We start from the raw sequence: 115,343 nt of genomic DNA, 5'->3' as shown, positions 1-115,343 counted from the left end.
AGCTTCTTGAACACGCCGTTCGGGAAGAGCGCGTCGCTGAGGTTCCAGTAGGTGATCGCCGGGGCGATGGCGTCCACGCGGTCGTCGTAGCCGGCGGCGAGCAGGGAGATCGCGCCGCCGTACGAGGCGCCCGCGACGCCGACGCGGGGGTCGCCGGGCTTGTCGAGCTGGACCTGCGGCTGCCGGGCGAGCCAGTCGATCAGTTTTCTGACGTCCTGGACCTCGCCCTTCGGGTCGTTCAGTCCGATCTTCCCGGTGGACCTGCCGAAACTCCGCGCCGACCAGGTCAGTACCGCGTACCCGTCCCGCGCCAGGTTCTCGGCCTGTTCCCGCACGTCGTCCTTGCTGCCGCCGAAGCCGTGCGCGAGCAGGACGGCGGGGCGGCGTCCCGCGTCGGACGAGGTGAAGTACGAGGTGTCTATGCGGACGCCATCGAGGGCCATGATCTGGTCCTCCCGGTGCACCGGGGCCGGCTTGTCGTCGGCCACGGCCGTCCATGTCCCGGCACCGGCGAGCACGACGACGGCGGCCACGGCGGCGGCGAGCCGTCGTGGCCGCCGTCGTAGGTCACGCAGCGGCGGCAGTCGAAGATCCATGTGTCAACGGTACGGGGTGAAAAGGCCGGTGAGTCGCCGACCAGGGGGTGAACCGGGGCCATCCCGTGGGGGTACGGCGGCGTTCTCGTGTACCGCGTTCGCGGTACGGCCGGCGGCCGGTGACACGACGGCGCCCCGACTCTCCTGCGGAGGGTCGGGGCGCCGTATGAGCTGTATGCGCTCAGTGGTTGCGCGGGAAGCCCAGGTCGACGCCCGCCGGGGCGTCGGCCGGGTCGGGCCAGCGGGTGGTGACGACCTTGCCGCGGGTGTAGAAGTGCGTGCCGTCGTTGCCGTAGATGTGGTGGTCGCCGAAGAGCGAGTCCTTCCAGCCACCGAAGCTGTGGTAGCCGACGGGGACCGGGATCGGGACGTTCACGCCGACCATGCCGGCCTCGACCTCCAGCTGGAAGCGGCGGGCGGCACCGCCGTCCCGGGTGAAGATCGCGGTGCCGTTGCCGAACGGCGAGGCGTTGATGAGGGCGATGCCCTCGTCGTAGGTGTCGACGCGCAGCACGGTCAGCACCGGGCCGAAGATCTCGTCCTGGTAGGCCTTCGCCGTGGTCGGGACCTTGTCGAGGAGCGAGATGCCGATCCAGTGGCCGTCCTCGAAGCCCTCGACCGTGAAGCCGGAGCCGTCCAGGACGACCTCGCAGCCCTCGGCGGCCGCGCCCGTGACGTACGACGCCACCTTGTCGCGGTGCACCTTGGTGATGAGCGGACCCATCTCGGAGGACGGGTCGTTGCCGGGGCCGATCTTGATCTTCTCGGCGCGCTCGCGGATCTTGTCGACCAGCTGGTCGCCGATGGCGCCGACCGCGACGACCGCGGAGATGGCCATGCAGCGCTCACCCGCGGAGCCGTAGGCGGCGGAGACGGCGGCGTCGGCGGCCGCGTCCAGGTCGGCGTCCGGCAGGACCAGCATGTGGTTCTTGGCGCCGCCCAGGGCCTGGACCCGCTTGCCGTTCGCGGAGGCGGTGGTGTGGATGTAGCGGGCGATCGGGGTCGAGCCGACGAAGGAGACGGCCTTGACGTCCGGGTGCTCCAGGAGGCGGTCGACGGCCACCTTGTCACCGTGCACGACGTTGAAGACACCGTCGGGCAGACCGGCCTCGGCCAGCAGCTCGGCGATCTTCAGGGAGGCCGACGGGTCCTTCTCGGACGGCTTGAGGACGAAGGTGTTGCCGGTCGCGATGGCGATCGGGAACATCCACATCGGGACCATCGCCGGGAAGTTGAACGGCGTGATGCCCGCGACGACACCGAGCGGCTGGCGGATGGAGGCGACATCGACGCGACTGGCGACCTCGGTCGACAGCTCGCCCTTGAGCTGCACGGTGATCCCGCACGCCAGGTCCACGATCTCCAGGCCGCGCGCGACCTCACCGAGCGCGTCGCTGTGCACCTTGCCGTGCTCGGCGGTGATCAGTTCGGCGATCGCGTCCCGGTTCGCCTCGAGCAGCGCCCGGAAGCGGAACAGGATCGTGGTGCGCTTGGCGAGCGAGGAGGTGCCCCACGTCGCGAACGCGTCCTTGGCGGCGGCGACCGCGGCGTCGACCTCGTCGACCGACGCGAACGCGACCTTGGTGGTGACCGCGCCGGTCGCCGGGTCGGTGACCGGCCCGTAGTTCCCCGACGCGCCTTCGACGGTCTTGCCGCCGATCCAGTGGTTGACGATCTTCGTCATGACCGAGTACTCCTTCACAGATGGCGGCGTCGGGTAGAGACGTGCCGTTCGTACAGCTCTCGGGCCTTCACCGCAGACGGTCGGGTCGCGGTTTCGGCCACAGGTACATCCCACCAGGCCTGCGCCGGAGGCGCGCCCGACACTGTGTCTGCCGTTTCGGTCTCGACGTAGACACATGTGGGAGTGTCGGCGGCCCGCGCCTCTTCGAGGGCGGCGCGGAGGTCTCGTACGGTCTTCGCGCGCAGCACGCGCATACCGAGGCTGGCCACGTTGGCGGCCAGGTCCACGGGCAGCGGGGCGCCCGTGTAGGTGCCGTCGTCGGACTGGTAGCGGTAGGCGGTTCCGAAGCGCTCGCCGCCGACCGTCTCGGACAGGCCGCCGATGGAGGCGTAGCCGTGGTTCTGGATCAGGAGCAGCTTGATCGCGATGCCCTCCTGCACGGCCGTGACGATCTCCGTCGGCATCATCAGGTACGTTCCGTCGCCGACCAGGGCCCAGACGTTGCGGTCGGGCGCGGCCATCTTGACACCGATCGCGGCCGGGATCTCGTAGCCCATGCAGGAGTAGCCGTACTCCAGGTGGTACTGGTCCCTCGACCGGGCGCGCCACAGCTTGTGCAGGTCGCCGGGGAGGGAGCCGGCCGCGTTGATGACGACGTCCGACTCGTCCACCAGGGCGTCCAGGGCGCCGAGGACCTGCGGCTGCGTCGGCCTGATGTCGGGCTCGTCGGCCTCGTAGCAGGCGTCGACGCGCTGCTCCCAGCGCTCCTTGTCGAGCGTGTACTCGTCGACGTACGCGCCCGTGACGCGGTGGGCGTGCATCTGGAGGGCCTCGGTCAGCTCCTGGAGGCCGCTGCGGGCGTCCGAGACCAGGGGCGCACCGGCGAGCTTGTGGCCGTCGTAGGGCGCGATGTTGAGGTTGAGGAAGCGGACGCCGTCGGCGGCGAACAGGGTGCCGGAGGCGGTGGTGAAGTCCGTCCAGCGGGTGCCGACGCCTATCACCAGGTCGGCCTGGCGGGCCAGTTCGTTGGCGGTGGCGGTGCCGGTGTGGCCGACGCCGCCGACGTCCTGGGGGTGGTCGTGGCGCAGGGAGCCCTTGCCGGCCTGGGTGGAGGCGACCGGGATGCCGGTGGCGCTCGCGAACTCGGCGAGGGCCTCCTCGGCGCGGCTGTGGTGGACTCCGCCGCCGGCGACGACGAGCGGGCGCCGGGCGGCACGGATCGTCTGTACCGCTTCGGCGAGTTCGGTCGGGTCGGCGCCCGGTCGTCGTACGGTCCAGGTGCGCTCGGCGAAGAACTCGTCCGGCCAGTCGTGGGCCTCGGCCTGGACGTCCTGCGGGAGGGCGAGGGTCACGGCGCCGGTCTCGACGGGGTCGGTGAGGACCCGCATGGCCTGGAGGGCGGCCGGGATCAGGGCTTCCGGACGCGTGACGCGGTCGAAGTACTTCGACACGGGCCGCAGACAGTCGTTGACGCTGATGTCGCCCGCGTACGGCACTTCGAGCTGCTGGAGGACCGGGTCGGCGACGCGGGTGGCGAAGGTGTCACCGGGCAGGAGCAGGACCGGGAGGTGGTTGATGGTCGCGAGGGCCGCGCCCGTCACCAGGTTGGTGGCGCCCGGGCCGATGGAGGTCGTCACCGCGTGGGTGGAGAGGCGGTTCGACTGCCGCGCGTAGCCCACGGCCGCGTGCACCATGGACTGCTCGTTGCGGCCCTGGTGGTAGGGCATGTCGTCGGCGTACTCGACGAGCGCCTGGCCGAGGCCCGCGACATTGCCGTGGCCGAAGATGCCCCAGGTCGCGGAGATCAACCGCTGCCGTACGCCGTCGCGTTCGGTGTACTGGGCGGCCAGGAAGCGGACCAGCGCTTGCGCGACGGTCAGGCGGGTGGTCATCGGTACCCCTCCGTGTGGTCCGGGTGGAAGCAGATCCGCCACTCCCGCGTCTCACCCGGTCCCGCCATGACGTTGAGGTAGTACATGTCGTGGCCGGGCTGGGCGATGGACGGGCCGTGCCATCCGTCGGGGACGAGGACGGCGTCGCCGGAGCGGACCTCGGCGAGGACGTCGGATCCGCCCTCACGGGAGGGAGATACGCGCTGGTAGCCGAACCCGTTCGGGCCGTCGATCTCGAAGTAGTAGATCTCCTCCAGCTCCGCCTCCACGCCGGGCCGGTGTTCGTCGTGCTTGTGCGGCGGATACGAGGACCAGTTGCCGCCGGGAGTGACCACCTCGACGGCGATGAGCTTGTCGCAGTCGAAGGCGTCGGCGGAGGCGAAGTTGCGGACGTGCCGCAACTGGCTGCCGCTGCCGCGTTCTTCGACGGGGACCTCCGGCGCGGGGCCGTAGCGGGCGGGGAGTCGTCGCTCGCACTTCGCTCCTGCCAGGGCGAAGCGGCCTCCCGCGCCGGAGGCGATCGATGCCTGGGCGTCCCGGGGCACGTACGCGAAGTCCGAGACTCCGGCGAACACGCTTTCCCGGCCCAGGAGTTGGAACTCTTCGTTGTCGGTGTGGACGGTACAGGCGCCCTCCAGCGGAAGCACGATCCACTCGCTGTCACCGGAGGTGAAGGTGTGGGTGCCGCCGGGTGCCAGCTCGACGATGCGCAGGCTGCTGTGGGTCCAGCCGGCCCGCTTGGGGTCGATGTCCAGCGTGTACTGGGCGTTGGCGGAGCCGCCCTTGGGGACGTACAGCTCGTTCTGTGTCATGCGGCGGCCCTCACAGCAGTCCTACGGCGGTGTCCACGGCGGCGGCCACGTCGCCGTCCGCCGGGTACAGCAGCGAACGGCCGACCACCAGGCCGCGCACGGTGGGCAGTTGCAGGGCGCCGCGCCACTTCTCGTACGCGCCGTCCTGGTCGTCTCCGACCTCGCCCCCGAGCAGTACGGCGGGGAGCGTGGAGGTCGCCATGACCTCGCCCATGTCGTCGGGGTTGTCGGTGACCGGGACCTTGAGCCAGGTGTAGGCCGAACTGCCGCCCAGGCCCGAGGCGATGGCGATCGACTTGCTGACGGCCTCGGCGGAGAGGTCGTTCCTGACCTTGCCCTCGGTGGTGCGGCCGCTGATGAACGGCTCGACGAACACGGGGAGTTCACGAGCCGCCATGTCGTCGATGGCGCGGGCCGTGGACTCCATGGTGGTGAGGGAGCCCGGGTCGTCGTAGTCGATGCGCAGGAGCAGTTTGCCGGCGTCGAAGCCGAGGCGCTCGATGTCCTCGGGGCGGTGGCCGGTGAAGCGGTCGTCGAGCTCGAAGCTCGCGCCCTGGAGGCCGCCGCGGTTCATGGATCCCAGGACGACCTTGCCGTCCAGGGCGCCGAGCAGCAGCAGGTCGTCCAGGATGTCGGCGGTGGCGAGGACGCCGTCGACGCCGGGGCGGGACAGCGCCAGGCAGAGGCGCTCGAGCAGGTCGCCGCGGTTGGCCATGGCCATCCGGTTGCCGCCGACGCCGAGCGCGCCCCGGGCGGGGTGGTCGGCGGCGACGATCATCAGGCGGCCGTTGTCGTTGAGCAGCGGCCTGCGGGGACGGCGGGCGGCCGCCTCGGCGATCGCTTCGGGGTGTTCGGCACGCAGGCGGACGAGTTCCGCGATGTCGACCTTCACTTGACCGCTCCCGCCGCGATTGCGCTGTCGATCTCGTCGGTCGTCGGCATCGCCGAGCTGCACTCCAGACGGGAGGCGACGATGGCCCCGGCCGCGTTGGCGTGCCGCATGATCTTCTCCAGGTCCCAGCCGCTCAGCAGGCCGTGGCAGAGGGAGCCGCCGAAGGCGTCGCCGGCGCCGAGGCCGTTGAGGACGTTCACGGGCAGGGGTGGGACCTCGGCGGACTCGCCCCTGCTGTTGACGGCGAGGACGCCCTTGGGGCCCTGCTTGACGACCGCCAGTTCGACACCGGCGTCCAGGAGGGCGCGGGCGGCGGCGTGCGGCTCGCGTACGCCGGTCGCGACCTCGACCTCGTCGAGGTTGCCGACGGCGACGGTGGTGTGGCGCAGGGCCTCTTCGTAGAAGGGGCGGGCCTGCGCCGGGTCCTTCCAGAACATCGGGCGCCAGTCGAGGTCGAAGACGGTGGTGCCCGCCTTCGCCCGGTGGGCGAGGGCCGCCAGTGTCGCCGTACGACTGGGCTCCTCGCTCAGGCCGGTGCCGGTGACCCAGAAGATGCTCGCCTGGCGGATCGCGTCGAGGTCCAGCTCGTGGGCGTCGATCTCCAGGTCGGGAGCCTTGGGCTGCCGGTAGAAGTACAGCGGGAAGTCGTCCGGCGGGAAGATCTCGCAGAAGGTGACGGGGGTCGGCAGACCCGGGACCGGGGTGACCCAGCGGTCGTCCACGCCGAAGCCCTGGAGGGCCTCGTGCAGGTAGGTGCCGAAGGGGTCGTCGCCGGTGCGGGTGATCACCGCGGTCCGCCGTCCCAGGCGGGACGCGGCGACCGCGACATTGGTCGCCGATCCTCCGAGGAACTTGCCGAAGGACGTCACCTGCGGCAGCGGGACACCGGTCTGGAGTGGATACAGGTCCACACCGATCCGCCCCATGGTGATCAGGTCGTACGCCATCGGCTTCCCTTCGTACCTGCGTCGGCTCTCCCGGCGTTTGTAGCCCCGGACGCCGAGCCCTGTCAATGTTTTGTCCAGACATTCGGACGAGACCTTGACAGCGCTTGCTGTCCGAACCGAAGCTGACCGGCATGACAGCGCCCGCACCTCAGCCCTCACTGTCCCGCATCCGGATCGGCTCGGCTCCGGACTCCTGGGGCGTGTGGTTCCCCGACGACCCCCAGCAGGTCCCCTGGCAGCGCTTCCTCGACGAGGTCGCGGACTCCGGTTACGAGTGGATCGAGCTGGGGCCGTACGGGTATCTGCCGACCGATCCCACGGTCCTGACCGAAGAAGTCTCCCGGCGTGGCCTGAAGGTGTCCGCGGGCACCGTCTTCACCGGCCTGCACCACGGCGAGGCCGTGTGGGAGAAGACCTGGGCGCATGTCGCGGACAACGCGGTGCTGGCGCAGGCGATGGGTGCCAGGCATCTTGTCGTGATTCCGTCGTTCTGGCGGGACGACAAGACGGGTGAGGTGCTGGAGTCGTCCTCGCTGACGCCCGAGCAGTGGCGGAACCTGACCTCGCTGACCGAGCGGCTGGGGCAGCGGGTGCGGGAGGAGTACGGCCTGCAGATCGTCGTCCACCCGCATGCGGACACCCACATCGACAGCGAGGAGAACGTCGTCCGGTTCCTCGACGGGACGGACTCCTCCCTGGTGTCGCTGTGTCTGGACACCGGGCACTACGCGTACTGCGGCGGCGACAGCGTCAAGCTGATCGAGACGTACGGGTCGCGGATCGGGTATCTGCACCTCAAGCAGGTGGATCCGGAGATCCTCGCGGACGTACGGGCCAAGGGGACGCCGTTCGGGCCCGCGGTGGCGCAGGGTGTGATGTGTGAGCCGCCTACGGGCGTGCCGGCGCTCGGGCCCGTGCTGGAGGCGGCGGGGCGGCTGGATGTCGATCTGTTCGCGATCGTCGAGCAGGACATGTATCCGTGCGAGCCGGATCGGCCGCTGCCGATCGCTCAGCGGACCAGGGCGTTCCTGCGGTCCTGCGGGGCGTAGCGCCCCAGAGGGTGTTGCTGTGGCCAGTCGGCTGTGAAGCTGGGGCCATGGTGTTGGTCCGTACCGGGCGTGGGTCCGGTGGGTTGTGGGAGTTCGCCCTCGATGTGCCTCATCCTCGGCTGCGGCCCGGGGTGTTGAGCTATCGCGGGGTTCGGCTGGCGATGGACCGGCCGCGGCGGCGCCTCGAAACGCCCGTCGGGGCCGCCACGCTGCTGTTGGGGTTCGAGCAGCCCGTGCGCATCACGCGCGCGGGACGGGCTCCGGAGACCCTCGTCTCCGTCTTCTGCGGGCCCACCACCACACCCGCCGTCGGTGAACACGGCGGCCGGCTGTCCGGCATCGAGGTGATGCTCACGCCCTGGGCCGCGTTCACGCTGTTCGGGACCCCGCAGTACGAGCTCGCCGATCGGGTCGTCGATCCCGACGCGCTCCCGCACGCCCTGGACCGCCGGGTCGGTGAACTCGCCGCCGCGCTGGCCGTGTTGCCCTCCTGGGAGGAGCGCTTCCGGTTGCTGGACGACGTGTTCGCACGGTGGTGGGACGCCGGTACGCCCTGTTCGGCCCGGGTGGTGCGGGCCTGGTCGGAGCTCGTGCGGACGGGCGGCGCCATGCCGGTGCGGCGGCTCGCCGAGGAGGTGGGCTGGAGTGTGCGGCATCTGGAGAACCGGTTCCGGGAGCAGATCGGGCTGGGGCCCAAGGCGGCGGCGAGAGTCCTGCGGTTGCAGCGGGCCCGGCGGCTGCTCGCCGCGGGGCGGGGACAGGCGGAGACCGCGGCGGCCTGCGGGTTCTACGACCAGGCGCACCTGAGCGGCGAGTTCAAGGCGATGACCGGGTGCACGCCTCGGGAGTTCACGATGGCCCGGCGGCTGCCCTTCGCCGCCGCCCCGCCCGGGGACCGGATGGACGGTGAGGCGACGAGCCTGATCCTTGCATCCGGTACATCCGGTACATCCGGTGCGACCGGAACCCCTCGCACATCCGGTACGCGTGGTGCGTCCGATGCTTCCGGGCGGAGTGCGGATTTCTCCAAGACCGACGGGACCACCTGACTGCACGCTGTGCGCGTCCAGCCCGTTGATCGGGGGATGGCCGGGGGGAGCCGGTGGGTCGGGCCCGGCGCAGCGGGTCCGGCCCACCCTGCCGCCGACAGGGGGAGTTGGCCCCTTTGTCAACGCGCCACGCCCTCGCGCCCGCGTACGTCATTGCGTCACCTCTGTCACAAACGCCCCCTCCGTGTCACACATGTCCCATGTACGCGAGCTGCGCGTCACACAAGGCATACAGGCACTGACGGAAAGTCACCGTGAGTCGTTCACCGGGCGCAGGATTTTGTGATCGCCAGCGCAGCGCCCGGTACCCCCGACGGCCTTTCCCGGCCGCCGCCGCGGTGCGCGCGGGGAGGTGCACCACATGACCGACCGAAGACTCTGGTCGTACAAGGAGATCGCGGCGCACATCCGGGTGCAGCCGGACACCGTGCGGTCGTACCGCAAGCACGGGCTGCTGCCGCCACCCGATCACGTCGAGGGCGGCAAGCCCTTCTGGTACGCGGACACCGTGCGCGCGTGGGTCGCGTCCCGGCCGGGCAACCGGGGACGGAGTAAGGACTGAGGGCCGGCTCGCCCGGTGACCCCGCCGCGGGCACCGACGGTCTCACCTCCGGTACCGACGACCCACCGGTGGCACCTGCGACGCCGCAGCCGTCCTGTGCCCGCCCGCCGAAAATCCCGGGGCAGGAGGAGCCGGCGTCTGGCACAGTCGGCCCATGAGCGACTTCTCCGTCAAGCCCGTGCTGACCGGCGACAGGACCGTGCTGCGGCCGTTCACGGAGGCGGATGCCGAGCCAATGGCGGAGATCATCGAGGACCCCGAGGTCGTCCGCTTCACCGGCGCTCCTTCCGGCGACCTCACCCTGGAGCGGCTGCGGTCCTGGTACGGCACCCGCTCCGAGCAGCCCGACCGTCTCGACCTCGCCGTCACCGACCGTGGCACGGGCGAACTCGTCGGCGAGGTCGTCCTGTACGAGTGGGACAGCCACGCCCGCAGCTGCACCTTCCGCACCCTCATCGGCCCCCGAGGACGCGGGCGGGGCTTCGGCACCGAGGCGACCCGCCTGATCGTCGGCTACGGCTTCGAGCAACTCGGCCTGCACCGGATCGAGTTGGAGGCCTACGGCTACAACGCCCGTGCCCTGCGGGTCTACGAGAAGGCCGGATTCGTGGTCGAAGGCGTGCGACGGGAGGCCGATCTGCGGGACGGCGAGTGGGTGGACTGGGTGATCATGGGCATCCTCGACCGCGAGTGGGCCGCTCTCAGCTCCACGGCTCGATGACCGTCACCCCCGCTCCGGGTGCCGTGCCCATCGCCGCCAGGGCGTCCGGGACCGCGTCCAGGGTGATGGTGGACGTGACCAGCAGATCAGGGCGCAGCACGCCCGCCCGCACCAGTTCCAGCATCGGCGGGTAGGTGTGGGCGGCCATGCCGTGGCTGCCGAGGAGTTCGAGCTCCAGGGCGATCGCGCGGGCCATGGGGACCGGGGTCGTGCCGTCCGGCGAGGGCAGCAGGCCGACCTGGATGTGGCGGCCGCGGCGGCGCAGGGAGTTGACGGAGGCCGCACACGTGCCGGGTGAGCCGAGGGCGTCCAGGGACACATGGGCCCCGCCGCCGGTCAGGTCGCGGATCGCCGCCGCGGTGTCCTTGGTGCCGGTGGCGTCCACGCACTCCGCCGCTCCGAACTTCCTCGCCAGGGCCAGGGCCTGGGGAGACACGTCCACCGCCACCACCCGGGCTCCCGCAGCCGCCGCGATCATCACCGCGGACAGGCCCACACCGCCGCAGCCGTGCACCGCGACCCACTCCCCCGCGGTGACCGCGCCCTGCTGCACGACCGCCCTGAACGCCGTGGCGAAACGGCAGCCCAGGGACGCGGCCGTGGTGAAGGACATGTCCTGCGGCACGGCCACCAGGTTCACGTCCGCGTGGTCCAGCGCCACGTACTGGGCGAAGGAGCCCCAGTGGGTGAAGCCGGGCTGCGTCTGGCGCTCGCAGATCTGGTGGTCGCCGGTGGCGCAGGACGCGCAGGTGCCGCAGGCGCAGACGAAGGGGACGGTCACCCGGTCGCCGGGGTGCCAGGCGCTCACGCGAGGGCCGACCGCTTCCACGACACCGGCGAGTTCATGGCCCGGTACGTGAGGAAAGGTGATGTCCGGGTCGTGCCCCTGCCAGCCGTGCCAGTCGCTTCTGCAGAGGCCCGTGGCTTCCACTCGGACGACCACGCCGTGGTCCGACGGGTGGGGGTCGGGGACGTCACATACCTCCGGACGTTCGCCGTATCGCTCGAAGATCACCGCTCGCATCTGCCGTCCCTTCGCCGCTTTCCTCTGCCGGTACATCGTCGCTGGTCGCGCCCCGCGGGGCCGCATGTCGATCCAGCCCCGCGCCCCTGGGGCGTTCGACCTCCCCTTCGCTCAGTCCGAACCGTCCGTGGAAGCGCCTCAGAGCGGCCGGTGCCCACCAGGTCGCGCGGCCCGTCAGCCTCATCACCGCCGGGACCAGCAGACTGCGGACGATCATGGCGTCCATCAGTACCGCCAGCGCGATGCCCAGGCCCAGCATCTTCGTGTTGGTCACCCTCGACGTGCCTATCGCCACCATCACCACGGCGAGGATGACCGCGGCCGCCGTGATCAGGCCTCCCGTGCGTTGCAGGCCGTGGCGGACCGCCTCCTCGTGGTCGCCGGTCCTGTCGTACTCCTCCTTTATGCGGGAAAGGAGGAAGACGCCGTAGTCCATGGAGAGGCCGAAGGCGACGCAGAACATCAGGACCGGGAGCGTTGTCTCTATGGAGCCCGGGCTGGTGAAGCCGAGGAGGCCGGAAAGGTGTCCGTCCTGGAAGACCCAGACCACCGCGCCGAACATCGCCGTCAGGCTGAGGGCGTTGAGAAGGACCGCCTGGACCGGGATCAGGACGCTGCCCGTCAGCAAGAACACCAGCACCAGGGTGACGATCGTGATGAAGACCGCCGCCCATGGCAGGCGGTCACCTATCGCGTGCTTGGAGTCGACCAGGACGGCCGCCGTGCCGGTGACCTTGGTGTCGAAGGGGGCCTTCGTGGAGCGCAGTTCACCGACTAGGCGCTGTGCCCCGGCGTCCACGGCCTCGCCTCTGGGCTGGACCGTGAAGTACGCCGAGTCTCCCTTCACCAACGGACCGTCGACCTGTAGCACCTCGGGGAGGGCGGCGATCCGCTCCTTGTAGGAGACGTACTGCGCCGGGGTCGCGCTGCCCTCGGCCAGGACTTCCAGGCCGCCGCCGGGGCTGCCGGGGAAGCCGTCCCTGAGGTGCTGCTGCACCACATGGGACTCGGCGGACGCGGGCAGTTGGCGGTCGTCCGCGGTGCCGAACTTCACTCCCAGGAAGGGCAGTCCGAGCAGTACCAGGACGGCGGTGGTGCCCAGGGCGAAGAAAGGGGCGCGGCGCATGACGAGGGTCGCTCCGCGTGCCCAGGCGGAGCCGCTGTCCCGGGCTTCGGTCTTCTTCGGTGCTCCGCGCCTGAACAGCAGGCGCAGGTCCAGGGAGTTGACCCGGTGGCCCAGCAGGATCAGGGCGGCCGGAAGGAGGATCAGGGCGGCTGCCGCGGCCAGCAGGACGACGGCCATCCCGGCGTAGGCGAAGGACCGTAGGAAGTACTGCGGGAAGAGCAGCATCGCCGCCAGGGACACCGCGACCGTGAGGGCGGAGAAGAGGACGGTGCGGCCCGCCGTGCGCAGGGTGGTCCCGATGGCAGTCAACGGCTCGGCACCGGTGGCCAGTTCCTCACGGAAGCGGCGGACGATGAACAGCGCGTAGTCGATGGCCAGGCCCAGGCCGAGGGCCGTGGTGAGGTTCATCGCGAAGACGGAGACGTCGGTGAACTCGGTCAGACCGCGCAGCACGGCGTTCGTCCCGAGGATCGCGACGATGCCGATGGCGAGCGGGAGCAGGGCCGCGATCGCGCTGCCGAAGACCATCACCAGCAGCAGGAGCGTGATCGGCAGGGCGATCATCTCGGCCCGGGTGAGGTCCTCCTGGATGATCGTCTGCATCTCGTGCCGCACCGCGACGATGCCGCCGATCTCGACCTTCACCGGGCCGTGCGTCCCCCGGAGGGAAGGGGCGACGCGGTCGAGCGTCTCCCCCATCTGTTTCTCGTCGCCGGTGATGCGGGCGGCGATCAGCGCCTCATGGCCGTCCTCGGCGCGCAGGGCCGGTGACGCGGCGGACCAGTAGGAACCGACCCCGGTGATGTCCTTCTCGGCGGCCAGGCGAGCGGTGAGGCGCTTGGCCTCCGCGGCCACCGCCGGGTCGTCCACCGAGGCATCTCCGGCGTCGACGAGCAGCAGGAGGTTGGGCTGGGAGTCCGGGAACTCGCGCTCCAACGCCTTGGTGGCGTACGTCGACTCCGCGTCCGGGTCCTCCCAGCCGCCCGCACCCAGACGGTCGGCGACACCGCTGCCGGCCAGTACGGCGAGGAGGGTGAGCACCAGGGCCGCGAGCAGCGACAACCCGGGGCGAGCGGTGACGAGGCGGGTCCATCGGCCGACACGAGGTGGGCTGTTTACTTCGGTCATGGTGCGGTGTCCCCTTCACCGTGGAAACCGTAGAATGCAAAACACGAGAGATCGCTCGCGTTTCCAGAATGCGAGCGACCGCTCGTGTTTGTCAACCGTGAGCCGAGAGCTGGGGATAACGCGTGCCCGACAACGAGGAGAAGGAACAGCCGCGCCGCCGTCAGGCACGCGGCGAACGCCGGATCGCCCAGCTGCTGGATGCGGCGGCCACCGTCTTCACGACCACGGGCTACACCGCGGCCAGCACCAACGCCATCGCCCGCGAGGCCGGCGTCTCGCCCGGCACGCTCTACCAGTTCTTCCCGAACAAGGAAGCGATCGCGATCGAGCTGGGCGGCCGGCTCGTGCACGAGATGCAGACGGCGTACGGCGAGGCGCTCGCCCCGATCGACCCGGCGACCCCACTGGAGGAGGCGGTCGGCGCCGCCGTGGACCGGTTCATCGCCTTCAACTGCCAACACCCGGTGTTCTTCGCGCTGATGCACGGCCCCGACATCCCCGGCCGGCTCACCGAGGAGCACGACGCGCTGCATGTGGCCCTCGTGGGCAGGGTGGAAGGGCTGCTCTCCTCGATCCTCCCCGAAGCGCCCGCCGCCGACATCAAGCGCACCGCACAGATGGTGCTGGGCATCTACATGGCGGGCCTGGAGCTGATCCTCGCCCACGAGGGCGCCGAGCGCGACGCGTACATCCGGGAGGTGAAGACCGCGCTGACCCGCTATCTCGACCCGCTGGTCGGCGACCGGCTCGGCAGATCCGGCCTCACGACGACTCCGTAGCCCGCCCGGCCCGGCACCAGCACCCCTGCGCGGGGTACTCGCTCCCGTCGGGACCTCCCTTGGAGAAATACCCCCTAGGGGTATAGGGTGGGCAGTATAGACAGTGCACACCTCTCATGAGTCATCAGGAGAACGACATGACCACTCAGACCGACACCGCTGGGTCCGTCACCGCCGTCTACAAGGTGAGCGGGATGAGCTGCGGGCACTGCGAGGGCGCCGTCTCCGGGGAGATCTCCGAGATCGACGGGGTCAGCTCGGTGAAGGCGGTCGCCTCCAGCGGCGAGGTGACGGTCGTCTCCTCGGCGCCGCTGGACGAGGAGGCGGTTCGCGCCGCTGTGGACGAGGCCGGATTCGAGCTTGCCGGACGGGCCTGAGACCGTCGCGACAGGAGGTGCGGAGCCGCACATCGACGCGGCCCCGCACCCCTGAGGGAGTTGCCGTACATGTCCAGCACCACCGAAGCCGCGCCCATGGCGACGACCTCCGAAGTCGAGCTGCTCATCGGCGGGATGACCTGTGCCTCGTGCGCCGCCCGGGTCGAGAAGAAACTCAACCGGATGGACGGCGTCGCCGCCACGGTCAACTACGCGACCGAGAAGGCCCGGGTCAGCTACCCCGCGGGGGTTGACGTCGCCGATCTCATCGCGACCGTGGTGAAGACCGGGTACACGGCCGAGGAGCCCGCCCTACCTGCGGAAGAGCCGTCTCGAGACGACCCCGAGCTCACCTCCCTCCGGCAGCGGCTCCTCGTCTCGGTGGCGCTCGCCGTCCCTGTCGTCGCACTGTCCATGGTCCCCGCCCTCCAGTTCGACAACTGGCAGTGGCTCGCGCTGACCCTCGCCTCGCCCGTCGTCTTCTGGGGTGCGTGGCCCTTCCACCGGGCCGCCTGGACGAACATCAGGCACGCCGCGGCCACCATGGACACCCTCGTCTCGGTCGGGACCCTCGCCGCGTTCGGCTGGTCGGTGTGGGCCCTGTTCTTCGGTGACGCCGGCATGCCGGGCATGCGGGAGCGGTTCGAGTTCACCGCCGGCGGCATGGACGGCGCCTCGACGATCTATCTCGAGGTGGCCGCCGGAGTCACCGCCTTCATCCTGCTCGGCCGGTATCTGGAGGCTCGCGCCAAGCGCCGCGCGGGGGCGGCGCTCCGGGCCCTGATGGAGCTCGGGGCCAAGGACGTCTCCGTCCTGCGGGACGGGCGGGAGGTGCGGATTCCGGCGGACCGGCTGAGCGTCGGGGACCGGTTCGTCGTACGGCCCGGAGAGAAGATCGCGACCGACGGCACCGTCGTCGAAGGTGCCTCCGCCGTGGACGCCTCCATGCTGACCGGTGAGTCGGTACCGGTGGACGTCGGCGTCGGAGACGTCGTCACCGGCGCGACCGTCAACGCCGGTGGGCGGATCGTCGTGGCGGCCACGCGGGTCGGGGCGGACACGCGGCTCGCGCGGATGGCGATGCTGGTGGAGGACGCGCAGAACGGCAAGGCGGAGGTGCAGCGGCTGGCCGACCGGGTCTCCGCGGTGTTCGTGCCGGCCGTCATCCTCATCGCGGTGGGCACCTTCGGGGGGTGGCTCGGCGCCACCGGGGACACCGTCGCCGCGTTCACGGCGGCCGTCGCCGTGCTGATCATCGCCTGCCCGTGCGCGCTGGGCCTGGCCACACCGACCGCGCTCATGGTCGGCACCGGGCGCGGCGCCCAGCTCGGCATCCTCATCAAGGGGCCCGAGGTCCTGGAGTCCACGCGGCGCGTGGACACCGTCGTCCTGGACAAGACCGGCACGGTGACCACCGGCCGGATGACCCTGCAGGAGGTCCACGTCGCCCAGGACGCCGACGAGAAGCAGGTGCTGCGGCTCGCGGGCGCCCTGGAGCACGCCTCCGAGCACCCGGTCGCCCGGGCGATCGCCGTGGGCGCGGAGGAGCGGGTCGGACCGCTGCCCGAGGCCGAAGGGTTCGAGAACGTCCCCGGGAAGGGCGTACGCGGGCGCGTGGAGGGCCACGAGGTGGTCGTGGGGCGGCTGATCGACGCGCTGCCCGCCGAACTGGCCCGGGCGAAGGAAGAGGCCGAGCGGGACGGTCGTACGGCTGTCGTCGTCGGGTGGGACGGCGTGGCGCACGGTGTCCTGGCCGTCGCGGACGCGGTCAAGGAGACCAGCGCCCAGGCGGTGCGGTCACTGCGGGCGCTGGGGCTCACGCCGGTGCTGCTGACCGGGGACAACCGGGCGGTGGCCGAGGCGGTGGCCCGGGCGGTCGGAATCGACGAGGTGCTCGCCGAGGTGCTGCCCGAGGACAAGGTCGATGCCGTACGGCGGCTTCAGGGCGAGGGACGTGTCGTCGCGATGGTCGGTGACGGGGTCAACGACGCGGCCGCGCTCGCCGCCGCCGACCTGGGACTCGCCATGGGGACCGGGACCGACGCGGCGATCGAGGCGGGGGATCTGACGCTGGTGCGCGGGGATCTACGGGTGGCCGCGGACGCGATCCGGCTCTCGCGGCGCACGCTCTCCACGATCAAGGGCAATCTCGTGTGGGCCTTCGGCTACAACGTGGCGGCGCTGCCGCTGGCCGCCGCCGGGTTGCTGAACCCGATGATCGCCGGGGCGGCGATGGCGTTCTCCTCGGTGTTCGTGGTGACCAACAGCCTGCGGCTGCGTGCCTTCCGTTGAGGATTCCTTTGACCGACCCCTCTGGAGTCCGGGGCCCCACTCACATAAGCTCTTCACAAGACTCGCGCATCGTCCTTACGCTTGGGTCTCGTTCGCCGTATCCGGGTTCTTGCGTATCTAACGGACATTTGCAAGAGACGCAGATCACAGTGATGTGAACGTAACCATCGAAGGGGTTCGAAGGTCTAAGTTGGCGATGTCAGGCAGCGTCTTGGGGGGCGTTGGCTGGCATCTGAGGATGTCTTGGGGGACTTCCTCGGAGCTGCGTTGCCGGGGCACGCACTTAGGGAAGCTTTGAGCGGCCCTCCCGACCGTGCGTTGTCCCGGCAGACCGCACACAGGAGTAGTACGAGGAGTTTTGCTCGTTCTGCTCAACAGCAGTACCAGCAGTACCGGAAAGACAGCGATTCAGGCGCTGGTCTCTCAGACGCCCGGCCGGATCCCGTGGGGGGAATCCGCACCGGGACATGGGAAGGCGCCCTGGACGCCGGCCCGTGGGGGGACCGGCGCCAGGGCGCCTTCCGCTTTTTTCGTCGGCTACGACGGCGTGCGCGCCGCGGACGCCGGAGGGGCGCCGCCGAAGCGACGCCCCTCAACGAACCCACCGGCAGGTGTCAGCGCTCTTCCACCGGCACGAAGTCGCGCTCGACCACGCCCGTGTAGATCTGGCGCGGACGGCCGATGCGGGAGCCGGGCTCCTTGATCATCTCGTGCCACTGGGCGATCCAGCCCGGAAGACGGCCGAGGGCGAACAGGACCGTGAACATCTCGGTCGGGAAGCCCATGGCGCGGTAGATCAGGCCGGTGTAGAAGTCGACTTTTTTCGTCGGCTACGACGGCGTGCGCGCCGCGGACGCCGAAGGGGCGCCGCCGAAGCGACGCCCCTCAACAACCTCACCGCCAGGTGTCAGCGCTCTTCCACCGGCACGAAGTCGCGCTCGACCACGCCCGTGTAGATCTGGCGCGGACGGCCGATGCGGGAGCCGGGCTCCTTGATCATCTCGTGCCACTGGGCGATCCAGCCCGGAAGACGGCCGAGGGCGAACAGGACCGTGAACATCTCGGTCGGGAAGCCCATGGCGCGGTAGATCAGGCCGGTGTAGAAGTCGACGTTCGGGTAGAGGCTGCGCGAGACGAAGTAGTCGTCGGAGAGCGCGTGCTCCTCCAGCTTGAGCGCGATGTCCAGCAGCTCGTCGGACTTGCCGAGGGCCGACAAGACGTCGTGCGCGGCCGCCTTGATGATCTTCGCGCGCGGGTCGAAGTTCTTGTAGACCCGGTGGCCGAAGCCCATCAGGCGGACGCCGTCCTCCTTGTTCTTCACCTTGCGGATGAAGGAGTCCACGTCGCCGCCGCTGGCCTGGATGCCCTCGAGCATCTCCAGGACGGACTGGTTGGCACCGCCGTGCAGCGGGCCCCACAGGGCGTTGATGCCGGCGGAGATCGACGCGAACATGTTCGCCTGGGACGAGCCGACGAGGCGGACCGTGGAGGTCGAGCAGTTCTGCTCGTGGTCGGCGTGCAGGATGAGCAGCTTGTCGAGGGCGGAGACCACGACCGGGTCGGGCTCGTACTCCTGCGCCGGGACCGAGAAGGTCATGCGCAGGAAGTTCTCGACGTAACCGAGGTCGTTGCGCGGGTAGACGAACGGGTGACCGATCGACTTCTTGTACGCGTACGCCGCGATCGTCGGAAGCTTGGCAAGCAGGCGGATCGTCGAGAGGTTGCGCTGCTTCTCGTCGAAGGGGTTGTGGCTGTCCTGGTAGAACGTGGACAGCGCGGAGACGACCGACGACAGCATGGCCATCGGGTGGGCGTCGCGCGGGAAGCCACGGTAGAAGTTCTTGACGTCCTCGTGCAGCAGGGTGTGCTGCGTGATGTCGTTCTTGAACACCGAGAGCTCGTCGACGGACGGAAGCTCACCGTTGATCAGGAGGTAGGCGACCTCCAGGAACGTGGAGCGCTCGGCCAGCTGCTCGATCGGATAGCCGCGGTACCGGAGGATGCCGGCCTCGCCGTCGAGGTAGGTGATGGCGGATTTATAGGCGGCGGTGTTGCCGTAGCCGCTGTCCAGGGTGACCAGACCGGTCTGGGCGCGGAGCTTTCCGATGTCGAAGCCCTTGTCGCCGACGGTGCTGTCGATCACCGGGTAGGTGTACTCGCCATCGCCGTACCGCACTACTACAGAGTTGTCGCTCACGTCATCCCTCACCGACGTTGTGCCTCTTCTTCGAGGTTGCCCTGACTGTCTCTACCATCCCCCATTTGGCGCAGGAGAGTGCACTCGGGGTCGGCCGTTGGGCGTATCGGCGGCACTGAGTGCCGCCAACTTGCTCATCCTGCCCGTCCGCAACCGCATCCGGAAGGGCTCTGTGACCCACGTGACTCATTTGATCGATCATTTTTTGTGAAGGCTCACCATTGACGCTCCTCACAGGCCCGAGAGCCGGAAGTCGAGCGCCGTGCAGCGCCGCCCCGCCGAGACCGTGCGCACCGCCTGACCGATCGCCTTGCGCGAACCGACGAGGACGACCAGCTTCTTCGCCCGCGTGACCGCCGTGTACAGCAGGTTCCGCTGCAGCATCATCCAGGCGCTGGTGGTGACCGGGATCACCACGGCGGGATACTCGCTGCCCTGTGAACGGTGGATGGTCACCGCGTACGCGTGGGCCAGTTCGTCCAGCTCGTCGAACTCGTACGGCACCTCCTCGTCCTCGTCCGTCAGCACGGTGAGGCGCTGGTCGACAGGATCGAGCGAGGTGACCACGCCCACGGTGCCGTTGAAGACACCGTTGGTGCCCTTCTCGTAATTGTTGCGAATCTGGGTGACCTTGTCGCCGACCCGGAAGACCCGGCCGCCGAACCGCTTCTCCGCGAGGTCGGGACGGGCCGGGGTGATGGCCTGCTGGAGCAGACCGTTGAGCGTGCCGGCGCCCGCGGGGCCTCGGTGCATGGGGGCGAGCACCTGAACGTCCCGGCGCGGGTCGAGGCCGAATTTGGCCGGAATCCGACGGGCCGCCACATCCACCGTGAGCCGGCCGACCTCCTCGGTGTCGTCCTCGACGAAGAGGAAGAAGTCCTTCATGCCGTCGGTGACGGGGTGCTGTCCGGCGTTGATCCGGTGGGCGTTGGTGACGACTCCGGACTGCTGGGCCTGCCGGAACACGCGGGTGAGGCGCACCGCGGGGACCGGGCCGCCGTCGGCGAGCAGATCCCGCAGGACCTCGCCCGCGCCGACGCTGGGCAGTTGGTCGACGTCCCCGACGAACAGCAGGTGCGCGCCCGGAGGCACGGCCTTCACCAGCTTGTTGGCGAGCAGCAGGTCCAGCATGGAGGCCTCGTCGACCACCACCAGGTCGGCGTCGAGCGGGCGGTCCTTGTCGTAGGCCGCGTCGCCGCCGGGCTTCAGCTCCAGCAGGCGGTGGACGGTGGAGGCGTCGGCGCCGGTGAGTTCGGCGAGGCGCTTGGCGGCCCGGCCGGTCGGCGCCGCGAGGACGACCTTGGCCTTCTTGGCGCGGGCCAGCTCCACGATCGAGCGGACGGTGAAGGACTTGCCGCAGCCGGGGCCGCCGGTGAGGACGGCGACCTTCTTGGTCAGCGCGAGCCTGACGGCGGCCTCCTGCTCGGGCGCGAGCTCCACTCCGGTACGGGACTTCAGCCAGCCCAGCGCCTTGTCCCAGGCCACGTCGTGGAAGGCCGGCATCCGGTCCTGGTCGGTCCGCAGGAGGCGCAACAGCTGGGCGGAGAGGGAGAGTTCGGCGCGGTGGAAGGGGACGAGGTAGATGGCGGTGACAGGCGGCGATCCGGGCTCCGACCCGGGCACCTTCTCCCGTACGACACCCGGCTCGCCGGAGTCCTCGTCGGGCAGGGCGAGTTCGGCGAGGCACTCGATGACCAGGCCGGTGTCGACCTGGAGGAGTTTCACCGCGTCGGCGATCAGCTGTTCCTCGGGGAGGTAGCAGTGCCCCTGGTCGGCGGACTGCGAAAGGGCGTACTGCAGGCCCGCCTTGACGCGCTCCGGGCTGTCGTGGGGGATGCCGACGGACTGGGCGATCTTGTCGGCGGTGAGGAAGCCGATGCCCCAGACGTCGGCGGCGAGCCGGTAGGGCTGGTTCTTCACGACCGAGATCGAGGCGTCGCCGTACTTCTTGTAGATGCGCACGGCGACGGAGGTGGACACCTCGACGCTCTGGAGGAAGAGCATGACCTCCTTGATCGCCTTCTGCTCCTCCCAGGCGTCGGCGATCTTCTTGGTGCGCTTGGGGCCGAGCCCCGGGACTTCGATGAGCCGCTTCGGCTCCTCCTCGATGATCTTCAGGGTGTCCATGCCGAAGTGCTGGGTGATGCGGTCGGCGAAGACGGGGCCGATGCCCTTGACGAGCCCGGAGCCCAGATAGCGGCGGATGCCCTGGACGGTGGCCGGCAGGACGGTCGTGTAGTTCTCGACGGTGAACTGCTTGCCGTACTGCGGATGGGAGCCCCAACGCCCCTCCATCCGCAGGGACTCCCCCACCTGGGCGCCGAGCAGCGCGCCGACGACGGTGAGGAGGTCGCCGCCGCCTCTGCCGGTGTCGACTCGGGCGACCGTGTAGCCGTTGTCCTCGTTGGCGTACGTGATTCGCTCCAGCACGCCTTCGAGTACGGCCAGTCGTCGTTCACCCGTGGAGGCCCCCGCCTGATTGGACATGACCCGACGGTACCGCCCGGCACCGACAGCGCCCCGGTCACCCGGATCGGGTGGGCCGCTTCATGCAGGTCCCCACATATCGCCCTGGCCTCCGGGGCGGCGCCGGGCAGTTCGCCGTGGACGCGGCTGTCCTGTCCCGCGGATCAGGTCGGCCGCGGGGAACGGGCATGTCGTGAGGGTGCCGAACGGGAGCGTGGGGGGCGGCCTTCCGCCGGGCCGTTCGCGTGCGGGGAGCGTGCGGCCGCACGGCGGAGGAGGCCGGCCGTGTCATCAGCCGCTTCGCGGCGGAGGACACGGAGCCGCGGCGCATGACGACGGCGCTGCTGGAAGCACCCCCTTCCGGGGGAGTGCACCTCAGGCCCCGCCCGTCCTCCGCTCCGCCCCGCGACATCACGATCCTGTCTCGGGGTCTTGCCAAACCGTCGTGTAATCGATTCCAATCCTCCCTGTACGGAGTCGTGTAATCGATTCCACGAGTTCCACGAGGAGGTGGAGCGGCGATGGCGAGCATCAAGGATGTCGCTGCCGAGGCGGGGGTCTCCGTCGCCACGGTGTCGCGGGTCCTGAACGACCATCCGTCGGTCAGCGCGGACGCACGCACGCGCGTGCTGGCCGCAGTGGAGACGCTGGGCTACCGCCCGAACGCCGTCGCCCGCTCCCTGCGCACCGACCAGACCCACACCCTCGGCCTGGTCATCAGCGACGTCATGAACCCCTACTTCACCGAGCTGGCCCGCTCCGTCGAGGAGGAGGCCCGCGCGCTGGGGTACAGCGTGATCATCGGCAACGCCGACGAGCGGCCAGACCTCCAGGATCATCACGTACGGAACCTGCTCGACCGGCGGATCGACGGACTTCTGGTCTCCCCCACCGACGGCGGCTCTCCGCTGATGCTGGACGCCGTGCGCGCGGGGACGCCGATGGTCTTCGTGGACCGGTGGATGCCGGGCGTGGCCGTGCCGGTCGTCCGGTCGGACGGACGGGCCGCCATACGGGATCTCGTCGCCCATCTGCACGGGCTGGGGCACCGCAGGCTCGCCATCATCGCGGGCCCGGCGGCGACCACCACCGGCCAGGAGCGTGTCGCGGCCTTCCGGGAGGCACTCCGGGCGTACGGCCTCGATCTGCCCGACGCCTATATCGGGCAGGGCGACTTCCAGGCCGAGAGCGGGCGGCGGGTCACCGAGGGCTTCCTCGACCTGCCCGAGCCGCCCGAGGTCGTCTTCGCGGCCGACAACCTGATGGCGCTCGGCGCGCTGGACGCCGTACGCGCGCGTGGGATGCGCGTACCGCAGGACATCGCCCTGGCCGCGTTCGACGACATCCCGTGGTTCGTGCACACCGATCCGCCGATCACCGCGATCGCCCAGCCCACGGGCGAGCTGGGGCGGGCCGCGGTGCGCGCGCTCGTGGACCGCATCGAGGGGCGGCCCCCCGAGTCGGTCACCCTCCCCGCCCGTCTCGTCGTTCGCCGCTCCTGCGGCGAGCCCTCACCCAGGAACGTCGCAGTGGACCCCGTAACGAACAGGAGCGAGTCGTGAGCAACGAGGACGAGTTGCTGCGCATCGAGGGCATACGGAAGTCCTTCCCCGGCGTGGTCGCGCTCGACGGCGTCGACTTCGACCTGCGCCGCGGCGAGGTGCACGTACTGCTCGGCGAGAACGGCGCCGGCAAGAGCACGCTGATCAAGATGCTGTCGGGCGCCTACCACCCCGACGAGGGCCGCGTGCTGGTGGACGGCCATCAGGTGCACATCCGCGGGGCGCAGGACGCCGAGCGGCTGGGGATCGCCACCATCTACCAGGAGTTCAACCTCGTCCCCGATCTGACGGTCGCCGAGAACATCTTCCTGGGCCGGCAGCCGCGCCGCCTCGGGATGGTCGACCGCAGGACGATGGAGGCCGACGCCGAGGTGCTGCTGAAGCGCGTCGGGGTCAACGTGTCGCCACGCGCGCGTGTGCGGGAACTCGGCATCGCCCGGCTCCAGATGGTCGAGATCGCCAAGGCGCTGAGCCTGAACGCGCGCGTGCTGATCATGGACGAGCCGACGGCCGTGCTCACCTCCGAGGAGGTCGACAAGCTCTTCGCGATCGTGCGCACGCTGCGCGAGGACGGGGTGGGGATCGTCTTCATCACCCATCACCTGGAGGAGATCGCCGCCCTCGGCGACCGGGTCACGGTCATCCGGGACGGGAAGTCGGTCGGGCAGGTGCCCGCCTCCACGCCCGAGGACGAGCTCGTACGCCTCATGGTGGGGCGATCGATCGAGCAGCAGTACCCGCGCGAGCGCGGCGACACCGGAGCGGCCCTGCTGAAGGTCGAGGGGCTCACCCGCGACGGCGTCTTCCACGACATCGGCTTCGAGGTGCACGCCGGAGAGGTCGTCGGCATCGCCGGGCTGGTCGGAGCGGGCCGTACCGAGGTGGTGCGGGCCGTGTTCGGCGCCGACCCGTACGACAAGGGGGCCGTGAAGGTCTCCGGGGCGCCCCTCAAGGGGCACGACGTGGGCGCCGCCATGGCGGCCGGGATCGGTCTGATCCCCGAGGACCGCAAGGGCCAGGGCCTGGTGCTCGACCAGTCGGTCGAGGAGAACCTGGGGCTGGTGACCATGCGGGCCGCCACGCGCGCGGGGCTCGTCGACCTCAAGGCGCAGCGGGAGGCCGCCGCGCGGATCGCCGAGCAGCTCGGGGTGCGGATGGCGGGCCTGCATCAGCACGTGCGAACGCTCTCCGGCGGCAACCAGCAGAAGGTCGTCATCGGCAAGTGGCTGCTCGCCGACACCAAGGTGCTGATCCTCGACGAGCCGACGCGCGGGATCGACGTCGGCGCCAAGGTCGAGATCTACCAGCTCATCAACGAACTCACCGCGGCCGGTGCCGCCGTCCTCATGATCTCCAGCGATCTGCCCGAGGTGCTCGGCATGAGCGACCGGGTGCTGGTGATGGCCCAGGGCCGGATCGCCGGCGAACTCGCCGCCGACGAGGCCACGCAGGACTCCGTGATGGCACTCGCCGTCAGCAACCCCACGACCGACAAGGAGGCCGCTCGTGGCCACTGACACGCTCAAGAGCACATCGAGCGCTGATAGCGCCACCGGCGGCCTGCGCCGGCTGCTCCTCGACAACGGCGCGCTGACCGCGCTGATCGTCCTCGTCGTCGCCATGTCGGCGCTGTCGGGCGACTTCCTCACCACCGACAACCTGCTCAACGTCGGCGTCCAGGCGGCCGTGACCGCCGTCCTCGCCTTCGGTGTGACCTTCGTGATCGTCTCGGCCGGCATCGACCTGTCGGTGGGCTCGGTGGCGGCCCTGTCGGCCACCGTCCTGGCGTGGAGCGCGACGTCACACGGGGTGCCGGTCCTCATAGCGGTCCTGCTGGCCGTCGTGACCGGCATCGCGGCCGGTCTCGTCAACGGCTTCCTGATCGCCTACGGCAAACTCCCCCCGTTCATCGCGACCCTGGCGATGCTCTCGGTGGCCCGCGGTCTGTCGCTGGTGATCTCCGAGGGCTCCCCGATCGCCTTCCCCGACTCGGTCTCGCACCTCGGTGACACGCTGGGCGGTTGGCTGCCGGTGCCCGTGCTCGTCATGGTCGTCATGGGGCTCCTCGCGGCCTTCGTGCTCGCACGGACGTACATCGGCCGCTCGATGTACGCGATCGGCGGCAACGAGGAGGCGGCCCGTCTCTCCGGCCTCCGGGTGAAGAAGCAGAAGCTCGCCATCTACGCGCTGTCCGGTGTGTTCGCCGCCGTCGCGGGTGTCGTGCTCGCCGCCCGGCTGTCCTCCGCTCAGCCGCAGGCCGCCGACGGTTACGAGCTGGACGCGATCGCCGCGGTCGTCATCGGCGGTGCCTCGCTGGCCGGTGGCACCGGCAAGGCGTCCGGGACGCTGATCGGCGCGCTGATCCTGGCGGTGCTGCGCAACGGCCTCAACCTGCTGAACGTGTCCGCGTTCTGGCAGCAGGTCGTCATCGGTGTCGTCATCGCGCTGGCCGTGCTGCTCGACACGCTGCGCCGCAAGGCCGGGGCGACCCCGGTGGCCGGTGCCTCGCAGGGCGGCAAGGGGCGCCAGGCGGCGACGTACGGTCTGGCGGCCGTGGTCACCGTGGCGATCGTCGGCGCGACCTCCTTCCTGCACAACGGCTCGTCCTCGACGGCGAACCCGAAGGTGGGTCTGTCGCTGTCGACGCTCAACAACCCCTTCTTCGTGCAGATCCGGTCCGGCGCCCAGGCCGAGGCGGAGAAGCTGGGCCTGGACCTGACCGTCACGGACGCGCAGAACGACGCGTCCCAGCAGGCCAACCAGCTGCAGAACTTCACCAGTTCGAACCTCGGCGCGATCATCGTCAACCCGGTGGACTCGGACGCGGCGAGCAACTCGGTGAAGGCCGCCGACAAGGCGAAGATCCCGGTCATCGCGGTGGACCGGGGCGTCAACAAGGCCTCCGTGGACGCGCTGGTCGCCTCCGACAACGTCGCCGGCGGTGAGCTCGCCGCCAAGACCATCGGCGAGAAGCTCGGCGGCAAGGGCAGGATCGTGATCCTCCAGGGCCAGGCGGGCACGTCGGCCGCCCGTGAGCGTGCGGCGGGTTTCGCCCGGGGTCTCAAGGCGTACCCGGGCATCCAGGTCGTCGCGCAGCAGCCCGCCGACTTCGACCGCACCAAGGGTCTCGACGTGATGTCGAACCTGCTCCAGGCCCACCCGGACGTCCAGGGTGTCATCGCCGCCAACGACGAGATGGCGCTCGGCGCGATCAAGGCGCTGGGCTCCAAGGCCGGCACGTCGGTCTCGGTGGTCGGCTTCGACGGCACGCCGGACGGCCTGAACGCGGTGAAGGACGGCACGCTGTACGCGTCTGTGGCACAACAGCCTTCCCAGCTGGGCAAGATCGCGGTGGACAACGCGCTGAAGGCCCTCGAGGGCAAGAAGGTCGAGGAGACGATCAAGGTGCCGGTGAAGGTGGTCACCAAGGAGAACGTGGCCGGTTTCACGGGCTGACGACGGCGCACGGGCGGGCGGTCGCTTCGACTGCCCGCCCCGCGTCACTGACTAGGGGAGTCATTCATGGACGACTACGACCTTCTGGTAGTCGGGTCGGCCAACGCCGACCTGGTGATCGGCGTGGAGCGGCGGCCGGGGGCCGGGGAGACGGTGCTCGGCTCGGATCTGGCCGTGCATCCGGGGGGCAAGGGCGCCAACCAGGCGGTCGCGGCCGCCCGGCTGGGCGCGCGTACGGCGTTGCTGGCCCGCGTAGGCGACGACGGTCACGGGCGGCTGCTGCTGGACTCCCAGCGGGCGGCCGGGGTGGACACGGTGGGTGTGCTGGTGGGCGGGGCACCGACGGGGGTCGCGCTGATCACCGTGGACCCGTCGGGGGACAACAGCATCGTGGTGTCGCCGGGCGCCAACGGGCGCCTCACGCCGGGGGACGTACGGACCGCGGTCAGCCTCTTCCACGCCTCGCGGGTGGTGTCGACCCAGCTGGAGATCCCGCTGGAGACGGTCGTGGAGGTCGTACGGAATCTGGCGCCGGGCAGCCGGTTCGTGCTGAACCCGTCACCGCCGCGGCCGCTGCCGACCGAGGTCCTCGCGGCCTGTGATCCGCTGATCGTCAACGAGCACGAGGCGAAGGTGATCCTCGGGGACGCGTGCGTGAGTGACGCGCCGGAGGACTGGGCGCGGCTGCTGCTCGCGAAGGGGCCGCGGTCGGTGGTGGTGACGCTGGGCGCGCAGGGGTCGCTGGTGGCCTCCTCGGCGGGGGTGACCCGGGTGGCGTCGGTGAAGGTGGACGCCGTGGACACGACGGGTGCGGGGGACGCCTTCACGGCGGCGCTGGCCTTTCGGCTCGGGGCCGGTTCCGCACTGGCGGAGGCGGCCGCGTACGCGTCCCGGGTCGGGGCGGTCGCGGTGACCCGGAAGGGTGCGCAGGACTCCTTCCCCACGGCGGAGGAGGTCGGGGCCGTATGAAGAAGGCCGGGATACTGAACCGTCATCTCTCCGGCGCGCTCGCCGAGTTGGGGCACGGGGACGGGGTGCTGGTGTGTGACGCCGGGATGCCGATCCCCGCCGGGCCGCGCGTGGTCGACCTGGCTTTCAGGGCCGGGGTGCCGTCCTTCGCGGAGGTCCTCGACGGGCTGCTCGCCGAGCTGGTCGTGGAGGGGGCCACGGGTGCGGCGGAGATACGGGGCGCCAATCCGGCGGCTGCCGACCTGCTGGACGCCCGCTTCCCCGAGCTGGACCTGGTCTCCCACGAGAAGCTCAAGGAGCTGTCGGCGCGGGCACGGCTCGTCGTCCGCACGGGCGAGGCACGGCCGTATGCGAACGTGCTGCTCAGGTGCGGGGTGTTCTTCTAGGGCAGGCCGATCGCCGCCGTTCACGGCGCGGGGAGGACCATGCGCGGGTTGTGGCGCTTCTCCGCGCGGCGCAGCGCCGGGAGGAGGATCCTGCTCAGTTCGCGAACCTCGGCCGCGTGGTCGGTGAGCAAGCCCGTGCGCAGGCGTGGCTACGGGTTCGCAAACGGCCGCCACCGGGCGCATGCCGTCGACGTGGACACGGCCCAACTCCCTTTCCTCACCCGGGAGATAAAGAGGGGTGGAACGGCCCTCACGGGTCTGACCGACGGCCCGGAGGTCTGTTCGTCGCGGTCCTTGATGCCGTTGCCCGACCATGCAGTCGTGCAGGTCCCGAAGGGCGTCGACCGTGCGGGAGGCGTCGCGCGGGGAGGCGGGTTCGGAGAACCAGCGGCCCCGGAACTCGGCGCAGTCCGGGGATCTCGGCGCTCGCTCCGGTGACGACGGCTGCCACCGCGGCGCCGACTGCCATCGTTGCCCTTCGTCGTCGCACTGAGGTCTCCGTGCATCCCGTGGCGTCCCGGCCGCTGGATCCGATCCGATGCGATCCGTCGCGTACGTACGGGGCCGATCCGTGGTGTGCCGGATCGGCGATGCAGCCGCCGCCACGTACGAGCGTGACGGTCACTCGGTGGCAGCCTGCCGCCCGAAGGGGGAGCTCCGGGCGGCAGATGCACACGGCGCAGGGGGGAGGGGCCCCGCAAATCTCCGCAGAAGTGGCGCCTCAAAAACGGTCATTCACCCACGGCGATTCATCGAACCGGTTCGATCACGCTAGCAGGAGGAAACGGCCAGCAATAGCCCCCGACACGGATCTCCTCGGCCGCGCGCGGCCGACGGTCCCCGGCGGGGGCACGGTGTCCACCGTCGACAGATTCGGGCATCCAGCCCGCCGGTATTTGGGTTACAACCAGGCAAATCAGACAATAAATCTCGGCACGCCAACGTTTCCGGGCCGTTACGAGAATTTCGACACGAGGCGTTGACACCCGCCCGGGTTGCTCCTACCTTCACTTCACGCGAACCGGTTCGACGATCGGCATCTGGCTGATTTCTTACCCCGGAATCCTCGAACCGGTTCGACCCATGTCGGCAAGGAGCCCCCCGTGAACATCGGTGAGATCGCCAAGCGGGCCGGTGTCTCTCGGAGCACCGTGTCGTACGCCCTGAGCGGGAAGCGCCCTGTTTCCCAGGAGACCCGCGACAAGATCCAGGGGGTCATCGACGAGCTGGGCTACCAGCCCAACGCGAGTGCGCGGGCCCTGGCCAACGGCCGGACCAACACCATCGGTCTGGTCTTCCCGCCGGCCGGGAACCACTACACCGGCATGCAGTTGGACTTCATCGGCAGCGTCACCGAGGCCGCCGCGGCCTACGACTACGACGTGCTGCTCTCTCCCAGCGGTGTGGACAGCGACCGCTCGTTCCAGCGGCTGCTGGGCGAGCGGCGGGTCGACGGCGCGATCCTGATGGAGATCCGGCTGGAGGACGACCGGCTCGACCACCTCACCGCGGTGGATTTCCCCTCGGTCGCCATCGGACGCACCGCCCACCCGGAGGGCAACTGGTGGGTGGGACTGGACCACACGGCGCTGGCGGCGGCCTGCGTCCATCACCTCGCGGACCTCGGCCACCGCCGAGTCGCCTTCGTCAACCGGCCCGAACAACTCCTGAGGGCCGGCTACGAGTCGGCCCACCGAGGTCTGGACGGCTTCACCAAGGCCGCGGCAGAACGCGGGCTCACCGTCCGGACGTACTGCTGCGGGGACGACGCCGCCTCGGGCCTCGCCTGTCTGGAGCGGATCCTGCATGACGACCCGGCCACCACGGCCCTGGTCACCCTGAACGAGGCCGCGCTCGGCGGTCTCTACCGCGGCCTGGCCCAGGCCGGTCGCCATGTGCCGCGCGACTTCTCCGTCACCGGGGTGGTGGCCGGCCGATGGGCGGAGACGGTGACCCCGCAGCTCACCGCCGCGGACGTGCCGGCGGAACAGATGGGCCGCCTCGCCGTCGACCTGTTGGTCAAGCGGCTCGACGACCCCGACGCACCGGCCCGGCACCACCTGCTCGCACCGCCGATCTCCTTGCGAGCGAGCACCGCACCTGCCGGCACCACGCCGGCCGACCCCGCTCCTGGCTTCGGCACCCCCATCCGCCCCTGACCGTCGCCCGCGCCCACCCACTTCACCATCCGCACCCCATACCGGCCGGCTGAGCAACTCGCCGCCCGGGTTCGGCGAGCCCAGCGGCCCGCATTCACCCCTCCCAGGGCACACCTGTGCCGATCCCAGGGCACGCCTGTGCCAAAACCCATGAGGAAGACACCATGAACCGATCTGCCAGACGGCGTCTCACCGCCGCAGTCCTGACCGTCGTCGCCGTCACCACCGGCGCCACCGCGTGTTCCTCCGGCGCGAGCGGGACCTCCACGAAGGCCGCGGACAGCGGCACGTACACCGTCTGGGACCCCTACCCGCAGTTCGCCAAGGGTTCTGCCTGGACGAACCTGCTGGACAAGTGCGGCACCGAGGCGGGCGTGAAGATCAAGCGGACCGGATTCGACACCAGCGACCTGACGAACAAGTCCCTGCTGGCGGCCCAGCAGGGCAACTCCGCGGACGTCCTCATCGTCGACAACCCGGTCGTCTCGACCCTGGCCGAGGCGGGCGTGCTGACCACGACCGACGACAACAAGCTGGACACCTCCAAGGTGGATCCCAACCTCCTCGCCGCCGGCCAGTCGGGCGGCAAGACCTACGGCACCCCGATCGGCGCCAACACCCTCGCCCTCTACTACAACAAGGCGGTCCTGAAGAAGGCCGGGGTGGACATCGCCTCGGTGAAGGACTGGAAGTCGCTGACGGCGGCGCTGGAGAAGGTGAAGAAGGCCGGCAAGAAGGGCATCACCTTCTCCGCGATCGGCACCGAGGAGGGCAGCTTCCAGTTCCTGCCCTGGTACTGGGGCTCGGGCGCCCAGCTGACCGCACTCGACTCCGGCCAGGCGGTCTCCGCTCTGTCGCTGTGGAAGAACTGGCTGGACAAGGGCTACGCCCCGAACTCGGTGATCAACAACACCCAGACGACCAGCTGGCAGGAGTTCGCGAGCGGCGACTACGCCTTCGCGGAGAACGGCACCTGGCAGCTCGCCAACGCCGACAAGGCCGGCTTCGACTACGGCGTCATCCCCGTCCCCGCCGCCACGGGAGGCAGCGCGGCCGCCCCGACCGGCGGCGAGTTCGTCACCCTCCCGGTGCAGGACGACACCGGCCGCTACGCCACCTCGCAGAAGCTCGTGTCCTGCCTGACCAACAGCCAGAACCTGCTGGACACCGACACGACGCTGTCCTACGTGGCCCCCACCAGCGAGGTCCAGGACAAGCAGGTGGCCGCGAACGCGGAGCTGAAGCCGTGGGTCGACGCGGTCAAGGCCGCCAAGGGGCGCACCAGTGACGACCTGGGCACCAAGTACCCCAAGATCTCCGAGCAGTTGTGGAAGGCGGTCCAGTCCGCGCTGAGCGGGTCCCAGTCGCCGAAGGACGCGCTCACGGCCGCCCAGTCCGCAGTCAAGTAACGAGTGCCAGAGGCCCGTTGATGAACCGCACGACACGAGCGCCGGTTGCGCTGCCGGTCCGCGACGGGAACGGGGCGGCGGTCGCCGCCCCGTTCCCGGCCCGCACCACGACCCGGCGCCGTCCCGCTTCCCCGCAGTGGGCCGCCTGGGCCTTCCTCGCCCCGGTGACCCTCTACCTCGTCCTCTTCTACGCCTACCCGCTCTACCGCAACCTCGACCTGAGCCTGCGCAACTACACCGTGCGCTCGTTCGTCCAGGGCGACGCCCCGTTCACGGGCCTGGCGAACTACCGGAGGGTCTTCGAGGACCCGACCTTCGCCCCGGCCCTGTTGCACACCGTGGTGTTCACGGGCGTGTGCCTGGTCTTCCAGTACGCCATCGGCCTGGCGCTGGCGGTCTTCTTCAACCAGAACTTCCGGCTCTCGGCCACCCTGCGGGCGCTGTTCCTGGTGCCGTGGCTGTTGCCGCTGATCGTGTCGGCGTCGACCTGGTCGTGGATGCTCAACAGCGACTCCGGCATCGTCAACGCCGTCCTGCACGCCGTCGGGATCGGCCCGGTGAACTGGCTGACCTCACCGTCCTGGTCGCTGACCTCGGTGATCATCGCGAACATCTGGATCGGCGTCCCGTTCAACCTGGTCGTCCTCTACAGCGGCCTCCAGTCCATCCCGACCTCGCTGTATGAGGCGGCCGCCCTGGACGGGGCGAACGCCTGGCGGCGCTTTTGGAGCATCACCTTCCCGCTGCTGCGCCCGGTCTCCGCGATCACCCTGCTCCTCGGCCTGGTCTACACCCTCAAGGTCTTCGACATCATCTGGATCATGACCAAGGGCGGCCCGGCCGACTCGTCCACCACCTTCGCCACCTGGTCCTACCAACTCGGCTTCGGCAACCTGCTGCCCGCCTTCGGCCCCGGCGCGGCCGTCGGCAACCTGCTCGTGGTCGCCGCCCTGGTCTTCGGCCTGATCTACCTGAAGGTCCAGCGAAAGCAGGCGCTGTCATGAGCAAGGGTCTGAAGACCGCCCTGGGTCTGCTGCTGACCGGGATCATGCTCTTCCCGGTCTACTGGATGATCAACGTGTCCTTCACCCGCGACCAGGACATGCGCAAGAGCCCGCCGGACCTGTTCCCCGCCCACGGCACGCTGGAGGGCTACCGGGCCGTCCTGGACCAGCAGTTGCCCTACCTCGGCACCAGCCTCGTCATCGGTCTGGGCACCGTCGCCCTGACCGTGGCGCTGGCCGCCCCGGCCGGCTACGCACTGGCCAAACTGCGCCCACGCGGCGGGGGCGCACTCGGCTTCCTCCTGCTGGTCGCCCAGATGATCCCCGGCATCATCATGGCGATGGGCTTCTACGCCATCTACCTCCAACTCGGCCTGCTCCAGACCGTTCCCGGCCTCATCGTCGCCGACTCCACCCTGGCCGTCCCCTTCGCCGTCCTCATCTTCACCGCGTTCATGTCCGGCATCCCCGGCGAACTGATCCAGGCCGCGCAGATGGACGGAGCACGGGCCCTGCGCACCTTCTGGTCCATCGTCCTGCCGATGAGCCGCAACTCGATCGTCACCGTGTCCCTGTTCGCGTTCCTGTGGTCCTGGTCCGACTTCATCTTCGCCAGCACTCTCGCGGGCGGCGGCGCCCACGAGCCGATCACCCTCGGCATCTACCACTACATCGGCAACAACAACCAGCAGTGGAACGCCATCATGGCCACCGCCGTCGTGGCCTCCCTGCCCGCCACGGTCATCCTCGTCCTGGCCCAGCGCTACGTCGCCGCCGGCGTGACCGCCGGCGCCGTCAAGGACTGACCCCCGCGGCGCGGCCCCTCCCCTGAAGATCTCCGACGATCCCCGCTCAAGAAACGAGTACCGCCACCATGACCGCCGCCCCGTCCGGCCCGGCCTTCTCCGTCCACGACATACCCTTCAGCACCCACGGATCCTGGTTCGGCATCTCCCCCGTGGTGGCGGAGAAGACGTACGCGGAGGACCTCCACCTCGTCTCGCACCAGAACGGCATGCACGCCGTCCTGAGCCTGGTCCCCCTCGACGCGGCGACGGGCGACCGCGCCGAGACCCGCGTCGAGGCCACACCGGGCCTGCTGACCTGGACCGGCGCGGCCGGACGCGTCGACCTCGCCTACGAGTCGCCGGACACCGTACGACTGCGCGGTGCGGGTGTGTCGCTGCGCGTTTCCGCCGCGGCACCGGCGCTGACCCCGTTCAGCGGCACCTACTTCTACCGCGACCCGGTGGACGGAGCCCACACGTTCACCTCCTACGAGACCGGGCGCCGCTACCGGATCACCGTGCTGTCCGGCACGGTCGCCGAGGTGTCCGGATCCCAGGCCCTGGGCGCCGGGGACCGCGGTCTCACGGTCGCCGGCGAGGCCGACGGATCGTGGGAGGTCGCGGTCGAGGAACTCGACAGTGCGCGTCGGCCCTACCGCACCTCGGCGGCGTTCGGCGAGGTCATGGAGGCCGCGCGGCGATCGTTCGCCGAGTTCGCCGACACGGTCGCCCCCTGGCGCTCGGACGACACTCCGGCGGCCGAACTCGCCGCCTACGTGGTGTGGTCGGCGACCGTGCGCCCGGCAGGCCTGGTCACCCGGCCCGGCGTCCTGATGTCCAAGCACTGGATGGACAAGGTGTGGAGTTGGGACCACTGCTTCAACGCCCTCGCGCTGGCCCCGGGATCCGCCGGCCTCGCCTGGGACCAGTTCTCGCTGCCCTTCGACCACCAGGACGAGAGCGGAGCCCTGCCCGACTCCGTCACCCACTCCGAGGTCCTCTACAACTTCGTCAAACCGCCCATCCACGGCTGGGCCCTGGGTCTCCTGCGCGCCCGGCTCACCGAACCTCTCGACCCGGCCCAACTGGCTGAGGCGTACGACAGGTTGACCCGCTGGACGGACTTCTGGCTCACCGCCCGGCGCGCACCCGGCACTGTCCTGCCCCACTACCAGCACGGCAATGACAGCGGCTGGGACAACGCCACCACCTTCGACCCCGGACGCCTCGCCGTCACCGCCGACCTCACCGCGACGCTGATCCTCCAGCTCGACGAACTGGCCCGGCTGGCCGGCGAACTCGGCTTCGCGGACGACGCCCGGCGCCGCAGCGAGACAGCCGACGCCCTCCAGGCCGCCCTGCTGGACGAGCTGTGGGACGGCGAACGGTTCCTGAGCCGCCCGGCACACGGCGGAGCCCTCGCCCAGAGCGCGAGCCTGCTCGACCTGATGCCGATCGTGCTCGGTGACCGCCTGCCCGCCAAGGTCCACGACCGGCTGGCCGAACAGATCGAAGCCCACCTCACCACGTACGGCCTGGCGACCGAACACCCCGGCTCCCCCCACTACGAGTCCGACGGCTACTGGCGCGGCCCGATCTGGGCCCCCGCCACCGTCCTCATCGAGGACGGCCTGCGCCGCGCCGGGCACGACCGGCTCGCGGACGAGATCAGCGCCCGCTTCCGCGCCCTGTGCGAAATCTCCGGCTTCGCCGAGAACTTCGACGCGCTGACCGGCGAGGGGCTCCGCGACCGCGCCTACACCTGGACCGCGAGCAGCTATCTGCTGCTGGCCCGCGACCACCGACAGCGCCGTGCCGAGGCCGCGGCCGCGGCCGACACCACTGTCGCCTGACCGACGAGCGACAACCCATCCACACGTCCGGCACGGGGGCCGGCGCCACAACAACCCAGCCGCATCCCTGAAGGGACGTAAGGACATGCCACGAATCGGGCAAAGGCGCTCGACCACCAGACGCATTCTCCACGGCATCACCAGGACGCTGCTCCCGCTGACCGTCATAGCGGGCGTCACCACCGCGATGGCAACGCCGGCCTCCGCCGCCACCCCCACCCTCACCGTCGATCTCGGCACCACCACCGGGGCCTTCCGCGGCGGCGCCTCCGGGGCGCTGTACGGCCTGTACGGGCCGGACGTGCCGACGAACAACCTCATCGAGGGGATGGGACTGCAGACCACCAACACCAAGTACCAGGACGGACAGCAGCACCCCGGCTCGGACGCCCTGGAGATCGCCAAGCCCTTCGTCGACAGCGGCGGCGGGGACGTCCTCATCTACATGACGGACGTCTACCGGGCCAACTACGAGCGCGCGAGTTACGCGGCCTACCAGGCGACCATGAAGACCCAGGTCGAGCAGGCGATGGCCAGCCCCTACGCGAGCCACATCGTCTTCGTCCCCTACAACGAGCCCGATCTGAACTGGTTCAGCGGCATGCGCACCAACTCCACGGCGCTGGCCAACTTCAACGCCGAGTGGCGCCAGACCTACAACTTCATCAAGGGCATCTGGCCCGCGGCACGGCTGGCAGGGCCCAACACCTCCAGCTACACCAGCTCCTCCCTCAGCGGTTTTCTCACGTACTGCAAGGCCAACAACTGCCTGCCCGACGTCGTGACCTGGCACACCCTGGGCAGCCCGGCGGACGTCCGCAGCACCGTCGACTCCTACCGCGCGGCGGAGACCGCAGCGGGGATCACCTCCCCGATCACCGTCAACCTCAACGAGTACGCCCACCGCTACCACCTGACCGACCCCGGCCAGATGGTCCAGTGGATGGCGGGCATCGAGGACGAGAAGATCGACGGGAACCTGCCGTACTGGAACATCAACGGCAACCTCGGCGACTCCGCCGCGGCCCAGAACACCCCCAACGCCCAGTGGTGGCTGTACAACTGGTACAGCTCCATGCGCGGCGGCAACACCGTCAAGGTCACCAGCACCGGCGCCAACGCCGCGTACACCCTCCAGGGCCTGGCGAGCCTGGACACGGCCAAGAAGCAGGCGCGTGTCATCCTCGCCGGGGGCGGCACCAGCGGCGCCTCCGACACGGTCATCAAGAACATCGATCCGGCGGTCTTCGGCAGCACCGTGCACGTCAGCGTGTTCCAGGACCGCTACAGCGGCTACATCGGCGCGGCGGCCACCCCGACCCGGCTCTCCGACGCCGACGTCGCCGTGGGCTCCGACGGCTCGATCACCGTCCCCGTCACCCTCGACGCGATGTCCGCGTACCAGGTGATCGTCTCCCCGGGCGGCACCGGCAGTGCCACCGCCTCCGACAGCACCTGGACGGGCACGTACGAGGCCGAGAACGCGACCCTCAGCGGCAGCGGCTACAACATCAACACCGAGGGCACGACCGGCAACGTCAGCAAGTTCGCCACCTCCGGCACCAAGGACGTCGGAGGCCTGCGCACCGGCTCGACCACGGTGATCTCCTTCCCCGTCTCGGTGCCCACCACCGGCGACTACGACCTGTCGGTGTTCGGCAACAGCTACGCCAAGGACGCCGACGTCAAGGGCCCGACCAACGTGTACATGCGGGTCGACGGCGGCGCCTCGACCAGGATGGACATCCCGGTGGGCTTCCAGTGGGTGGTGTGGGGGCACAGCGACACCACCGTGCACCTCACCGCGGGCAGCCACGCCATCACCCTGGCCACCACCGGCGACAACGGCGGGGCGACCGTCGGTGACGCGATCATCGACAAGATCGACCTGCGGTACAAGGACGCCTCCGTGCAGGGCACCACGCTCTACGAGGCCGAGCAGGCCAACCTGTCGGACAGCGGCACCGCCACCTACACCTCCCAGGGCCAGTCCGGCGCCGGCGCGGTGAACCTCACCTCCGGCAAGTCCGCGACCTTCTGGGTCTACTCGGCGCGGGACGGATACGCCGACCTGACGGCCCGCTTCCGCAACACCGGTCAGGCCGGCCTCACCGTCAACGGCAGGACGGTCAACGACCAGACCCTCTCCGGGGCGACGACCGCAGCCTGGTCCACCTCGACCAACCGGGTGTACCTCAACGGCGGCATCAACAAGGTCAAGGTGACCGGCACCAGCGGCACCCTGGCCCTGGACGACCTGGCCGTCACCCCGTTCAGCGCCACCGACGCCGTCACCACCGGGAACGTCGTCACCTACCAGGCCGAGAACGGCACCCTCACCGGCACCGCGGCCACCGACACCACCTACAGCCAGGCCAACGGCGGCGTCGTCACCGGCATCGGCAACGGAACCGCCAACTCCCTCACCCTCAACGTCAACGCGCCCACGGCCGGCACCTACGCCATGACCATGCGCTACGCCAACGCCGAGGAACTGCCCTCCAACCACTACAACCCCGACCTGTACGCCGAGCACGCCGACGTCAGCGTCAACGGCGGCAGCGCCACCCGCGTCAACTTCGCCAGCACCCTGCACTGGAACCAGTTCGAGGACTACACCGTCCCGGTGACTCTCGCGAAGGGCGCCAACAGCGTCAAGTTCACCGCCTCGCAGCTCTACAACTACGACGGCACCACCATCGGTCTCGTCTACTCCGGCGGCGGCAGCGACATCGGGCAGCCCATGCGCTCCAGCTCCGCACCCCACCTCGACCAGGTCTCCTTCGCCCCCGCGAGCCTGCACATCGGCACCTCGACCGGCTTCTCCTCCACCGCGGTCGCCCAGCACAGCTCGCTCTGCCTCGAAGACCCCGCCCAGTCCACCGCCAACGGCACCCAGTACCAGCAGAACACCTGCGGCACCGGCCAGGAGCAGATCTTCGACTTCCACCCCGTCACCGGCACGACCGACACCTACACCGTCGTCAACCACTCCAGCGGCAAGTGTCTGGACGTCTCCGGCCTCTCCACGGCCGACGGGGCCGCCGTCCAGCAGTGGACCTGCCTCAACGGCACCAACCAGCGGTTCACGCTGAGAGCGGTGACCGCGCTCGGCAACAGCCACGACTACCAGCTGGTCGCCGTGCACAGCGGCAAGTGCGTCGACGTCAGCACCATCTCCACCGCGCCCGGCGCCCTCGTCCACCAGTGGACCTGCGACACCGGGAGCACGCTGACCACCAAGAAGAACCAGATCTGGCGCCTGCTCGGCAAGAGCTGACCAGCGGCGGATCCACCACGCACGTACTTCGAAGGGGCCCGGTCTGGCGACCGGACCCCTTCGGCTTTTCCCTCCCCGTCAGAACCCCCGCGATCCCCCCGGATCCCCCTCCAAGAGTCCTGATGCCACGTACGACAGGCGAGGTGGGAGAAGGGTTGTACGGGTCCACGGATTTTTTTGTCAGTGCCCGGCCCTAGGTTTCCTCCATGACTCCTGACGAGATGCTAGAGAGATTAGGGCCCTTCCGTGACAAGGCGCTCGCGCGCGGGATACCCGCCGAGGACGTGGAGCGGTGGATGGACACCGCCAGGCCCTGCGCGACGCTGGCCGAGGACGGGGACGGGCCGGTGGCGGGGCGGTTCGGAGGGCCGTTGATGCTTCCGGTCGGGACAGCGCACCCCTTCCACCCCTTCGTCGCGTCCATCGACCTCGCGGCCCTGCCCGCCGACGCGACGGATCTCCCCCTGCCGTCCGACGGCCACCTGCTGCTGTTCGCCTATCCCGAGGACTTCGGTGACGGGGAGAGCATGGGGAGCGCGGTGTACGTACCGGCGGGGACGGCCGTGGAGGAGCGGGACAAGGAGGGGTGGGCCTGGTTCGAGGACGACGACGAGTACCAGGAGGTCTTCGCTCAGTTCCCGCAGGAGACGCTCAGGGCGACGGTCGACGTCTCGCTGCCGTACCACTACTGGGTCGAGATACCCGAGGAGCCCCGCTGGGTTCCGCTCCCCGGGCATCCGCGCTCCGAGGAACTGGCCCATGTGTGGGCCGAGACCCACGACGACATCGCCTCTTCGGGGCAGCTCCAGCTCGGCGGGTACGCCGACCAGGAGGCCGTCGACACCGACCCCGTCGGGACGGCCGTGTGGTGCGCGGTGCAGGAGGCGGCAGCCGGACGTTGGGGCGGGGGCGAGCCGGTGTCGGACGACCTCGCGGACTGGGTGCTGCTCGCCGAGTGGAACCCCTGGATCGACGGCCTGGAGGGCGCCACCGTCCACTGGTCGATCCAGCGAGCGGACCTGGCGGCACGGCGCTTCGACCGCGCGTTCACGACGGTTTTCCGGAATCCGTAAGGGCTTCGGACGGGGCCGGAGGGGAAGTCCCGAGATTCCCCTCCGGCCCCCGCTTCACAGGGTGTGGGCCACGAACCGTTCGGCGGTCTCGGTGAGCACCTCGCGGCCGTCCCGGGCCCACAGCGCGTCGTTGAACAGCTCGACCTCGATCGCGCCCGTGTACCCGGCCGCCTCGACGTACCGCTGCCACTCCCGCATGTCGATCGCGCCGTCGCCGATCTGTCCGCGGCCGTTCAGCACACCCTCCGGCAGCGGGGTCGTCCAGTCCGCGAGCTGGAAGGTGTGGATACGGTCGCCGGCGCCCGCGCGGGCGATCTGCGCGGGCGCGTTGTCGTCCCACCAGATGTGGTACGTGTCCACCGTGACGCCGACCTGCTGGGCGGGGAAGCGCTCCGCCAGGTCGAGGGCCTGGGTGAGCGTCGAGACCACGCAGCGGTCCGAGGCGTACATGGGGTGCAGCGGCTCGATGGCCAGCTTCACCCCGTGCTCCTCGGCGTACGGGCCCAGGACGGACAGGGCGTCCGCGATGCGCTCACGGGCGCCGTGCAGGTCCTTGGAGCCGGCCGGGAGACCGCCGGAGACCAGCACCAGGGTGTCGGTGCCCAGCGTCGCCGCCTCGTCGACCGCGCGGCGGTTGTCGTCCAGCGCCGCGGCCCGCTCGTCCGGGTCGATCGCCGTGAAGAAGCCGCCGCGGCACAGCGTGGTGACCGTGAGGCCCGCGTCACGGACCAGCTTGGCCGTCGCCTCGACGCCGTACGACTGGACGGGCTCCCGCCACAGGCCGACGTTGCCGATGCCCAGCTCGCGGCAGGCGTCGACCAGTTCCGGCAGGGACAGCTGCTTGACCGTCATCTGGTTGATGGAGAAGCGGGACAGGTCGGTCACTGGTTCACCCCGTACAGGGACAGCAGGTTCTTCATCCGCTCCTCCGCCAGCTTCGGGTCCGGGAACAGGCCCAGGCCGTCGGCGAGTTCGTAGGCGCGCGCGAAGTGCGGGAGGGAGCGGGCCGACTGGAGGCCGCCGACCATCGTGAAGTGCGACTGGTGGCCGGCCAGCCAGGCCAGGAAGACCACGCCCGTCTTGTAGAAGCGGGTGGGTGCCTGGAAGAGATGGCGGGACAACTCGACGGTGGGGTCGAGGAGTTCGCGGAAGCCCTTGGCGTCACCGGTGTCCAGGACGCGGACCGCCTCGGCCGCGAGCGGGCCCAGCGGGTCGAAGATGCCGAGCAGGGCGTGGCTGAAGCCCTGCTCGTCACCTGCGATCAGCTCGGGATAGTTGAAGTCGTCACCCGTGTAGCAGCGGACGCCCTGCGGGAGCCGGCGGCGGATGTCGATCTCGCGCTGGGCCTCCAGGAGCGAGACCTTGATGCCGTCGACCTTGTCCGGGTGGGCGGCGATGACGTCCAGGAAGGTGTCGGTGGCCGCGTCCAGGTCGGACGAGCCCCAGTAGCCCTCCAGCGCCGGGTCGAACATCGGGCCGAGCCAGTGCAGGATGACCGGCTCGGTGGCCTGGCGGAGCAGGTGGCCGTAGACCTCCAGGTAGTCCTCGGGGCCCTTGGCGGCCGCCGCGAGGGCCCGGGAGGCCATCAGGATGGCCTGGGCGCCGGAATCCTCGACGAGGGCGAGCTGCTCCTCGTAGGCGGCCCGGACCTCGTCCAGGGTCGCGGGGCCGGTGAGCTGGTCGGTGCCGACACCGCAGGCGATGAGGCCGCCGACCGACGTGGCCTCGGCGGCGCTGCGGCGGATCAGCTCGGCCGCGCCCGCCCAGTCCAGGCCCATCCCGCGCTGGGCGGTGTCCATCGCCTCGGCGACCCCGAGTCCGTGCGACCACAGGTGGCGGCGGAAGGCGAGGGTGGCGTCCCAGTCGACGGCGGCCGGGGAGTCCGGCGTGGAGTCCGCGAACGGGTCGGCGACGACGTGCGCCGCCGAGAAGACCGTACGGGAGGTGAAGGGGGTGCCGGGGGTGGCGGCGAAGGGTTCCTTGCGGGGCTCGTAGGCCCTGAATCCCCCGTCACCGGCAGGGAGTCGGATCGTCACAGCGAGATCTCCGGTACGTCGAAACGGCGGCCCTCGGCCGAGGACTTCAGGCCCAGTTCGGCGAGCTGGACGCCGCGGGCGCCGGCCAGGAGGTCCCACTGGTACGGGGCGTCGGCGTAGACGTGCTTGAGGAAGAGCTCCCACTGGGCCTTGAAGCCGTTGTCGAACTCGGCGTTGTCCGGGACCTCCTGCCACTGGTCACGGAAGACCTCGGTGGCGGGGATGTCGGGGTTCCAGACCGGCTTGGGGGTGGCGCTGCGGTGCTGGACACGGCAGTTGCGCAGACCGGCGACGGCGGAGCCCTCGGTGCCGTCGACCTGGAACTCGACGAGCTCGTCGCGGTTGACGCGGACGGCCCAGGAGGAGTTGATCTGGGCGATCGCGCCGCCCTCGAGCTCGAAGATGCCGTAGGCGGCGTCGTCGGCGGTGGCGTCGTACGGCTTGTCGTTCTCGTCCCAGCGCTGCGGGATGTGGGTGGCGGTGAGGGCCTGGACGGACTTCACGCGGCCGAAGAGCTCGTGGAGCACGTACTCCCAGTGCGGGAACATGTCGACAACGATGCCACCGCCGTCCTCGGCCCGGTAGTTCCACGAGGGGCGCTGGGCGGTCTGCCAGTCGCCCTCGAAGACCCAGTAGCCGAACTCGCCGCGGATCGAGAGGATCCGGCCGAAGAAGCCGCCGTCGATGAGGCGCTTCAGCTTGAGCAGGCCGGGGAGGAAGAGCTTGTCCTGGACGACGCCGTGCTTGATGCCCTTCTCATGGGCGAGACGGGCCAGCTCCAGGGCGCCCTCCAGGCCGGTGGCGGTGGGCTTCTCCGTGTAGATGTGCTTGCCCGCCGCGATCGCCTTCTTGATCGCCTGCTCACGGGCGGAGGTGACCTGGGCGTCGAAGTAGATGTCGACGGTCGGGTCGGCGAGGACCGCGTCCACGTCGGTGGAGATGTGCTCGATGCCGTGCTGCTCGGCCAGGGCCTTCAGGGCGTGCTCGCGGCGGCCCACCAGGATCGGCTCGGGCCACAGCACCGTGCCGTCGCCCAGGTCGAGACCGCCCTGCTCGCGGATCGCGAGGATCGAGCGGACGAGGTGCTGGCGGTAGCCCATGCGCCCCGTCACACCGTTCATGGCGATACGCACCGTCTTGCGTGTCACGTCATTCCCTTCGTAGGAGTCGTACGCGGTTGTGCGCGCCGCGCACGCTCCACTGATGAGCGTTACAGCAAGCGCTTTCTATCTAGGAAGAAGCTAGCCTCTGACCAGCGGTCTGGACAAGACCGCGAACAGGGTGAGTTGTTCGAGGGGGCGAACAGCTGGGCGTCATGGCCTTAAGGTCGGCTCGGAACCGGGACCTTGGTGCCCGCGTGTACGACGGAGTACGACTGACATGCGCTGCGGCGCGCGACCGGAGGACGACGAGATGACGGTGACCCTGGCGGACGTGGCGGCCCGCGCCCAGGTCTCCCCCGCGACGGTGTCGCGCGTATTGAACGGGAACTACCCCGTGGCCGCGACCACGCGTGAGCGGGTGCTGCGGGCCGTGGACGAGCTGGACTACGTGCTCAACGGTCCGGCGAGCTCGCTCGCCGCCGCCACGTCGGATCTGGTCGGCATCCTCGTGAACGACATCGCGGACCCCTTCTTCGGGATCATGGCCGGTGCGATCCAGTCGGAGATCGGGGGGCCGGGCGGGCGCGCGGGCGGGGAACGGCTCGGGGTCGTCTGCAACACCGGGGGTTCCCCGGAGCGGGAGCTGACGTATCTCACCCTGCTCCAGCGGCAGCGGGCGGCGGCGGTCGTGCTGACGGGCGGGGCGACGGAGGCCGCGCCGCACAAGGCGGCGATGTCCGCCAAGCTGCGGAAGCTGGCGGACGCCGGGACCCGGATCGTGCTGTGCGGGCGGCCGCCGGCGCCGGAGACCGGGGCGTTCGCGCTGACCTTCGACAACCGGGGCGGGGGCAAGGAACTCACCGAGCACCTCATCGGGCTCGGGCACCGGCGGCTCGGGTACATCGCCGGGCCGGAGGAGCGCACGACGACCCGGCACCGGCTGGAGGGACACCGGGCGGCGCTGGAGGCGCACGGGATCACCGAGGACCCGCGGTGGACCGTCCATGGCCGCTACGACCGGCGGTCCGGCTACGAGGCCACGCTGGAGCTGCTGCGGCGGGATCCGTCGCTGACGGCTGTGGTGGCCGCGAACGACTCCGTCGCGCTGGGGGCGTGTGCGGCGCTGCGGGACTCCGGGCTGCGGATTCCGGAGGACGTGTCGGTCGCCGGGTTCGACGACCTGCCGTTCAGCATCGACGCGGTGCCCGCCCTGACGACGGTGCGGTTGCCGCTGGCGGAGGCGGGGGCCCGAGCGGGGCGGATCGCGATGGGACGGGAGGAGCCGCCGCCCGGGGGGATCGCGACGGTTCGGGGGGAGCTGATGGTCCGGGGGTCTTCGGGGGTGCCTCGGGGCTGAGGAGGCGTGGGCGGGGTGCGGGCCGGTGGGGCCGGTCGCGCACCTCAAGTGGGTTCAGTTGCCCGAATCCCCCACGGAAGCCTTCCTCGCCGCCTCCTCCACCCGGTTCCGGTACCGCTCCCACCACTCAAGGTCGCCCGGCGCCATGTTGTCCCCCTCCGCCCGCTGCCCCACCGACCCGTCGACGAGTTCGCGTACGACGTCGGCGTGGCCGACGTGACGGTGGGACTCGGCGATCATGTGGATCAGGATGCGGCCGAGCGTGAGCTCGGAGTGCGGGGGCCAGGGGACGCGGCCGACGGTGTCCAGGGGAAGGGTATCGAGGGTCTCGTCCGCGTGGGCGCAGGCCCGGTGGTAGCCGTCGACGATCTGCTCGCGCGTCTCCTCGGGGGTCGCCCACAGGTCGGCGTTCGGTTCGGCGGCGCCGGTGATCCACAGGGGCTGGGCCCCGGGGAGCGGTCGGCCGAAGGTCTCGCCGAAGTAGATCGCCTCGGCACCGGTGAGGTGCTTGACCAGTCCCAGGAGGTTGGTGCCGGTCGGGGTCAGGGGGCGGCGGACGTCGTACTCGGAGAGGCCCTCGATCTTCAGGAGCAGGGAGTCGCGGGCGTCCTGGAGGTAGAGGCGAAGGTCGGTGCCGGTGTCTGTTGCGGTCATCGAGTCAGTCTGTCGTCGGCGCGATCTTTGTCCACCGATAATCGGCGGGACCATCAGTTGCGGGCCTTCACCGCCGCGAATCCGAACAGGTTGGGGATCCCGCCCGAGCCGGTCTCGGTGGTCCGCTCCAGGCGCAGGCCCGCCGCGAGCGTGGCGTTGAGCAGGTCGGCCAGGGGGATGTGCCAGGCGCCCACGCGGGCGCGTACCCCGGCCGGGTTCCATGAGTCGAGGGTGCGGGTGCGGTCCGCGTACCGCTCGTCCAGCACGATCCTCGTCCCCTCGCTCCAGTCGGCGAACGCGCCGATGAAACAGGGATGGACGCCGAGGTGCACGAACCGGCCGCCGGGGGCCAGTACGCGGGCGACCTCTCTCAGGACCGCGGCGTAGTCGGGGACGTCCGTGCTCGCCAGCACGCACATCGCGGCGGGGACCGAGGCGTCGGCCAGCGGGAGGGCCGTCGCGTCGCCGACCACGACCGGCAACCGGTGGCCCGCGTGCCGGAGTTGGCCGCGTGAGAGGTCGACGCCGACCGGTGTCCAGCCGAGGGCCGCCGCCGGGGCCGCGTGCGCGCCGGTGCCGCAGCAGACGTCCAGGCAGATTCCCTCGCCCGGACCCAGCAGGTGCCCGAGCGTGGTGTGCACCCTGTCGATGAACTCCCCGGCGGAGGACGGCGACATGTAGTCGTTGTACCAGTCCGCGTGGTCGTCGTAGGTCGCTGTCGTCATGCCTGGATGCTAGGGACCGCTCCCGTGCGACGCCTTGCCGTTCGCTCACGGCTCACGGCCCGTTGTCAGTGGTCGCCTCTATCGTCCCGGCATGGTCTTTTCGCTGCCCGAGGGGCTGCCTTCGGGGCGGTTCGAGCAACGGGGTCCGTCGGAGGTCTGGATCTGCGACGAGCTGCCCGACGATGTCGAGGAGGTGTGGGCGGATCTGCTCAGGCGGGCCCCGGTCACCGGGCTGCAGCCGCACCTGTGTTGGCCCGACGACCCCGCACGCCCCGCGGATCCGGCCGCCGCCGACGCCGTACGCCTGGACGAGGTCCTCGCGGCCGACTTCGCGCAGTACCGGGAACGGCGGCTGCCGTTCTGGTCCGATCCCTCCTCCGCGGAACCGGACGACACCCCGGAGGACGTCGAGCCCTGGCCGCACGATCCGGGGCCACCGTTCGCGAGCTGGCCGGGGCTCGCGCCCGGCGGTCCGGACACCGGTACCGGTCCGGGCCCCGAGGAGGCGGCGGGCCGTACCGTCGCCGAGCTGCTGGGCAGCGGGCCGTACGCGGCGTCCCTCAGCCTTGTCCTCGTCCCCGCCCGCAGCTCCGCCGACGTCCCCGCGGTGATCGGGTGGACCGACAGCCCGCCGATGCCGCTCATGGGTGCCCTGCTGCGGAGCTGGGAGGAGCGGTTCGGGGCCCGGGTCGTGGCCGCGTACGGCGGCGAGCTGTATGTCTCCGTCGCCCGCCCGCCCCTCGACCCGGCGCACGCCGAGAGGCTCGCTCTGGAGCATGTGCTGTCCACCGCGGACAACATCGTGGACGACCCGCCGACGCCCTTCCCGGAGTACGCGCGCGCACTCGTCGGGCGGACGGAGTGGCGGTTCTGGTGGGACTGAGCCGGAGGACGCCGTACTCTCCCCACACCGATGAGTTCCCCGCCCCACGCCGGTCTGCAATGCCGTAACCGACTAGGAACTGGAGTGAGTCCCATGCGCATCGTGGTCAGTGAGTTCATCAGTCTGGACGGGGTCGTGCAGGCGCCCGGCGGGCCCGAGGAGGACACCGACGGCGGGTTCGCGCACGGCGGCTGGTCGCACCCGTACTTCGACGAGGAGGTGCTCGGACCGGCGTTCACCGAGGGGATGGAGCGGGCCGAGGCGCTGCTGTACGGGCGGCGGACGTATGTGACGATGGCGGGAGCCTGGCCGGAGCGCGCCGGGGACCCGTTCGCCGACCGGCTGAACTCCCTGAAGAAGTACGTCGTGACGGACACCCTCGGCGACTCCGAGCTGACCTGGAACAACACCGAGCGGATCCCGGGCTCCGAGGCCGTCGCACGGATCCGTGCGCTGCGTGAGGGCGAGGGCGGTGACCTGGCGATGATGGGCAGCCCGACCCTGGTCCGCACGCTGATCAGCGAGGGGCTCGTCGACGAACTCCAGCTGATCGTGATGCCGGTACTGCTCGGTGGCGGCAAGTCGATCTTCCCGGAGGACGGCGGGAAGCGGCCGTTCGAGCTGGTGTCCACGGTCACCGGGAAGACCGGCGTGCAGGTGTGCGTCTACCGGCCCGCTACCGAGGGGTAGCCGCGGCGGGCGCGGAGTCCTACGCTCAGTCCATCGATATCTCTGACTGAGTCAAGAATCCGGGGGTCGACCGATCATGACCGTTCAGGACATCCGCGCCTTCAACCGCTTCTACACGAATGTCATCGGCGCCCTCGACTACAGCCGCCAGCTCTACGCCCCCTACACCCTCACCGAGTCCCGTGTCCTGTACGAGCTCGCGCACTCGCCGCGCACCGACGCGGCCGATCTGCGCACCGAACTCTCGCTGGACGCGGGGTACTTGAGCCGGATCCTGAACAAGTTCGAGCAGGACGGCCTGATCGAGCGCACGGCCTCGGCCCGTGATCCGCGCCGGCGCCGGGTCACGCTCACCGCGCGCGGCCGGGAGACCGCCGCGCTGCTCGCCGAGCGCGCCGACGAATCGGTGGGCGCGCTCCTCGCGACCGTCCCCTCCGCCGACCGGCCCCGGCTCTCGGAGGCCATGCGGACCGTCCGCACGCTCCTGTCCGACGGCCGCCCTCCCCGCCGCGAGGACGTCCTGCTGCGCGAGCCGCGCCCCGGTGACCTCGGCTGGATCGTGGCCCGCAACGCGGCCCTCTACGCCGCCGAGTACGGCTTCAACGCCGACTACGAGGGACTGGTCGCGAGGATCGTCGCCGACTTCGCGGAGGACCACGATCCGCATCTGGAGCGGGTGTGGATCGCAGAGCTGGACGGGCGGCCGGTGGGGTGCGTCATGTGCGTACGGGACGAGGCGCCCGCCACGGCCCGGCTGCGGCTGCTCCTCGTCGAGCCGGACGCGCGCGGACTCGGCATCGGGGACCGGCTGGTGGCGGCCGTCGTCGACTTCGCTCGCGGTGTCGGCTACCGCGACCTGGTCCTGTGGACCAACGACGTCCTCGCCGCCGCCCGCCGCGTCTACCAGCGCCACGGATTCGTCCTGGCCGCCGAGAAACCCCACCGCTCCTTCGGCAGGGACCTGAACGGGCAGGACTGGCGACTGGACCTGACCGGTGCGGTCGGGTGAGGGGGCGGCTCATCCAGGCTCCCGGCTGGACCTCACCGACTCGGCCGGGTGAGAGTAGGGCGCATGAAACTGGCGTTCTCCACCCTCGGTGTCCCCGGCCTCCCCCTCACCGACGTGCTGCGGCTCGCGACCACGCACGGCTATCACGGAGTAGAACTGCGCGCGCATCCGGAGGAGCCGGTGCACCCCGGTATCGGGCTGGCCGAACGGGCCGACGCGGTCGCCGAGTTCAAGGCGGCGGGCGTGGACGTCCTCGGTCTCGCCGGGTACGCGCGCGTGGCCGCCCCCGGCGACGACGAACCCGTCGTGGAGGAGATCCACCGTCTCCTGGACCTCGCCCGCGACCTCGGCGCCGGTTTCGTGCGCGTCTTCCCCGGCGCCGCCTCCGACCAGTCCCGCGAGGACGCCGACGCCACGGCCGCCCGGCGGCTCGGTACGGCCGCGGAGTACGCCGGCGACCTCGACGTACGCATCCTTCTCGAAACCCATGACTCGCACCGCACCGGCGCCGACGCGATCCGCATTCTCGGCCCGGTCGGCCACCGTCAGGTCGGCTCGCTCTGGGACGTCATGCACACCTGGCTCGGCGGCGAACAGCCCTCCGAGACCTACGCGGCCCTCGCCCCGCACCTCGGATACGTCCAGGTGAAGGACATCGCGTCAGCCGACGACACCACCCCGGTCGCGCTCGGCGCCGGCGTCCTGCCGCTCGCGGAGTGCGTGGAGGTGCTCTCCCGGCACGGCTGGGACGGCTGGCTGTGCTGGGAGTACGAGAAGCGGTGGTACGAGGCGGCCGCGCCGCTGGAGGAGCTGCTGGGGGCGGGCCGCGAGCACCTGGCCCGGCTCCTGAACGACTCGGCGTAAGCGGCCTCGAGCCGGTAATTCGGTGGCCGGGGCGGGAGCGGCCCGTTACCGTCCCGGGGTGCATCAGCCCGCCCCTGCCCCGGTCCCCCCGTCATGAGCCTCAGCCGTACGTTCCTCGATGTACGGCCCCTGCGCGCCTCCCCGGTCTTCCGGCGGCTGCTGTTCGGGCGCACGGTGTCCACGCTCGGCACCTTCATGACCATGGTTACCGTCATGTACCAGGTCTGGGACATGACCCACAGCACGATCTGGAGCGGCGCGGTCGGTGTCGCGCAGGCGGTGCCGATGGTCGGGGTCAGCCTGTTCGCGGGCGCCTGGGTCGACCGGGCCGACCGGCGCCGGGTCTACCTCACGGGCACCGTCGGCTCGGCGGTGTGCTCACTGCTGCTGGCCGTGCAGGGCTTCGCGGGGCACGCGCCCGTGGCCGTCGTCCTGCTGCTGGTCGCGGCGCAGACCTCCTTCGCCGCGCTCGGCGCGCCCGCCGCCGGCGTGTTCGTGCCGCGCCTGCTGCCCCGGGAGCAGGTGGCCGCCGGTCTCGCGCTCCAGCAGGTCACCGGCCAGGCGATGATGCTGGTCGGGCCGGCCGTCGCCGGGGTCGTGCTCGGCTGGTGGGGCATCGGCGTCTGCTACCTCCTGGACACCCTGAGCTTCACGATGTCCTTCTACGGCGCCTACGGTCTGCCCGCGCTGCCGCCCGAGGGCGAGAAGTCCCGCCCCGGTCTGCACGGTGTCCTGGACGGGCTGCGCTTTCTGACCGGCGACCGGGTGGTGCGCGGCGCGCTGCTGACCGACCTGGCCGCCACCGTCCTGTCCATGCCGGTGAGCCTGTTTCCGCTGGTCAACGAGGAGCGCTTCGGCGGCGACCCGCGCACGCTCGGCCTGTTCCTGTCCGCGCTCGCGGTGGGTGGTGTCGCCGCGACGGTCTTCTCCGGCCCGGTCACCCGCCTGGCCCGGCCCGGCCCGGTGATGCTGTGCGCGTCGGCGACCTGGGGTGCGGCCCTCGCGCTGTTCGGCCTGACGACCAGCGCCTGGGCGGGCCTCGGCTTCCTGGCGCTGGCCGGAGCGGCGGACGCCCTCGCCGTCCTGTCCCGCACCACCATCGTCCAGACCCGCACCCCCGACGCCCTGCTCGGCCGGGTCACGGCCGCCGAGATGATCGTCGGCCAGGCGGGCCCGCACCTCGGCAACCTGCGCGGCGGCCTGGTCGCGGGCTGGAGCTCGGGCGTGACGGCGCTGGTCACGGGCGGTCTCCTGTGTGTGGCGGCGGTGGGGTATGTCGGGGCGAGCACACCGGAGTTGCGGGCGGTTCCGGCTACGGACGAGGCGTGATCCGCGCATCCGGGTCCAGACACCAGTCCAGTACGGCGGGCCAGGAGCCGTAGCCGGCGTCCAGGTCGAGGTGGGCGGCGCCGGGGAGGATGTCGGCTGGGATGCCGAGCGGTTCACCGAAGGTCTCGCGGGCTCCCTCCGGACAGTACGGGTCGTCGTCGCCGGCGACCAGGCGGGTGGGCCCGGGGAGGGTGAACTCCAGGGCGGGCGCGGCGAATGCGGCGACCTCCGGGTGGTGTCCGAGGACGGAGGCGGAGGGCGGGGCGACGAGGAGCACGCGGTCGGCGGAGCCGTGCTGCACGAGCCCGCGCGAGACGGCGTGCAGCCACAGCAGGGCGGAGGCGCTGTGGGCGATGACGACACGCTCCCCGGCCGCGGGCAGCCGCCCGAGATGCCGGGCGAGTTCGGTGAGCCAGGTGCCGAGGTCGGGGTCGTCGGGGTCGGGCAGCTGGGGGTAGGTGACGTGGTGGCCGAGGTCGGTGAGGCGGTCGGCGAGCCAGTGCTGCCAGTGGTGGTCGGGCCGGTGGTTCTGCCAGCCGTGGAGGATGAGGTAGGCGGTCATGGCGTCGATGGTTTCCGATCGCCGAGACGCAGGTCCAGTTAATCTTTCACGGTGGAACAGGTAAGCGAACCCTTCACCATTGATCTGCGTCGGCTGACCGTCCTGCGGGAGCTTCAGCGCCGGGGCAGTCTGGCGAGGACGGCGGAGGCCCTGCACCTCACTCCGTCCGCCGTCTCGCAGCAGATCGCGGCGCTGGCCCGCGAGACGGGCGTACCGCTGACGGAGAAGGACGGCCGAGGCGTACGGCTGACCGGTCAGGCGCGTGTGCTGCTGGCTCACGCCGACGCCATCGCGGCCCAACTGGAGCGGGCGCGAGCCGACTTGGGGGCGTACGGGGAGGGCGGGCGGGGGTCGGTGACGATCGGCTGTCTGTCGAGCGGGATCCTCGGCCTGCTGCCGGGCGTGCTGCGGGCGCTGGCCGATCGTCTGCCTCAGGTCCGGGTCGACGTGGTGGAGTCCGAACCGCCGGACCTGTTCACGGCCTTGGACGCGGGCCAGGTCGATGTGGCCGTGGCGGTGCACTTCGCGGCGGCGCCCCCGCACACGGACGCCCGCTACAGCCGTACCGAGCTGTTCACGGACGTGATGGACATCGCCGTCCCGGCCGGCCACCGGTTGGCCGGGCGCGAGCGCGTCGCCCTGCGTGAACTGGCCGCGGAGGCGTGGATCGTGGGGGACGCGTGCAGTTGCGTGGGCGCGGTGGCGCGGTCGGTGTGCGCGGCGGCCGGATTCACCCCGGACATCCGGCACGCGGTGAACGACTGGGGTGCGCTGGCGGCGCTGGTCGAGGCGGGCCAGGGGGTGGCACTGGTCCCCCGCCTGGTCCGCCCGGCGTACGCCCACCGCGATCTGGCCCTGCTGACGACGGAGGACGGGACGCCCCCGTCCCGGCACGTGTTCGCGGCGGTGCGGACAGGGGCGGAGGGAGATCCGGTACTGGCGACGGTCCTGGACCAACTTCGGATCACGGGACGGGAGTTGATCGGCCGGGACCAGCGACGGGCCCTATGAGCCGGGCGGCGTGATCGTCCAGTGGTTGCTGCGCAGGACCCGGTCCGCGAACGGCATGTCGAGTTCGCCGACGAGACGGAAGCCCAGGGAGCGGCAGATGCCGTTCGAGGGGCCGTTGCTCGTGGCCGGGAACGCGTGGATGTCACCCCAGCGGTCCTCGCTCCACGCCCGTTCGAGCAGCGCACGGACCGCCCGCTTGCCCAGTCCCCGTCCCTGGAACTCCGGCAGCACCATCCAGCCGATCTCGGTGAGGGGCCCGTTCCCGGGGTCGTGGGACCAGACGGTCACCGAGCCCGCCACCACGTCGGGCCGGTCCGGTTCGGGGACGATCATCTTGATCCAGGACTCGTCGGCGGCCGCCTCCTCCGCGTCCCGGTGCACCTTGTCCTCGATGCCCTCCCGCGGCAACGGCCCGCCGAGTTCGGCCATCATGACGGGGTCGCAGCGCATCCGGACGTAGGCGTCCACGCCCCTCATCCCCGCCGCGCCACGAACCCCGCCACCCGCTCCTCCAGCCGCTTCCGGCACTCCGGCCACTCCTGCGCCGTGATCGAGAAGATCGCCGAGTCCCGCAGCCGTCCGTCCTCACCGGGTGCCCAGGAGCGCGACCAGTTGCGCAGGACGCCCTCGAAGCGGGCGCCGACGCTCTGGATCGCCGCGCGGGAGCGTTCGTTGCGGGCGTCCGTCTTCAGGTCGACGCGGGCGACGCCCCACTCCTCGAAGGCGTGCCGGAAGAGCAGCAGCTTGGCCTCGGCGTTGATGCCCGTGCCCTGCGCCGAGCCCGCCAGCCAGGTGAAACCGACTTCCACGGCGTCGAGTCGGTCCTCCGACAGCCAGCACCGCGGCTCCCAGTACGACGTGGCCCCCACCGCCCGCCCCGTCGCGACCGACACCTGCGCATACGGCGCGAGCCGCCCCGTCGCCGCCCGCGCAAGCTGAGCGTCGACGTAGTCACCGACCTCGTCGGCCCTGGGCACCCAGGTGAACTCGTACGTGCCGCGGTTCTCCTCCGCCGCCACGGCCAGGTCCGCCGTGTGCCCGTGGTCCAGCGGTTCCAGGCGCACCAACTCGCCTGCCAGGACCGGCCCTTCCAGCTGGAAACTCAACGCCCGTTCAACCCCCGATGGTCCTTCGCAGCTCCGCGAACGCCTCATGGAAACCGGGGAAAGTCTTGCGTACGCATCCGGGGTCGTCGAACGAGATTCCCGGTACCCGAAGGCCGGTGACCGCGAAGGACATGACGATGCGGTGGTCGCCGTACGTCGTGATGCGGGTGTCTGCCGAAGGAGCGACGCCCGGGTGGATCTCGATCCAGTCCGGGCCCGTCGCCACCCGCACGCCCAGCCGGCGCAGGTTCTCCGCGCAGGCCTCCAGGCGGTCGCACTCCTTCACCCGCGTGTTCGCCACGTCCTCGATGCGGACGGGGGCGGAGGCGAAGGGGGCGATCGCCGCGAGTGTCGGCATGGTGTCCGAGATGTCCCGCATGTTGACCGTGAGGCCGCGCAGTTCGCCGGTGCCCCGGACCGTGGTGGCCGTGGCGCCGACGGACACCTCCGCTCCCATCCGCCGCAGCACGTCCACGAAGCCGAGGTCGCCCTGGAGCGCGCCCGTGCCCAGGCCCGGGACCGTCACCTCGGCGCCCGGGGTCAGCGCCGCCGCCGCGAAGAAGTAGCTCGCCGTGGACGCGTCGGGCTCGATCGCGTAGGTCGTGGCGCGGTAGCCGCCCGGCGGGACCACGAAGACGTCGCCCTCCCTCGCCACCTCCACCCCGAACGCCCGCATCATCGCGAGGGTGATCTCGACGTACGGTGCCGACACCAGGTCCGTGACGCGGATGCGCAGGCCCCGGCGGGTCAGGGGGCCCAGCAGCAGGAGTGCGGTGAGGTACTGGGAGGACTGGCCCGCGTCCAGCGTCACCTCGCCACCCTCCACTCCCGCCGCCCTGACCGTCAGCGGGTGGTGCCCCTCCGCCTCCTCGTGCCGCAGGTCCACGCCCAGGTCGCGCAGCGCACGCGACAGCGGCAGCAGGGGACGCCTGCGCATCTGGGGCGAGGCGTCGAAGCGGTACGTGCCGTGGCCGGCCGCGGCCAGGGTGGGCAGGAAGCGGGCGGTCGTCGCGCCGTCACGGCAGTACACGTCCGCCTCGGCGGCGGCCGGTCCCTGCGGGCGGCCGTCCACCTGCCACGCGTCCGGTGTACGGCCGACCCGGTAGCCCAGCCGCACCAGGCCCTCGGCGAAGCCCTCGGTGTCGTCCGAGCGGAGGGGGCGCAGGAGGGTGGTCACTCCGTCGGCCGCGGCGGCCAGGAAGAGGGCCCGGGCGGTGAGGGACTTCGAGCCGGGGAGGGAGAGGGTCTGCGGGGCGGGCGTGTCGGCGGGCATGCCTCTCATGATCGCCCACGCCCCCCTCCGACGCCGGGACGTCCACGGGGTGGACCCCGTTCAGGGGCGGCGCCCGGAGCGTGGCCCCCGCCTCCACCGGTCGTCCGGCAGCGGCGCCTTGCGGTCCGTCTGCACCTGGAGTTCGTAGTACGAATCGGCTGCCGTCCCGTGCCACACCTCGTCGTGCGCCGCCATCGCCCCGCGCAGGGCCCCGCCCGCCGTCCCGCGGCGGCGGACGTGGCGGGCCAGCAGGGCGAAGAGGACCAGGGTCACGGCAAGACCGGCGAGGACGGTCGGGAGCGGCAGCAACTGGCTCATGCACCGACCCTACGCGGGGGGCGCACCGGCCCGATATGTCGGCTCATCCGTCCCGTTGACCCCGGCCACACCAACTTGGGGAAATCAGGCCCGAGCCGGGAACCCCGCCCCGCCGCCGCTCGTCCAATGCGCAAGCTGCCGGAGAGTCACCGTGGTACGGCGTCGGCCTCGCTGCTGGCTGCGAACGCTGACCAACCCTCTCCTGCGTACTGCGGCCGGCAGCACGCCGTCATCGGCGCGCCCCCCTCCAACTGCGCCGATGACGGCCCCTCCCTGGTTGCTGCGCGCTCCCTTGACTGGCAGAAACTTCCCGGATATTGGTGACCCCTCGGAAGTTTCCTTCAGCGGATCACCTCCGGAAGGAGCGCACGTGCCCTCCAGACGTACCGTCCTCGCCGCCACGGCGGGCGTGGCCGCCTCACTCGCCCTCAGCGGGACCGCGCACGCGAACGACAAGAAGCTCCGCTCCCTCATCTCCCGTATGACGCTCGAGGAGAAGGTCGGCCAGCTCTTCGTGATGCGGGTCTACGGCCACTCCGCCACCGCCCCCGACCAGGCCGACATCGACGCCAATCTCAAGGAGATCGGCGTCCGTACGGCCGCCGAGATGATCGCCAGGTACCGGGTGGGCGGGATCATCTACTTCACCTGGGCGCACAACACCCGTGATCCGCACCAGATCGCCGACCTGTCCAACGGCATCCAGCAGGCGTCACTGCGGCAGCCGCGCGGACTGCCCGTCCTCGTCTCCACCGACCAGGAGCACGGGATCGTCTGCCGGGTCGGCGAGCCCGCCACCCTCTTCCCGGGCGCCATGGCGATCGGTGCCGGCGGTTCACGGAAGGACGCCCGCACCCTCGGCCGGATCGCGGGGCAGGAACTGCGAGCCATCGGCATCCGGCAGAACTACTCCCCCGTCGCCGACGTCAACGTCAACCCGGCCAACCCCGTCATCGGCGTCCGCTCCTTCGGCTCCGAGGCCGACGCGGTCGCCGGGCTCGTGGCCGCCGAGGTCGCCGGGTACCAGGGCGCCGGGGTCGCCGCGACCGCCAAGCACTTCCCGGGGCACGGGGACACCGCCGTCGACAGCCATTACGGCTTCCCGGTCATCACCCACAGCCGGGAACTGTGGGAGAAGCTGGACGCCGTTCCCTTCCGGTCCGCGATCCGCGCCGGCATCGACTCGATCATGACCGCGCACATCCAGTTCCCGGCCCTCGACGCCTCCGGCGACCCGGCCACCCTCTCCCACCCCATCCTCACCGGAATCCTGCGCGGCGAACTCGGCTACGACGGCGTCGTGGTCACGGACTCCCTCGGTATGGAGGGCGTCCGCACGAAGTACGGCGACGCCCGCGTCCCCGTCCTCGCCCTCAAGGCCGGTGTCGACCAGCTCCTCAACCCGCCCTCCCTGGACGTCGCGTGGAACGCCGTCCTGAAGGCCGTACGGGACGGCGAGCTCACCGAGGCACGGCTGGACGAGTCGATCCTGCGGATCCTGCGGCTCAAGGCCCGGCTGGGGCTCTTCGAGGAGCCGTACGTCAGCCACGGCGGTGTGACCCGGACCGTCGGCACCCCGGCCCACCTCGCCGCGGCCGAGCGGATCGCCGAGCGGACGACGACCCTGCTGGTCAACGAGGGGCGAGTGCTGCCCCTGAACCGCAACACCCACCCCAAGCTGCTGGTGGTGGGCGCCGACCCCGCCTCTCCGTCCGGTACGACGGGCCCGCCGACCGGGGTCCTCGCCGCCGCCCTCACCGCACTGGGCTTCACGGCCACCGCCCTGCCGACCGGTACGGCACCCTCGGCGGCCACCGTCGCCCAGGCCGTCGCCGCCGCGCAGGACGCGGACGCGGTCATCGTGGGGACGTACAACATCACAGCCGCCCAGAAGACACTCGTCGAGCAGCTCGTGGCGGCCGGGAGGCCGGTGGTGGCGGTCGCGATCCGCAACCCCTACGACGTGGCCCACCTGCCCACCGTCCCGGCCTACCTGGCGGCCTACTCCTGGACCGATGTCGAACTGCGGGCGGCTGCACGGGTGATCGCCGGACAGGCGGCACCGCGCGGGAAGCTGCCCGTGCCGGTGCAGCGGGCGGACGATCCGGCGACGGCGCTGTACCCGGTCGGGTACGGGCTGGCGTACCGCCGATAGCGCGCGGGACGTACTTCCCGTACGACTCGCAACTCGTACATCACCCCCGAAAGGCGCAAAGGACCCCACACGTCTGGCGTGGCCCCGCCGCGGCGGTCACGCTGGGCGGTGGGGGTAGTGCGGGGGGATTGTGATGCGCGACAGGTTTTCCACGGGGGTGGTGTACGTACTGGCGGCGCTGCTCGCCGCCCTGCTGACGGGGTGCACCCAGCCGGCGGCCGGCGGGGAGAGCGACGAGGGGACCGCCGCCACGGCCTCGGTCTCACCGTCCGCGACCCGGGCCTCCGGATTCGGCGCGGTGTTCCTCGCGGTCGACGAGTGCAGCTCCTTCGGCAAGGCCAGCTTCACCGAGGTGCCCTGCACCAGTGAGCGGGCGGCGGCACGGGTCGTGGCCCGGCACGACGGCACCCCGTCCGGCGGGCCGCCGTGCCCGGCGACCACCGACTTCGTGCTGCACATCAGCGAGCAGAGCCAGATCTCCGACGAGGACGGCGACGGGGCGGTGCCGCAGGGATACGCCTGCATGCGCAACCTGCAACCGCCGCACCCCGGTGACCCCGGCGGCGGGGGCGGACCGCGGACCATCGTCGGCGACTGCGTGTACAGCTCGGGCAGCGGACAGGTCAGGGAGACCGCGTGTGACGGCAAGGGCGCGAGGAAACCGCAGTACAAGGTGGTGAAGGCGGTCGCCGAGCGCAGCCGGTGCCCGCTGTCCACAGCCCTGTACGTCCAGCTCGGCGGCGCTCAGCCGGTGGGCTGCGCCCGGCCGTTGTGATCCCGGCCGGGCGCGGCGAGCGGACTACGGACGCAGGGCGGGCTCGCGCTCCACGTCCCGGACGTCCAGCTTCTTGTCGAACTTCGCGAGCGGCTTCGCCTCGCTCACGGCGGTGGCCGGAACGCCCGCCCAGGCGAGGATCCTGGCCGTGGCGAACGCCTTCTGGTCGGCGACCAGACCGGCGACGTTCGCCCCGTGGTTCATGCCGGGCGCGGTGAACACGTACGCGTCCTTGGCTCCCTTGTCGACGCGGAACCGCTCCGCGCCCCACGGGTCGTTCTGGCCGTAGACGTAGAGCATGTGACGGGCGTTGTTCCGCACCCAGTTGTCCACGTCCCGCATCGCGTACGGCTGGAACTTCGTCGGGATGTCCCGCGGGACGAAGTTGCGCGGCGGCTGGTAGCCGTAGCGGACGTACTTCTTCTCGATGTGCGGGAAGTGGATCGTCGGGGCGCCGAGCTGGGTGGCCGCCTGGTAGTAGTACGGCGTGTACGGCGCCAGGCCCTGGTCGGTGTAGAAGGAGAACCCGGAGACGGTGTCGATCGAGTTCCAGATCTGGTCGTCGGTCGCGGTCTTCGCGTCCGGCGGGACGAGCTCGTCGTCACCGCAGTTGGCCAGCAGGTTGTACTGCCAGAAGCCCCAGACGTAGTCGAGGACGACGGCCTCGTAGGCCCGGTCCAGGCTGCCGACGGTGCTGAAGGTGAAGCCCTCCGCCGCCGCGTACTGGGCGTACTTCTTCTCCAGCGGCTCGCGCCGCACCAGGGCCTCGCGCTGCACCGCGTTCAGCCGGTCGCGGCACTCCTTGGTGCCGACCTTCTCGAAGAAGCGGTCGTACGCCGAGTCCTCGTTGTTCACCACGTCGTTGGGGGCGACGTACGCGACGACGCCGTCCATGTCTCGCGGGTAGAAGCGCTCGTAGTAGGTGGCGGTCATGCCGCCCTTGGAGCCGCCCGTGGAGATCCAGTTCTTCGTGTAGATCTTCTTCAGCGCCTTGAAGATGCGGTGCTGGTCACTGGCCGCCTGCCAGATGTCCAGCTTCGTCCAGTCGGCCGGGTCGGGCCGGGAGGGCGTGAAGAAGCGGTACTCCATGGAGACCTGGTTGCCGTCCACGATCTGGGTCGGCTCACGGCGGCCCGGGTTCGTCGAGACGCTGTAGCCGCCGGTGTAGAAGACCGTCGGCCGGCCGGCGTCCTTGTGCAGCACGGTGATCCGCTGCTGGAACGTGCCCTTGGACGGGTGCCGGTGGTCGACCGGCTGGGTGTAGTTCAGGACGAAGAAGCGGTAGCCGGTGTACGGCTTCTCCTCGACCAGGCTCATCCCCGGGACGGCGAGGAGCTGATCCTTGATGTCGGTGGCGGCACTGGTGCCGTCGGCCTCCGGCTCGGCGGCGGTGGCCGCCCCTGCCGTACTGACCGTGCCGATGAGCACGACCAGCGTGAGGAGCCATCTGAGCGCCTTGCGCATGCACCCTCCCCTGTGAGTACAGATGTGCGCCGGACGCTAGCGGCGCAAGTCCGGTCCGCACCAGGGGAAGTGACGCCACGATGGGGAAAACCCTGTGGGAAACCTGTGTCTCAGAGCCGGATCCAGCCGTCCGAGTCGTACTTGCCCCGGCCGACCTCGCCCTTCACCCACACCTTCCGCTGCCCGGCGTGCACGGTGACCGGACCGGCCCGGTACTTGTACCGGCCCACGTCCTCGACCGGCCGCAGCCCGTACGCCCGCAGACTCACTTTCATGTGCTGCCGGACCCCGGGGCGCTTGGGAAGTGTCACCGCGCACACGTAACCGCGCCGCTTGTACACCTCCACGGTGCCGGTGGAGAACGGGAACGACCTGACCTTGCGCCCCTCGCAGGACGAGGCCGCGGCCTGCGCCTGTCCCGGCACGGCGACCCCGAACATCCCGGCCGCCACCGTCACGGTCAGTCCCACCGCCAGCCGCCGTATCGCTCCACTCTTCACTGCCGTCCCTCCCGCAGCTCTTGGACGTACGGGTGTACGGACGCAGAACGTATGTCGGACGGTTGCACGACCGTCAGCCGGACACCTCGGCCGGCTCCCCCACGAACGTCCGCCACAACTCGGCGTACCGCCCGTCCAGCGCGAGCAGCTCGTCGTGGGTTCCGTCCTCGACCACGCGGCCGTGGGCCATCACCACGACGCGGTCCGCGCGGGCCGCCGTGGTCAGGCGGTGGGCCACGACGAGGGTCGTACGCCGGCCCGCGAGACGGTCGGTGGCCTGGTTGACCAGGGCCTCGGTGGCGAGGTCCAGGGCTGCCGTGGCCTCGTCGAGGAGCAGGATGTCCGGGTCGACCAGTTCCGCCCTGGCCAGCGCGATCAGCTGGCGCTGGCCCGCGGAGAGGTTGCGGCCGCGTTCGGCGACCTCGTGGAGGTAGCCGCCCTCCAGCGTGGCGATCATCTCGTGGGCGCCGACCGCGCGGGCCGCCGCCTCGACCTCGGCGTCGGTGGCGTCCGGGCGGCCGTAGGCGATGGCGTCGCGGATCGTGCCCTGGAAGAGGTAGGCCTCCTGGGGGACCACGCCGAGGCGGTGGCGGTAGGAGGTCAGGTCCAGGGCGCGCAGGTCCGAGCCGTCGACCGTCACCCGGCCGCCCGTCGGATCGTAGAACCGGGCCACCAGCTTGACCACGGTGGACTTGCCCGCGCCCGTCTCGCCGACGAACGCGACCGTCTGACCGGCGGGGATCTTCAGGTCGATGCCGCCGAGTGCCTCCTCGTCGTCGCCGTACGCGAAGTGCACGTTCTCGAAGGCCACTTCGCCCCGCAACGACAGGACGTCCAGGGGCTCCTCGGCCGCCTTCGTGGACGTCGGTTCCTGGAGCAGCTCCTGGATGCGGCCCAGGGAGACGGTCGCCTGCTGGTAGCCGTCGAAGACCTGGGAGAGCTGCTGGACCGGGGCGAAGAACAGGTCGATGTAGAGGAGGTAGGCGACCAGGGCGCCGGTCGTCAGGGTCGCCGCGTCCACCCGGCCCGCGCCCGCGATCAGCACGGCCGCGGCGGCCACCGAGGACAGCAGCTGGACGAAGGGGAAGTAGATCGAGATCAGCCACTGGCCCCGGGTGCGGGCCTGGCGGTAACTGTCGCTGCGCTCCGCGAAGCGCGCCCCGCCGTCCCGCTCCCGGCGGAACGCCTGCACGATCCGCAGCCCGGACACCGACTCCTGGAGGTCGGCGTTGACCACCGAGACGCGTTCACGGGCGAGTTCGTACGCCTTCACGCTCGCCTTGCGGAAGAAGTACGTGGCGACGATCAGCGGCGGGAGCGTCGCGAAGACGACCAGCGCCAGCTGTACGTCGATCACCAGCAGGGCGCCCATGATGCCGAAGAAGGTGACGACCGAGACGAAGGCGGTGACCAGGCCGGTCTGCAGGAAGGTCGAGAGGGCGTCGACGTCCGTCGTCATCCTCGTCATGATCCGGCCCGTCAGCTCCCGCTCGTAGTAGTCGAGTCCGAGCCGCTGGAGCTGGGCGAAGATCTTCAGACGCAGGGAGTACAGGACCCGTTCGCCGGTGCGTCCGGTCATCCGGGTCTCGCCGATCTGGGCCGCCCACTGGGCGAGGACCGAGAGCAGGGCGAACAGGGTCGCCGTCCAGATCGCTCCGATGGCCATCCGCGTGACGCCGTCGTCGATGCCGTGCCGGATCATCACCGGGAGCAGCAGGCCCATGCCGGCGTCCACGGCGACCAGGCCCAGGCTGATCAGCAGCGGGCGGCCGAAGCCCCGCAGCAGCCGTCGCAGGCCGTACGACTCCTCGGGCGTGACCGCGCGTGCCTCGTCGATGTCGGGGGTGTCCGTCGCCGGGGGCAACGCGTCGACCTCGGCGAGGAGTTCGGGGGTGGCCGGAGTGCCCGCGAGAGCGGTGTCCTTGGGCTCGCGGTCGCCGGTCCACAGGCGGGGGGTGACTCCGCGCTCGGCGTCGAACTCGGCGTCCAGCTCGTCGCGTACGGAGGTGTCGTCCTGTACGGCGGCCGGCCGGGCGTGGCCCGGGGAGACGCCGCCGAGGCCGTCGGGGTCGGTGAGCAGGCGGCGGTAGAGGGGCGACCGGTGCTGGAGTTCCTCGTGGGTGCCGAGGTCGGCGAGGCGGCCGTTCTCCAGGACGGCGATGCGGTCGGCGAGGTTCAGGGTGGAGCGGCGGTGGGCGATGAGGAGGGTGGTGCGGCCCTCCATGACCTGCCTCAGGGCCTCGTGGATCTCGTGCTCGACCTGCGCGTCCACGGCGGAGGTGGCGTCGTCCAGGACGAGCAGACGCGGGTCGGTGAGGATCGCGCGGGCGAGCGCGACGCGCTGACGCTGGCCGCCGGAGAGGGTGAGGCCGTGTTCGCCGACCTTGGTGTCGTAGCCCAGGGGGAGCTCGGCGATGAAACGGTCCGCCTGGGCGGCGCGGGCGGCCTTCTCGACCTCCTCCTGCGTCGCGTCGGGACGGCCGTACGCGATGTTGTTCCGGACCGTGTCCGAGAAGAGGAAGGAGTCCTCGGGGACCAGACCGATCGCGGCCCGCAGGGAGTCGAGGGTGAGCTCGCGGACGTCGTGGCCGCCGATGAGGACGGCGCCATGGGTGACGTCGTAGAAGCGCGGCAGGAGCAGGGAGACGGTGGACTTGCCCGAGCCGGAGGAACCGACGACCGCGAGGGTCTCGCCGGCGCGGATCTCGAAGCTCAGGCCGTTCAGAACCGGGCTGGTCCTGCCGGGGGCGCGGTCGTAGCCGAAAGACACGTCGTCGAACTCGACGGTGGCCGGGGCGGCGGCGGGGAGCTCCTTGGTGCCGCCCTTCAGGTACGGCTCGGTGTCGATCAGCTCCAGGACGCGCTCGGTGCCGGCGCGGGCCTGCTGGGCGACCGTGAGGACCATGGCGAGCATGCGGACCGGGCCGACGAGCTGGGCGAGGTAGGTGGAGAAGGCGACGAAGGTACCGAGCGTGATGTGGCCGCGGACCGCGAGCCAGCCGCCGACGGCCAGCATCGCGACCTGGCCGAGGGCGGGGACGGCCTGGAGGGCCGGGGTGTACTTCGAGTTGAAGCGGATCGTGCGCAGGCGGCCCGCGTAGAGGCGGCGGCCGACCTCCCGGAGCTTCCCGGTCTCCTGGTCCTCCTGGCCGAAGCCCTTGACCACGCGTACGCCGCTGACGGCGCCGTCGACCACGCCCGCGACGGCGGCGGCCTGGGCCTGGGCGTACCAGGTGGCGGGGTGCAGCTTGGAGCGGGAGCGCCTCGCGATCCACCACAGGGCCGGGGCCACCGCCAGGGCGACCAGGGTGAGCGGGATCGACAGCCAGGCCATCACGATCAGGGAGATCAGGAAGAGGGCGAAGTTGCCGATCGTCATCGGCAGCATGAAGAGCAGGCCCTGGATCAGCTGGAGGTCGCTGGTGGCCCGGCCGACGACCTGGCCCGTGGACAGCTCGTCCTGGCGGCGGCCGTCGAGGCGGGTGATCGTGCCGAACATCTCCGTGCGGAGGTCGTGCTGGACGTCGAGGGCGAGGCGGCCGCCGTAGTAGCGGCGGATGTAGGTGAGGACGTAGACGAGGACCGCCGCGACGACCAGGGCGCCCGCCCAGGGGGCCATGTCCCGGGTGTGGTCGCCGATGACGTCGTCGATGATCACCTTGGTGATCAGCGGGACGATCGCCATGACGGCCATGCCGCCGAGGGACGAGACCAGGGCGAGGACGACGTCCTTGGGGTAGCGCCAGGCGTACCCGGCCAGTCGTCGTGCCCATCCCCGTTGCGGTTCCACGCGGTGCCCTCCGGTTTGTCCCTCGACCTGATCTACCGGAAGGCACCAACGCCAAACCGAGCGGATTTCATCCCTCCGCAACATTCCCGAGGGTCAGGCCCGCACCCTGAGGTAGTAGAACCGGGTCGTCTGCACCGCGTTCTGGTTGTCGTCGCTGACCAGCAGGACCTCGAGGCGGCCCTTGCGCACGCCCGTGACGACCATGCCCTCGATGTTGTCGAGGAGCGGGTTCGGCTGGGGCTGCTTGGCCGTCGCGCCCAGGGTCGGGCAGCTCGCGATGTCCGTGAGCAGGGTCTTCTTGATCAGGCGCACACCGGACTGGCCCGTCAGGTTCTCGACGCCGCTCGTGTCCGTCGCGTGGCGGGGGTCGGCCAGGTACAGGCGGACCGTGTTGCCTACGCCGGAGGTGAAGCCGCGCTCCAGGACGAGGAGGCGGCCGTCGGGCAGGGCCTGGACCTCGGGGACGCCGAGGAAGGCGGCGTCGGTGCGGTAGGCGTACTGGGCCGCGAGCTCGAAACGGCCGTGGTGGCGCCGCCAGGTCTGGAAGCGGACGATGCCGGCCGTGTCGCCGGAGAGCGCGTACTCCATGGAGGCGAGCAGGGTGCGGCCGCCGTTCATGAGGGTCAGGCCCTCGAAGGTCTGGTTCGACGTGGCGCGGCCCGCCGGAGCCACCTGGAGCGAGGCCGGGACGGGGAGGCGGTCGAGGATCGTGCCGTCGGTGCCGTAGCGGCGGATCGACGGCTCGGTCTCCGAGGTGATCAGCCGGGTGCCGTCGCGGTCGATCGCCAGGCCCTCGGAGTCCAGCGCGGCGCCCTTCTCGTCGGCGAGCGGAACGACCGCCTTCGGCGCGAGGGTCCTCGCGTCCAGGGAGAACAGCGAGGAGCGGTCCGAGAGGGCGGCGAGCGAGCCGTCCCCGTCCACCGCGAGCGCGGAGAAGTTGCCGACGAAGGTGCCGTCGTACGTCGTCTTGTCGAGCGCGTCGGAGAAGCGGTCGAGTGAGACGGACGGGGAGCAGGCGTGGCTCACCGGCGCGGCGGCCTGCGCCGGGCCCGTGGCCGCGAGGCAGGCCGCCGCCGCGACGGCCGCGGTGGTGGTGGCGAGTACGGTTCTCAGCTGCATGGCCGTCACCGTAGGTCGGGTCGGTGACGTACGGGAGTCCGGCAGGCGTCAGCTCGCCGCGAGATCGCGGTGGATGACCTTCGCGACGCCCTGGATCGTCGTGATGCCGTAGTTCATGGTGCTGTTGCCGTGGGTGAGCACCGTGATCATGTAGTCGTGGCCGCCGCCCTTGAAGGTGCCGACGCTGTGCACCCGCCAGCCGTGCGTGGAGCGCTGCAGCCAGCCGTTCTTGACGTGCCAGGAGATGCCCGATCCGCGGCCGTACGGTGTGCCCCAGCGCTGCGACGAGATGACCTGGCCCATCAACTTCAGGATGTAGGCGCGGGAGTTGTCGCTCAGGACCGTGTTCTTCGCGGTGACCAGCTTGAGCAGCTTCTGCTCGTCGGTGACGGTGATCTGGGTCAGGCCCCAGTAGCCGTTCGCCCCCGGCTTGGTCTGGGTCATGCCGGCCGCGGAGAGGAAGCCCTTGATCTTGGTCAGCCCGAGCTGGCGCCACAGCTTGCTGGTGGCGTCGTTGTCCGACTTGGTGATCATGGCCTTGGTGAGGGTGACCTCGCGGTCGGTCAGATACCTGTTGTGCTTCTTCGCGTCCCACAACAGCGTGGCGAGAACGGTCACCTTGACCACGCTCGCGGAGTCGTAGGCGGTGGAGGAGCGCAGGGTGCAGGTGGTCTTGGTCGTACGGTCGTAGAGGCCGACGGCGATCGTGCCGGAGCGGTGGGAGAGGGCGGACGTGATGTCCCGCTTCAGTTTGTCGGCCAGGCCCGCCTTGGCGGACGTGCAGCTGACGGCCGGTGCGGTCGCGGCGGCGGCCGGCGTGGCGGCGGCGACGCACGCGGCCAGCGCGCCCGTCGCGATCCATTTCGCGTGTCTTGCTATCCCCCGAGTCATGCCCATTTGACTCGCGGGTTCAGGTGAATGGTTGTACGCATGGGGAATGGTTGTGCGAGTCGTTACCTAACCCGTGGCGTTTTCACAGGACGGCGCCAGGTACGTCACAGCCCTCACCCAACCGGCCTTCGCACGATGCCCGGGTGACATCTGCCACCGATCCCCACCCCCACGCCGAGACCGTGTCCCCCGACTGGCCGCCACCGGTCCCCGCCGCGGCATCCCCGGACAAGGCCCCGCGCTGGTCGCTGCCCGCGCTGCTCGCGATCCTGGTCCTGGCCGGCGTCCTCTACAGCTGGAACCTGTCCGGGGCCGGCCTGAACAGCTTCTACAGTTCCGCGATCTACAGCGGTACGCAGAGCTGGAAGGCCTGGTTCTTCGGGTCGCTCGACGCGGGCAACTTCCTCACGGTCGACAAGCCGCCGTTCGCGCTGATGGTCATGGGGCTGTCGTGCCGGATCTTCGGCTTCGGCACCTGGCAGATGATGCTGCCCGAGGTGGCGGCCGCCCTCGGCACGATCTGGATCCTGCACGCCTGCGTGAAGCGGGTGTTCGGGCACGCGGCGGCCGCGATCGCCGCGCTCGTCCTCGCGCTGACCCCGATCACCGTCGCGATCAACCGGGACAACAACCCCGACACCCTCCTCGTCCTGCTGATGGTCGGCGGCGCGGCCCTCGCGCTGCGCGCCGTGCGCACCGACAGGCTGCTGCCGCTCATCGGCTCCGCGGTCCTCTTCGGCCTCGCCTTCAACACCAAGATGCTCCAGGGCTACATCGCACTGCCGGCCGTCTTCGCGGTGTACGTGTACGCCTCGAAGCTCGGCTGGAAGAGGAAGGCCGTCAACCTGGCCCTCGCGGCTGTGGCGTTGGCGGTCTCCAGCTTCTGGTGGGCGACGGCGGTCTCTCTCGTGCCCGCCGACGACCGTCCCTACATCGGCGGTTCGACGGACGGCTCCGCCTGGAACCTGATCATGGGCTACAACGGCCTGGGCCGGGTCCTCGGCGGCGAGGGCAACGGCGGTGGCGGGGGCGGCGGGGGCGGCACCTTCGCCGGCACCGCGGGGCTCGGCCGGATGTTCAACGACATCCTCGGCGGCCAGATCTCCTGGCTGATCCCCTTCGCCCTCCTCGCGCTCGTCGCCGGCCTGGTGCTGTGCGGCCGGGCCCCGCGCACCGACGCCACCCGCGCCGCGCTCGTCCTGTGGGGCGGCTGGCTGGTGCTGCACTACCTGACCTTCGCGATGGCGGAGGGCACCATGCACCCGTACTACACGACCGCGCTCGCCCCGGGCATCGCGGCGCTGACCGGCGCGGGCGGCGTGATGCTGTGGCGCGCCTTCCGCGGCGGTGACGCCCGCTGGTCCTGGGTGCTGCCGGCCGGGCTCGCGGTCACCGGCGTCTGGGCGATCGTGCTGCTGCGCCGGGCCACCGGCTGGAACACCTGGCTGTGGCCGATCGTCGGTGTGGTCATGGTCCTCGCGATCGCGGGCCTGTTCGTCTTCCGTACGGCGGGTTCCGGCACCAGGGCGCGGCTGCTCGGCGTGTCCGTCGTCGCGGCGATCGTGGCGGCCCTCGCGGGCCCGACGGCGTACGCCGCCTCGCCGGCCTTCTCCACCACCACCGGCGGTATGGGCGGCACCAACCCGACGGCGGGTCCGTCGACCGGTGGCGGCATGGGTGGTCCCGGCGGCGGTGGCGGCCGGGGCGGCTTCGGCGGCAACGGCGGTGGCCCCGGTGGCGGGCAGGACGGCACCCAGCAGGGTGGCCGGGCGGCCGGGGAGTTCCCCGGCGGCAACGGCGGCGGCCAGATGCAGCCCGGTGGCGGCACCGGTGAGCTCCCGCAGGGCGGCGCACCCGGCGGCACGAGCGGGGAACTCCCGGGCGGTGGCACGGCTCCCGGCGGCACCGGCGGCATGACCGGTGGCCCCGGTGGCGGTGGCGGTGGCATGGGCGGCAGCGTCGACAGCGCACTGATCTCGTACCTGGAGAAGCACCAGGACGGCGCCAAGTGGCTGCTCGCGGTGTCCAATTCGCAGAGCGCCGGCCAGCTCATCCTCAGCACGCACAAGCCCGTCATCTCCATGTGGGGCTTCACCGGCACCGACAAGGCGATGACCCTCGCCCGGCTCAAGGAGCTGGTGAAGAAGGGCGAGCTGCACTACATCCAGCTCGGCGGCGGCGGTATGGGCGGCAACAGCAGCCTCAGCCAGGAGATCACCAGCTGGGTGCAGAAGAACGGCACGGCGGTGAAGGAGAGCGACTACAGCACGAGCAAGAGCTCGGCGTCCGACACGAGCACGTCGACGGTCTACCGCCTGGACCCCTCGGACGTCGGCTGACCACCCATCCCGCTGTTGTAGGGGACGCCGGTGAAGAACCACCGGCGTCCCCTACAACCCTTGGGCCCCACCAGAGGTCTCTTGATCGCCAACGGGCCGTGTCCCAGAGGACAACACACGGCAAACACGGACGGTTGGCACCCCATCGACGCGGATGCCCGCCAGGCATCCCCCGCATGCCGCAGGAGAACCCGCATGCACCAGTACCGCCATCCGTACCTGCGACTCGCCCTCGCGACGGCCGCCGCTGCCGCGCTGACGGGCGGTCTGCTCACGGTCTCGGCGACGACGGCCACCGCCGCCGACTCGTTCAAGGTCGCGAAGGCCGACTTCAACGGCGACGGCATCGGCGACATCCTCGCCACAGCCGCCGGCGCCTCCGTCAGCGGCCACGCCAACGCCGGCCAGGTCGTCGCCCTCTACGGCAGTCGCACCACCGGCGTGACCTCGGCCAAGCGCTCGGTCCTCAGCCAGAACTCCGGCACCGTGCCCGGCAGCGCCGAGACCGGCGACTTCTTCGGCGGCGCGACGGCGTACGCCGACTTCAACGGCGACGGCTACGACGACCTCGCCGTGGCCTCGCCGTACGAGAAGGTCGGCACCGACACCGACGGCGGCGCCCTCGCGATCCTGTGGGGCTCGGCGAGCGGCCTCACCGGCAAGGCCAGCAACGTGCCGGACCCGGCCGTCTCCTCGCACGACAACTGGGGCCTGTCCCTGGCCGCCGGCGACTTCGACGGCGACGGCAAGGCCGACCTGGCCGTCGGCAGCTCGGCCGCCACCCTCTACGTCTACAAGGGCGGCTTCAGCAGCTCCACCGGCCAACCCGGTGGCCGCTACACCGTCAAGCCCCCGATCCAGCCCGGCTCGGCCGGCTTCCCGTACGGCCCGGAGCAGCTCACCGCCGGCGACGTGAACGGCGACGGCCGCACCGACCTGGTGGTCGACGGCTTCGAGACGCAGACCCAGAACGGCTGGAACACCAACTACTTCGTCCCCGGCACCGCGAGCGGTCTGAGCGTCGCGAGCGTCAAGACCCTCAAGCCGGGCATCGTTACCGGCATCGGGGACATCAACGGCGACGGCTACGGCGACATCGTCACCGGCGCCGGCTGGGACGCCACCACCAGCGACGGCCAGGCCATCCCGGACGCCGCGAACGGCGGCAAGGTCAGCATCACCTACGGTTCCGCGTCGGGCCCCGCCTCGACCACCGGCATCACCCAGAACACCGGGAACGTCCCCGGCAGTTCGGAGAAGGGTGACGCCTTCGGCTGGGACCTGGACCTGGGCGACGTCAACGGCGACGGCTACCAGGACCTGGTCGTCTCCACCCCGAACGAGGACCTCGGCAGCGTCACCAACACCGGCATGTCGCCGTCATGTACGGCTCCGCGAGCGGCATCAACACCTCCACCGGCCTCCAGGCCTTCGGGCAGAACACGACGGGCGTCCCCGGTACCGACGAGAAGGGCGACCTGTTCGGCGCCGACGTCAAGCTCGACGACGTCAACGGCGACGGCAAGGCGGATCTGGTCGTCGGGTCGTACGAGGACGGCGGCGACGGAGCGGTGACCTACCTGCCCTCCACCGGCACGAAGATCGGCACGACCGGCGCCCGCACCCTCTCCGTGACCGCGGTGGGCGTCTCCACCTCCGGCGCCGCACAGTTCGGCGCGCTCTTCGCCGACTAGGCACTGCCGTCACATTTTCGCGAACGAGACGAACGACCACTGGCCTGACCACAAAGAACGCGATCGCCTTCGGCCCGTCTTCCCTGGGCGTCTCGACGTCCGGCTCCCCGAAACCGGGCGCAGTCCTGCTCCACTGAGCCTTTCTCCGTGAATCCCCCCGGCGCCCTTGGGCCCCGGGGGGCCGGTGGCGGGTGGCGGGTGGCGGGTGGCGGTCAACTCGCGTAGACAAGGCCTGATTTGCCGTTTCAGGTCACCCAATGGACACGCACCATCCATTTACACGGCCGCATGTCCATGTCACGCTCCCATCTGCCGCCTCCATTCAACCCGCGTAGATGGGACCCCCCTCATGCCGGCGACACGCATCCGTAGTTGGAAGTCGGTGGCGCTCACCACCGCCGCCGTGCTGGTCGGGCTCGCCGCCCCGGTCGTGACCACGACCCCGGCCGCCGCCACGACGACCGCGTACGACTCGACGTACTACAAGAACGCGGTCGGCAAGACGGGCACGACCCTGAAGTCCTCCCTGCACACGATCATCAGCGCCAACGTCTCGAAGATCTCGTACTCCGCGGTCTGGGACGCGCTCAAGGTCACCGACCAGGACCCGAACAACAGCAGCAACGTGATCCTGCTGTACAGCGGTGTCTCCCGCAGCAAGTCCCTCAACGGCGGTGACGTCGGCGACTGGAACCGAGAGCACGTGTGGGCCAAGTCCCACGGCGACTTCGGCGAGGTGACCGGGCCCGGCACCGATCTCCACCACCTGCGCCCCGCGGACGTCCAGGTCAACAGCATCCGCGGCAACCTCGACTTCGACAACGGCGGCAGCACCGTCACCAACGGCGGCGGCAGCACCGTCGACTCCGACTCCTTCGCGCCGCGCACCGCGGACCGCGGCGACGTGGCCCGCATGATCCTCTACATGGCCGTGCGCTACGACGGCGGCGACGGCTTCGCCGACCTGGAGCCCAACGAGAAGGTCGGCAACGGCTCCAACCCCTACATGGGCAAGCTCTCCGTCCTCAAGGCCTGGAACGAGGCGGACCCGCCGAGCGCCTTCGAGGAGAAGCGCAACCAGGTCATCTACGACACCTACCAGCACAACCGCAACCCGTTCATCGACCACCCGGAGTGGGTCGAGGCGATCTGGTAGGAGCCCGGCTACAGGTGCGTGGGTGCGAACATCCGCAGCACCGCCGGCAGGACCACCACCGAGGGCCCCGGTGAGCCGAGCGCCTTCGACAGATCGTCCGCGAGGTCCCCGGGGGTCGTACGGACCCCGGGGACGCCGAAGGACTCGGCCAGTGCCACGTAGTCGGGGCGGGTCAGCTCCGTCCCCGTGGCCTGGCCGAAGGCGTCCGTCATGTACTCGCGCAGGATGCCGTAGCCGCCGTCGTCGACGATCAGCCAGGTGACGTTCAGGTCGTACTGGCGGGCCGTCGCCAGCTCGGCGATCGAGTACAACGCCCCTCCGTCACCCGACACCGCCAGCACCGGGCGCGAAGGGTCGGCCACCGCCGCGCCCAGCGCCGCCGGGAAGCCGTAGCCCAGACCTCCGGCGCCCTGGGCGGAGTGGAGCAGGTTGGGCCCCTTGGCGTCGAACGCCGACCAGGCCCAGTACGCGAGGATCGTCATGTCCCAGAAGGACGGGGAGTCGGCGGGCAGGGCCCTGCGGACCGACGCCAACAGCTCCTGTTCCAGGGTGAGTTCCTGGGCGGCGATGCGGTCGGAGACCTTCGCGAGGACGGTACGGACCCGCTCGGCCGCCGTCGCGTCCTCCCTCGGTGACACCGTCTCCAGCAGCGCCTGCAACGCCAGTCGGGCGTCCGCGTGGATGCCCAGCGCGGGGTGGTTGGACTCCAGCTTGCCGAGGTCCGCCTCGATCTGCACGACCCGGCCTCGCGGCTTGAACGTGTGGTAGTTCGAGGAGAGTTCGCCCAGTCCCGAGCCAACCACCAGGAGGACGTCCGCGTCCTCCAGGAAGTCCGTGGTGTGGCGGTCCTCGATCCAGGACTGGAGGGACAGGGGATGCGTCCAGGGGAAGGCGCCCTTGCCGCCGGGCGTGGTGACCACCGGGGCCTGGAGCGTCTCCGCCAGCTGTCGCAGCTTGCGGGACGCGTCCGCCCGTACGACTCCCCCGCCCGCGATGATCGCCGGCCGGGCCGCGTTCGACAGCAGGTCGGCCGCCACCGCGGTGAGTTCGGGACGCGGAGGCAGCTCCTCGGGGAAGGCGTCGCCGCCCGTCACCACGGGGATCAGGGTCTCGGCCAGCAGCACGTCCTGCGGGATCTCCACCCACACCGGGCCGTGCGGGGCGGTCAGCGCCGACTTCCAGGCCGCCTCGATCGCGGAGGGGATCTGGGACTGGGAGCGGACGGTGTGCACCGACTTCACCACGCCCCTGAACGAGGCCGACTGGTCCGGGAGTTCGTGCAGATAGCCGTGACGGCCGCCGCCCAGTCCGGCGGACGGGATCTGGCTGCTGATCGCCAGGACGGGCGCCGAGGCCGCGGCCGCCTCCTGAAGAGCGGCCAGGGACGTCAGCGCGCCGGGACCGGTCGACAGCAGCAGCGGCGCCGCCTCCCCCGTGATCCTGCCGTACGCGTCCGCCGCGAAACCCGCGTTGTTCTCCACCCGCAGGCCGATGTAGCGCAGGTCGGAACGCCGGAGCGCGTCGAACACGCCGAGCGCGTGCTGGCCGGGCAGGCCGAAGACGGTCGTCGCGCCGAGCGCGGCCAGCGTCTCCACGACCAGGTCTCCGCCGCTGCGGCCGGGAGGCGGGTTCAGCGCGGCCTCGGTCTGGGCGGCGGTCGGGCGGAGCACCAGGTCGTGGTCGTGAGTCACTGCGCGCGGGCCTCTGCAATCTGGCGGGACATGATCGTGGTCAGTTCGTATGCGGTGTGGGAGGCCGCCACCGACGTGATCTCCGCGTGGTCGTACGCGGGGGCCACCTCGACGACGTCCGCCGACACCAGGTTGCACGATGCCAGACCCCGCAGGATCTCCAGCAGCTCGCGGGAGGTCATGCCGCCCGCCTCGGGGGTGCCCGTGCCGGGCGCGTGGGCCGGGTCCAGGCAGTCGATGTCGATGGAGATGTAGAGGGGCCGGTCGCCGACGCGCTGGCGGAGCTGGTCGGCGATCTCGTCCACACCGCGCCGCATGACGTCCGCGGACGTCACGATGCCGAAGCCCATCTTCTCGTCGTCGGTGAGGTCCTGCCTGCCGTACAGCGGCCCACGGGTGCCCACGTGGGAGAGGGCGGAGGTGTCGAGGATCCCCTCCTCCACCGCCCGCCGGAACGGCGTCCCGTGCGTGTACTCGGCGCCGAAGTAGGTGTCCCAGGTGTCGAGGTGGGCGTCGAAGTGCAGCAGGGCGACCGGTCCGTGCTTCTTCGCGACGGACCTGAGCAGCGGGAGGGCGATGGTGTGGTCGCCGCCCAGGGTCATCAGGCGGGCGCCGGTGCCGAGGAGGTCGTCCGCGGCCGCCTCGATCGTCTCGACGGCCTCGTGGATGTCGAACGGGTTCACGGCGATGTCGCCGCCGTCCGCCACCTGCGCCAGCGCGAAGGGGGACGCGTCCTGCGCCGGGTTGTAGGGCCTGAGCAGCCGGGACGCCTCACGGATCGCGTTGCCGCCGAAGCGGGCGCCCGGCCGGTAGGAGACACCCGAGTCGAAGGGCACACCCACGACGGCGACCTCGGCCCGCCCGACCTCGTCGAGGCGCGGCAGCCGGGCGAAGGTCGCGGGGCCGGCGTAGCGCGGGATGCGGGAGGAGTCGACGGGGCCGCGGGGGGTCTCGGGGGAGCTCATGGTCGTATGCCTTCCTTCTGTCGTGCTGTTCAATACCGACCGGTCTACCGGGATGCCGGAACCGGCTCGGGAACACCGCGCCCGGCGAGACGCTCGCGCCACGCTTCGAGTACGGCGGTGTCGGTCGCCGGCGTCGCCAGGGATACGGCGACGTAGACGGCCAGGGAGGCCAGCAGGCCGTAGTACACGGGCTCGTTGGCGAGGATGCCGTAGCCGGCCATCAGACCGATCACGGCGAGGCCGCCGACGATCACGGACGCCAGCGCGCCCTGAGCGGTGCCGCGCCTCCAGAGCAGTCCGCCGAGGATGGGGACGAGGAGGCCGCCGACCAGGAGGTTGTAGGCGACGGTCAGCGCCTCGACGACGTTGTTGAGGGCGATCGCCGTGCAGATCACGGCCACGCCCATGACGAGGATGAAGGCGCGGTTGCCCCGAACCTCGTCGCGCTCCCCGTCGGCCGGCCTCCCCCGCAGGCGCGACCAGATGTCGTTGTTCGCCACGGTCGCGCAGGCGATCAGCGCGCCGGAGGACGTCGACATCACGGCGGCGAGCGCGGCGGCGAGCACCAGGCCCCTTACCCCGACCGGGAGTTCGTCCTTGACGATGGTCGCGAAGGCGTCGTCCGCGTTGGCCAGGTTCGGGTAGAGGACCTTGGCGGCCGTACCGATGACCGCGCCGGCGAGGGCGTACGCGAGACAGTAGGTGCCGGCGACCGTGCCGCCCCACTTGGCGGTCGTGTCGCTGCGGGCGGTGAAGACGCGCTGCCAGATGTCCTGACCGATGAGCATGCCGAAGGTGTAGATCAGGACGTAGGTGAAGATCGTCTCGCCGCCGATGCCCAGCGGGTCGAAGTACCCGGTGGGCAGCTTGGCCTTCATCTCGTCGAAGCCGCCCGCCTTGACGACGGCGATGGGCAGCAGCAGGAGCAGTACGCCGATGGTCTTCACGACGAACTGCACCATGTCCGTGAGGGTGATGGACCACATGCCGCCGAGGGTCGAGTACGCGACGACGATCGAGCCGCCGAGGACGATCGCGACGGTCCGGTTCATGTCGAAGAGGACGTCGAAGATGGTGGCGTAGGCGATGGTCGAGGTGACCGCGAGCATGAGGGTGTACGCCCACATGACCACGCCGGAGATGACCCCGGCCCGGCCGCCGTACCGGAGATCCAGCATCTCGGAGACGGTGTAGACCTTGAGGCGGGCGATGCGGGCGGAGAAGAAGACGGACAGGGCCAGCAGGCCGAGGCCGATGGTGAAGACCATCCAGGCGCCGGACAGGCCGTACCGGTAACCGAGGCCCACGCCACCGATGGTGGAGGCGCCGCCGAGGACGATCGCGGCCATGGTGCCGGAGTACATGGCGGGCCCGAGGCGGCGCCCGGCGACCAGGAACTCGCTCTTGGACCTGGCGCGGCGCATGCCCCACCAGCCCATGGCGAGCATGCCGGCCAGGTAGACGACGATGACGGTGTAGTCGACGGCCATGGGGCCCTCCTTCTGCCGGTCTGCGTCGACAGTAGGTGGCCGGAAAGCGGCTGCGAAGTGTACGTTTCATCCATTCGAGCCGTACTGGATGGAGGGAACGTCCACCATGCCGGACCCGGCCGTCCCACCCACCCCACCGGTCCCGCTGGCCGCGCTGCTGGCCCGCGAGGATCTCGGGCTGCGGCAGATCGCGGGCCCCGCGGATCCGTACGCGGTCGTCCACTGGGCGCACACCTCGGAGATGGCGGACCCGTACCCGTATCTGCTGGGCGGTGAGCTGCTGCTGACGGCGGGGGTGCACATCCCGGAGGCGGCGGGCTCGGGCACGTATTTCGACGACTACGTCTCCCGTGTCGTCGAGGCGGGCGGAGCGGCCCTCGGATTCGGTGTGGCCCCGGTGCACGACACGGTCCCGCGTGCCCTGGTCGCGGCCTGCGACTTCTATGAGCTGCCCCTGATCGAGGTCCCGCCCCGGACCACCTTCTCCGCCGTGGCCCGCGCGGTCTGGCAACTGATGGCCCAGGCCCGCCACGCGGAACTGCGCCGCGTCACCGAGGCCCAGCAGAGCCTGGCCGCGGCCGCGTCCCGCCCCGACCCGGTGCCGTCGGTACTGCGGCAGCTGGCGCAGCGGGTCGGGGGGTGGGCGGTGCTGTACGGCCCGGACGGGGTGGAGGTCGCGGCCGCCGGACGACTGGTGGGGACGGCCGCCCGGGAGGCGCTGACCGGACTCGCGGAGGTCGTACGCCCCTCCGGTCCCGGGACGCCGGCCTCCGCCAGCCATGCGACCGCCGGCGTCCATCTCGCCGCGTACTCCCTCGGCGCCGGACATGGCTTCGTGCTCGGCCTCGCCGCCCCGCAGCGGGATCCCGGCGACCACACGATCGCCTCCGTCGCCGCCGTGCTCCTGTCCTTGCTCACCGGTGAGCATCAGAGCGGGTCCGGGGCGGCGCGGTCGTCGGCGCTCGTACGGCTGCTGCTGGGCGCACCCGCCGAGGACGTGGCCCCGCTCCTCGGTGGCGAGCGGTGGGTCGTCGTGCACGCCCGGCCCGACACCCTCGCCGCTCCCGACCCCGTCGCCGCCTCCGCGCTGGGCGCGGCACTCGGGTCGCCGATGGTGGACGTGGCCCGGGAGGTCGTACGGGTCCTGCTGCCCGCCGATCCTGAACCGGCCCCGCAGCCGGGGTGGACGCTGGGCGTCAGTGCCGTCGCCGGACCGCGGGAGTGGGCCGCCGCCGACGTCCAGGCGGGCCGTGCGCTGGCCCGCGCCCGTGCGACCCGGGCCGGGCTGGTCCGGTACGGGGCCCGTCCCGCCCTCGCCGATCTGGTGCCGGAGGCGGACGCCGAGGCACACGCCAGGGCGCTCCTGGCCCCGCTCGCTCCCGCCCTCGCCGAGACCCTCCGCACCTGGCTGTCCCTGCACGGCAGCTGGGACCGGACGGCGGTCGCGCTGGACGTGCACCGCAACACCGTCCGGCAGCGGATCGCGAAGTGCGCGGCGCTGCTGGAGGCGGACCTGGACGACCCGGACGTGCGGATGGAGCTGTGGTTCGCGCTGCGGCGACCATGATCACGTGACCCGCGTCCCAGCGTGCGGGATGCGCGGCGATCCGGTGAAGGCGTGCCCCAGAATGGAGACATGCCGATACCCGGGACACCCAGCCGCGCCGAGCTCGTCGACCACCTTGTGAAGACCCGTATCGCGGGTGAGGTCGCCACCCCGCGTGAGAACAACCTCTCCCACTACCGCCAGCTGGCGAACGGCAACCGGCACTACTGGTTCGGCCTGGAGCTCGGGGACCGCTGGAGCGACGAGCAGGACGTGCTCGCGGTGATGGCGGAGCGGGTGGGGGTCAACGACGACCCGGAGTACCGGTACGGCCAGGACACCATCGACCCCGAGCTGACCGTCGGCGGCCTGGAGCGCATGGCGGCCCGGCTGCGGAAGGCGGCGGACGGACAGCAGCGGGTGCTGTTCGCCACCGGCCACCCCGGCGGCATGCTGGACGTCCACCACGCCACGGCCGCCGCGCTGCGCACGGCCGGCTGCGAGATCGTGGTCATCCCGGACGGGCTGCAGACGGACGAGGGGTACGTGATGCAGTTCGCGAACGTGGCGGTCCTGGAGCACGGCGCGACGCTGTGGCACACGCATTCCGGCGACCCCATGAAGGCCATCCTCACGGCCCTGGAGCGGGAGGGCCGTCCGCTGCCCGACCTGGTCGTCGCCGACCACGGCTGGGCGGGCTACGCCGGACAGCACGGCGTGGACTCGGTGGGCTACGCCGACTCCAACGACCCGGCACTGTTCCTGGCGGAGGCCGAGGGGACGGTCCAGGTGACCGTGCCGCTGGACGACCACGTGGTGAGCCCTCGCTACTACGACCCGATGACGGCGTATCTGCTGGCGGAAGCCGGCCTGGCCTAGACACGGGCCCCGAGGGCGGCCGTCACCGGGGCGCGCGGACCACGCCCTCCTGGATCACCGAGATGGCCAGCCGGCCGTCCTGCGTGTAGATGCGGGCCTGGCCGAGGCCGCGGCCGCCCTGGGCCGACGGGGACTCCTGGTCGTACAGGAGCCACTCGTCGGCGCGGAAGGGGCGGTGGAACCACATCGCGTGGTCGAGCGAGGCCCCGACGACGTCACCGACGGCCCAGCCGCCGCGGCCGTGCGCGAGGAGGATCGAGTCGAGGAGCGTCATGTCGGAGACGTACGTGGCGAGGACGACATGGAGCAGCGGTTCGTCGACAGCACCGCCGAGCTTGCCGTTGGTGCGGAACCAGACCTGGGAGTGCGGCTCGCGCGGCTCGCCGAACTTTCCGTACGGCGGGTCGTCGGCGTAGCGCAGGTCGATCGCCTCGCGGGCCTCCAGGAAGCGCTCCACGACGGCCGGGTCCAGGTGGTCGTAGCCGCGCAGCCGGTCCGCCGAGGTGGGGAGCGTGGCCGGGTCGGGGGCGGTGGGCATGGCGGCCTGGTGGTCGAAGCCCTCCTCGTGCCGCTGGAAGGAGGCGGAGAGGGCGAAGATCGGCTGGCCGTGCTGGACGGCGAGGACCCTGCGGGCGGTGAAGGACCGGCCGTCGTTCATGCGGTCGACGGTGTAGACGATCGGCGCGCCCGGGTCGCCGGGGCGCAGGAAGTACGCGTGCAGGGAGTGGGCGAGCCGGTCCTCGGGGACCGTCCGCCCGGCGGCGACCAGCGCCTGCGCGGCGACCTGCCCGCCGAAGACGCGGGGGACGACGGCGGCGCGGGAGTGGCCGCGGAAGATGTTCTCCTCGATCTGCTCGAGGTCGAGCAGATCGAGGAGATCCTGAAGTGCCTGGCTCATGGGGTTCTTTTGTACCGGCCGGTGGTTGCGGGCGGCTTACAGACCCATGTCCTTGGCGATGATCGTCTTCATGATCTCGCTGGTGCCGCCGTAGATGCGGTTGACGCGGTTGTCCGCGTACAGGCGGGCGATCGGGTACTCGTTCATGAAGCCGTAGCCGCCGTGCAGCTGGAGGCAGCGGTCGATGACGCGGTGGGCGACCTCGGTGCAGAACAGCTTGGCGGAGGCGGCCTCGGCGGGGGTGAGCTCGCCGGCGTCGAGGGCCTCGAGGGCGCGGTCGGCGACGGCCTCGGCCGCGTCGACCTCGGCCTGGCAGGCGGCCAGCTCGAACTTGGTGTTCTGGAAGGACGCGACCGTCTTGCCGAAGACGGTGCGGTCCTGGACGTACTCCTTGGCGAACCGGACGGCGGCCTTGGCCTGCGCGTAGGCGCCGAAGGCGATGCCCCAGCGCTCGGAGGCGAGGTTGTGGCCGAGGTAGTAGAAGCCCTTGTTCTCCTCGCCGAGGAGGTCCTCGACGGGGACCTTGACGTCGACGAACGCGAGCTCGGCGGTGTCGGAGGTCTTCAGGCCGAGCTTGTCGAGCTTGCGGCCGATGGAGTAGCCCTCGGACTTGGTGTCCACGGCGAACAGGGAGATGCCGTGGCGGCGGTCCTCGGCGGTGGGCGCGGAGGTGCGGGCGCAGACGATCACGCGGTCGGCGTGGACGCCACCGGTGATGAAGGTCTTGGAGCCGTTGAGGACGTAGTGCGTGCCGTCCTCGGAGAGCTTGGCGGTGGTCTTCATGCCCGCGAGGTCGGAGCCGGTGCCCGGCTCGGTCATCGCGAGGGCCCACATCTCCTCGCCGGTGACGAACTTCGGCAGGAACCGCTTCTTCTGCTCGTCCGTCGCCAGCATCTTGATGTACGGCAGTCCGAGCAGGACGTGCACACCGGAGCCGCCGAACTGCACGCCCGCGCGCGCGGTCTCCTCGTACATCACGGCCTCGAACTTGTACGAGTCGATGCCGGCGCCGCCGAACTCCTCGTCCACGCGGATGCCGAAGATGCCGAGCTCGGCGAGCTTGTAGTAGAAGTCGCGCGGCGCCTGACCGGCCGCGAACCACTCGTCGTAGACCGGAACGACCTCGGCCTCGATGAAGGCCCGCAGGGTCTCCCGGAACGCCTCGTGGTCCTCGTTGAACACCGTACGGCGCACCGCCGCCACCTCCACCTGACTGAGAGTCCATGCCTAAGCGCTTGCTCAGAGGTTCAAAGGTACCGGCCGGTAAGGAGAGGCGTCCAGAGGTGATCCCGTAACGCTCGTCACGCCGCCGCGGCCGCGAACGCCCCCCTCGCCATGCGGTGCAGCAGTTCCGCGGTGGCGCCGCGACCCGGGAGCGAGCCGGGGCGGCCCAGGTGCGGGGTGGAGTTCAGGAGCCCGAAGACGGAGTGCACCGCCGAGCGGGCGGCGGGTTCGGCGAGGCCGGGGTAGACCCCGCGCAGGATCTCCACCCACAGCTCCACGTACTGCCGCTGCAGCTGCCGGACCAGCTTGCGGTCGCTGTCCCGCAGGCGGTCCAGCTCGCGGTCGTGCAGGGTGATCAGGGGGCGGTCGTCGAGCGCGAAGTCGATGTGCCCCTCGATGAGTGAGTCGAGTACCGCCTCGGTGGGCGTGCCGTCCGACTCCGCCAGCCGCCGCTTCGCCCCCGTCAGCAACTGCCCGCTGATCCCCACCAGCAGCTCCGCCAGCATCGCGTCCTTGCCCGCGAAGTGCCGGTAGAGGCCGGGCCCGCTGATGCCGACCGCCGCGCCTATCTCGTCCACGCCCACGCCGTGGAACCCACGCTCGGCGAACAGCCGCGCGGCCTCCCTGAGGATCTGCTCGCGGCGGGTGGGGGCGTCGGTTCTCATGGCCATGGAAGCAATTCTAGACAGGGAGGTTAGCGGTCGTTAACCTGAAGGAAATGGTTAACGCTCATTAACAGGCGATCACTGGGTGAGGGGACCGCGGGACATGGATCAGGCACCCGAGCTGACGAGCGCGGCGGACCCCGCGTCGGAGGCCTGGCAGGCCAACGAGGCGGGCCACCGGGCACTCGTGGACGAGCTGCGGGACAAGCTCGCCGCGGCCCGGCTGGGCGGTGGGGAGAGGGCGCGCGAGCGGCACACCGCGCGCGGGAAGCTGTTGCCCCGGGACCGGGTGGACGCCCTCCTCGACCCCGGCTCGCCCTTCTTGGAGCTCGCTCCCCTCGCCGCCGACGGGTTGTACGACGGACAGGCCCCGGCCGCCGGGGTCATCGCCGGGATCGGCAGGGTGAGCGGGCGGGAGTGCGTCGTCGTCGCCAATGACGCCACCGTCAAGGGCGGCACGTACTACCCGATGACGGTGAAGAAGCACCTGCGCGCGCAGGAGGTCGCCCTCGACAACCGCCTCCCCTGCATCTACCTCGTCGACTCCGGCGGCGCCTTCCTGCCCATGCAGGACGAGGTGTTCCCGGACCGCGAGCACTTCGGGCGGATCTTCTACAACCAGGCCAGGATGTCCGGCGCGGGCATCCCGCAGATCGCCGCCGTGCTCGGCTCGTGCACGGCCGGGGGCGCCTACGTCCCCGCCATGAGCGACGAGGCCGTCATCGTCCGGAACCAGGGCACGATCTTCCTCGGCGGCCCTCCCCTCGTGAAGGCCGCCACCGGCGAGGTCGTCACCGCGGAGGAGCTCGGCGGCGGCGAGGTGCACTCCCGGGTCTCCGGCGTCACCGACCACCTCGCCGAGGACGACGCCCATGCCCTGAGGATCGTGCGGAACATCGCGGCCACGCTCCCCGCGCGCGGGCCGCTGCCCTGGTCCGTCCGGCCCGCCGTGGAGCCCAAGGTCGACCCCTACGGCCTCTACGGCGCCGTCCCCACCGACTCCCGCACCCCCTACGACGTGCGCGAGATCGTCGCGCGCATCACCGACGGCTCCCGATTCGCCGAGTTCAAGGCCGAGTTCGGGCAGACCCTGGTCACCGGGTTCGCCCGGATCCACGGCCACCCGGTCGGGATCGTCGCCAACAACGGCATCCTGTTCTCCGAATCGGCCCAGAAGGGCGCCCACTTCATCGAGCTGTGCGACCAGCGCGGCATCCCGCTGCTGTTCCTGCAGAACATCTCCGGCTTCATGGTCGGCAAGGACTACGAGGCGGGCGGCATCGCCAAGCACGGCGCCAAGATGGTGACCGCGGTCGCCTGCACGCGCGTGCCCAAGCTGACCGTGGTCGTCGGCGGCTCGTACGGCGCCGGGAACTACTCCATGTGCGGCCGGGCCTACTCCCCCCGCTTCCTGTGGATGTGGCCCAACGCCAAGATCTCCGTCATGGGCGGCGAACAGGCCGCGTCCGTCCTCGCGACCGTCAAGCGGGACCAGCTGGACGCCCGCGGGGAGGACTGGGCCGCCGAGGACGAAGAGGCCTTCAAGGACCCGATCCGCGCCCAGTACGAACGCCAGGGCAACGCCTACTACGCCACCGCCCGCCTCTGGGACGACGGGGTCATCGACCCGCTCGACACCCGGCAGGTGCTCGGGCTGGCCCTGACCGCATGCGCCAACGCGCCGCTGGGCGATCCCCAGTTCGGCGTCTTCCGGATGTGAGGACCCATGTTTGACACAGTGCTTGTCGCCAACCGGGGCGAGATCGCGGTCCGGGTCATCCGCACCCTGCGCGCCATGGGCGTGCGCTCCGTGGCCGTCTTCTCCGACGCGGACGCGGACGCGCGGCACGTCCGGGAGGCGGACACAGCGGTACGACTGGGCCCGGCGCCGGCCTCGGAGAGCTATCTGTCCGTCGAGCGGCTTCTTGAGGCGGCCGCCCGCACCGGCGCCCGGGCGGTCCACCCCGGCTACGGCTTCCTCGCGGAGAACGCGGCCTTCGCGCGCGCGTGCGCCGACGCCGGGCTGGTCTTCATCGGGCCGACGGCGGACTCCATCGCGCTGATGGGCGACAAGATCCGCGCCAAGGAGACCGTGGAGGCGGCCGGGGTGCCCGTGGTGCCCGGCGGCCGCGACCCCGATCTCGCCGAGGCCGCGCGCGCGTTGGGCGCGCCCGTGCTGCTGAAGCCGAGTGCGGGCGGCGGCGGCAAGGGCATGCGGCTGGTCCGGGACCTGACGGTCCTCGAGGAGGAGATCGCCGCCGCCCGCCGCGAGGCCCGTGCCTCCTTCGGCGACGACACCCTGCTCGTGGAGCGGTGGGTCGACCGGCCCCGGCACATCGAGATCCAGGTGCTGGCGGACGGCCACGGGAACGTGATCCATCTCGGCGAGCGCGAGTGCTCCCTCCAGCGCCGGCACCAGAAGATCATCGAGGAGGCGCCCAGCGTCCTCCTCGACGAGGGCACGCGCGCGTCGATGGGCAAGGCCGCGGTCGAGGCCGCCCGCTCCTGCGGCTACCGGGGCGCGGGCACCGTGGAGTTCATCGTCCCGGGCGACGACCCGTCGTCGTACTACTTCATGGAGATGAACACCCGCCTCCAGGTGGAGCATCCGGTCACCGAGCTGATCACCGGCCTGGACCTGGTGGAGTGGCAGCTGCGGGTGGCGGCGGGCGAGCGACTTCCCTGCGGGCAGGAGGACATCACGCTCACCGGGCACGCGATCGAGGCCCGGATCTGCGCCGAGGTCCCGTCGAAGGGCTTCCTCCCCTCCGGCGGCACCGTTCTCCGCCTCCACGAGCCTCAGGGCGACGGCGTCCGCACCGACTCCGGGCTCAGCGAGGGCACGGAGGTCGGCAGCCTGTACGACCCGATGCTGTCCAAGGTCATCGCGTACGGCCCGGACCGCGCGACGGCGCTCAGGAAGCTCCGGGCGGCCCTCGCGCAGACGGTCACGCTGGGCGTGCAGACCAACGCGGGGTTCCTGCGGCGGCTGCTGGCCCATCCGGCGGTGGTCGCGGGCGAGTTGGACACCGGGCTCGTCGAGCGCGTGGTGGACGACCTGGTCTCCACGGACGTACCGGAGGAGGTGTACGAGGCGGCGGCCGCCGTACGGCTCGAAGCGCTCCGGCCGCGAGGCGACGGGTGGACCGACCCGTTCTCGGTGCCGAGCGGCTGGCGGATGGGGGGTCTCGGGAAGGCCGTCGGTTTCCCGCTGGGAGTGTCGGGACTCGAACCGGTCACTCACCACAGCCGGGGAACCCACACCGTCACCGACGACCAGGTCACCGTCACCCTCGACGGCGTCCGCCACACCTTCCACCGCGCCGGTGACTGGGTGGGCCGTGACGGTGACGCCTGGCAGGTGCGCGACCACGACCCGGTGGCCGCGTCCCTCACCCGCGGTGGTCACGCCGGCGCCGACTCCCTCACCGCCCCCATGCCCGGCACGGTGACCGTCGTGAAGGTGGCGGTCGGGGACGAGGTGGCCGCCGGTCAGAGTCTGCTCGTCGTCGAGGCCATGAAGATGGAGCACGTCATCTCCGCCCCACACGCCGGCACGGTCGCCGAGCTGGACGTCACGGCGGGCACGACCGTCGCCATGGACCAGGTGCTGGCCGTGATCGCACCGCACGAGGAGGTGGCGCAGTGACCTTGCCCATGACGGTTCCCGAGCCCGGCCTGCCGGCCCGCGTCCGTATCCACGAGGTCGGCGCCCGCGACGGCCTGCAGAACGAGAAGTCGACCGTGCCCACCGAGGTCAAGGCGGAGTTCGTGCGCCGCCTCGCCGACGCGGGTCTCACGACGATCGAGGCCACGAGCTTCGTGCACCCCAAGTGGGTGCCCCAACTCGCGGACGCGGAGCAGCTGTTCCCGCAGATCTCCGACCTGCGCGCGGACCTCCCGGTGCTCGTCCCGAACGAACGCGGCCTGGACCGCGCGCTGGCCCTCGGAGCCCGCCGGATCGCCGTGTTCGCCAGCGCCACCGAGTCCTTCGCCAAGGCCAACCTCAACCGCACGGTCGACGAGGCACTGGCGATGTTCGAACCGGTCGTCGGCCGCGCGAAGGCCGAGGGCGTGCACGTGCGCGGCTATCTGTCGATGTGCTTCGGCGACCCCTGGGAGGGCGCGGTCCCGGTCCCCCAGGTCGTCAAGGTCTGCCGCGCCCTGCTCGACATGGGCTGCGACGAGCTGAGCCTCGGCGACACCATCGGGGTGGCGACACCGGGCCATGTGCGCGCGCTGCTGACCGAACTCGACGTACCGGTCGAGAAGCTGGGCGTGCACTTCCACGACACCTACGGCCAGGCACTGGCCAACACCTACGCGGCCCTGCAACACGGGGTCACGACGGTCGACGCCTCCGCGGGCGGCCTCGGCGGCTGCCCGTACGCCAAGTCCGCCACCGGCAACCTCGCCACCGAAGACCTCGTGTGGATGCTGCAGGGCCTCGGCATCGACACCGGCGTCGACCTCGGCCGTCTCGTCGCCACCAGCGTGTGGATGGCCGAACACCTGGGCCGACCCAGCCCGTCCCGTACCGTCCGCGCCCTCTCCCACCAGGAGTGACCCACCGATGGACCACCGCCTCTCCCCCGAGCTGGAAGAACTCCGCCGCACGGTCGAGGAGTTCGCCCATGACGTAGTGGCGCCGAAGATCGGCGAGTACTACGAACACCACGAGTTCCCGTACGAGATCGTCCGCGAGATGGGCCGCATGGGCCTGTTCGGGCTGCCGTTCCCCGAGGAGTACGGCGGTATGGGCGGCGACTACCTGGCGCTGGGCCTCGTGCTGGAGGAACTCGCGCGTGTCGACTCGTCGGTGGCGATCACGCTGGAGGCCGGCGTCTCCCTGGGCGCCATGCCGCTGCACCTGTTCGGCACGGAGGAGCAGAAGCGCGAGTGGCTGCCCCGGCTGTGCTCGGGCGAGATCCTGGGCGCGTTCGGCCTCACGGAACCGGACGGCGGCAGCGACGCCGGGGCGACCCGTACGACGGCACGCCTGGACCCGGACACCGACGAATGGGTCATCAACGGCACCAAGTGCTTCATCACCAACTCCGGTACCGACATCACGGGCCTGGTCACCGTGACCGCCGTCACCGGTCGCAAGCCGGACGGCAAGCCGCTGATCTCCTCGATCATCGTCCCCTCCGGCACACCGGGTTTCACGGTCGCGGCGCCGTACTCGAAGGTCGGCTGGAACGCCTCCGACACCCGTGAGCTGTCCTTCTCGGACGTGAGGGTCCCGGCGGCGAACCTGCTGGGCGAACAGGGCCGCGGCTACGCCCAGTTCCTGCGCATCCTCGACGAGGGCCGGATCGCCATCGCGGCCCTCGCGACCGGACTCGCGCAGGGCTGTGTGGACGAGTCGGTGAAGTACGCGAAGGAGCGGGAGGCCTTCGGGCGGCCCATCGGCGCCAACCAGGCGATCCAGTTCAAGATCGCCGACATGGAGATGAAGGCTCACACGGCCCGGCTCGCCTGGCGGGACGCGGCCTCGCGCCTGGTCGCCGGCGAACCCTTCAAGAAGGAGGCGGCCCTCGCCAAGCTGTACTCCTCCACGATCGCCGTGGACAACGCCCGTGACGCCACGCAGATCCACGGCGGCTACGGCTTCATGAACGAGTACCCGGTCGCCCGCATGTGGCGCGACTCCAAGATCCTGGAGATCGGCGAGGGCACCAGCGAGGTCCAGCGGATGCTGATCGCACGGGAGTTGGGGCTGCCGGGTTAAACCGCAGACCACAGGGCACCCACAGCTTCGACGGGGCGTCACCCCCGTCCGCTGGACATCTAATGAGGTTAGGCTAACCTACATTCGAACTTGTCCGGCGGGCGCTTCGCCCCGTTCGAAAGCAGCCACACATGTCCAATGCACGAGCCGCCCATCTCACCCGCCGTGGCATCCTCGCCGCGGGCGGCGCACTCGGCCTCGGCGCCGTGCTCGCGGCCTGCGGTGACGACGACTCCAGCAGCGAGGGCTCGAGCAAGGAGACCACGGCCGCGAAGTCCGGACCCTGGACCTTCAAGGACGACCGCGGCACGACCGTGAAGCTCGACGAGGTCCCCACGAAGATCGTCGCCTTCGTCGGCGTCGCCGCCGCGCTCCACGACTACGGCATCGAGGTCAAGGGCGTCTTCGGCCCCACCAAGACCAAGGACGGCAAGGCCGATGTCCAGGCCGGCGACATGGACGTCAGCAAGCTGACGGTCTTCGGCAACGTCTGGGACCAGTTCAACGTCGAGCAGTACGCGGCCTTCGCGCCCGAGGTCCTCATCACCACGACCTTCGACAGCGCCGGCACCCTCTGGTACGTCCCGGCGGCCTCCGCGTCCAAGATCGCCAAGCTGGCGCCGAGCGTGGCCGTCTCCGTCTACGACCGTCAGATCACCACGCCGCTCCAGCGGGTGTGGGAGCTGGCCGAGTCACTCGGCGCCGACATGACGGCCACAAAGGTCACCGACGCGAAGAAGCGGTTCGAAGCGGCGTCGGAGCGGCTGCGCACGGCCGCCAAGGCCCACCCCGACATCAAGGTGCTCGCCGGTTCCGCGGCCCAGGACGTCTTCTACGTCTCCGGCACCAACCTGTCCATCGACCTCGAGTACTTCAAGGCGCTCGGCGTGAACTTCGTGGAGCCCCCGGCGTCCGTCCTCAAGGCATCCGGCGGCTGGTACGAGTCGCTGAGCTGGGAGAACGTCGACAAGTACGCGGCCGACATCATCATGATGGACGACCGTACGGCGACGATCCAGCCGGCCGACATCACCGAGGCGACCTGGAAGAAGCTGCCCGCGGTGAAGGCGGGGCAGGTCATCTCGCGTTCTCCGGAGCCGATTCCGTCGTACGACAAGTGCGTGGCGATGGTGGAGAACCTCGCGAAGGCGATCGAGACCGCGAAGAAGGTCAGCTGACACCGTACCCCTTCCTGAGCCCCGGGAGCCTCACATGACCACGGCCGTAGCCGCCCCGTTCCGTTTCTTCTCCCTCCAGGTCGTACGGACGAGGCGGCTCGGCCCGTCTCTCGTCCGGGTCAGCTTCACCGGAGAGGACCTCCGGTACTTCCTCTCCGACGGACGCGATCAGTCGCTGTCCCTCTTCCTCCCCGCCGAAGGCCGGACCGAGCCCGGCGTACCCGTCGAGCTGGGCGACGGATGGTGGCAGGCGTGGCGTGAACTCCCCGACGACGTACGGGCCGTGATGCGGTCGTACACGCTGCGCTCGCTCCGTCGGAACCCCGACGAGATCGACATCGACTTCGTGCTGCACGAGCCCGCCGGGCCCGCCTCCCGGTGGGCAGCGCGGGCCTGCGCCGGTGACAAGGTCCAGTTGCTCGGGCCCGCCGTCGCCGACAACCGGGCGATCCGGTTCCGGTCGCCGGACGACACCGATCTGGTGGTGCTGTGGGGCGACGAGACCGCACTGCCCGCCGTCTCCGCGATCCTCGAGTCGCTGCCCGCCGGACAGCGTGCCCGTGTCTGGCTGGAGGTGCGCGACGCGGGGGACATCCAGGACCTCGCGACCGAGGCGGACGCCGAGATCACCTGGCTCGTGGCCGACGGGACCGGCGCCCAGTGCTCCCCCATGGCCCTCGGCGCCCTCCGGGATGCCCGACTGCCGGACGCCGAGCGGCCGTACGTCTGGATCGCGGGCGAGTCCGGCTGCGTGAAGGAGCTGCGGCGGCACTTCGTGCGGGAGCGCGGGGTCGACCGGCGCCGGGTCACCTTCGTGGGGTACTGGCGGCAGGGGATGACCGAGGAGCAGCTGCGGGCGGCCGAGTAACTCCCGTCGAAGTGACACCAGTCACGGATGGGGCAGGCTTGAGCCTGCCTTAATTAGGTTAGGCTTACCTAAGTTGAAGCCGGGGTTCCGCCCCGCTCCTGCCCCGTCCCGCACGGATTTCCCCACCGGAGGGCCCCTACATGCGCTCGCACCTGCTCAATGACACGACCGCGGAGAGCTACCGCCGCTCCGTGACCGAAGGAATCGAGCGGGTGGCGGCCAAACTCGCCACCACCACAAGGCCGTTCACCGGAATCACCGTCGACGCTCTCACTCCCCGCATCGACGAGATCGACCTCGACAAGCCGCTGCTGGACACGGCAGCGGTGCTCGACGAGCTGGAGGACGTCTACCTCCGCGACGCGGTCTACTTCCACCACCCCCGCTACCTCGCCCACCTCAACTGCCCGGTCGTCATCCCGGCCGTGCTCGGCGAGGCCATCCTCTCGGCCGTCAACTCCTCCCTGGACACCTGGGACCAGTCGGCCGGCGGCACCCTCATCGAACGCAAGCTGATCGACTGGACGACCGCGCGCATCGGCCTCGGCGAGAACGCGGACGGTGTGTTCACCTCGGGCGGGACGCAGTCCAACCTGCAGGCGCTGCTGCTCGCCCGCGAGGAAGCCAAGACGGACACGGCAGCCGAACTGCGCATCTTCGCCTCCGAGGTCAGCCACTTCAGCGTGAAGAAGTCGGCCAAGCTCCTCGGACTCGGTCAGGACTCCGTGGTCTCCGTCCCCGTCGACCACGACAAGCGGATGCAGACCGTCGCCCTCGCCCGTGAGCTGGAGCGCTGCCGTCGCGACGGCCTGGTCCCGATGGCCGTCGTCGCCACCGCGGGCACCACCGACTTCGGTTCCATCGACCCGCTGCCCGAGATCGCCGAGCTGTGCGAGCAGTACGGCGCCTGGATGCATGTGGACGCGGCCTACGGCTGCGGGCTGCTCGCCTCCGTCAAGTACCGGGACCGCATCGACGGCATCGAGCGCGCCGACTCGGTCACCGTGGACTACCACAAGTCCTTCTTCCAGCCGGTGAGTTCGTCCGCCGTGCTGGTACGGGACTCCTCCACGCTGCGGCACGCCACCTACCACGCGGAGTACCTCAACCCGCGCCGCATGGTGCAGGAACGTATCCCCAACCAGGTGGACAAGTCCCTCCAGACCACCCGCCGCTTCGACGCGCTCAAGCTGTGGATGACCCTGCGCGTGATGGGCGCCGACGGCATCGGGCAGCTCTTCGACGAGGTCTGCGACCTGGCCGTCGAGGGCTGGAAACTGCTCGCCGCCGACCCCCGCTTCGACGTCGTGGTCGAGCCCTCGCTCTCCACGCTCGTCTTCCGCTACATCCCCACCGCCGTCACCGACCCGGCCGAGATCGACCGCGCCAACCTGTACGCCCGCAAGGCCCTGTTCGCCTCCGGCGACGCGGTGGTCGCGGGCACCAAGGTGAGCGGCCGCCACTACCTGAAGTTCACCCTGCTCAACCCCGAGACGACGGTCGACGACATGGCCGCCGTACTCGACCTGATCGCCGGCCACGCCGAGCAGTACCTGGGAGAGTCCCTTGACCGCGCGTCCTGAAACCGACTCCAAGACCTACGACTTCGTGGGCATCGGGCTCGGGCCCTTCAACCTCGGCCTGGCCTGTCTGACCGAGCCCATCGACGAGCTCGACGGGATCTTCCTGGACTCGAAGCCCGACTTCGAGTGGCACGCCGGCATGTTCCTGGACGGCGCCCACCTCCAGACCCCGTTCATGTCGGACCTGGTCACCCTCGCCGACCCGACCTCGCCGTACTCCTTCCTCAACTACCTGAAGGAGAAAGGCCGGCTGTACTCGTTCTACATCCGCGAGAACTTCTATCCGCTGCGGGTGGAGTACGACGACTACTGCCGCTGGGCCGCGAACAAGCTGAGCAACGTCCGCTTCAGCACGACGGTGACGGACGTCCGGTACGAGGACGGGCTGTACGTCGTGACGACCGGGGCCGGTGACACCTACCGTGCCCGGCGCCTGGTCCTCGGCACCGGCACCTCCCCGCACTACCCGGAGGCGGTCCGCGGCCTGGGCGGCGACTTCTTCCACAACTCCCGCTATGTGCAGAACAGGTCGGAGCTCCAGAAGAAGGAGTCGATCACGATCGTCGGCTCCGGTCAGTCCGCCGCCGAGATCTACCACGACCTCCTCGGCGAGATCGACGTCCACGGCTACCGGCTGAACTGGGTGACCCGCTCCCCCCGGTTCTTCCCTCTCGAATACACCAAGCTCACGCTGGAGATGACCTCCCCGGAGTACATCGACTACTACCGCGAGCTCCCCGAGGCCACCCGCTACCGGCTCACCGCCGAGCAGAAGGGCCTGTTCAAGGGCATCGACGGCGACCTGATCAACGAGATCTTCGACCTGCTCTACCAGAAGAACCTCGGCGGCCCGGTCCCCACCCGCCTGCTCACCAACTCCTCGCTGAACGGGGCGCGTCACGAGAACGGCACGTACACCCTGTCCTTCCGCCAGGAGGAGCAGCAGAAGGACTTCGAGCTCGAGTCGCAGGGCCTGGTCCTGGCCACCGGCTACAAGTACGCCGAGCCTGAGTTCCTGAGCCCCGTCAGGGACCGCCTGGTCTACGACTCCCAGGGCAACTTCGACGTGTCCCGCACCTACGCGATCGACGTGACGGGCAGAGGCGTCTTCCTCCAGAACGCCGGCGTCCACACCCACAGCATCACCAGCCCCGACCTGGGCATGGGTGCCTACCGCAACAGCTGCATCATCCGTGAGCTGCTCGGCACCGAGTACTACCCGGTCGAGAAGTCGATCGCCTTCCAGGAGTTCTCCGTATGACCTTCACGTTCCGCCCGCTCGACCCCCTGAAGGACGCCGAGCTCCTGCACTCCTGGGTCACCCACCCCAAGGCGGCCTACTGGATGATGCAGGACGCCACGCTGGTCGACGTCGAGCGCGCCTACATGGACATCGCCGCCGACGAGCACCACCACGCGCTGCTCGGCCTCGACGAGGACGGCGTCCCCGCCTTCCTGATGGAGAAGTACGACCCCGCCCACCGCGAACTCGTCGGCCTGTACGAGCCGCGGCCGGGCGATGTCGGCATGCACTTCCTCACCCCGGCGACCGACACCCCCGTCCGCGGCTTCACCCGGTCCGTCATCACCGCCGTGATGGCCCACCTCTTCGAGGACCCGGCCGTCGAGCGGGTCGTCGTCGAGCCGGACGTGTCCAACAAGGCCGTCCACGCCCTGAACGAAGCGGTCGGGTTCGTGCCCGAGCGAGAGATCCGGAAGCCGGAGAAAATGGCCCTGTTGAGCTTCTGCACACGGGATCAATTCCTTGAAATTCAGCACAGCTCGGCGGCGACGGAGGTGACCGCATGAGCCTCGCCGACGCCGTCGCCCATCTGTCCCCCGAGCGCTGGGAGACCGCCAACCGCCTGCTGGTCCGCAAGGGCCTCGCCGAGTTCGCGCACGAGCGGCTGATCGAGCCCGAGGAGACCGACAAGGACCAGTACGTCGTCCGCAGCGACGACGGCAAGACCCGCTACGACTTCACGGCCGTCCGCCGCGCCCTGGACCACTGGCAGATCGACGCCGACTCGATCACCCGCCACCGTGACGGTACCGAACTCCCCCTCGCCGCCCTGGACTTCTTCATCGAACTGAGGCAGACCCTGGGCCTGAGCGACGAGATCCTGCCGGTCTACCTGGAGGAGATCTCCTCCACCCTCTCGGGCACCTGCTACAAGCTCACCAAGCCCCAGGTAGCGGTCGCCGAACTCGCGAAGAGCTCCTTCCAGGACATCGAGACCGGCATGACCGAGGGCCACCCCTGCTTCGTCGCCAACAACGGCCGGCTCGGCTTCGGCATCCACGAGTACCTCTCGTACGCCCCCGAGACCGCGAGCCCGGTCCGACTGGTCTGGCTCGCCGCGCACCGCTCGCGCGCCGCGTTCACAGCGGGGGTCGGCATCGAGTACGAGTCCTTCGTGCGCCAGGAGCTGGGCGAGGAGACCGTCGAGCGCTTCTACGGCGTCCTGCGCGACAGGGACCTCGACCCGGCCGACTACCTCCTCCTACCGGTCCACCCCTGGCAGTGGTGGAACAAGCTCACCGTCACCTTCGCCGCCGAGGTCGCCCGCGGGCTGCTGGTCTGCCTGGGCGAGGGCGACGACGAGTACCTGGCCCAGCAGTCCATCCGGACCTTCTTCAACCGGTCGAACCCGGAGAAGCACTACGTGAAGACGGCCCTGTCCGTCCTCAACATGGGCTTCATGCGCGGACTGTCGGCCGCGTACATGGAGGCGACCCCGGCCATCAACGACTGGCTCGCCCAGCTGATCGAGGGCGACCCGGTGCTGAAGGCGACGGGCCTGACGATCATCCGCGAGCGCGCCGCCGTGGGCTACCGGCACCTGGAGTACGAGGCCGCCACCGACCGCTACTCGCCGTACCGCAAGATGCTCGCCGCGCTGTGGCGCGAGAGCCCGGTCCCGTCCCTCCAGGACGGCGAGTCGCTCGCCACGATGGCCTCGCTGGTCCACGTCGACCACGAGGGCCGGTCCTTCGCGGGCGCCCTCGTCGAGCGGTCGGGACTCACTCCGACCGACTGGCTGCGCCGCTACCTCCGCGCCTACTACACCCCGCTCCTGCACAGCTTCTACGCCTACGACCTGGTGTTCATGCCGCACGGCGAGAACGTCATCCTGGTCGTGAAGGACGGCGTGGTCGAGCGGGCGGTCTACAAGGACATCGCCGAGGAGATCGCCGTCATGGACCCGGAGGCGGTGCTGCCGCCGGCGGTCGAGCGGCTGCGCGTCGAGGTCCCCGACGACAAGAAGCTGCTGTCGATCTTCACGGACGTCTTCGACTGCTTCTTCCGCTTCCTCGCCGCGAACCTCGCCGCCGAGGGAATCCTGGAGGAGGAGGGCTTCTGGCGCACGGTCGCCGAGGTGACCCGCGACTACCAGCACTCGGTGCCCGAACTGGCCGACAAGTTCCGGCAGTACGACATGTTCGCGCCCGAGTTCGCCCTGTCCTGCCTCAACCGCCTGCAGCTGCGCAACAACAAGCAGATGGTGGACCTGGCGGACCCGTCCGGCGCGCTCCAGCTGGTCGGCACGCTGAACAACCCCATCGCGGGCCGGTAGGAGGCCCCGTCTGTTTCTGGCTGTTCTTGCGTCTCTTGAGCACACGGGCTGCACAGCATCGTCATAGTGAGTGCCACTACGGTCCACATCTTGCCGTGACCGCGTTCCTTGGGGGGACGAGACGATGACGTCCGAGCACACGCCACAGCAAGTCCTGCACGACCCGGCGACCGGGTTACCGGCGGAGGACGTCGCGGCCGTCCACGCCTACGCGGGCGCGTTCTGCGGCAGGCCCGCCACGGCGGCGGAGCTCGCCGGGGAGGTGCTGGCGGGACAGCAGGGGCCCGCCATGCGTCCGGCGCTCCTGGCGGACGTACGGCGCGCCGCCTTCCAATGGCTGCGGGACAGCCGCTCGGGACTCCTTCTCCGCGACTTCCGGAACTGGGCCCAGCGCGCGGGCGAGACCTTCGGCACGGCGGACACGCTGCGGCTCGTGGAGCACGACGCGCCGCTGCTGCGGGCGTTCGGGGAGCTGGCGGACCAGTCGCGGGCCGCGCTGTGGCTGTGCTTGGCGGAGGGCGAACCGGCGTTCGCCGCCCGAGTGCTGAACACCTCGCAGGAATTCGCCGAGTCGATGGCGGAGTCGGCCCGCTCCCGGCTCGCCGACACCTTCCTGCGACTGCGTGCCGAGCACACGGCCGACGCCCGCTGCGTCCACTACGGCGGCATGCTCGGCGCGATCGCCCGCGGCACGCATCGCGAGACCCCCGCGGATCTCGAACAGCACCTGGAGACCTGCGAGTTCTGCGCCCACGACATCGCGTTGCTGCGCACGCTCACCTCGGGGGGTACGCAGGAGCTACGGCCCCTGCTCGTCGACCGGCTCCTGGTGTGGGGCGGCCCGGCCTACCGCGCGGCGCGGCCCGGGGCCCCGGACACCGCCGCGCACCTCCTCACCTCCGGCACGCCGAGCGCCCCCAGCGCACCAGTGCCCTCAGCCCCACTCGCCCCCGGCGCCCCTCCCCCCGCACCCCCCACCCCGACCGACCCGGGCCCCCGCCGACCCGTGCTCGCCATCGCCGTCGCCGTCGTGGTGACCGCCGCCGCCACCGCCGTGGCGCTGAACCTGCTGTCCGATGTCGGGCAAGGCGAGCGGACCGCCGGTTCCTACGGTCCGCCGGCCGCCGGGCCCCCGCGGTCCCCCTCGGCCTCGGCCTCGCCCTCGGTGTCCCGCGCGGCGGGGACGGTGCTCGCGACCGTCGCGCTGCAGAGCGCGGCCGGGCCCTGTGTCGGCGCGGCCGCCGGTGAGACTCCGGACATCCCCGCCCCGGGCGCCTGCGACGGAGGCACGACACAGCGGTGGCGGGTCGTCGACATCGGGGACGGGGCCGTCGCTCTGCAGCACGTGGCGTCGACGTTCTGTCTGGACATCGCGGGCGACCGGGCGGTGGGCGACCCCATGCAGCTGCGGCCGTGCGCCTACGCGCAGGGAGACGCCGCCCCCTACCCCGAGGACCAGGCGTTCTTCCTCAAGGCCCACCAGGACAAGACCTTCACCCTGGTCTGCCAGGACAAGCCCGCCATCGCCGTGGGGACCACGAACGGCGAGATCCGCATGCTGCCGGCCGGGACCCCCGGCGCGGCGACCCGCTTCGCCCTCGACGACGTCCTGGACAAGGCGCTGGGCAACTGAGCCCCGAATGCCAGAATTTCCCCATGGCGGAAATCCTCCAGAAGGACGGCACATGGGTCTTCGACGGCGACGCTCTGCGGCTGACTCCGGGAAGAGACAAGAACGTCGGGCTGCTGCGCAGAGAACTGGGTGAACTCGTCGTACCGCTGGGCGCGTTGGCGGGCATCTCCTTCGAACAGGGCAAGAAGACGGGCCGGTTGAGGCTGCGGCTGCGCGACGGCGCCGATCCCCTGCTGCACGCGACCGGCGGCCGGCTGACCGAGCCGCACGACCCCTACCAGCTGACCGTGGAGTCGGACCGCTACGGCGTGGCCGAGTACTTCGTGGACGAGGTCCGAAGCGCACTGCTCCTGGACCAGGTCCCCACCGACCCCGTGGACGGGTATCTGCTCCCGGGCCCGGCCGTCCCCCTCGCCGTGTCCGCGGGTGACGGCACCGCCGCCTTCGACGGCGAGCACATCCGGCTGGAGTGGAACTGGAAGACGGAGGACGCCAAGGCCTCCGCGGGGCCCCGCACCCTCGCCCTGACCGACGTCGTCGCCGTGGAGTGGCAGCCCGCGGCCGGCCTGGAGAACGGCCACCTGCGCTTCACCGTGCGGCACGCTCCGACGAAGGCCCCGCCGAAGTACGACCCCAACGCGGTGGAGCTGTGGGGCTTCAAGAAGGACCCGCTGATGGCGTTGGTCGCGGCGGCGGTCCAGGCCAGGCTTCCGCACCCGGCCCGGGCCGCCGCCATCGACGTACGGAAAACGCGGGACGTACGACCGGAAACGCCTTCTTCTCCGGTCGGCTCCGCCGAGGACGGTCACGATGCCCTCCTGCGCCGGCTGCGCGAGCTCGGCGAGCTGCACCGCACGGGTGTCCTGACGGACGAGGAGTTCACGATGGCCAAGCAGGCGATCCTCAAACGGATGTGATCCGAGGCGGGTTACTTCGCCTTGCGAGCCACCGTGAAGTGGTCGATGCGGTCACCGGTCTCGGCGATGCCCGACACCTTCAGCTTGGCGTAGTGGCCCCGTGCCGCGGGTTCCACGTCCACGCGCAGGAAGGAGTAGTTGAGGTAGCGCACCCGGGACCAGGCGACGGTCTCGTTGACCTTGCCGTCCTTGGTGTTGATGAAGGAGGCGACGGAGTCCTGCTCGTTGAGGTGGCCCTCGTAGGAGTCCGGCGCGGTGAACGCGTACAGGCTGCGGCCCGCGGCGCCCGCCGTGACGTAGACGACACCCTCGGTCTCCGAGTAGGCCGTCTCACCGATGGGGAGCTTCTTGGCGACCTTGTCGCCCTTGATGACGTCGGTGCGCTCGTACTGGTGGTTGTGGCCGTTGATGACCAGGTCCACCGTGTACTTCTCGAACAGCGGCACCCACTCCTGGCGCACGCCCCCCTCCGAGGCGTGCGCGGTGGAGGTGCAGTAGGCGCAGTGGTGGAAGAACACGATGATGAAGTCGATGTCCTTCGCGGCCCGGTACTTCTTCAGCTGCCCCTCGAACCACGTGGTCTGGGTGCCGCCGGAGATGCCGAGGTTGGCCGGGATCTCGAAGGAGACGTCGTTCGGGTCCAGCGAGATGATCGCCGTGTTGCCGTGGACGAAGGAGTACACGCCCGGCAGGTGCGCCTTGTCCGGCCCGTTGTCGGGGAGCGTGAAGCGGGCCTCCTCGCCGCCGTAGCCGTTGGGCGAGTACCAGGCCTCCATGTCGTGGTTGCCGTAACTCACCATCCACGGCACGGACTTGGCCACCGACTCGGTCTGGGCGAGGAACTGGTCCCACACGCGCGAGTCGAAACCCGTGTCGGCGGACTTGCCCTGGCCGGCCGGGTCGGCGTAGGCGATGTCGCCGGCGTGCAGGTGGAAGGCCGGGTTCTGGCCGAGGAGCAGGCTGTCGTTGGCCAGGCCGTGGTAGCTGACGCCCTGGTCGCCGAAGGCCGTGAAGGTGAACGGCTTCTTGTGGGCGGGCGCGGTGGTGAAGGTGCCCAGGGTGCCGGTCAGGTGCGGCTCGGCGGGGTCGAAGCCCTGGTGGCCGACGCCGTAGTAGTAGGTCTGGCCGGGGCGCAGCCGGCTCAGCTTGGCGTGCAGGTAGTACTGCGTGTGGTCGCCGCTGGCGCCGACGCCGGCCGGGGTGTACAGGGTGCGCACCTCGGCCTCGATCTTGCGGGAGAGGTCCCAGGGGCGGGCGCCGATCCGGATGAAGGGCTTCTTGACCGCGACCGGCACCTGCCACGAGACGGTCATTTCGGTACGCGCGTCGTTGCCGTAGGCGAGGTGACGGCCGAAGGGGGCGACGAGAGCGCCGTCGACGCTCTCGGCGCCGGCGAAGGTCTGGGTCGGCGTGGCGGCCTGGGCGACGGCGCCCGGCACGAACGCGCCACCCGCGACGGCGCCCAGCGTGACGGCGCCGCCTCTGATCATGTTGCGCCGGGAGAATCTGGCGCGCAGGTACTCGTGCTGCTCGGCCATGCTCATGTGCTCGGCGAGCTGGTCGGGTACGCCCATACGAGGAATGTCCATGACGTCTGAAACTCGTCGCCATGAGCAACGAGGTATAGGACGCAGGATGGACAGCTTGCGAACAGACGTCCATAAGAACATCAACAGCACCTTGCCCGATACCGGGCAGGATTCTTGCGAATCGGCGCGCGGTACCCCAGGATCTACCGGGTGCACGACGACCTGGTTGATCATCTGACGCGGTCCACGCCCCTGAGCCGGGGCGAGGCGCTGCGGGTGATCCAGGACGTGCTCGCCTACTTCGACGAGACGACCGTGGAGTTCGTCCGTCGCCGCCACCGCGAGCTCCAGGCACAGGGCCTGGTGAACACGGAGATCTTCGGACGGATCGAGGCGGATCTGAAATACCGAGCGGTGGCACCGCCCGAGCTCACGCTCAGGCAGCTACGGCGCATCGTCTACGGCTAGGAATACATAGATATGTGCGGAATCGTCGGTTACATCGGGAAGCGTGATGTCGCCCCCCTGCTCCTGGAGGGCCTGCAGCGCCTGGAGTACCGCGGCTACGACTCGGCCGGCATAGTCGTCACCTCGCCGAAGACGGCCGGCCTGAAGATGGTCAAGGCCAAGGGCCGGGTGCGCGACCTGGAGGCGAAGGTCCCGGCCCGCTTCAAGGGCACGACCGGCATCGCCCACACCCGCTGGGCCACCCACGGCGCCCCGTCCGACGTGAACGCCCACCCGCACCTGGACGCCGAGGGCAAGGTCGCCGTCGTCCACAACGGCATCATCGACAACGCCTCCGACCTGCGCCGCAAGCTGGAGGCGGACGGCGTCGAGTTCCTCTCCGAGACCGACACCGAGGTCCTCGTCCACCTCATCGCGCGCTCCCAGGCGGAGAAGCTGGAGGACAAGGTCCGCGACACCCTGCGGGTGATCGAGGGCACCTACGGCATCGCCGTGATGCACGCCGACTTCAGTGACCGCATCGTGGTGGCCCGCAACGGCTCCCCGGTCGTCCTCGGCATCGGCGAGAAGGAGATGTTCGTCGCCTCGGACATCGCCGCACTGGTCGCCCACACGCGGCAGATAGTGACGCTGGACGACGGCGAGATGGCCACCCTCAAGGCCGACGACTTCCGCACCTACACCACGGAGGGCACCCGCACGACGGCCGAGCCCACCACCGTCGAGTGGGAGGCCGCCTCCTACGACATGGGCGGCCACGACACCTACATGCACAAGGAGATCCACGAGCAGGCCGACGCCGTGGACCGCGTCCTGCGCGGCCGCATCGACGACCGCTTCTCCACCGTGCACCTGGGCGGCCTCAACCTGGACGCCCGCGAGGCCCGTCAGATCCGCCGCGTGAAGATCCTCGGCTGCGGCACGTCGTACCACGCGGGCATGATCGGCGCCCAGATGATCGAGGAGCTGGCCCGCATCCCCGCGGACGCGGAGCCCGCCTCGGAGTTCCGTTACCGCAACGCGGTCGTGGACCCGGACACCCTCTACATCGCGGTCTCGCAGTCCGGTGAGACCTACGACGTCCTCGCGGCCGTCCAGGAGCTCAAGCGCAAGGGCGCGCGCGTCCTGGGCGTGGTGAACGTGGTCGGCTCGGCGATCGCCCGCGAGGCGGACGGCGGCATCTACGTGCACGCGGGCCCGGAGGTCTGTGTGGTCTCCACGAAGTGCTTCACCAACACGACGGTGGCCTTCGCCCTGCTCGCCCTCCACCTGGGCCGCACCCGTGACCTCTCGGTCCGCGACGGCAAGCGGATCATCGAGGGCCTGCGCAAGCTCCCCGCGCAGATCACCGAGATGCTGGAGCAGGAGGAGCACATCAAGAAGCTGGCCGAGCAGTACGCGGAGGCCCGCTCGATGCTCTTCATCGGCCGTGTGCGGGGTTATCCGGTGGCCCGCGAGGCTTCCCTGAAGCTCAAGGAGGTCTCCTACATCCACGCCGAGGCCTACCCCGCCTCCGAGCTCAAGCACGGTCCCCTGGCCCTGATCGAGCCGGCCCTCCCCACGGTGGCGATCGTCCCCGACGACGACCTCCTGGAGAAGAACCGCGCCGCCCTGGAGGAGATCAAGGCCCGCAGCGGCAGGATCCTGGCGGTCGCCCACCAGCACCAGGAGAAGGCCGACGAGACGATCGTGGTCCCGAAGAACGAGGACGAACTGGACCCCATCCTGATGGGTATCCCCCTCCAACTCCTCGCGTACCACACGGCCTTGGCGCTGGGCCGGGACATCGACAAGCCCAGGAACCTCGCCAAGTCGGTCACCGTCGAGTAGCACCCCGAAGACAACGGACCCCACGTGATCCACCGTTCACGGGGGTCCGTTTTCATCGCCGGGAAGCCGCCCGACTCCCGGCCCGCGCAGCTGACCGGTGGCCGTCACGCCCCGGCCGGCAGCAGTGGTGCGGTGACCGCTATATGCCCTTCACAAGGGCACAAACACCTCTACGCACGAGTAGATTTACCCATCTCACCTGGGGGAAGGGCGAGTTACGGGATGACGATGACGGGCCGCTTCGCCCGCTTGGCGAGCCGCCCAGCGACAGAGCCGAAGATGCGCCCCACGATGCCATGGGTGGAGCCGACGACGATCGCGTCCGCCTCGTACTCCCGCCCGACCTCCTCGAGCTCGTGGCAGATGTCCCCGCCGCGCTCGACGAGGATCCAGGGCACCTCGGCCAGGTAGTCGGCGCAGGCGAGCTCGAGGCCGAGCACCTCGGTGCGGTGATCCGGCACGTCGACGAAGACCGGTGGCTCGCAGCCGGCCCACACGGTGGTGGGCAGCCGGTTGGCGACATGCACGATGATCAGGCCCGAGCCGGAGCGATGGGCCATGCCGATCGCGTACGCGAGGGCGCGCTCGCTGGAGGTGGAGCCGTCGAAGCCGACCACGACGCCGTGCTTGAAGGCGGGGTCGCAGGAGTGGCGTGGCTCTTCCGCCGCCAGGGGCTCGGCCGCCGTGGGATCGGCGACGGGCCGCTTGCGGTCCGCTGGTTCGAAGAATTCGTGACCGGCCATGGCTGTCTCGGCGTTGTGATCCTTGTGTGGGAGGGACGACAGTGTGCGGCGGAGCTGTGTCCGGGAATCATCTTCCCAACCCCATACCCCCAAGGGTACGGCGGCAAGCCTCCTTCGCCCAGCGCCCGCCCTCGGTCCGTGGGGGTTCCAGGGAGCATGCACGAGGGGGTGCCCGTCACGCAATGGTTGCTGCGTCGTACAGGCGGTTTGCGCAGGGTTCACGTGGCCGCTCCTGCCCCGGACCCGCCGGACGGCCCCTCGATACAGTGACCGACCGGTCGAACGCGCGTTGACCTCCCTGAGCCACCCCGCAGGGAGACGCCACAGGGAGCACGCGATGACCGGACACCGACCGCCCTCCGAGGACTCCACGACGGACGTGGTCCGCTGGGCGGCCTTCAGCTGCGTCCTCGTCCCCGTGGTCCTCGTCTGCTACGGCACCTCGCTGGCCGGCGCGGCGGGCACGGCCCTCGGTCTCGCCGCCGTCACGGCCGTCTGCCGTATCCTCCTGCGCCAGTCGGAACGCGGCGCGGCCCGCCTGCGGGCGGAGGAGCGGGCGCCCCGTCGTGGCCGTCATCACAGGAGCGGCGCCGGGGCCCATCGAGGCGGTCGTCACACCGGGGGAAATACACCGGTCGGCTGACCGGTTTCCATGCACCCGGACGATTCTTTTCAGCCAACTTCCGCCTTGGGCGTGTCCCTTGGGCCAACCACCCCTCAACCCCCGTTCCACCTGCACGGATAGGGTCTCCGGGGCCCTGCGCACCCTACGTGGATTAGCCACTGCCACAAGGCGCACTTCCCTGCACGGCCCACGAGTGCAACGCTTCGTGATCGAATGCTTTACGCCAAGTTGCCATGTCGACAATGTGCCGGATGACGAACTGGTCACGCCGACACGACGGGACACAGTAGATTCGATCTTGACGTCTTACGGCGGGGGACTCGTGCAGGACCGAGGGGAAACGTGCTGGAGCGACATGCCCGACAAGTTAGGGGCGCCGCGACCACCGAGGGGGGCTTAGCAGTATGAGCCACGACTCCACTGCCGCGCCGGAAGCCGCGGCCCGGAAGCTTTCCGGGCGACGCCGCAAGGAGATCGTCGCGGTGCTGCTGTTCAGCGGCGGCCCCATCTTCGAGAGTTCCATACCGTTGTCGGTGTTCGGGATTGACCGCCAGGACGCCGGCGTACCGCGCTACCGCCTTTTGGTGTGCGGCGGCGAAGAAGGCCCACTGCGGACCACAGGGGGCCTGGAACTCACCGCACCGCATGGCCTGGAAGCGATCTCACGCGCCGGCACGGTCGTCGTACCGGCCTGGCGCTCGATCACTTCACCGCCGCCGGAGGAGGCGCTCGACGCTCTGCGCCGGGCGCACGAGGAGGGTGCCCGCATCGTCGGCCTGTGCACCGGCGCCTTCGTTCTGGCCGCGGCGGGCCTGCTGGACGGCCGCCCCGCGACCACACACTGGATGTACGCACCGACGCTGGCCAAGCGCTACCCGTCGGTGCACGTCGATCCACGAGAACTCTTCGTGGACGACGGCGACGTACTGACCTCGGCCGGTACCGCGGCCGGAATCGACCTCTGTCTCCACATCGTGCGGACGGACCACGGCAACGAGGCGGCCGGCGCGCTGGCCCGCCGGCTGGTGGTCCCGCCGCGCCGCTCGGGCGGTCAGGAGCGCTACCTCGACAGGTCTTTACCAGAGGAGATCGGCGCCGACCCGCTCGCCGAGGTCGTCGCCTGGGCGCTGGAGCACCTCCACGAGCAGTTCGACGTGGAGACGCTGGCGGCGCGGGCGTACATGAGCCGTCGTACGTTCGACCGCCGGTTCCGCTCGCTGACGGGTTCGGCCCCGCTGCAGTGGCTCATCACGCAGCGGGTGCTGCAGGCGCAGCGGCTGCTGGAGACGTCCGACTACTCGGTGGACGAGGTCGCGGGCCGCTGCGGCTTCCGCTCGCCGGTGGCGCTGCGCGGGCACTTCCGGCGGCAGCTGGGCTCGTCCCCGGCCGCCTACCGGGCCGCGTACCGGGCCCGCCGTCCGCAGGGCGACAAGCCGGTGGACAGCGACGGCTCGGTGGGTCCGACCGGTCCCGCGCCCAGCCCGCCGGTGCAGCTGCACCCGGACAGCGGTCCGGTGCCGATCCAGAGCCGCCGCACCCCGGCCCCCGTGGGCCCGCCCTCCGAGAACGGCCGTGAGCTGTACGTCGGCGGCCGGGCGAGCCTGCCGGGGCAGCGCAGCGGCACGTGACGTCCCGACACCGGGCGGGCCACCCGGCCCGCCCGGTGTCACCGGTGCTCGCGCCGACGCGGGGCACCACAAAAGCAGACGTCAGCCGTAGGGTGTTCGCATGAACGATCGCATGGTGTGGATCGACTGCGAGATGACCGGCCTCTCGCTGTCCGACGACGCGCTCATCGAGGTTGCCGCCCTCGTCACCGACTCCGAGCTCAACGTGCTCGGCGACGGTGTGGACATCGTCATCCGCCCGCCGGACCAGGCGCTGGAGACGATGCCGGAGGTGGTGCGTCAGATGCACACCGCGTCCGGACTGCTCACGGAGCTGTCCGGCGGCACGACGCTCGCCGACGCCGAGGACCAGGTCCTCTCCTACGTCCGCGAGCACGTCAAGGAACCCGGCAAGGCCCCGCTGTGCGGCAACTCCGTCGGCACCGACCGCGGTTTCCTGCTCCGGGACATGCCCACCCTGGAGGACTACCTCCACTACCGGATCGTGGACGTCAGCTCCGTCAAGGAACTCGCCCGGCGCTGGTACCCGCGGGCCTACTTCAACAGCCCGGAGAAGAACGGCAACCACCGCGCCCTCGCCGACATCCGCGAATCCATCGCGGAGCTGCGCTACTACCGCGAGGCGATCTTCGTCCCGCAGCCCGGACCCGACTCCGACACCGCGAAGACGATCGCCGCGAAGCACGTTCTGCCTGGGCGGTAAAAGCCGGGCGCGAGCACCCCTTCAGACCCTGTACACTTTTTCTCGGCCGGTCGGGGAAACCCAGGACAGCCGAACATGGTGGGTGTAGCTCAGTTGGTAGAGCACCTGGTTGTGGTCCAGGTGGCCGCGGGTTCAAGTCCCGTCACTCACCCCACTCACCTCAGCCGGTGATCCTGGAGACAGGGTCACCGGCTGAGGTCGTTTCAGGAGTCGGACGCCCTGAGCAAGGCGCGCGCGGCCTTGCGGAAGGCCGCGACCAGCCGGCTCCGCTCCTCGGCACGGGTCGCGAGGACCACATGGGCCGGGTCGACACCGTGCAGCGGGACCGCGGTGACGTCGGGGCGGAGCGCACCGGCCCGGGGCAACGCCGTGATGGCCAGGGCCTGTCCCGAGGCGACGAGTTCGAACTTGTCCTCCAGGGCGTCGGCCAGGGGACCGTCGGGTGCCGGTCGGCCGTCCGGCCGGGGGTCGATGCGCCAGTACGCGTTCCAGACCGGGTCGGCCACCCGGACCAGGGGCTCGTCGGCGATGTCGTCGAGGGTGACGGACTCCTTGCCGGCGAGGCGGTGACCGACCGGGAGCACCAGGACCCGGGGCTCGTCGTAGAGGACCGTCACCTGCGCCCCGTCGGTCGGGAAGGGCAGCCGGGTCACCAGTACGTCGACCTTGAGCTCGGGCAGGGCCGTGGTCCGCTCGCCCCAGTCGACGTGTGCGGTCCTGACGTCGGCGTCCGGGAAGCGCTCGCGCAGTGCGCGCACCGCCGGGGTGACGATGATGCCCGCCGTGTACCCCACGGTGATCCGGCTCGGCTCGGCGGCCGCCCGGGCAAGGTTCGCCGCCTGGGCCGCCGAGCGCAGCAGCGCCTTCGCGCGGGGCAGGAAGACCTCCCCCGCCTCGGTGAGCCCGCTCCCCTGCGGGGTCCGCTCCAGCAGTCGCGCGCCCAGTTGCTGCTCCAGCCGCTGGATCTGCCGGCTCAGCGACGGCTGGGTGATGTGCAGCGCGTCGGCGGCCCGGCCGAAGTGCCGGTGCTCGGCGACGGCCGTGAAGTACCGGACCAGCCGGAGGTCGAGGTCGGTCATGCCCGAAGCGTACGCCCGGGTTCGCGCCCGGTCTCCCGCTGAAACGGCTGCCATCTGCTGTCATGCCTGATGCGTATTGCGCAATGCGGAACAAGCTTTGGACTCGACCGGTCTCTCCTTCGCACGCTGGGACCCTCACCCGTCACAGCGAAGGATCACCATGCGTGTATTCGTCACCGGTGCGACCGGCTTCGTCGGTTCCGCCGTCACCCGTGAACTCCTCGACACCGGGCACGAGGTCCTGGGCCTGGCCCGTTCGGACCGGTCCGTGGAGGCACTGAAGTCCGCGGGAGCGGAGGTGCACCGCGGGGACCTGAACGATCTCGACAGTCTGCGCCGGGGTGCCGAGGCGGCCGACGGGGTCGCCCACCTGGCGTTCATCCACGACTTCACCAACCTGACCAGCTCCGGCGAGGCCGACCTGCGGGCGATCGAGGCCATCGGGTCCGTGCTCGAAGGGACCGGCAAGCCCTTCGTGGTCACCTCGGGGCTGCTGACCGCACCGGGGCGCCTCGGCACCGAGGAGGACCCGGCCGACCCGGACTCCCCCGCCAAGCACCGGCACGCCTCGGAGTTCGCGGCGCTCGCGCTCGCCGAGCGCGGGGTGCGCTCGTCGGTGCTGCGGCTTCCGCCGAGCGTGCACGGCGAGGGCGACATCGGCTTCGTGCCCATGTTCATCGACTTCGCGCGCGACAAGGGCGTCTCGGCCATGGTGGGCGACGGCTCCAACCACTGGGCGGCCGTGCACCGGCTCGACGCGGCCCGGCTGTTCCGGCTGGCCCTGGAGGCGGCCCCGGCGGGCGTTCGGCTGCACGCGATCGGGGACGAGGGTGTGCCGTTCCGTGAGATCGCCGAGACCGTCGGGCGGGGACTGGGGGTGCCGGTCACGAGCGTGGCCCCCGAGGACGCGACGGACCACTTCGGCTGGCTCGGCCGTTTCGCCGCCATCGACATGCGCGCGTCCGGCACGCTGACCCGGAAGCTCCTGGACTGGCAGCCGGAGCAGCCCGCACTGATCCCGGACCTGGAGGCGGGCCACTACTTCAGGACCGCCTGAGCCACCCGGCTACGACACCGCCCGCCACGCCTCGACCAACTCCCGTACGCCGTCGAACCGTTCACCCGGCTCCGCACACGTGGCCCGTTCCACGACCGCGAGCTGTGCGGCCGTACCGCGAAAGCCGTCCTCGCCCGGGCCGGCGTCCAGGAGGAGGCGGGCGGTGCGCCCCAGGACGTGGACGGTGGTGCGGAGGTCGATGGTGGCGCCGCGCCGCCACTCCTCGGGGGCCATGAAGCGGGTGGAGCCCGGGAGGCGGTCCTCGGTCAGGGCGAACGGGCCCGGGCGGTACTCGTCCAGGTCGATCAGGTGGAGCTCGTGGGCGGCGAAGTCGTAGAGGAAGGCGCCGTCGTAAAGATCCACGGCGACCTGGCCCGCCGCCTCGACCGCGAGGTGGGCGTCCAGGATGCGGTCCAGGGCGTGGTGGACGCGGGCGAGGGGCAGGGCGTGGAAGCGGGCGCGGGCGGTGCGGTCGTAGAGGATCTCGCCGTCGCGCCACGGCATCACGACGGCCGTACGGCGGTCTCCCACGGTGATCCGGTGCAGCTGCGGGACGATCGCCGGATGCCGGACCGTGCGGTGGAAGGACCAGGCACGGTCGAGCGAGCGCTGGGCCCGGTCGGTCGTGGCCTCCTTCACGAACCAGCGGGTGCCGTCGGGAAGTCGGACTCCGTGGGAGAGGCAGCCGGAATCCTGTTCGCGGAAGGAACGGAACACCTGGCCCACGGTCCGCAGGTACGGCTCGGTCCCGGGGATCTCGTCAACGTCCAGCAGAGGATGAGCAGTCATGACCTTCCAGCGTGATCCTTGCGTTCAACCTCTTGACGCTGAGGTCAGGACGACGCCCGCGCCACCAGTTCCGTGGCCAGGACCACCTGTCTGCGCTCCAGGCCCCGGGAGACCGCCGGGCGGCGGTCGGCGATCTCCGTGAGAAGGAGGTCGATCATGTGGCGGCCCATCTCCTCGATGGGCTGGCGGACGCTGGTGAGGGGCGGGTCCATGTGGCGCGCTATGGCCGAGTCGTCGTAGCCGATCAGGGCCACGTCGGAGGGGATGCCCCGGCCCTCCTCGCGCAGGACCTGGCGGGCGCCGGCCGCCATGACGTCCGAGCCGGCGAAGACCGCGTCCAGGTCGGGGCGGCGGGCCAGCAGCTTCGTCATCGCCCGGCGGCCGCCCTCCTCCGTGAAGTCGCCGGGTTCGATCAGCCGCTCGTCCACCTCGTGGCCCGCGTCGCGCAGTGCGTCCCGGTAGCCGTCGACGCGGCGCTGGGCGCCGTACACGTCGAGGCGGCCGGTGATGTGCGCGATCGCGCGGCGGCCGCCGGCCAGGAGGTGCTCCACGGCCGAGCGGCCGCCGCCGTAGTTGTCGGAGTCCACGGAGGGGAGGGTTTCCGCTGCCGAGCGCGGGCCGCTGATCACCGCCGGGATCTCCAGCTGGGACAGCAGGTCGGGAAGCGGGTCGTCGGCGTGGACCGACACCAGCAGGACGCCGTCGACCCGGTGCGCCGCCAGGTACTGGGCCAGGCGCCGGCGTTCGCGGTCGCTACCCGCGAAGATCAGCAGGAGCTGCATCTCGGTTTCCGAGATCTCGGCCCCCACGCCCTTCAGCATGTCCGAGAAGTACGGCTCCGCGAAGAACCGCGTCTCCGGTTCGGGCACGACCAGCGCGATCGCGTCCGTGCGGTTGGCCGCCAGGGCCCGGGCCGCGGTGTTCGGGACGTACCCGAGCTCCGCCACCGCCGCCTCGACCGCCGCGCGGGTGGCGTCGCTGACCCGGGGCGAGCCGTTGATCACCCGGGAAACGGTGCCCCGGCCGACGCCGGCGCGCGCGGCGACCTCTTCGAGGGTGGGCCGGCCACCGCTTCGGCTCCGCGCTCCGTGGCTTGCCATGGGCTCCGCCTTCCCACCGTGTCTCTAAGCTGGCCTGGAATTTAACAGTCCCGCGTGGGGGCGTGACGGTCACGGGGGCCGGTGGCCCCGCACCTCACCGCTTCCTGCCCGAGGGCCGGGCGGTCCGAGTGGTTCCAGTTAACAGGCTGATAACTGAAGGCATCTCCCCTCGCGCACTCCCTTGACACCCTCGCTCCAACCCGCGAACCTTCAACACATCACAAGTGGGAGCGCTCCCACGGTACCTGACACATAAATATCCCGCACGTTCCCCGCCCGAGCCGCAGCATGAACTAACGGGTCCAACAACGCAGTTGGCCGGGGGGTCGGCACGTCAGGCAACAGGAGGACGCAATGCGCACGACTACCCGCCGGTCCCACCGGCTGTTGGCCCTGGCGGCCGTCGCCGCACTGACTACGGGAGTGCTGGCCGGCTGTGCCGGCGACTCGGACGACGGCGACTCGTCGGGTTCGGGCAACAACTCCGGCGGCGGCAAGACCACGCTGACCGTCGGCACCTTCGGAGTCTTCGGCTACAAGCAGGCCGGTCTCTACGACGAGTACACGAAGCTGCACCCGGACATCACCATCAAGGAGAACGTCACCACCCGCACCGACGTCTACTGGCCGAAGGTCCTCACCCGGCTGCAGGCCGGCTCCGGCACCGACGACATCCAGGCCATCGAGGTCGGCAACATCACCGAGGCCGTGCAGACGCAGGGCTCCAAGTTCGTCGACCTCGGCAAGGACGTCGACAAGTCGCAGTGGCTGGACTGGAAGAACGCCCAGGCCACGACCGCGGACGGCAAGCTCATCGGGCTCGGCACCGACATCGGCCCGATGGCGATCTGCTACCGCAAGGACCTGTTCCAGAAGGCCGGTCTGGAGACCGACCGCACCAAGCTCGCCGCACAGTGGAAGGGCGACTGGAACAAGTACGTCGACCTCGGCAAGCAGTACATGAAGAAGGCGCCGAGCGGCACCAAGTTCGTGGACTCGGCCTCCTCCGTCTACAACGCGGTGCTCAACGGTGAGAGCGAGCGCTACTACGACAAGAGCGGCAAGGTCGTCTGGGACAAGTCCAGCGGTGTGAAGAACGCCTGGGACGTCGCGATGTCCGTGGCGACCAGCAACATGTCGGCGAAGCTCAAGCAGTTCGACAAGCCGTGGGACCAGGGCTACGCGAACGCCTCCTTCGCCACCGTGGCCTGCCCCGCCTGGATGATCGGTTACATCCAGGAGAAGTCCGGTGACGCGGGCAAGGGCAAGTGGGACGTGGCGGCCGCGCCGACCGCGGGCAACTGGGGCGGTGCCTTCATCGGCGTGCCGACGGCGGGCAAGCACCAGAAGGAGGCCATCGCGCTGGCGAAGTGGCTGACCGCGCCCGAGCAGCAGGCGAAGGTCTTCGCCAAGCAGGCGAGCTTCCCGTCGGCCCCCGCGGCCTACTCGACCCTGAAGCCGGCCCCCGCCACCACGGAGTTCTTCAGCAACGCGCCGATCACGCAGATCTTCTCCGACGCGGCGAAGACCATCCCGGCACAGATCTTCGGCGTCAAGGACCAGCCGATCAACACCGCGCTGACCGACATCGGCATCCTCCAGGTCGAGCAGAAGGGCAAGTCGCCCGAGCAGGGCTGGGACGCGGCCACGAACGAGATCAAGGACGTGCTCGGCCAGTGACAAGCCCCAAGCAGGCACTCGCGCATCCCGCGTCGAGCGCCGAGGCCGCGCCCGGCTCCCAGCCGGGCGCGGCCCGGGGCGCTCACGGTCGCGGTACGCCGCCGCCCGAGGACAAGAGCCCCTGGCGCAGCCGGCTGTACCGCTGGGACATGAAGGCGTCTCCGTACGTGTTCATCGCCCCCTTCTTCGTCATCTTCGGGGCGTTCTCGCTGATCCCCCTGCTGTACACGGCCTGGTACTCGCTGCACGACGTGCAGTTGTCCTCGCTGGACACCCAGACCTGGGCGGGCCTGGACAACTACCAGAACCTGCTGTCCTCGGACTTCTTCTGGAACGCCCTCAAGAACACCTTCACCATCGGTGTGATCTCGACCGTGCCGCAGCTGATGGCGGCGATCGGACTGGCGCACCTGCTCAACTACCGGCTGCGCGGCTCGACCGTCTGGCGGGTCGTGATGCTGACCCCGTACGCCACCTCGGTGGCGGCGGCGACCCTCGTCTTCACGCTGCTGTACTCGTGGGACGGCGGCATGGTCAACTGGCTCCTCGACTTCGTGGGCATCGACCCCATCAACTGGCGTGAGTCCGACTGGGGTTCGCAGTTCGCGGTGTCGTCGATCGTGATCTGGCGGTGGACCGGCTACAACGCGCTGATCTACCTCGCGGCGATGCAGGCGATCCCGGCCGACCTGTACGAGTCGGCGGCGATCGACGGGGCCAACCGCTGGCAGCAGTTCATCCACGTGACGGTCCCGCAGCTTCGGCCGACCATCCTGTTCACGGTGGTGGTCTCCACCATCGGCGCGACCCAGCTCTTCGGTGAGCCCCTGCTGTTCGGCGGGGTCAGCGGCTCCAAGGGCGGCTCCGAGCACCAGTACCAGACGCTCGGCCTGTACATGTACGACCAGGGCTGGATCATCGGCAACCTCGGCAAGGCGTCCGCGATCGCCTGGTCCATGTTCCTGATCCTGTTGATCGTCGCCGCGATCAACCTGCTGGTCACCCGACGTCTGAGGAAGTCCCAATGACCACCAGTGAACTGACGCTGCCTCAGGCAGAGCCTCAGGCGGGGAAGAAGCGGGGCCCCTCCCGTCGGGTGATGGGCGCGGGCAAGCAGCTGCACGCGGGCCCGGTGACCTATCTGGTCCTGGCGGTCTTCGCGCTCGTCTCGCTGGCGCCCCTGGTGTGGACGGCGATCGCGGCCTCGCGCACCGACCACCGGCTCGCCGAGACGCCGCCGCCGCTGTGGTTCGGCGGGAACCTGTTCAAGAACATGCAGACCGCGTGGGACGAGGCCGGCCTCGGCACCGCGATGCTCAACAGCGTGATCGTCGCGGGCGCCATCACGATCAGCACGGTGCTGTTCTCCACGCTCGCCGGATTCGCCTTCGCCAAGCTGCGGTTCAGGTTCTCGGGCTTTCTGCTGCTGCTGACGATCGGCACGATGATGATCCCGCCGCAGCTGGCGGTCGTACCGCTGTATCTGTGGATGGCCGACCTCGGGTGGTCGAACCAGCTCCAGACGGTCATCCTGCCCACTCTGGTGACGGCCTTCGGCACCTTCTTCATGCGGCAGTACCTGGTGCAGGCGCTGCCGAGCGAGCTGATCGAGGCGGCCCGGGTGGACGGGGCGAGCAGCATCCGGGTGGTGTGGCACGTGGTCTTCCCGGCCGCGCGGCCGGCGATGGCCGTGCTCGGGCTGCTGACCTTCGTGTTCGCCTGGAACGACTTCCTGTGGCCGATCATCGCCCTGAACCAGCAGAACCCGACCGTGCAGGTCGCCCTCAACTCGCTGGGCACCGGTTATGTCCCCGACCAGGCCGTGATCATGGCGGGCGCGTTCCTCGGCACACTGCCGCTGCTGATCGCCTTCATCCTGTTCGGCAAGCAGATCGTGGGCGGCATCATGCAGGGTGCGATCAAGGGCTGACACCCCTCATACGGCTTTTCCGCCATCCCTCCTGGGGCCGGGCCGGCGCCGCCTCGGCCCCTTCACTCCCCTCCCCCTTCATCAGTCGCTCTGACGACCTCCAATGGGAGCGCTTCCATGCCTGAGTCCGCAACGCCGGCGACCCCGGTGACCTTTCCCCCCGCCTTCCTGTGGGGCGCCGCGACCTCCGCCTACCAGATCGAGGGGGCGGTGCGGGAGGACGGCCGTACGCCCTCCATCTGGGACACCTTCAGCCACACCCCGGGCAAGACGGCCGGCGGCGACCACGGTGACATCGCTGTCGACCACTACCACCGCTACCGCGACGACGTGGCGCTCATGGCCGACCTGGGCCTGACGGCGTACCGTTTCTCGATCTCCTGGTCCCGGGTGCAGCCGACCGGCCGCGGCCCCGCGGTCCAGCGGGGTCTGGATTTCTACCGTCGGCTGGTGGACGAGCTCCTCGCGCACGGCATCAAGCCGGCCGTGACGCTCTACCACTGGGACCTGCCGCAGGAGCTGGAGGACGCGGGCGGCTGGCCGGAGCGCGACACGGCCTACCGCTTCGCCGAGTACGCGCAGATCGTCGGGGAGGCGCTCGGCGACCGGGTGGAACAGTGGATCACCCTCAACGAGCCGTGGTGCGCGGCCTTCCTGGGCTACGCGTCCGGGGTGCACGCGCCGGGCCGTACGGACCCCGCGGCCTCGCTGAAGGCGGCGCACACGCTGAACCTGGCGCACGGACTGGGCACGTCGGCGCTGCGCGCGTCGATGCCGGCCCGCAACTCGGTGGCGCTCAGCCTCAACTCCTCGGTGGTCAGGCCGTTCTCGCAGGACGCGGCGGACCTGGCGGCGGCGCAGAAGATCGACGACCTGGCCAACGGTGTCTTCCACGGGCCGATCCTGCACGGGGCGTATCCGCAGACGCTGTTCACGGCGACGGAGCTGATCACGGACTGGTCGTTCGTGGAGGACGGCGATCTCGCGCTGATCAACCAGCCGCTGGACGCGCTGGGCCTCAACTACTACACGCCGGCCCTGGTGTCGTCCGCCGACGCGGAGACCAGTGGGCCGCGCGCCGACGGTCACGGCAGCAGCGCGCACTCCCCGTGGCCCGGGGCGGACGACGTCACCTTCCACCAGACCCCCGGTGAGCGCACGGAGATGGGCTGGACGATCGACCCGACGGGTCTGCACGACCTGATCATGCGCTACACGCGCGAGGCCCCGGGCCTGCCGCTGTACATCACGGAGAACGGCGCGGCCTACGACGACAAGCCCGACCCCGACGGCCGCGTCCACGACCCCGAGCGGGTCGCCTACCTGCAGGGCCACCTCGCCGCGGTCCGCCGCGCGATCGCCGACGGCGCGGACGTCCGGGGCTACTACCTGTGGTCCCTGCTGGACAACTTCGAGTGGGCGTACGGCTACGAGAAGCGTTTCGGCGCGGTCTACGTGGACTACGCGACGCTGGAACGGACACCCAAGTCCAGCGCCCTCTGGTACGGCCGGGCAGCCCGCACGGGCACGCTCCCGGAGGTCCAGAGCATTCAGTAGCCACCGCGAAGACGGGGGTCGGGGGAACGGGGCGCGGCAGCCGAGGGGGGTGCCGCGCCCCGCCGGTCTCACCGCGGGGCAGGTCGTGTCAGCGTGATTCCCGTACGACCACCACGTCGCCCGGCGCCACCGCCACCCGGCCGCCGTCGACGCGCTCCCCGCTCAGCAACTCGGTTGCCTGCGGAGCCACTGGTACCTCGGCGTTCCGCTCACCATGGTTGATCAGGAAGAGGTAGTCCGCGTCCTCGCCCCTGCGCAGCACCGCCTCCACGCCCTCCGGCGTCTTGCGTACCGGCGCCACGCCCGCCTCGGTGCGGATGCGGTCCAGCAGGGCCGTGAGCGTCGTCGGGTCCGGGTTGGTGGCCAGGTACCAGGCCACGCCCTCGCCATAGGTGTGCCGGGTCACCGCGGGGACGCCGGCCAGGGGGCCTTCGGCGTACGACGTCACGGCGTCCGCGCCGGCCAGGCGCACTCGCTCCGACCACAGGGACGCCGTACCGCCGCCGTCGAGGGCCACCGTCTCGTCGGGCAGGAGCGGGAAGAGTTCGTCCGTGCTGACGCCGAGTGCCTCGCGGAAGGCGCCCGGGTATCCGCCCAGGCGGACATGGCAGTTGGCGTCGACGGCCCCGCTGTGGAAGCCGACGACCAGGGTGCCGCCGCCCGACGCGAAGCCGGTCAGGTTCTGCGCGCCCTCGTCGTCGACCAGGTAGAGGGCGGGGGCGAGGACGAGGCGGTACTGCGACAGGTCCGCCGACGGGTGGACGAAGTCCACGGCCACGCCGGAGCGCCACAGCGGCCCGTACCAGGCGCGCACCAGGTCGAGGTAGCGCACCGACTCGCTGGGCTGGGAGGGGAGTTCCAGGGCCCAGCGGGCGTTCCAGTCCCAGACGACGGCGACCGAGGCGGGGCTGGTACTGCCCCGCACCTCCGCCAGCGCCTTCAGGTCCGCGCCCAGCGCCACCACGTCACGCCAGATCTGGCTGTCGGTGCCGGCGTGCGGGAGCATCGCCGAGTGCCACTGTTCGGCGCCCGCCTTCGCGGCCCGCCACTGGAAGTAGGCGATGCCGTCGGCACCTCGGGCGACGTGCCCCAGGGCGTTCCGGCGCAACTCGCCTGGATTCTTGGCCCGGTTGACGGGCTGCCAGTTCACCGCGCCCGTCGAGTGCTCCATCAGCAGCCACGGGCCGCCCGCCAGCGAACGGACCAGGTCACCGCTGAGCGCGATGTCGATCTCCGACTCGGGGTCGGTGGACCGCAGGTAGTGGTCGTTGGAGACGACGTCCAGCTCCGGTGCCCAGCGCCAGTAGTCCAGCGCCTCGAAGTTGTACATCACCATGAAGTTGGTGGTGGCCGGCACCGAGGGGGCGGCCTCCCGCAGCACCTCGCGCTCCGCCTTGTAGAGCGACAGCAGTGCGTCGCTGCAGAAGCGGCGCCAGTCCAGCTGGTGGGTCGGGTTGGGCACGGCACCGGTGGCGCGGGGCGGGATGATCTCGTCCCAGTCGTAGTACCACTGGCTCCAGAAGGCCGTACCCCAGGCGTGGTTCAGGGTTTCCAGATCGCCGTACCGCGACCGCAGCCACACCCGGAACGCCTCCGCGCTCGCGTCGCAGTAGCACTCCGCGTTGTGACAGCCGTACTCGTTGTGGATGTGCCACATCACGACGGCCGGGTGGTCGGCGTACCGCTCCCCGAGCACCCGGGCGATCCGCAGGGCCGCCTCCCGGTAGGCGGGGCTCGACGGGCAGAACGTCTGGCGGCTGCCGTACGACAGTCTCCTGCCGTCCCTGTCGACCGGCAGCGCCTGCGGGTGCTTGCGGAAGAACCAGGCCGGCGGGGCCGCCGTGGGCGTCGCCAGGTCGGCGGCGATGCCGTTCTCGTGGAGCAGGGCGAGGATCTTGTCGAGGCGCGCGAAGTCGTACTCGCCCTCGCGGGGTTCGAGGAGCGCCCACGCGAAGATGTTGATGCTGACCATGTTCACGCCCGCCTCGCGCATGAGGCGTACGTCCTCGGCCCAGACCTCCTCGGGCCACTGCTCCGGGTTGTAGTCGCCGCCGTAGGCGATGCCCTCCGGGATCATCGGGCGTCTCCCGCGAGCAGCCGCCGGGTCGTCTCCACGCCCCACTGGTCCAGCGACAGCAGGCGGTCGCTCGACGCCATCAGGCCGCCCGTGGCCTCCACGTGGGCCGCCCAGCGCTCGCGGGTCTCCACGGCGGGGCGGGCCATCAGGCAGTCCGGGTCGTTGACCCAGAGCCGGCCGTGCTGCCACTGGCGGCCGACGCCGGTGAACTCGGCCGGGTCCTGGCCCGGCTGGCTGTAGTCGTCGGCCTCGGGACGGCGGTGCGGGGCGGTGTCGGGGCTGACCCGCATCGCGTCGAACAGGCCGATGGAGGGCAGGACGGGCGCCCCGCAGCCGAGCAGGTAGGCGTCCTCGCCGATGGCCTCGCGGATCAGCTCGATCCCCGAGCGGTACGCCGTGAGCGCGTCCGCGGCGGAATGCCGTACGCCCTCCAGCGCCCCCGCGTACAGGAAGTCGACCTTGAAGTAGTCGTAGCCCTCGGACACCAGGGTCCTGAAGACCGACGTCAGATACTCCGCCGCCTCGGGGTGGGTCGTGTCCAGGACGCACAGGTCGTGGCCCCAGTTGCGGCCGGCGTGCAGGAAGCCTCCGTCGAGGTCCTCGACCAGCCAGTCGGGGTGCTCGGCGGCCAGGTCACTGGCCGGGTCGACCAGGAAGGGGGCCGTCCAGATGCCGGCGCGGCGGCCCCGGGCCCGGATCGCGTCGGCGATGCCCGCGCGGGAGCGGAAGCGGCCGGAGAGCGTGAGCCAGTCGCCGAGGGCCTTCTGGTAGCCGTCGTCGATCTGGACGACGTCGATGGGCAGGTCGAGGGTGTCCATCGCACGGAGGTTCTCGTGGATGTCGTCCTCGGTGACGCTCGTGAAGTACTCGTACCAGGAGCACCAGACGGTGGGCGCCGGGCGGGGGGCCTCGACCCCGAGTCCGGCGGCCCACTCGGCCAGCGCCGACTGGATGTCCGTACCCGTGAACTCCTTCACCGGCCCGTCGGCGGAGATCTCCGCCACGGAGCCTTCGGCGACCAGGCGGATCGACGGGACCTCGTGCAGCGGGTCCGTCGCCGCCCACAGCCGTACCGGCGATCCGTCGCCCGGGTCGAGCGCCAGCAGCCCCTCGCCCTGGAAGGCGCCTTCGGGGACGGTGACACCCGGCCGGTAGCAGACCGTCGCCCAGTTGTCGTTCGTCGGGCGGTACGGCTTGTCGCCGAGGGCGTAGGCGCCGCTGGGGCTCCAGGACTGCCAGCCCTCCTCGTGGACGCGGGCCTTTCGGGGATCCACGGGCACGGAGGCGAGCGGCGTGAAGGGGTGGGGCACGGTGGTTCTCTCTCAGGTGAGGGCGGTCAGCCCTTGTTGGCGCCGAGGGTCAGT

92 protein-coding genes, 1 tRNA gene and 2 pseudogenes (1 of these 95 running past the window's edge) are annotated in these 115,343 nt (G+C 70.6%); 56 read left to right on the top strand and 39 right to left on the bottom strand.

Translation table 11 applies throughout. From position 1 onward, the window contains the following. The 6 genes from AQJ46_RS10005 to iolC form a co-directional block, all read right to left on the bottom strand. A protein-coding gene (locus AQJ46_RS10005; RefSeq protein WP_059205231.1) for an alpha/beta fold hydrolase crosses the window boundary here: on the bottom strand, positions 1 to 596 show its 5' portion. It extends 2,053 nt beyond the left edge of the window; only the first 596 of its 2,649 coding nucleotides appear in the window; its start codon is at positions 594 to 596; its stop codon lies beyond the left edge, outside the window. A 181-nt stretch (positions 597 to 777) separates the two neighbouring features. Then, on the bottom strand, positions 778 to 2,280 hold the full coding sequence (mmsA, locus tag AQJ46_RS10000) for a CoA-acylating methylmalonate-semialdehyde dehydrogenase (protein ID WP_059205813.1): 1,503 nt from the start codon (positions 2,278 to 2,280) through the stop codon (positions 778 to 780). A 14-nt stretch (positions 2,281 to 2,294) separates the two neighbouring features. Then, positions 2,295 to 4,172, bottom strand: coding sequence for a 3D-(3,5/4)-trihydroxycyclohexane-1,2-dione acylhydrolase (decyclizing) (gene iolD, locus AQJ46_RS09995; protein ID WP_059205230.1), 1,878 nt, complete (start codon positions 4,170 to 4,172; stop codon positions 2,295 to 2,297). Further along, positions 4,169 to 4,984, bottom strand: a complete 816-nt coding sequence (gene iolB, locus AQJ46_RS09990) for a 5-deoxy-glucuronate isomerase (RefSeq protein WP_057609616.1) — start codon at positions 4,982 to 4,984, stop codon at positions 4,169 to 4,171. The genes iolD and iolB overlap by 4 nt, the downstream gene beginning before the upstream one ends. A gap of 10 nt (positions 4,985 to 4,994) precedes the next feature. Continuing rightward, entirely contained in the window at positions 4,995 to 5,876 is an 882-nt protein-coding gene (locus AQJ46_RS09985) for a Cgl0159 family (beta/alpha)8-fold protein (RefSeq protein ID WP_059205229.1), read from the bottom strand. Continuing rightward, on the bottom strand, positions 5,873 to 6,823 hold the full coding sequence (iolC, locus tag AQJ46_RS09980) for a 5-dehydro-2-deoxygluconokinase (protein ID WP_059205228.1): 951 nt from the start codon (positions 6,821 to 6,823) through the stop codon (positions 5,873 to 5,875). Before iolC ends, AQJ46_RS09985 begins: the two co-directional genes overlap by 4 nt. 131 nt (positions 6,824 to 6,954) lie before the next feature. Between iolC and AQJ46_RS09975 the strand changes: the two genes are divergently transcribed. From AQJ46_RS09975 to AQJ46_RS09960, 4 genes are all read left to right on the top strand, one after another. Further along, positions 6,955 to 7,872, top strand: coding sequence for a sugar phosphate isomerase/epimerase family protein (locus AQJ46_RS09975; RefSeq protein WP_057609700.1), 918 nt, complete (start codon positions 6,955 to 6,957; stop codon positions 7,870 to 7,872). Between the two features lie 47 nt (positions 7,873 to 7,919). Continuing rightward, positions 7,920 to 8,921 carry a helix-turn-helix domain-containing protein gene (locus tag AQJ46_RS09970; protein WP_404828396.1) on the top strand — a complete coding sequence of 334 codons (1,002 nt, stop codon included), beginning with the start codon at positions 7,920 to 7,922 and terminating at the stop codon, positions 8,919 to 8,921. 361 nt (positions 8,922 to 9,282) lie between these two features. After that, positions 9,283 to 9,483 carry a helix-turn-helix transcriptional regulator gene (locus AQJ46_RS09965; RefSeq protein WP_057609619.1) on the top strand — a complete coding sequence of 67 codons (201 nt, stop codon included), beginning with the start codon at positions 9,283 to 9,285 and terminating at the stop codon, positions 9,481 to 9,483. A 154-nt stretch (positions 9,484 to 9,637) separates the two neighbouring features. Next, entirely contained in the window at positions 9,638 to 10,204 is a 567-nt protein-coding gene (locus AQJ46_RS09960; RefSeq protein WP_059205227.1) for a GNAT family N-acetyltransferase, read from the top strand. Here the strand turns inward: AQJ46_RS09960 and AQJ46_RS09955 are convergent. Continuing rightward, positions 10,185 to 11,228: a zinc-dependent alcohol dehydrogenase family protein gene (locus tag AQJ46_RS09955; RefSeq protein WP_059205812.1), complete on the bottom strand. Its 1,044-nt coding sequence runs from the start codon at positions 11,226 to 11,228 to the stop codon at positions 10,185 to 10,187. The two genes, AQJ46_RS09960 and AQJ46_RS09955, sit on opposite strands and share 20 nt — an antisense overlap. After that, positions 11,179 to 13,482 carry an MMPL family transporter gene (locus AQJ46_RS09950; protein ID WP_059205226.1) on the bottom strand — a complete coding sequence of 768 codons (2,304 nt, stop codon included), beginning with the start codon at positions 13,480 to 13,482 and terminating at the stop codon, positions 11,179 to 11,181. Before AQJ46_RS09950 ends, AQJ46_RS09955 begins: the two co-directional genes overlap by 50 nt. A gap of 122 nt (positions 13,483 to 13,604) precedes the next feature. On the opposite strand from AQJ46_RS09950, the gene AQJ46_RS09945 reads away from it, so the two are divergent. From AQJ46_RS09945 to AQJ46_RS09935, 3 genes are all read left to right on the top strand, one after another. Then, a complete protein-coding gene (locus AQJ46_RS09945; RefSeq protein WP_059205225.1) occupies positions 13,605 to 14,261 on the top strand; it encodes a TetR/AcrR family transcriptional regulator in 657 nt (218 codons plus the stop codon). 137 nt (positions 14,262 to 14,398) lie between these two features. After that, positions 14,399 to 14,638, top strand: coding sequence for a heavy-metal-associated domain-containing protein (locus AQJ46_RS09940; RefSeq protein ID WP_059205224.1), 240 nt, complete (start codon positions 14,399 to 14,401; stop codon positions 14,636 to 14,638). A gap of 69 nt (positions 14,639 to 14,707) precedes the next feature. After that, positions 14,708 to 16,930, top strand: a complete 2,223-nt coding sequence (locus tag AQJ46_RS09935) for a heavy metal translocating P-type ATPase (RefSeq protein ID WP_059205223.1) — start codon at positions 14,708 to 14,710, stop codon at positions 16,928 to 16,930. 614 nt (positions 16,931 to 17,544) lie between these two features. On the opposite strand, the pseudogene AQJ46_RS51985 reads toward AQJ46_RS09935, so the two are convergent. The 3 genes and pseudogenes from AQJ46_RS51985 to recD2 form a co-directional block, all read right to left on the bottom strand. Further along, positions 17,545 to 17,748, bottom strand: a pseudogene (locus AQJ46_RS51985) (citrate/2-methylcitrate synthase); the annotation flags it as partial. A gap of 89 nt (positions 17,749 to 17,837) precedes the next feature. After that, positions 17,838 to 19,127: a citrate synthase gene (locus AQJ46_RS09930; RefSeq protein WP_057609626.1), complete on the bottom strand. Its 1,290-nt coding sequence runs from the start codon at positions 19,125 to 19,127 to the stop codon at positions 17,838 to 17,840. Between the two features lie 231 nt (positions 19,128 to 19,358). Beyond that, the gene (recD2, locus tag AQJ46_RS09925) at positions 19,359 to 21,614 is read right to left on the bottom strand and encodes an SF1B family DNA helicase RecD2 (RefSeq protein WP_059205222.1); all 2,256 of its coding nucleotides are present in this window, start codon (positions 21,612 to 21,614) and stop codon (positions 19,359 to 19,361) included. A gap of 500 nt (positions 21,615 to 22,114) precedes the next feature. On the opposite strand from recD2, the gene AQJ46_RS09920 reads away from it, so the two are divergent. The 12 genes from AQJ46_RS09920 to AQJ46_RS09865 all read left to right on the top strand — a co-directional run bounded on the left by AQJ46_RS09920 (position 22,115) and on the right by AQJ46_RS09865 (position 39,532). Beyond that, positions 22,115 to 23,155 (top strand): LacI family DNA-binding transcriptional regulator, encoded by a 1,041-nt coding sequence (locus AQJ46_RS09920; protein ID WP_059205221.1) that lies wholly within the window; start codon positions 22,115 to 22,117, stop codon positions 23,153 to 23,155. Further along, positions 23,152 to 24,672, top strand: a complete 1,521-nt coding sequence (locus tag AQJ46_RS09915) for a sugar ABC transporter ATP-binding protein (protein ID WP_059205220.1) — start codon at positions 23,152 to 23,154, stop codon at positions 24,670 to 24,672. Before AQJ46_RS09920 ends, AQJ46_RS09915 begins: the two co-directional genes overlap by 4 nt. Beyond that, complete coding sequence (locus AQJ46_RS09910) at positions 24,662 to 26,611, top strand: ABC transporter permease/substrate-binding protein (RefSeq protein WP_059205219.1); 1,950 nt, start codon at positions 24,662 to 24,664, stop codon at positions 26,609 to 26,611. Before AQJ46_RS09915 ends, AQJ46_RS09910 begins: the two co-directional genes overlap by 11 nt. Before the next feature lie 66 nt (positions 26,612 to 26,677). Next, positions 26,678 to 27,580, top strand: coding sequence for a ribokinase (locus tag AQJ46_RS09905; RefSeq protein ID WP_059205218.1), 903 nt, complete (start codon positions 26,678 to 26,680; stop codon positions 27,578 to 27,580). Next, positions 27,577 to 27,966 carry a D-ribose pyranase gene (rbsD, locus tag AQJ46_RS09900; RefSeq protein WP_059205217.1) on the top strand — a complete coding sequence of 130 codons (390 nt, stop codon included), beginning with the start codon at positions 27,577 to 27,579 and terminating at the stop codon, positions 27,964 to 27,966. Before AQJ46_RS09905 ends, rbsD begins: the two co-directional genes overlap by 4 nt. A gap of 1,103 nt (positions 27,967 to 29,069) precedes the next feature. Further along, a complete protein-coding gene (locus AQJ46_RS09895; RefSeq protein ID WP_059205216.1) occupies positions 29,070 to 30,125 on the top strand; it encodes a LacI family DNA-binding transcriptional regulator in 1,056 nt (351 codons plus the stop codon). Positions 30,126 to 30,289: 164 nt separating this feature from the next. Continuing rightward, complete coding sequence (locus tag AQJ46_RS09890; RefSeq protein WP_059205215.1) at positions 30,290 to 31,534, top strand: sugar ABC transporter substrate-binding protein; 1,245 nt, start codon at positions 30,290 to 30,292, stop codon at positions 31,532 to 31,534. Between the two features lie 20 nt (positions 31,535 to 31,554). Next, on the top strand, positions 31,555 to 32,538 hold the full coding sequence (locus tag AQJ46_RS09885; RefSeq protein WP_059205214.1) for a carbohydrate ABC transporter permease: 984 nt from the start codon (positions 31,555 to 31,557) through the stop codon (positions 32,536 to 32,538). Next, a complete protein-coding gene (locus tag AQJ46_RS09880; RefSeq protein WP_059205213.1) occupies positions 32,535 to 33,344 on the top strand; it encodes a carbohydrate ABC transporter permease in 810 nt (269 codons plus the stop codon). The genes AQJ46_RS09885 and AQJ46_RS09880 overlap by 4 nt, the downstream gene beginning before the upstream one ends. Positions 33,345 to 33,412: 68 nt before the next feature. Next, positions 33,413 to 35,179 (top strand): amylo-alpha-1,6-glucosidase, encoded by a 1,767-nt coding sequence (locus AQJ46_RS09875; RefSeq protein ID WP_059205212.1) that lies wholly within the window; start codon positions 33,413 to 33,415, stop codon positions 35,177 to 35,179. Between the two features lie 85 nt (positions 35,180 to 35,264). Beyond that, on the top strand, positions 35,265 to 38,459 hold the full coding sequence (locus AQJ46_RS09870) for an RICIN domain-containing protein (protein WP_059205211.1): 3,195 nt from the start codon (positions 35,265 to 35,267) through the stop codon (positions 38,457 to 38,459). Between the two features lie 206 nt (positions 38,460 to 38,665). Further along, on the top strand, positions 38,666 to 39,532 hold the full coding sequence (locus tag AQJ46_RS09865) for a DUF1963 domain-containing protein (RefSeq protein ID WP_059205210.1): 867 nt from the start codon (positions 38,666 to 38,668) through the stop codon (positions 39,530 to 39,532). A gap of 54 nt (positions 39,533 to 39,586) precedes the next feature. Here the strand turns inward: AQJ46_RS09865 and AQJ46_RS09860 are convergent, their stop codons facing one another. Genes AQJ46_RS09860 through AQJ46_RS09850 form a run of 3 tightly spaced genes read right to left on the bottom strand, consistent with a single transcriptional unit; the run spans position 39,587 to position 42,716 of the window. Next, entirely contained in the window at positions 39,587 to 40,417 is an 831-nt protein-coding gene (locus AQJ46_RS09860) for a sugar phosphate isomerase/epimerase family protein (protein WP_059205209.1), read from the bottom strand. After that, positions 40,414 to 41,568: a dihydrodipicolinate synthase family protein gene (locus AQJ46_RS09855; protein ID WP_059205208.1), complete on the bottom strand. Its 1,155-nt coding sequence runs from the start codon at positions 41,566 to 41,568 to the stop codon at positions 40,414 to 40,416. The genes AQJ46_RS09860 and AQJ46_RS09855 overlap by 4 nt, the downstream gene beginning before the upstream one ends. Continuing rightward, positions 41,565 to 42,716: a Gfo/Idh/MocA family protein gene (locus AQJ46_RS09850; RefSeq protein ID WP_059205207.1), complete on the bottom strand. Its 1,152-nt coding sequence runs from the start codon at positions 42,714 to 42,716 to the stop codon at positions 41,565 to 41,567. Before AQJ46_RS09850 ends, AQJ46_RS09855 begins: the two co-directional genes overlap by 4 nt. 265 nt (positions 42,717 to 42,981) lie before the next feature. On the opposite strand from AQJ46_RS09850, the gene AQJ46_RS09845 reads away from it, so the two are divergent. Continuing rightward, complete coding sequence (locus AQJ46_RS09845; protein WP_059205811.1) at positions 42,982 to 44,028, top strand: LacI family DNA-binding transcriptional regulator; 1,047 nt, start codon at positions 42,982 to 42,984, stop codon at positions 44,026 to 44,028. 54 nt (positions 44,029 to 44,082) lie between these two features. Here the strand turns inward: AQJ46_RS09845 and AQJ46_RS09840 are convergent, their stop codons facing one another. After that, positions 44,083 to 44,682: a DinB family protein gene (locus tag AQJ46_RS09840; protein WP_059205206.1), complete on the bottom strand. Its 600-nt coding sequence runs from the start codon at positions 44,680 to 44,682 to the stop codon at positions 44,083 to 44,085. Between the two features lie 53 nt (positions 44,683 to 44,735). Beyond that, positions 44,736 to 45,407, bottom strand: coding sequence for a class I SAM-dependent methyltransferase (locus AQJ46_RS09835; protein ID WP_059205205.1), 672 nt, complete (start codon positions 45,405 to 45,407; stop codon positions 44,736 to 44,738). Between the two features lie 91 nt (positions 45,408 to 45,498). Here AQJ46_RS09835 and AQJ46_RS09830 point away from each other — a divergent pair, with 91 nt between their 5' ends. The 5 genes from AQJ46_RS09830 to AQJ46_RS09810 all read left to right on the top strand — a co-directional run bounded on the left by AQJ46_RS09830 (position 45,499) and on the right by AQJ46_RS09810 (position 50,182). Beyond that, a complete protein-coding gene (locus AQJ46_RS09830; RefSeq protein WP_079072205.1) occupies positions 45,499 to 46,290 on the top strand; it encodes a DUF4253 domain-containing protein in 792 nt (263 codons plus the stop codon). A 93-nt stretch (positions 46,291 to 46,383) separates the two neighbouring features. Then, positions 46,384 to 46,980, top strand: a complete 597-nt coding sequence (locus AQJ46_RS09825) for a dihydrofolate reductase family protein (RefSeq protein WP_059205204.1) — start codon at positions 46,384 to 46,386, stop codon at positions 46,978 to 46,980. Positions 46,981 to 47,056: 76 nt separating this feature from the next. After that, positions 47,057 to 47,989 (top strand): bifunctional helix-turn-helix transcriptional regulator/GNAT family N-acetyltransferase, encoded by a 933-nt coding sequence (locus AQJ46_RS09820; protein ID WP_059205203.1) that lies wholly within the window; start codon positions 47,057 to 47,059, stop codon positions 47,987 to 47,989. A 63-nt stretch (positions 47,990 to 48,052) separates the two neighbouring features. Next, a complete protein-coding gene (locus AQJ46_RS09815) occupies positions 48,053 to 48,853 on the top strand; it encodes a sugar phosphate isomerase/epimerase family protein (protein WP_059205202.1) in 801 nt (266 codons plus the stop codon). A gap of 93 nt (positions 48,854 to 48,946) precedes the next feature. Further along, entirely contained in the window at positions 48,947 to 50,182 is a 1,236-nt protein-coding gene (locus AQJ46_RS09810; protein WP_059205201.1) for an MFS transporter, read from the top strand. Here the strand turns inward: AQJ46_RS09810 and AQJ46_RS09805 are convergent. Then, positions 50,166 to 50,744 carry an RBBP9/YdeN family alpha/beta hydrolase gene (locus tag AQJ46_RS09805; RefSeq protein ID WP_059205200.1) on the bottom strand — a complete coding sequence of 193 codons (579 nt, stop codon included), beginning with the start codon at positions 50,742 to 50,744 and terminating at the stop codon, positions 50,166 to 50,168. The two genes, AQJ46_RS09810 and AQJ46_RS09805, sit on opposite strands and share 17 nt — an antisense overlap. A 51-nt stretch (positions 50,745 to 50,795) precedes the next feature. Here AQJ46_RS09805 and AQJ46_RS09800 point away from each other — a divergent pair, with 51 nt between their 5' ends. Further along, a complete protein-coding gene (locus tag AQJ46_RS09800; protein WP_059205199.1) occupies positions 50,796 to 51,755 on the top strand; it encodes a LysR family transcriptional regulator in 960 nt (319 codons plus the stop codon). Here AQJ46_RS09800 and AQJ46_RS09795 read toward each other — a convergent pair. The 4 genes from AQJ46_RS09795 to AQJ46_RS09780 are packed head-to-tail and all read right to left on the bottom strand — an operon-like array spanning position 51,750 to position 54,452. Continuing rightward, a complete protein-coding gene (locus AQJ46_RS09795) occupies positions 51,750 to 52,223 on the bottom strand; it encodes a GNAT family N-acetyltransferase (protein WP_263972864.1) in 474 nt (157 codons plus the stop codon). The two genes, AQJ46_RS09800 and AQJ46_RS09795, sit on opposite strands and share 6 nt — an antisense overlap. Before the next feature lie 5 nt (positions 52,224 to 52,228). Next, complete coding sequence (locus AQJ46_RS09790; protein WP_059205197.1) at positions 52,229 to 52,861, bottom strand: GNAT family N-acetyltransferase; 633 nt, start codon at positions 52,859 to 52,861, stop codon at positions 52,229 to 52,231. Between the two features lie 7 nt (positions 52,862 to 52,868). Then, positions 52,869 to 54,134, bottom strand: a complete 1,266-nt coding sequence (aroA, locus tag AQJ46_RS09785) for a 3-phosphoshikimate 1-carboxyvinyltransferase (RefSeq protein WP_059205196.1) — start codon at positions 54,132 to 54,134, stop codon at positions 52,869 to 52,871. A gap of 60 nt (positions 54,135 to 54,194) precedes the next feature. Next, positions 54,195 to 54,452 (bottom strand): hypothetical protein, encoded by a 258-nt coding sequence (locus AQJ46_RS09780; protein ID WP_059205195.1) that lies wholly within the window; start codon positions 54,450 to 54,452, stop codon positions 54,195 to 54,197. A 370-nt stretch (positions 54,453 to 54,822) separates the two neighbouring features. On the opposite strand from AQJ46_RS09780, the gene AQJ46_RS09775 reads away from it, so the two are divergent. Together AQJ46_RS09775 and AQJ46_RS09770 are read left to right on the top strand one after the other, a co-directional pair. Continuing rightward, positions 54,823 to 56,607 (top strand): glycoside hydrolase family 3 protein, encoded by a 1,785-nt coding sequence (locus AQJ46_RS09775; protein WP_059205194.1) that lies wholly within the window; start codon positions 54,823 to 54,825, stop codon positions 56,605 to 56,607. Between the two features lie 133 nt (positions 56,608 to 56,740). Further along, complete coding sequence (locus tag AQJ46_RS09770) at positions 56,741 to 57,382, top strand: hypothetical protein (RefSeq protein WP_059205193.1); 642 nt, start codon at positions 56,741 to 56,743, stop codon at positions 57,380 to 57,382. A 24-nt stretch (positions 57,383 to 57,406) separates the two neighbouring features. Here AQJ46_RS09770 and AQJ46_RS09765 read toward each other — a convergent pair whose 3' ends face one another. The 5 genes from AQJ46_RS09765 to AQJ46_RS09745 form a co-directional block, all read right to left on the bottom strand. Next, positions 57,407 to 58,846, bottom strand: coding sequence for a S28 family serine protease (locus tag AQJ46_RS09765; protein ID WP_059205192.1), 1,440 nt, complete (start codon positions 58,844 to 58,846; stop codon positions 57,407 to 57,409). Positions 58,847 to 58,956: 110 nt separating this feature from the next. After that, positions 58,957 to 59,286, bottom strand: coding sequence for a hypothetical protein (locus AQJ46_RS09760; protein WP_387530925.1), 330 nt, complete (start codon positions 59,284 to 59,286; stop codon positions 58,957 to 58,959). A 133-nt stretch (positions 59,287 to 59,419) separates the two neighbouring features. Beyond that, positions 59,420 to 63,136 (bottom strand): ABC transporter ATP-binding protein, encoded by a 3,717-nt coding sequence (locus tag AQJ46_RS09755; protein WP_059205190.1) that lies wholly within the window; start codon positions 63,134 to 63,136, stop codon positions 59,420 to 59,422. Positions 63,137 to 63,229: 93 nt separating this feature from the next. Then, the gene (locus tag AQJ46_RS09750) at positions 63,230 to 64,255 is read right to left on the bottom strand and encodes an esterase-like activity of phytase family protein (protein ID WP_059205189.1); all 1,026 of its coding nucleotides are present in this window, start codon (positions 64,253 to 64,255) and stop codon (positions 63,230 to 63,232) included. A 48-nt stretch (positions 64,256 to 64,303) separates the two neighbouring features. Continuing rightward, the gene (locus tag AQJ46_RS09745) at positions 64,304 to 65,146 is read right to left on the bottom strand and encodes a serine hydrolase (protein WP_059205809.1); all 843 of its coding nucleotides are present in this window, start codon (positions 65,144 to 65,146) and stop codon (positions 64,304 to 64,306) included. A 143-nt stretch (positions 65,147 to 65,289) separates the two neighbouring features. Here AQJ46_RS09745 and AQJ46_RS09740 point away from each other — a divergent pair, with 143 nt between their 5' ends. From AQJ46_RS09740 to AQJ46_RS09730, 3 genes and pseudogenes are all read left to right on the top strand, one after another. After that, positions 65,290 to 67,485 (top strand): ArnT family glycosyltransferase, encoded by a 2,196-nt coding sequence (locus AQJ46_RS09740; RefSeq protein WP_059205188.1) that lies wholly within the window; start codon positions 65,290 to 65,292, stop codon positions 67,483 to 67,485. A gap of 195 nt (positions 67,486 to 67,680) precedes the next feature. Beyond that, a pseudogene (locus AQJ46_RS09735) lies at positions 67,681 to 69,179 on the top strand (FG-GAP and VCBS repeat-containing protein). A gap of 349 nt (positions 69,180 to 69,528) precedes the next feature. Continuing rightward, positions 69,529 to 70,335 carry an endonuclease I family protein gene (locus AQJ46_RS09730; RefSeq protein WP_059205187.1) on the top strand — a complete coding sequence of 269 codons (807 nt, stop codon included), beginning with the start codon at positions 69,529 to 69,531 and terminating at the stop codon, positions 70,333 to 70,335. Between the two features lie 8 nt (positions 70,336 to 70,343). Here the strand turns inward: AQJ46_RS09730 and AQJ46_RS09725 are convergent, their stop codons facing one another. From AQJ46_RS09725 to AQJ46_RS09715, 3 genes are read right to left on the bottom strand one after another with little or no spacing between them, the layout of a single operon-like run. Continuing rightward, entirely contained in the window at positions 70,344 to 72,026 is a 1,683-nt protein-coding gene (locus AQJ46_RS09725; RefSeq protein ID WP_059205186.1) for a thiamine pyrophosphate-binding protein, read from the bottom strand. Further along, a complete protein-coding gene (gene speB / locus AQJ46_RS09720) occupies positions 72,023 to 72,991 on the bottom strand; it encodes an agmatinase (protein WP_059205185.1) in 969 nt (322 codons plus the stop codon). The genes AQJ46_RS09725 and speB overlap by 4 nt, the downstream gene beginning before the upstream one ends. Before the next feature lie 44 nt (positions 72,992 to 73,035). Next, positions 73,036 to 74,481 carry a sodium:solute symporter gene (locus tag AQJ46_RS09715; RefSeq protein WP_059205184.1) on the bottom strand — a complete coding sequence of 482 codons (1,446 nt, stop codon included), beginning with the start codon at positions 74,479 to 74,481 and terminating at the stop codon, positions 73,036 to 73,038. A 106-nt stretch (positions 74,482 to 74,587) separates the two neighbouring features. Here AQJ46_RS09715 and AQJ46_RS09710 point away from each other — a divergent pair, with 106 nt between their 5' ends. Further along, the gene (locus AQJ46_RS09710) at positions 74,588 to 76,048 is read left to right on the top strand and encodes a PucR family transcriptional regulator (RefSeq protein WP_208616907.1); all 1,461 of its coding nucleotides are present in this window, start codon (positions 74,588 to 74,590) and stop codon (positions 76,046 to 76,048) included. Between the two features lie 69 nt (positions 76,049 to 76,117). Next, a complete protein-coding gene (locus AQJ46_RS09705; RefSeq protein ID WP_059205182.1) occupies positions 76,118 to 76,906 on the top strand; it encodes a phosphatase in 789 nt (262 codons plus the stop codon). Positions 76,907 to 76,928: 22 nt separating this feature from the next. Here the strand turns inward: AQJ46_RS09705 and AQJ46_RS09700 are convergent, their stop codons facing one another. The 3 genes from AQJ46_RS09700 to AQJ46_RS09690 form a co-directional block, all read right to left on the bottom strand. Then, complete coding sequence (locus AQJ46_RS09700; protein ID WP_059205181.1) at positions 76,929 to 77,804, bottom strand: acyl-CoA thioesterase; 876 nt, start codon at positions 77,802 to 77,804, stop codon at positions 76,929 to 76,931. Between the two features lie 36 nt (positions 77,805 to 77,840). Next, positions 77,841 to 78,998, bottom strand: coding sequence for an acyl-CoA dehydrogenase family protein (locus AQJ46_RS09695; RefSeq protein WP_059205808.1), 1,158 nt, complete (start codon positions 78,996 to 78,998; stop codon positions 77,841 to 77,843). A gap of 107 nt (positions 78,999 to 79,105) precedes the next feature. Beyond that, positions 79,106 to 79,699 (bottom strand): SACE_7040 family transcriptional regulator, encoded by a 594-nt coding sequence (locus tag AQJ46_RS09690; protein WP_057609663.1) that lies wholly within the window; start codon positions 79,697 to 79,699, stop codon positions 79,106 to 79,108. A 97-nt stretch (positions 79,700 to 79,796) separates the two neighbouring features. Between AQJ46_RS09690 and AQJ46_RS09685 the strand changes: the two genes are divergently transcribed. The 12 genes from AQJ46_RS09685 to AQJ46_RS09630 all read left to right on the top strand — a co-directional run bounded on the left by AQJ46_RS09685 (position 79,797) and on the right by AQJ46_RS09630 (position 95,184). Continuing rightward, complete coding sequence (locus AQJ46_RS09685) at positions 79,797 to 81,413, top strand: carboxyl transferase domain-containing protein (protein WP_059205180.1); 1,617 nt, start codon at positions 79,797 to 79,799, stop codon at positions 81,411 to 81,413. Between the two features lie 6 nt (positions 81,414 to 81,419). After that, the gene (locus AQJ46_RS09680; protein WP_059205179.1) at positions 81,420 to 83,342 is read left to right on the top strand and encodes an acetyl/propionyl/methylcrotonyl-CoA carboxylase subunit alpha; all 1,923 of its coding nucleotides are present in this window, start codon (positions 81,420 to 81,422) and stop codon (positions 83,340 to 83,342) included. After that, a complete protein-coding gene (locus AQJ46_RS09675; RefSeq protein ID WP_059205178.1) occupies positions 83,339 to 84,259 on the top strand; it encodes a hydroxymethylglutaryl-CoA lyase in 921 nt (306 codons plus the stop codon). Before AQJ46_RS09680 ends, AQJ46_RS09675 begins: the two co-directional genes overlap by 4 nt. A 7-nt stretch (positions 84,260 to 84,266) precedes the next feature. Beyond that, positions 84,267 to 85,427 carry an acyl-CoA dehydrogenase family protein gene (locus AQJ46_RS09670; protein ID WP_059205177.1) on the top strand — a complete coding sequence of 387 codons (1,161 nt, stop codon included), beginning with the start codon at positions 84,267 to 84,269 and terminating at the stop codon, positions 85,425 to 85,427. Positions 85,428 to 85,558: 131 nt separating this feature from the next. Continuing rightward, positions 85,559 to 86,605, top strand: coding sequence for an ABC transporter substrate-binding protein (locus tag AQJ46_RS09665; RefSeq protein ID WP_059205176.1), 1,047 nt, complete (start codon positions 85,559 to 85,561; stop codon positions 86,603 to 86,605). Positions 86,606 to 86,639: 34 nt separating this feature from the next. After that, the gene (locus AQJ46_RS09660; RefSeq protein WP_059205175.1) at positions 86,640 to 87,473 is read left to right on the top strand and encodes a siderophore-interacting protein; all 834 of its coding nucleotides are present in this window, start codon (positions 86,640 to 86,642) and stop codon (positions 87,471 to 87,473) included. A 140-nt stretch (positions 87,474 to 87,613) separates the two neighbouring features. Beyond that, the gene (desA, locus tag AQJ46_RS09655; RefSeq protein WP_059205174.1) at positions 87,614 to 89,056 is read left to right on the top strand and encodes a lysine decarboxylase DesA; all 1,443 of its coding nucleotides are present in this window, start codon (positions 87,614 to 87,616) and stop codon (positions 89,054 to 89,056) included. Continuing rightward, positions 89,040 to 90,317: a lysine N(6)-hydroxylase/L-ornithine N(5)-oxygenase family protein gene (locus tag AQJ46_RS09650; protein ID WP_059205173.1), complete on the top strand. Its 1,278-nt coding sequence runs from the start codon at positions 89,040 to 89,042 to the stop codon at positions 90,315 to 90,317. The genes desA and AQJ46_RS09650 overlap by 17 nt, the downstream gene beginning before the upstream one ends. Continuing rightward, positions 90,314 to 90,865: a GNAT family N-acetyltransferase gene (locus tag AQJ46_RS09645; protein WP_059205172.1), complete on the top strand. Its 552-nt coding sequence runs from the start codon at positions 90,314 to 90,316 to the stop codon at positions 90,863 to 90,865. Before AQJ46_RS09650 ends, AQJ46_RS09645 begins: the two co-directional genes overlap by 4 nt. Continuing rightward, positions 90,862 to 92,634 (top strand): IucA/IucC family protein, encoded by a 1,773-nt coding sequence (locus tag AQJ46_RS09640; protein ID WP_059205171.1) that lies wholly within the window; start codon positions 90,862 to 90,864, stop codon positions 92,632 to 92,634. Before AQJ46_RS09645 ends, AQJ46_RS09640 begins: the two co-directional genes overlap by 4 nt. A gap of 124 nt (positions 92,635 to 92,758) precedes the next feature. After that, positions 92,759 to 94,267: an RICIN domain-containing protein gene (locus tag AQJ46_RS09635; protein WP_059205170.1), complete on the top strand. Its 1,509-nt coding sequence runs from the start codon at positions 92,759 to 92,761 to the stop codon at positions 94,265 to 94,267. A 23-nt stretch (positions 94,268 to 94,290) separates the two neighbouring features. Next, positions 94,291 to 95,184 carry a DUF4429 domain-containing protein gene (locus tag AQJ46_RS09630; protein ID WP_059205169.1) on the top strand — a complete coding sequence of 298 codons (894 nt, stop codon included), beginning with the start codon at positions 94,291 to 94,293 and terminating at the stop codon, positions 95,182 to 95,184. Between the two features lie 11 nt (positions 95,185 to 95,195). On the opposite strand, the gene AQJ46_RS09625 is transcribed toward AQJ46_RS09630, so the two are convergent. Further along, positions 95,196 to 96,758, bottom strand: a complete 1,563-nt coding sequence (locus AQJ46_RS09625) for a purple acid phosphatase family protein (RefSeq protein WP_059205168.1) — start codon at positions 96,756 to 96,758, stop codon at positions 95,196 to 95,198. A gap of 165 nt (positions 96,759 to 96,923) precedes the next feature. On the opposite strand from AQJ46_RS09625, the gene AQJ46_RS09620 reads away from it, so the two are divergent. Beyond that, the gene (locus AQJ46_RS09620) at positions 96,924 to 97,181 is read left to right on the top strand and encodes a hypothetical protein (RefSeq protein ID WP_057609677.1); all 258 of its coding nucleotides are present in this window, start codon (positions 96,924 to 96,926) and stop codon (positions 97,179 to 97,181) included. Positions 97,182 to 97,193: 12 nt separating this feature from the next. Further along, positions 97,194 to 99,011, top strand: coding sequence for a glutamine--fructose-6-phosphate transaminase (isomerizing) (gene glmS, locus AQJ46_RS09615; protein WP_057609678.1), 1,818 nt, complete (start codon positions 97,194 to 97,196; stop codon positions 99,009 to 99,011). A 215-nt stretch (positions 99,012 to 99,226) separates the two neighbouring features. On the opposite strand, the gene AQJ46_RS09610 is transcribed toward glmS, so the two are convergent. Next, positions 99,227 to 99,754 (bottom strand): universal stress protein, encoded by a 528-nt coding sequence (locus AQJ46_RS09610; RefSeq protein ID WP_020123262.1) that lies wholly within the window; start codon positions 99,752 to 99,754, stop codon positions 99,227 to 99,229. A gap of 337 nt (positions 99,755 to 100,091) precedes the next feature. On the opposite strand from AQJ46_RS09610, the gene AQJ46_RS09605 reads away from it, so the two are divergent. From AQJ46_RS09605 to AQJ46_RS09590, 4 genes are all read left to right on the top strand, one after another. Further along, positions 100,092 to 100,397 (top strand): hypothetical protein, encoded by a 306-nt coding sequence (locus AQJ46_RS09605; RefSeq protein WP_057609679.1) that lies wholly within the window; start codon positions 100,092 to 100,094, stop codon positions 100,395 to 100,397. 386 nt (positions 100,398 to 100,783) lie between these two features. Then, complete coding sequence (locus AQJ46_RS09600; RefSeq protein ID WP_057609680.1) at positions 100,784 to 102,007, top strand: GlxA family transcriptional regulator; 1,224 nt, start codon at positions 100,784 to 100,786, stop codon at positions 102,005 to 102,007. 100 nt (positions 102,008 to 102,107) lie between these two features. Further along, a complete protein-coding gene (gene orn / locus AQJ46_RS09595; RefSeq protein WP_057609681.1) occupies positions 102,108 to 102,710 on the top strand; it encodes an oligoribonuclease in 603 nt (200 codons plus the stop codon). 78 nt (positions 102,711 to 102,788) lie between these two features. Further along, positions 102,789 to 102,864, top strand: a tRNA-His gene (locus AQJ46_RS09590). A 49-nt stretch (positions 102,865 to 102,913) separates the two neighbouring features. Here the strand turns inward: AQJ46_RS09590 and AQJ46_RS09585 are convergent. After that, a complete protein-coding gene (locus tag AQJ46_RS09585) occupies positions 102,914 to 103,789 on the bottom strand; it encodes a LysR family transcriptional regulator (RefSeq protein WP_079072204.1) in 876 nt (291 codons plus the stop codon). 160 nt (positions 103,790 to 103,949) lie between these two features. Between AQJ46_RS09585 and AQJ46_RS09580 the strand changes: the two genes are divergently transcribed. Next, complete coding sequence (locus tag AQJ46_RS09580) at positions 103,950 to 104,846, top strand: SDR family oxidoreductase (protein WP_059205166.1); 897 nt, start codon at positions 103,950 to 103,952, stop codon at positions 104,844 to 104,846. Between the two features lie 9 nt (positions 104,847 to 104,855). Here the strand turns inward: AQJ46_RS09580 and AQJ46_RS09575 are convergent, their stop codons facing one another. Beyond that, complete coding sequence (locus AQJ46_RS09575; RefSeq protein ID WP_059205165.1) at positions 104,856 to 105,635, bottom strand: serine/threonine protein kinase; 780 nt, start codon at positions 105,633 to 105,635, stop codon at positions 104,856 to 104,858. 44 nt (positions 105,636 to 105,679) lie between these two features. After that, positions 105,680 to 106,735, bottom strand: coding sequence for a LacI family DNA-binding transcriptional regulator (locus tag AQJ46_RS09570; protein ID WP_057609685.1), 1,056 nt, complete (start codon positions 106,733 to 106,735; stop codon positions 105,680 to 105,682). A 354-nt stretch (positions 106,736 to 107,089) separates the two neighbouring features. Here AQJ46_RS09570 and AQJ46_RS09565 point away from each other — a divergent pair, with 354 nt between their 5' ends. The 4 genes from AQJ46_RS09565 to AQJ46_RS09550 all read left to right on the top strand — a co-directional run bounded on the left by AQJ46_RS09565 (position 107,090) and on the right by AQJ46_RS09550 (position 111,902). Continuing rightward, positions 107,090 to 108,415 (top strand): ABC transporter substrate-binding protein, encoded by a 1,326-nt coding sequence (locus tag AQJ46_RS09565; RefSeq protein ID WP_059205164.1) that lies wholly within the window; start codon positions 107,090 to 107,092, stop codon positions 108,413 to 108,415. Beyond that, entirely contained in the window at positions 108,412 to 109,443 is a 1,032-nt protein-coding gene (locus tag AQJ46_RS09560; RefSeq protein WP_057609687.1) for a carbohydrate ABC transporter permease, read from the top strand. Before AQJ46_RS09565 ends, AQJ46_RS09560 begins: the two co-directional genes overlap by 4 nt. After that, complete coding sequence (locus tag AQJ46_RS09555; RefSeq protein WP_199873685.1) at positions 109,440 to 110,345, top strand: carbohydrate ABC transporter permease; 906 nt, start codon at positions 109,440 to 109,442, stop codon at positions 110,343 to 110,345. The genes AQJ46_RS09560 and AQJ46_RS09555 overlap by 4 nt, the downstream gene beginning before the upstream one ends. A gap of 117 nt (positions 110,346 to 110,462) precedes the next feature. Beyond that, entirely contained in the window at positions 110,463 to 111,902 is a 1,440-nt protein-coding gene (locus tag AQJ46_RS09550; RefSeq protein ID WP_059205163.1) for a GH1 family beta-glucosidase, read from the top strand. An 88-nt stretch (positions 111,903 to 111,990) separates the two neighbouring features. Here the strand turns inward: AQJ46_RS09550 and AQJ46_RS09545 are convergent, their stop codons facing one another. Then, entirely contained in the window at positions 111,991 to 113,979 is a 1,989-nt protein-coding gene (locus AQJ46_RS09545) for a beta-galactosidase (protein WP_059205162.1), read from the bottom strand. Then, complete coding sequence (locus AQJ46_RS09540) at positions 113,976 to 115,289, bottom strand: glycoside hydrolase family 36 protein (RefSeq protein ID WP_059205161.1); 1,314 nt, start codon at positions 115,287 to 115,289, stop codon at positions 113,976 to 113,978. The genes AQJ46_RS09545 and AQJ46_RS09540 overlap by 4 nt, the downstream gene beginning before the upstream one ends. Between the last annotated feature and the right edge of the window lie 54 nt (positions 115,290 to 115,343).

Source organism: Streptomyces canus (assembly GCF_001514145.1).
Taxonomy (GTDB): domain Bacteria; phylum Actinomycetota; class Actinomycetes; order Streptomycetales; family Streptomycetaceae; genus Streptomyces; species Streptomyces canus.
The sequence above is the reverse complement of the archived record's forward strand: the minus strand, read 5'-3'. Positions and strand labels throughout refer to the sequence as shown.

Bases quoted from the DNA above. Each gene is read 5' to 3' on its own strand.
- mmsA (WP_059205813.1), bottom strand. From the start codon at position 2,280: ATGACGAAGATCGTCAACCACTGGATCGGCGGCAAGACCGTCGAAGGC.
- iolD (WP_059205230.1), bottom strand. From the start codon at position 4,172: ATGACCACCCGCCTGACCGTCGCGCAAGCGCTGGTCCGCTTCCTGGCC.
- iolB (WP_057609616.1), bottom strand. From the start codon at position 4,984: ATGACACAGAACGAGCTGTACGTCCCCAAGGGCGGCTCCGCCAACGCC.
- iolC (WP_059205228.1), bottom strand. From the start codon at position 6,823: ATGGCGTACGACCTGATCACCATGGGGCGGATCGGTGTGGACCTGTAT.
- AQJ46_RS09975 (WP_057609700.1), top strand. From the start codon at position 6,955: ATGACAGCGCCCGCACCTCAGCCCTCACTGTCCCGCATCCGGATCGGC.
- AQJ46_RS09970 (WP_404828396.1), top strand. From the start codon at position 7,920: ATGGTGTTGGTCCGTACCGGGCGTGGGTCCGGTGGGTTGTGGGAGTTC.
- AQJ46_RS09965 (WP_057609619.1), top strand. From the start codon at position 9,283: ATGACCGACCGAAGACTCTGGTCGTACAAGGAGATCGCGGCGCACATC.
- AQJ46_RS09960 (WP_059205227.1), top strand. From the start codon at position 9,638: ATGAGCGACTTCTCCGTCAAGCCCGTGCTGACCGGCGACAGGACCGTG.
- AQJ46_RS09955 (WP_059205812.1), bottom strand. From the start codon at position 11,228: ATGCGAGCGGTGATCTTCGAGCGATACGGCGAACGTCCGGAGGTATGT.
- AQJ46_RS09950 (WP_059205226.1), bottom strand. From the start codon at position 13,482: ATGACCGAAGTAAACAGCCCACCTCGTGTCGGCCGATGGACCCGCCTC.
- AQJ46_RS09940 (WP_059205224.1), top strand. From the start codon at position 14,399: ATGACCACTCAGACCGACACCGCTGGGTCCGTCACCGCCGTCTACAAG.
- AQJ46_RS09935 (WP_059205223.1), top strand. From the start codon at position 14,708: ATGTCCAGCACCACCGAAGCCGCGCCCATGGCGACGACCTCCGAAGTC.
- recD2 (WP_059205222.1), bottom strand. From the start codon at position 21,614: ATGTCCAATCAGGCGGGGGCCTCCACGGGTGAACGACGACTGGCCGTA.
- AQJ46_RS09920 (WP_059205221.1), top strand. From the start codon at position 22,115: ATGGCGAGCATCAAGGATGTCGCTGCCGAGGCGGGGGTCTCCGTCGCC.
- AQJ46_RS09905 (WP_059205218.1), top strand. From the start codon at position 26,678: ATGGACGACTACGACCTTCTGGTAGTCGGGTCGGCCAACGCCGACCTG.
- rbsD (WP_059205217.1), top strand. From the start codon at position 27,577: ATGAAGAAGGCCGGGATACTGAACCGTCATCTCTCCGGCGCGCTCGCC.
- AQJ46_RS09890 (WP_059205215.1), top strand. From the start codon at position 30,290: ATGAACCGATCTGCCAGACGGCGTCTCACCGCCGCAGTCCTGACCGTC.
- AQJ46_RS09885 (WP_059205214.1), top strand. From the start codon at position 31,555: ATGAACCGCACGACACGAGCGCCGGTTGCGCTGCCGGTCCGCGACGGG.
- AQJ46_RS09880 (WP_059205213.1), top strand. From the start codon at position 32,535: ATGAGCAAGGGTCTGAAGACCGCCCTGGGTCTGCTGCTGACCGGGATC.
- AQJ46_RS09875 (WP_059205212.1), top strand. From the start codon at position 33,413: ATGACCGCCGCCCCGTCCGGCCCGGCCTTCTCCGTCCACGACATACCC.
- AQJ46_RS09870 (WP_059205211.1), top strand. From the start codon at position 35,265: ATGCCACGAATCGGGCAAAGGCGCTCGACCACCAGACGCATTCTCCAC.
- AQJ46_RS09865 (WP_059205210.1), top strand. From the start codon at position 38,666: ATGACTCCTGACGAGATGCTAGAGAGATTAGGGCCCTTCCGTGACAAG.
- AQJ46_RS09845 (WP_059205811.1), top strand. From the start codon at position 42,982: ATGACGGTGACCCTGGCGGACGTGGCGGCCCGCGCCCAGGTCTCCCCC.
- AQJ46_RS09840 (WP_059205206.1), bottom strand. From the start codon at position 44,682: ATGACCGCAACAGACACCGGCACCGACCTTCGCCTCTACCTCCAGGAC.
- AQJ46_RS09835 (WP_059205205.1), bottom strand. From the start codon at position 45,407: ATGACGACAGCGACCTACGACGACCACGCGGACTGGTACAACGACTAC.
- AQJ46_RS09830 (WP_079072205.1), top strand. From the start codon at position 45,499: ATGGTCTTTTCGCTGCCCGAGGGGCTGCCTTCGGGGCGGTTCGAGCAA.
- AQJ46_RS09825 (WP_059205204.1), top strand. From the start codon at position 46,384: ATGCGCATCGTGGTCAGTGAGTTCATCAGTCTGGACGGGGTCGTGCAG.
- AQJ46_RS09820 (WP_059205203.1), top strand. From the start codon at position 47,057: ATGACCGTTCAGGACATCCGCGCCTTCAACCGCTTCTACACGAATGTC.
- AQJ46_RS09815 (WP_059205202.1), top strand. From the start codon at position 48,053: ATGAAACTGGCGTTCTCCACCCTCGGTGTCCCCGGCCTCCCCCTCACC.
- AQJ46_RS09810 (WP_059205201.1), top strand. From the start codon at position 48,947: ATGAGCCTCAGCCGTACGTTCCTCGATGTACGGCCCCTGCGCGCCTCC.
- AQJ46_RS09805 (WP_059205200.1), bottom strand. From the start codon at position 50,744: ATGACCGCCTACCTCATCCTCCACGGCTGGCAGAACCACCGGCCCGAC.
- aroA (WP_059205196.1), bottom strand. From the start codon at position 54,134: ATGCCCGCCGACACGCCCGCCCCGCAGACCCTCTCCCTCCCCGGCTCG.
- AQJ46_RS09780 (WP_059205195.1), bottom strand. From the start codon at position 54,452: ATGAGCCAGTTGCTGCCGCTCCCGACCGTCCTCGCCGGTCTTGCCGTG.
- AQJ46_RS09770 (WP_059205193.1), top strand. From the start codon at position 56,741: ATGCGCGACAGGTTTTCCACGGGGGTGGTGTACGTACTGGCGGCGCTG.
- AQJ46_RS09765 (WP_059205192.1), bottom strand. From the start codon at position 58,846: ATGCGCAAGGCGCTCAGATGGCTCCTCACGCTGGTCGTGCTCATCGGC.
- AQJ46_RS09760 (WP_387530925.1), bottom strand. From the start codon at position 59,286: ATGTTCGGGGTCGCCGTGCCGGGACAGGCGCAGGCCGCGGCCTCGTCC.
- AQJ46_RS09750 (WP_059205189.1), bottom strand. From the start codon at position 64,255: ATGCAGCTGAGAACCGTACTCGCCACCACCACCGCGGCCGTCGCGGCG.
- AQJ46_RS09745 (WP_059205809.1), bottom strand. From the start codon at position 65,146: ATGACTCGGGGGATAGCAAGACACGCGAAATGGATCGCGACGGGCGCG.
- AQJ46_RS09730 (WP_059205187.1), top strand. From the start codon at position 69,529: ATGCCGGCGACACGCATCCGTAGTTGGAAGTCGGTGGCGCTCACCACC.
- speB (WP_059205185.1), bottom strand. From the start codon at position 72,991: ATGAGCTCCCCCGAGACCCCCCGCGGCCCCGTCGACTCCTCCCGCATC.
- AQJ46_RS09715 (WP_059205184.1), bottom strand. From the start codon at position 74,481: ATGGCCGTCGACTACACCGTCATCGTCGTCTACCTGGCCGGCATGCTC.
- AQJ46_RS09710 (WP_208616907.1), top strand. From the start codon at position 74,588: ATGCCGGACCCGGCCGTCCCACCCACCCCACCGGTCCCGCTGGCCGCG.
- AQJ46_RS09705 (WP_059205182.1), top strand. From the start codon at position 76,118: ATGCCGATACCCGGGACACCCAGCCGCGCCGAGCTCGTCGACCACCTT.
- AQJ46_RS09700 (WP_059205181.1), bottom strand. From the start codon at position 77,804: ATGAGCCAGGCACTTCAGGATCTCCTCGATCTGCTCGACCTCGAGCAG.
- AQJ46_RS09690 (WP_057609663.1), bottom strand. From the start codon at position 79,699: ATGGCCATGAGAACCGACGCCCCCACCCGCCGCGAGCAGATCCTCAGG.
- AQJ46_RS09685 (WP_059205180.1), top strand. From the start codon at position 79,797: ATGGATCAGGCACCCGAGCTGACGAGCGCGGCGGACCCCGCGTCGGAG.
- AQJ46_RS09680 (WP_059205179.1), top strand. From the start codon at position 81,420: ATGTTTGACACAGTGCTTGTCGCCAACCGGGGCGAGATCGCGGTCCGG.
- AQJ46_RS09670 (WP_059205177.1), top strand. From the start codon at position 84,267: ATGGACCACCGCCTCTCCCCCGAGCTGGAAGAACTCCGCCGCACGGTC.
- AQJ46_RS09665 (WP_059205176.1), top strand. From the start codon at position 85,559: ATGTCCAATGCACGAGCCGCCCATCTCACCCGCCGTGGCATCCTCGCC.
- AQJ46_RS09660 (WP_059205175.1), top strand. From the start codon at position 86,640: ATGACCACGGCCGTAGCCGCCCCGTTCCGTTTCTTCTCCCTCCAGGTC.
- desA (WP_059205174.1), top strand. From the start codon at position 87,614: ATGCGCTCGCACCTGCTCAATGACACGACCGCGGAGAGCTACCGCCGC.
- AQJ46_RS09645 (WP_059205172.1), top strand. From the start codon at position 90,314: ATGACCTTCACGTTCCGCCCGCTCGACCCCCTGAAGGACGCCGAGCTC.
- AQJ46_RS09640 (WP_059205171.1), top strand. From the start codon at position 90,862: ATGAGCCTCGCCGACGCCGTCGCCCATCTGTCCCCCGAGCGCTGGGAG.
- AQJ46_RS09635 (WP_059205170.1), top strand. From the start codon at position 92,759: ATGACGTCCGAGCACACGCCACAGCAAGTCCTGCACGACCCGGCGACC.
- AQJ46_RS09630 (WP_059205169.1), top strand. From the start codon at position 94,291: ATGGCGGAAATCCTCCAGAAGGACGGCACATGGGTCTTCGACGGCGAC.
- AQJ46_RS09625 (WP_059205168.1), bottom strand. From the start codon at position 96,758: ATGGGCGTACCCGACCAGCTCGCCGAGCACATGAGCATGGCCGAGCAG.
- glmS (WP_057609678.1), top strand. From the start codon at position 97,194: ATGTGCGGAATCGTCGGTTACATCGGGAAGCGTGATGTCGCCCCCCTG.
- AQJ46_RS09610 (WP_020123262.1), bottom strand. From the start codon at position 99,754: ATGGCCGGTCACGAATTCTTCGAACCAGCGGACCGCAAGCGGCCCGTC.
- AQJ46_RS09605 (WP_057609679.1), top strand. From the start codon at position 100,092: ATGACCGGACACCGACCGCCCTCCGAGGACTCCACGACGGACGTGGTC.
- AQJ46_RS09600 (WP_057609680.1), top strand. From the start codon at position 100,784: ATGAGCCACGACTCCACTGCCGCGCCGGAAGCCGCGGCCCGGAAGCTT.
- orn (WP_057609681.1), top strand. From the start codon at position 102,108: ATGAACGATCGCATGGTGTGGATCGACTGCGAGATGACCGGCCTCTCG.
- AQJ46_RS09585 (WP_079072204.1), bottom strand. From the start codon at position 103,789: ATGACCGACCTCGACCTCCGGCTGGTCCGGTACTTCACGGCCGTCGCC.
- AQJ46_RS09580 (WP_059205166.1), top strand. From the start codon at position 103,950: ATGCGTGTATTCGTCACCGGTGCGACCGGCTTCGTCGGTTCCGCCGTC.
- AQJ46_RS09575 (WP_059205165.1), bottom strand. From the start codon at position 105,635: ATGACTGCTCATCCTCTGCTGGACGTTGACGAGATCCCCGGGACCGAG.
- AQJ46_RS09570 (WP_057609685.1), bottom strand. From the start codon at position 106,735: ATGGCAAGCCACGGAGCGCGGAGCCGAAGCGGTGGCCGGCCCACCCTC.
- AQJ46_RS09565 (WP_059205164.1), top strand. From the start codon at position 107,090: ATGCGCACGACTACCCGCCGGTCCCACCGGCTGTTGGCCCTGGCGGCC.
- AQJ46_RS09555 (WP_199873685.1), top strand. From the start codon at position 109,440: ATGACCACCAGTGAACTGACGCTGCCTCAGGCAGAGCCTCAGGCGGGG.
- AQJ46_RS09550 (WP_059205163.1), top strand. From the start codon at position 110,463: ATGCCTGAGTCCGCAACGCCGGCGACCCCGGTGACCTTTCCCCCCGCC.
- AQJ46_RS09545 (WP_059205162.1), bottom strand. From the start codon at position 113,979: ATGATCCCGGAGGGCATCGCCTACGGCGGCGACTACAACCCGGAGCAG.